Origin of the sequence: Burkholderia sp. BCC0419, from assembly GCF_902830285.1 — a bacterium.
GTDB lineage: Bacteria > Pseudomonadota > Gammaproteobacteria > Burkholderiales > Burkholderiaceae > Burkholderia.
On the sequence record NZ_CADESR010000008.1, the window covers coordinates 1 to 115343 of the forward strand.

Below are 115343 nucleotides of genomic sequence, written 5' to 3' on the forward strand. Positions count from 1 at the left end.
TGCGCTCGCACGTCGTGTGTCCGGGCTTCGTGCGCACGCCGCTGGTCGACAAGCAGATTCCGGAGCAGGCGAAGGAGCTCGGCATCAGCGAAGAAGAAGTGATCAAGAAGGTGATGCTCGGCAATACGGTGGACGGCGTGTTCACGACGGTGCAGGACGTCGCGCAGACGGTGCTGTTCCTGTCGGCGTTCCCGAGCGCCGCGCTCACCGGCCAGTCGGTGGTCGTCAGCCACGGCTGGTTCATGCAGTAATGCGGGTGCGGGCGGTGTCGCCGCCCGCCGCGCTGGACGGCACAAAAAAACGCGCTCCGTGGAGCGCGTTTTTCATGTCGGCAGGGCGGGGCCGGTGACGGCTGCCGCCCGGTGCGGCTTTACTTCAGGACCGCTGCGACCGCATTGGCGACCGCGTCCAGGTTGCGCGTGTTCAGCGCGGCGACGCAGATCCGGCCCGTGCCGACCGCATAGATGCCGAACTCGTCGCGCAGGCGATCGACTTGTGCCGAGGTCAGGCCCGAATACGAGAACATCCCGCGCTGGGCGTTGATGAAGCTGAAATCGCGATCGACGCCGCTTGCCTTCAGGCGCTCGACGAGACCGTTGCGCATCGCGCGGATGCGGTCGCGCATTTCGCCGAGTTCCTGCACCCACGAAGCGTGCAGTTCCGGCGACGCGAGCACCGCTGCGACCACCGCGCCGCCGTGGGTCGGCGGGTTCGAGTAGTTCGTGCGGATCACGCGCTTCAGTTGCGACAGCACGCGCGTGGCCTCTTCCTTGCTCGACGTGATGATCGACAGCGCGCCGACGCGCTCGCCGTACAGCGAGAACGACTTCGAGAACGACGACGACACGAACGCGTTCAGGTCGGCCGCGGCAAACAGGCGCACGGCAGCGGCATCGGCTTCGATGTTCTCGCCGAAGCCCTGGTAGGCCATGTCGAGGAACGGTACGAGGTTGCGCGCCTTCACGACGTCGACGACCTGTTGCCACTGCGCTTCGGTCAGGTCCACGCCGGTCGGGTTGTGGCAGCACGCGTGCAGCACGACGACCGTGCCAGCCGCGTAGCCGTTCAGCGCCGACAGCATGCCTTCGAAGTTCACGCCGTTGGTGGCGGCGTCGTAATACGGGTACGCGACGACCTCGAAGCCGGCCGCTTCGAACAGCGCGCGGTGGTTTTCCCAGCTTGGATCGCTGATCGCGACCTTCACGTTCGGATTCAGGGTGCGCAGGAAATCGGCGCCGATCTTCAACGCGCCCGTGCCGCCCAGTGCCTGGGCCGTGACCACGCGGCCCGCCGCGATCAGCGGCGAGTCGTTGCCGAGCAGCAGCTTCTGCACGGCCGCATCGTAGGCGGCGATCCCGTCGATCGGCAGGTAACCGCGCGGCAGGCCGGCCTCGACACGCGCCTTCTCCGCGTCGCGCACCGCGCGCAGCAGCGGAATCTTGCCGTCTTCGTTCGTGTACACGCCGACGCCGAGGTTGACCTTGGTCGGACGCGCATCGGCGTTGAAGGCTTCGTTCAGGCCCAGGATCGGGTCGCGGGGAGCAAGCTGGACAGCGGAGAAGAGTGGCGTGTTCACGATGAGATATCAAATATCAAGTTAGAGGAATGGCGTGGCGGCGTGCACAGAGAGCGATCGAGGCAAGGGCTGCTGGATAGACGAGACTTCATTCAATAGCAACGCACGTCAGGTCGGACGACTTCCAATTAAAAATCCGTGCAGCGATAAAGGTAGCACGAAATTAATTAGAAATAGAGCCGCCACGTTACCCAATATGAAAGATCCTGCCAAGCCAGGATGCGGATCGAAATAGGCGAATCGATCCGCCGTCGTGATTTCAGTCTTCATACAAATCTTCACGGATTCAGTCGCGATCCGCCCAGTGCTTCTCCAGCCGATCGGACACTGCACCACGCTGACCGGTTTCACTTGGGTGACGGGAATATATGTCGTCTGAACGTGCGCATCGGTCGCAGAAGATTCTGCACTTCGATGGACCGTTCAATGCAGAAATGGTGGGTTTTGATATTTATTTCGATGGGATTTTCTATCGACATGATGTGTATATTTATTAAAAAGAAGGTTCGATCAATATCCAATTATCGAGAAATTCTCATGAAGACTTTGCCGTCTCTCGCGCACCGATTAATGCGCAAGAAGCCTATCGACGCGCTCATCGTCGATACGAGTGCCGTGAGTCACCAGAACGGATTGGGACGATCGATCACCTTGTTCCAATTGACCATGTTCGGGGTCGGCGCCACGATCGGTACAGGCATTTTCTTCGTGCTGAGCGAGCAGGTGCCGGTCGCGGGCCCTGCGGTTCTGATCGCGTTTCTGGTGGCGGGATTCGCGGCCGGTCTGACCGCCCTCTGCTATGCGGAAATGAGTTCGATGATTCCGGTGTCGGGGTCGTCTTACTCCTACGCATATGCAACGCTGGGCGAAGGCGTGGCGTTTCTGGTCGGCGCGTGCTTGGTGCTGGAATACGGTATATCGGCCGGGGCTGTTGCGGTCGGCTGGAGCGAATACCTGCACAACCTTATCTTGAACGTCACTGGCTTTGAACTGCCTGGATGGATGCTGTCGGCGCCACTCGTCGCTCAAGGGTATTCACTTCACCTCGGTGGAAAGGGGCTCGTCAATCTTCCTGCTGCGTGTCTCGTCTTCCTGTGCTGTTTGTTGCTGATGCGCGGATCGAAGGAGTCAGCCCGTACCAATGCGATCATGGTCGTGATCAAACTCGGGGTACTCGCCTTGTTTGTCGCGCTGGCGGCGACGTCATTCGATGCGGGCAATCTGGTGCCCTTCGCACCGCATGGTATCGCGGGCATCAGTGCAGCGGCGGGTTCGATCTTCTTCACCTTCGTTGGACTGGATGCAGTATCTACCGCTGGCGAAGAGGTCGAGAATCCGAAACGGAATTTGCCGATCGCAATCATCAGCGCGTTGTGCATCGTCACCGCCGTGTACATCTTCGTTACCCTTGCCGCGCTCGGCGCGCAATCGCAAGCGGCATTCAACGGGCAGGAGGCCGGTCTCGCGATGATTCTGCAGAAGGTAACGGGATCGCGTTGGCCAGCAGTTGTCCTGTCGGCCGGAGCGGTAGTCTCGGTTTTCTCCGTCACGCTTATCGTGCTGTACGGACAAACACGCATCCTGTTCGCGATGTCGCGAGACGGCATGCTGCCGCCGATTCTTCATCGCGTCAACTCGCGCACAGCCACGCCAACGGCCAACACGGTCATCGTGTCTTGCATCGTGGCGGTCATCGCGGGCTTTCTGCCAGCGGACATTCTGTGGGATCTGACCAGCATGGGCACGCTGCTCGCCTTCACGGTCGTTTCCGCTGGCGTGATCGTGCTGCGCTATACGAAGCCGAATGCGCCGCGCGGGTTCAAGGTGCCGTTGTTTCCGGTCCTGCCCTTGCTGAGTATCGTCGCCTGCGTGTACCTCATCTTCAGCCTGTCAGCGATCGTGTTCAAGTTGACGGCTGTGTGGGTCGTACTGGCCGCGGTGTTTTACCTCACGTACTCGTCCCGGAATTCGGCGCTCGAGGATATGGACGAACTGATCTCAGCCAGGGACACCACGCGATGAAATATCTGGTCGGTTTTTCGCCGGATCAAGGCGGACACGAAGCGCTCAACCTTGCCGCGGTTCTCGCACGCTCGACAGGCGGTAGTCTCGTCGTATGCACGGTCGTGCCGGCGGCGTGGGATTACCCGTCTGTTGCGCGCGTGGACATCGAATACGCGAATTTTCTCGCTCAGCATGCGGAGAAGGCGCTCGCCACAGCGCGGGCTATCGCGCCGGGCGATATCGAAGCGGATTTCGTCGCGCGGTCGGCGGCGTCAGCCGCCGAGGGATTGATGAATACAGCCAATGACGTCTGCGCCGACTGCATCGTGCTCGGATCGGCCAGATCGGCAACGGCCGGCACGTTCATCGAGGGACGCGTGACAAGCAATGTCCTGCATAACGCTGGCGTGCCGATAGCGCTCGCGCCGCGCGGTTATTCCGCTGCGCCGGATCGTGTCGTCAAGCGTGTGACGTGTGCGCTGTCGGGAACCCGATATTCCGCGTCGCTGGCGGAGCGGGCCGGCGCGGTAGCCGATGTCGGCGGTGTCGGATTGCGGATCGCGACGTTCATTGTGCGCGACAACCAGATGTATCCGACTGGTGTGGGTTACGACGCAGAAAACATGGTGGCGAACGAATTTCGCAGTCAGGCACAGGCCCTCCACGACTCGATTCGCTCGACGTGGAAAGGCAATGTCGAATTGACGAGCGCACTCGGCGATGGTCCGACCTGGAGAACGGCGCTCGAATCGCTCGATTGGTGTGAAGAGGAACTGATCATCGTTGGCTCCAGCCATCTGGGACCGCTGATGCGAGTGTTCATCGGTTCGAACTCCGGAAAGATCATCCGCCATGCCCCGGTTCCGCGACTCGTTTTGCCGCGGATGGACGAATAGCGGACAGGCGAAGCTTGCCCGGTGCCGAATCCGGGGGGCGGGCGAACCGGGTCGACGTACCGATCGAGGTGCTTGCTCCCCGCTGTCCACGCGAGTGTCGGTGCAGCGATAACGACACGGTGATCGCGTTTTTCAAGAAGAGAGGTGTTTATGAATATCGTTTCCACGTCCGTCTATGTCGGACCGAACATTTATGCCAAAGAACCTCTCATCCGCTCGACGGTGGAGATGCATTCGGACGACGTGGCCAGACTGCATCGCCTCGGACCGGCTGTTGTCGATGCCCTGTCGGCCAGCCTGCCCGGGTTGGCCGACAGTTATGCGCCTGGTCGTGCCGAACCCGTGATACGCATGCAGGCCGTGCCGACACGCGGCGTCCCGGAGGTCGAGGTTGGCGTGCTCCTTGCGCGTGTCGCGTTGTATCTGCAACGGCTGGTCGGCGAAGGCGGGGAACTTGCGATGTCGTGGCCGTCGGCTCGTTCGAGCGAGGTCGAGGTGCTGTACAGCTACGGCTCCGAAGAGATCGGGCTCGAAGCGGCCGAAATCGCATGCGACATGCTGGTTGCCATCGCGCGCGCGGACAGCGGCGAGCATCCCGACCTCCAGCGCGACATCTTGCGTTTCATCCGCTTCGCGGGCAAGCGTTCGCTCGGTCCGTCTGCGCTCGAACTGGTTCGCTCCGCCGAGGCGCGAGGCATTCCGTGGTACCGGCTCAACGATGCAAGCCTGATCCAGGTGGGGCAGGGGAAATACCAGAAGCGTATCGAGGCCGCGTTGACCAGCATGACGTCGCATATTGCAGTGGAGATCGCGTCCGACAAGAACATGTGCAACCGACTGCTTGCCGATCTCGGGTTGCCGGTGCCCAAGCAGCGGCTGGTCTACAACGTCGACGAGGCTGTGTCTGCCGCCCAGCGCATCGGTTATCCGGTCGTGATCAAGCCGCTCGACGGCAATCATGGTCGCGGCGTGACGGTAAACGTCACGGACGACGCCGGCGCCGAGATGGCCTTCGAACATGCGGACAAGGAGGGGAGCGCCGTCGTCGTCGAAAGCATGATCACGGGCGACGACCATCGCCTGCTCGTCGTGAACGGCAAGCTTGCGGCGGCCGCGCGGCGCGTGCCGGGGCACGTCGTTGGCGACGGCGTGCATTCGGTCGAGGCGTTGGTCGACATCGTCAATCAGGATCCTCGTCGCGGCGTCGGGCACGAAAATGTGCTGACCAAGCTTGAACTCGACGAACAGGCAACGCGTTTGCTCGAGGCATGCGGCTACACGGCCCAAAGCGTTCCGTCTGCAGGTGAAACGGTCTATCTGCGCAAGACGGCAAATATCTCGACGGGCGGCACTGCGGTGGATGTCACGGACGTCATTCATCCGGATAACAGGCTGATGGCGGAGCGCGCGATTCGTGCAATCGGCCTCGACATCGGGGCCGTGGATTTTCTTACATCGGACATCACTCGGAGTTACCGCGAAACAGGCGGGGCGATTTGCGAAATCAACGCAGGTCCGGGCCTGCGCATGCACATTGCACCGTCGGAAGGAAAATCGCGGGATGTCGGCGGCGAGATCATCGACATGCTGTTTCCACAGGGCAGCCAGAGCCGCGTTCCGATTGCGGCGATCACGGGCACCAACGGCAAGACGACCTGCTCGCGCATGCTGACGCACATTCTGAAGATGGCCGGTCACGTCGTCGGGCAAACGTCGACCGACGCGGTGTACATCGACGGCAATGTCACGGTGAAGGGAGACATGACCGGACCGGTTTCGGCGAAGATGGTATTGCGCGATCCGTCGGTGGATATCGCGGTACTCGAGACGGCGCGCGGGGGCATCGTCCGCTCCGGGCTTGGCTACATGTTCTGCGACGTCGGCGCGGTGCTCAATGTTACGTCGGACCATCTCGGACTGGGCGGCGTCGATACGCTGGACGAACTGGCGGAGGTGAAGCGCGTGATCGCCGAGGTGAGCAGCGACACGGTCGTGCTGAATGCGGACAACGAGCATACGCTGAAGATGGCGGCGTATTCCCCGGCCAAGCGGATCATGTACGTCACGCGTAATCCGGATCATACGCTCGTGCGCGAACACATCCGGCTCGGCAAGCGGGCGGTCGTGCTCGAGCAGGGCATGAACGGCGACCAGATCGTCATCTACGACAACGGCATGCAGATTCCTCTGATGTGGACGCACCTGATTCCGGCAACACTCGAAGGAAAGGCGCTTCACAACGTCGAGAACGCGATGTTCGCGGCGGGTATCGCGTATTCGCTGGGCAAGTCGCTCGACCAGATCCGGAACGGCTTGCGCACGTTCGGCACGACGTTCTTCCAGTCGCCCGGCCGCATGAATTTCTATGACGAGCACGGATTCCGGGTGATCCTCGATTACGGCCATAACGAGGCCGCCGTCGCCGCGATGTCGGAACTTGTCGACCGAATCAATCCGCGCGGTCGCCGTATCGTTTGCGTAACGTGTCCGGGCGATCGACGTGACGAAGACGTCGTCGCGATTGCAGAGAAGGTGGCCGGCCATTTCGATACCTATATCTGTCACCGCGACGACACGCTGCGCGGACGCGCTCCCGACGAAATGCCGCGGTTGATGCGATCGGCGCTCATCGCTCAGGGGGTGTCGGAGGATGCGATCGAGATCATCGAGCGGGAGGAGGATGCGCTGGATCAGGCGCTTTCCCGGGCTCGCCGCGACGATCTGTTGCTGTTCTTCTGCGAAAACATCACCCGGTCGTGGAAGCAGATCGTCCAGTTCGAGCCGCAATTCGAATTGGCGGACGACACTGCGCCTTCGGTCACCGATCAGGAGGCCGGCTTCGATATTCCCGACGGGTACAGGCTGATCGCGGACGAGCGCGGCGTATTGATTTCTCCTGCGGCCTGAATGGATCGAAGGTTATGACAATTGTGAACAGCAGCCCGACCGGCGGCCGGGAACCTGGCGCACCGAGGCTCGCCGTCATCGGCGGCCGTCTGGAGGACGACAACGCGGCGATCTACGACGAGATGCATCGTCTGTCGGGCGGACGCATCGTCGTTTTCCCGACCGCCTCGTCGGAGCCGGAGACAGTCGGACCGGAGACGGTCGCGGTGTTCCGGGCGCACGGTTTCGATGCGACACTGGCCGGCGTGTATGGCGAGCAGGCTGCCGTGGCTGCGCACGACGAGGTCGTGCTCGAGATGGTCCGCGAATACGGTAGCGTCTACTTTACCGGCGGCAATCAGGCGTTTATCACGCAGGTATTGGCGCCGGACGGGGACGAGACACCGCTTTTGCGCACGATCCGCGAGGTTCACGCCAACGGTGGCCTCGTCGCCGGATCGAGTGCCGGCGCGGCGATGATGTCGGAGACGATGATCGAGGGCGGTACGTCGCTGGAGGCCGCGACCTTCGGTGTCGTCGCGGATCCCGAGCAGCGCGGGATGCTGCTCGGCCGCGGCCTCGGCTTCTTCCGCTGGGGGATCGTCGATCAGCATTTCATCAAGCGCGGGCGGTTCGGCCGCCTGGTCGTCGCGATGGCCGAAAGCGGAACACCGCTCGGCTTCGGCGTCGACGAAAACACCGCGCTGTTCGTGGACGGCACCCTTGCTTACGTCGTCGGCGAATATGGGGCGTTCGTGCTTGACTTTGCCGACGTCCGGATCGATCGCGAGCGCCGTGCCGTCGAAAACATCACCGTCACGTATCTGGACGATGGCGACGCATTCGACCTGAGTCGCGCGGAAGCCATTCCCCATGCCGACAAGCGGCCGGTAACGTCCCGCGACATAGGCTATCGGGTACCGGCTCGTTCGCTGCGCAACGTATTTGGAGCCTATACGTTGTATGACCTGATGGCGCGTCTGGTGCTGGGCGACCCCGAAAGCTATGTGGCCGATCGCGCACGCGCGGTCGACCCGAGAGCCGGAACGGCGACCACCGTCGAATTCCAGCGCGTCAAGCGAATTTCCCGTGCGTTGATTGCCGAGCGTGACAGGATGCAGCGGATGACTGCGATCAATTTTCGTGCGGCGTTGTCGAGTCGTACGCTCAACGCGGCCCAACTGGCGGCCAGTCGAAAGTCGGCGCTCGCGCGCGATTACGGCATCAAGCCGGGGCCCGGCGCGCGGCTGATGTTGTTGGGGTCATCGCCGCTTCGGGCCGATTCGCCGCTGTTCGACGACGTTGTGCTCGACTGCAAGAAGCCGGTCGGGATCATCGCTTCGGCATCGGCTGAGCCGCGTGACGAAGGGCGTGCGTATCGGCAGGCGTTTGCACGCCACGGGATCGAAGCGATCGAGTTCGACGTGACGATCGACAATATCGATCGAATCGGTGCCGATTCCGAGATCGTCGAGAAGATCGCATCGCTGAAGACGATCGTGATGTCCGGGGGCAATCAGATTCGCCTGGTGGAGGCGCTGTTGCACCGCGGCGAGGTGACACCGGTGCTGCTTGCGATCGTGCGGGCGTATGCGGCCGGGGCGACGATCGTTGCGGTCAGCGGCTCGGCATCCGCGCTATCCGGCTTCATGATCGCCGGCGGAACCACCTATGAAGCGCTTCGCTTCGGGGTCGCGTCCGATCTGGGCCGCCGTGGCCTCGTGATCCAGGAGGGGCTGGGAATTTTCGGCGGTGCGATCGTCGACCAGAATTTGTCCTCCGCGCGACGCCTCGGCCGTCTCATCGTCGCATGCGCGGAAGAGGGCGTCCGATACGGCATTGGACTCTGCGAGGACAGCGGAGTCATTGCCAATCACGACAATTCGATGCTGACCGTCGTCGGCGCGAATGGTGTCGTGCTGGTCGAGATCGACCAGGTGCACGTCGAATCTCAGGGCGACGATTTCATCGCGCCGGGCACGATGCTGTCGTTCGCATTGCCGGGGGATCTCATCGATCTCAACAGCGGGCAGATCTCGCGCAACGAACCTTCGGAAACCGCCGACGCAGCGCTGAAACGGCTGGTGAACGGGATACTGGACGAATGCACGTCGTTCGATCCGGAGGCGAGCCACGACCCGGGAACGGATAGCCCGATTTCGCTTCGCTACCTGGCCATGGAAGGCGGGGCCGGGATTCTCGATATCGAGAGCATTCGCGACGACGTCGGCCGGCCCCATTGATTCAATGCGTCGTGCCAACCTGTGAGGTTGGTCCAGTACAACCAGACGGAGAGATCATCATGCAAGAAGACCGCCCCGAGGGCGCACCCAATCCGGCATATCGCGTCGACGTCTCGCTGCCGGCGACGGATTCCGCCAAAGCATACGCGGTGTCGACATTCCGTTATGGCGCCGTCGGCGCACGGCCGAAGGTCTATATACAGGCGGGTCTTCACGCCGACGAGTTTCCGGGCATGTTGGTACTGCGGTGTTTGCGCGAATTGCTCGACGACGCAGCAGCACGTGGCCGGATCAGGGGCGAAATCGTCGTCGTGCCGCAGGCCAACCCGATCGGCCTCGAACAGTATGGAGACGGTTTCCTGCTGGGCCGCTACGACGCTCAAACCGGCAGCAATTTCAACCGGGAGTATCCGGATCTTGCCCGTGAGATCGGTGCCCGGCTCGAAGGCAGGCTGGGTGCCGATTCGTCGGCCAACGTGGCGACCATACGTGCAGCGATGGAGGAGGCGCTGTTTGAATGGTCACCGTCCGGCACGGTCGACGCGCTGCGCCGGACGTTGATGCTGCAAGCCTTCGACGCAGATCTGGTGCTTGATCTTCATGCGGACAACGAAGCGCTGAAGCACCTCTACGTGGGCAAGACGCTCTGGCCGGATGTGCTCGACCTGGCAGCCGAGATCGACGCGCGTGCCGTCCTGCTTGCCGATGTATCGGGCGGCAGTCCGTTCGACGAAGCGTGCAGCGGCCCGTGGTGGGCGTTGGCCCGGCGCTATCCCGACCTGCCTGTTCCCCCTGCATGCGTAGCCGCGACGTTGGAGCTGGGAAGTAACGACGACGTCGATCCGCACAATGCGCGGAACGATGCGGCAGCGCTTTACCGTGTTCTCGAACGGCGCGGTGTCGTCGACGGTCCGACGGACGGTGAGTTGCCACGCCTTCGATGCGACGCAACCAGCTTGACCGCGATGGAGCAGGTCAAATCGCCCGTTTCGGGTCTGGTTGTCTATCGTTTGCGGCTGGGTGATACGGTCAAGGCCGGCGACGTCGTCGCGACCATCGTGGATCCGCTCGGCGAGAGCGTGGATATCGAGGCGATGACCGACGGGCTGCTGTTCGCGCGTCACAATCAGACCTATGCGTGGCCCGGGAAGATCATCGGAAAGATTGCCGGAAAGACGCCGCTCGAGAATCGACGCGAGGGGCAGTTGCTGAGCGACTAATCCCAGTCGGAGGGTCGGCTCTCCGAGTCGCATAAACCGACGTGTCCGACGGCGGCAATATCTCGCCAGGATGACTCGCTGCCGGCGCCCAGTCGATCGACGACGGAAGCGCGGCGTCATGTTCGTTTATCAGTTCGTCCGGCGCACGCATGTTGCTTCCCTGCGAGTGGTTCAAATCAATTCATCGATGCCGCGCGCGGCATCAACGCACGCCGACCGACGACCGTAGCGCCGCGCCCAGCGTGCGCAGCGCCTGTCGGGCGTGCGCATCGGTCAGGCTCGAGTAGAGCACCACGTCGCGCGTCGGCAGCGGCGGCAGCCCGTACCGCATCCCCACGTCGACCGTGCCGGCCGGCGCCACGCGATGCCCGAGCGCCGCGACGGCCAGCCCCGCGGACACCGCCGCGCCGATCGTCGCCACGCCGCCGCCGACAAACACTTCCGTCCACGCGACGCCGGCTTCGTCCAGCGCGTCGACCGCCATGCGGCGCACGCTGCATGGTTCGGCCTGCGTGGCGAGCCGCAGCGGTTGCGGCGGATGGTGCTCGAAATCGGCCGCCGCCATCCAGCCGAACGACTCCGACAGGATGGTTTCGCCGTCGAGCCGCCGGCTGTCGTGCTGCAGTGCGACGGCCGCATCGAGCTGGCCGCGATCGAACGCATCGAGCACGTCGCGCGACGCGGCGACGCGGATCTCCAGCACGAGCGCCGGCTCCGCTTCGCTCATCCGCCGCAACAGCATCGGGAGATCGGCGCCGACGACATGGTGGCTGACGCCGATCACCAGCCGTCGCTGGCTCGTGCCGAACGCACTGATTGCGCCATGGTGGGCGGCCACCAGTTCGCGCGCCGGCTCCAGGAACGCGGTGCCGTCGGCCGACAGGCGAACTTGCCGCGGCGTGCGTTCCAGCAGGCGGCGGCCGAGCCCGTCTTCCAGCCGCTTGATCTTCAGGCTCACCGCGGACTGCGTCGTGTCCAGCGCTTCCGCGGCACGCGTGAAGCTCTTGAGATCGGCGGTCAGCACGAATGCCTGCACGGCTTCGATGTCGAGCGTTTTCATCGCACCCTCGTTCATTTCAGAATCGAATCATTGAAATATTCTGCCATCGTCTTTTCAAATGATTCAAGGTCTTCTACGCTGCCTTCATGCCGTCCGGAATGCCGCCCGTTTCTTTCGCCAGGAGTCGATCATGCTGACCGCGTACTACGTGCACCGCCTGCCGGCGGACTACGACCTCGACATCATCCGCAATCGCGTGCGTGAGCGCGGCCGGCTCTGGGACGACACGCCGGACCTGCTGTTCAAGGGATTCCTGCTGCGCGAGGCCGGTCGTCACGGCGCGACGGAAAACGGCTATGCGTCGTTTTACCTGTGGCGCAACGAACAGGCGTTCGCGCGGTTCGTGACGGACGGCCGCTATCGGGTCGTGACGGACAGCTTCGGCCGCGCGCCGATCGACACGCAGGTTGCGCTCGACGCGCGCAAGGGCAGTGCGTCGACGGGACGTTTCGCGCGTCTGGAAACGATCGAGATTCCGCCGGACGCCGATCTCGATGCGGCACTGGCGCGGGAGATCGCACGCAATCGCGACGCGGCGGCTCGGCAGGGCGTGGTCGCGGCGGCCGTCAGTCTCGATCCGCTGCGCTGGCGGCTGACGCGTGCGCTCGTGACGGAACATGAACCGGACGACGGCGGCGCGGGCACGGTGTACCAGGTCCTGCATCTGGCGAGGCCGTTGCTCGACACGCTGGAAGCGGGCGGCGCGTGATGGCCGGCGTCGCGTCGCGATTGCCGGCCGGCGTGGTGATTGCCGCGCATCTGGCGGGTGTGGTGGTGGGCATCGCCGCGATTGCGGCGCTTGCGACGGTGCTGGCGCTGCTGTTCAGGTAACACGCTTCCGTCGCCCAAGCGGAGGAGCCGCACACGCGATGCACGGCGCCCCCGGTCGCTTCATCGTCGCTCGCTCAGTGGCCCTGCAAGCGGATATCGCGCGACGACGCGCCGACATACACGGTCCCGCCCGAGACGACCCGCCAGCCGTTGCGCGACGTATCCCAGACGCTCTGCATCCGCGGCGACACGGTCACGCGCACTCGCCGCGCCTCGCCCGGATTCAGCCGGATCTTGTCCCAGCCGACCAGTCGCTTCGGCGGCTCGTCCTTGTACGGCACGCCGAGATAGACCTGCGGTGTTTCCGCGCCGGCAACCCGCCCGTCGTTGCGCACGGTGAACGCGACGCTCAGCGAGCCGTCCCATTGCTTCGACACCGACAGACCCGAATACGCGAAGTGCGTATACGACAGGCCGTGGCCGAACTCGAACATCGGCTTGATGTTGCGCGCGTCATACCAGCGGTAGCCCATGCTCAGCTTTTCCGCGTACACCGGGTCGGTGTCGAACGTGCCGTTTTGCCCCCACGTCGGCGAGTCCTGATCGCGCGCCGGGAAAGTTACGGGCAGCTTGCCGGACGGATTGACCGCACCGAACAGCACGTTCGCGATCGCCTTGCCGCCGGCTTCGCCCGGATACCACGCCTCGACGATGGCCGACACGTTGTCCTTCCACGGCATCAGCACCGGATTGCCGCTCTGGACGACGACGATCGTATGCGGATTCGCACGTGCGACGGCTTCGACGAGCGCATCCTGGTTCGACGGGTTCGCGAGGCTCAGGCTCTGCAGGTCGCCGAAATCCTCGCCGGCCGGCTGCGCGACCACGACGATCGCGACATCCGAGCGGCCCGCGAGCGTCGCGGCCTGGTCGATTTCCTGCTGCGTGTACGCGCGGAACGGCGACTGCTGGTCGCTGTTGCCTGCATACGTGACCTGCGCGGCCGGCGCCAGCGCGCGGATCGCCGCGACGATCGGCACGTCGACCTTGAGCCACGGATTGGGCCACCAGCTGCACCCGGTCGACGACCCGAACGTCAGGCCGCCGCAGCCTGCGAACGAACCCGATACGGGATCGCGCGTGTTGCCCGAGCCGCCGCCGGACAGCACGGCCGCATCCGCATGCCCGCCGATCACGGCGATACGCGACAGCGCCGACGCGACCAGCGGCAACTGGTTGCCGTCGTTCTTCAGCAGTACGATCGACTGCTCCGAGGCCGCCTGCGCGAACCGGTTCCCGGCCGCGAAATCGATCGTGCCGCCGCCCTTGGCCGGATCGTCCATCACGCCGACGCGGATCATCACGGCGAGCTTGCGGCGCACCATGTCGTCGAGGCGCGCGGTCGACACCGAGCCGTTCGCGATCGCCTGCTTGACGGCCGCCGGCGTCAGGTACACGCTCGGCCCGACGTCTTCTTCCTCGTCGAGCCCGGCGTTGATCGCGGCGGCGGTGCTGTGCGTGGCCCCCCAGTCGGACTGCACCTGGCCCTGGAAGCCCCATTCGTTCTTCAGCACGTCGTTCAGCAGGTGAGGGTTCTCGCACGCATAGGTGCCGTTCAGGCGGTTGTAGCTGCACATCACGCTGCCGGGCCGGCCGCGCTTCGCGGCGATCTCGAACGGCAGCAGGTACAGCTCGCGCAGCGTGCGTTCGTCGATCTGCGTATTGCCGCCCATCCGGCCGTGCTCCTGCTCATTGCCCGCGTAGTGCTTGATCGTGGCGATGACCTTCTGCCGCTGCGTGGCGAGCGTGCGTTCGGCCAGCAGGTCGCCGGCGAGCAGCGGATCCTCGCCGAGATACTCGAACAGGCGGCCGCCGCGCGGCTCGCGCGCGAGGTTGGTGCCGCCGGCGAGGCCCATGCCGAATCCTTGCGCGCGCAACTGGATCGCGACCTGCTTGCCGTAGTCGTACGACAGCCGCCGATCCCAGCTCGCGGCGACCGCGATCGTGGCCGGAAACGTCGTGCTGGCCTGCGACGTGCTGCCGGAGCCGGTCGCCGAATCGACCATGTTCAGATCGGGAATGCCGAGCCGCGGCACGCCCTGGATGTAGCCGGCACCGCCACCCGGCACCTTGGACATTTCGTATTGCGAATGAATGAATTGAAGTTTCTCGTCGAGCGTCATCTTGCGCACGAGCAGGTCGGCGCGCCGTTGCGCGGCGGTCGATGCGAATGCGTCGGTGGCGTCGCCCTGCGCATTGAAATCGGCGTCGCCGGCGTAGGCGGTGGTGCAGAGGGTCGCTGCCAGCACGACGGCCGGCCAGAGGGTGTCCCGCATGTTGCTCTCCATGATCGTATTGCTCGTTGTTCGGATGATGTCTGGAGCTGCGCACGCCCGGTGGATTCGCACCGGACGCATTCGGCTGGCATGCGGGGTGGTTGCGCGTCGGCATGCCGGGCCAGGCGGGGAATCGTTACTGCCGGTTGGGCTCGACCGGTCAACGCGGGCGGCGACGCACGGGCCGTCCGACGCTGGCGAATCGGATGTAGCGACTCTCAGCAGCGACTAATGGTATGAATGTAGTTCGACTACAGCATCGGTGTTTCTACCGATACGTGTGATCTTTATTTCGTAGGGGCGCGCGGCGGGGTGGAAAGGCGGTCATCGTTCCCGATCGTGGGTGTGTAGTTGGGTAAGAAGTACCTGAGTGCTACTGCTTTTGCGCGGGCAATGCGCCGAGACAGGCAGTCCGCTTCGTTGCGTGCACATCGATTCGGGCCGACTGCCGGGCTTTGACATGTCATCGAATACGGCGCGGGCCGGATGTTAGAAACGTCCTTTTCATACGGCGATGGCCGGTAGCGATCAATCGCTTTGGTCATTTCACGTACTGTTTGCCGGGGAGTCTGCTTCTAATCTTGCGCGGATGCGTACGCTCGATCGAGCTCGCTCATCTCTTTTCGATAATCAATAGACCGGGCATCGAATCTGACGGTGCGAAAAGGAGTTGATTTTCGCGAGGTCAGTCAATCACATCTCCAGGATCGACATGGCATTCCAGCTTCAGGATCGGGTTCAGGAAACGACCACTTCTACCGGTACGGGCGCACTGTCCCTTGCCGGTGCAATGACGGGGTTCCGCGCATTTTCATCCGTGTGCGCCAATGCCGATACTTTCTATTACGGGCTGCAAGCCGTCACGGGTACCGGTGCTCCAAGCGGGAGCTGGGAGATCGGAATCGGCACATACAACGCCAGCGGGAACACGCTGTCGCGCACCACCGTGCTGGCCTCGAGCAATGGCGGCGCGGTCGTCAATCTTGCTGCAGGTACCACACAGATATGGATGGATTTACCGGCAGCGCTTCCTGCCAATTTGCCGGTCAGCGCCAAGTATTTTGGTGCGAAGGGAAACACCAGGATCCTCAACGACGGCGTCACGACATCGGGCTCGACCTCCTTTTCGTCGGCGTCGGCGACATTCACCGCAGCGGACGTCGGCAAGCGTATCGACATTGCGACGACGAACGCCAGTGGCGTGGCGACGCTGGTCGTTTCCACCACGATTGCGGCGTTCGTCAGCGCAACGCAGATCACGCTCGCGAAAGCGGCCAATGCTTCGGCGACAGGGGCGAACGTGGTCTACGGCAGTGACGACGGCCCGGCCCTGACAGCCTGGTTGAACTACCTGATGACCATCTGGCCGGTCAAAGGCGACCTGCCTGCCGGCGTCTACTATTCAAGCCTCGCGCTTCCGCCGATCACGAAGCCGATCGCCGTGTTCGGGCATTCGGCGCGCACGTCCATCATTCAGTTCGGCGCCGGGGTCAGCGGGCAATGCCTGACGGTATTGAACGCGGGCTTCAACAACGAAGCGACGGATCTGCCGCAGACCGGCAACGTGTCATGGACGTCGAACATGGCCGTTCTCGCCGGGTGCGTCCTGCGCGACTTTACCCTTCAGGGCAATCGCGCATGTGCATCGCTGCAACATGGCCTGGTGTTGCAAGGCAACGTGGACTGGCTGGATGTCGCTCACGTGAACTGCCTGTATTTCCGCGGCGGCGGCGTACTGTGGATGGACACCGGAAGCGGATCGACGCAAGCACGCGCCAACGTGCGCGAAGTCAATCTGAACACGATGAAGATCAGGCACTGTGGCGACCTGTCGACGAACACGCCCAGTTTCGGGATCTACCTTGACGACAGCCCGGCTGCCCCTGCTTCCGACTCGTCGAACCTGTTCAACCTGAACAATATCGACATCATCTTCAGTTACGGCACGGCGCTCGCGGTGCAAGATCGGCGCACGTCGAATGCCGGCTTCCCGCTGTACGGAATCCAGGCGCGCAACATCGTGCTGCACGACCGGATGACGACGATGGGACTGAGCGGCGGGCGGATGTTCAGTGTCATCGGACAGGTCACCAACTGCCTTTTCGACATCAACTTCCCGTTGAGCGCACGTAATGACTACGCGGCGGAGATTCTGCCGAACCCGAATTTCAATGTTTATCCCACGGACAATGAATTTATCTTCGCATTGCCGAAGACGGTGAAGGGGGTGACGATCGGGAACATCGGCTACAACACGATCAGGTTCAGGAATTATTTCGGATGTGCCGAGGCGGTATTCATTTCCACCGAGAGCCCATACAACCTGAGAATCGATTGCGAGACCGACAGCGTGTTTCAGCAGGTCACCTCGTCCCTGGTGCTGGCGGGGACGGGCGCCGTCGCGATCCCGGGCTGGTCGTTCGGTACGACGCCGAACCTGTCGATCTTCATGCCGGTGAATGCAGTCAACGGGACCGGAGACACGACGTTGGCGACCATTTTCGGCATCACGGGCACGATCACGCGTTCGGGAAGCGTCACGGCGGGAACCGATACCTATACATTTATGCCGTCTTCATCCAGTACGGCGTACATTCCTGCCGGCGAATACTTTTCGAAGATCTGTGTCGATGCGTCGCAAGGCAATGGCGTTGCCGGGCGCTACAAATATATTCCTGAGGATCGCTACGGACGCGCCGTCAATGGCGCATGGGCCAGCGGGCGCCTGCTGCAAATGTGGCCGTGGCAATTTCACATCGAGAATGCGACGGGACTGGTTCGTTACAGCTACGGCGCACCGACCGCCGACAGCGCCGGCAATGCGATGGCGCTTTGGTCGAATGGCTTCGTCGGCACAAGTTCGACGCCGAGTGTAACTAGTATCAGCAAACTGACGGCGAACTATGCGTCACCCACGACGCTGACCAACCTGGTCGGCGGGATCGACGGCCAGACGGTCAAGATCGTTGCAACCAACGGCAACTGCACGATCGCGAACAACGCGAACATCCAGACGACGACCGGGGGAAATGTCGTCATGGCGAGCGGACAGGTCCTGACCTTTACGTTCGACGCGACGCTGAACAAGTGGTGTGGCGGTTAGCAATATCCGGTCGTGATCGCTTGCCGATCCCAACTGGCGGCCGCGATCGTGGCCGGGAACGTCGTGCTGGCCTGCGACGTGCTGCCGGAGCCGGTCGCCGAATCGACCATGTTCAGATCGAAGTACGTGTGCGTGCGTTTGGACGGGCGGGTGGTCAGATGCGTGTGGCCGTGCGGTACGGTTCGTTGCGCGCGCATCGAATGGAACATCGTCGGATGCCGGCCACCTCGTGGGGTATAGCCGGGCAGCACCAACGGTGCGCTAGCCTCGTCGAGCGACCGGGCTGCCGGGCATCGGAATCCCGGCGCGATAGACGACGGTTGCGAGTGCCGTGGCGACCGCAGCCTCGGCCGTTAGCACGGCGGCGGCAGCGCCCAGCTCGGCGAAGTACTTTGCGAGAACGGGTACCAGCACGATGTTCAGAATGCCCGACGACATCAGGATTCGGGTGAATGCCGACTTCATCCCGAGCGGCAGCATCGTCTGCACGCCGAACAGGTCGGTCATGCCGGCCATGAACGGAATGAAGGCCATCCAGCGCAGCACCTGGACCGTCGGTTCGTACGAAGGGCCATACAGGATGCGCACGGCGAGCGGCGCGCCGAAGAAGATCGCGAGCGAGATGCCGAGCACCATCGCGACCTGCACGACGAACAGCTTGCGCAGGAACGAGAACGCATCATTGCGCGCGTGCCGCATCAGGTAGCTGATGCGTGGATAGGTGGCGGCCTTCAGCGGCTGCAGCATGCTGAGTGCCGCGCGGATCAGCTTGTCGCCGGCGGCGAAGTAGCCGGCCGCGACGTTGCCCGATACGAAGCCGAGCAGCACGGTATTGGTCGACGCGTAGAACGCGATCGACGTCGACGCGAGGAACACCTGCCAGCCGCCTTTCAGCGATTCGGCGATGTCGGCCGCGCCGACGCGCACGAAGTCGATTTCTCGGTTGAAGTACAGATAGGCAGCCAGCGCGATCGCGGACAGAGTCGGCACCGCCGCGTTGACGATCATCGCACGCTCGATGTCCGCCGGGCTGTGCACGAGCGCGAACATGGCCGGCAGGCTCACGATGCGCCCGATGAACAGGATCACGCTGAGTGCACGCAGCTTTTCCATTCCCTGGAAATACCAGCCAGGCGTGAACGCCACGCCGGCGACCATCCCGAACCCGATCAGCAGCAGGTCGCGGTCTTCGCCGAAGCGCTTGACCGCAAAGGTCAGCGCAACGAGCACGATGAAGCAGATCACCGCGATGCCGATCTGCGCGTATAGCGTCGCCCAGAAGATGCGTGAGCGTTCGGCGCGGTTGTCGCGAGCGAGCGCGATGCGTGGCGTGGCGGTCAGGTCGAAGCTGTAGCTCGTGCAGTTGGTGAGATACGCAATGACGGCGAGCGAGAACGCGAGCTGCCCGTAGCCTTCGGGTCCGAGTGCATGCGTCAGCAGCGGTGCAATCAGGAGCGGCACCGCGTACATCGAAATCTGCAACGTCAGCAGCAGCAGGAAATTCTTCTTGAGGTTTGACATTCGCTCGGTCGGCGCCGTGGGTGTCGCAGTGCGGCGGCATGGGGCCGCGGTGCGCGCGTGCATCCGGTCGGCGCTGACCCGGTTGCATGGGTTGATGGCGCGTCCGGCGTCGCCGGGCACGGCCACATCGTCGTATGGCGGCCATGATACTGGCCGCACGGGACGACTGTGTTCGCGAGCCTACCGTTCGCGGATTCCGTGCGCGCGTGCCGTCGCGCGTCGTCGTATCGCGACAGTGACGAATCTATTTGTAAGCTGGCGCACCGAAGGACGCTTGAACCGGGTGCTTTAATCGAGCGCACTGTTTTGGTTCACGGCACAAACCGTCTGACGACGCTTCGGGCACGCAACATCACCTCCTGCGGGCATGGGGGGAGGGCACCGCATGAAACAGGGCGGGCCGCGCAGGGGCGCGGCGGGGGCCGCCGCCGCGTGTTCGTCGAGCAGTCGCACGATCGTGGAATTGCTCATTCCGGTGGAGCCGCCGGAACGCGCGTCCGCGTCCGATAAAAATACCGATCCGAGGAGTACCGATTGAAGCCGATTATGTTCGGGAGCTGCGTGGGGTGGCTGCACGAAGGACAGACGACACAAGGTGTGATCCTGTGCGAATCGTTGGGCCACGAGGCATCGTGGACGCACAAGTTCATGCGGGCGATCGCCGAGCGCCTTGCCCGCGACGGCGTCACGGTGTTGCGATTCAACTATCCGTGCACCGGTGATTCTGCGGGCGACGATCGCGACGTCGATCGGTATGCCGCGTGCATCGGCAGCATTCACGACGCGATCGATATGCTGCGCGACCAGGTCGGTGTCGCGTCGCTGACGCTCGTCGGAATCCGCGCGGGCGCGCTGTTCGCGATGCTGGCCACCGCGGGCGACGGCCAGCGCCCGTCGCCGCGCGTCGACGCACTGGCGGCGTTCGCGCCCGTCGTGCGTGGGCGCACGTACCTTCGCGAGCTGTCGCTTGTGCATCGCCAGTGGCTCGACATCACGTCGCCGGCGATTCGCGCCGCACATCACGACGAACCGTGCATGAACGTGCTCGGGCACCGCTTTCCCGACGATTTCGTCGATGCGTTGAAGGCGGTCGATTTGTGCGACGTCGTGCGCGATGCACCGACGTTGCCCGGCGCGATGCTGCTGATCCAGCCCGATCAGGGGGACGGGCATGCGTTGCGCGATGCGCTGGTCGCGCGCGGCGTCGACGTGGCGACCGATTCGTTCCGCGAATGGTCGACGACGATGCTGGACGGTACGCGCTCGCGCCTGCCGCTCGAGGCGATCGACACGCTCGCGAACTGGATCGCCGAACGGGCACCGCTCGCGCGGGCCGGCACCGACCCGGCGCGGCCGCTTGATCCGCCATGGAATGGCGAATCGGCCGTCGCGCTCGACATGACGGACATGACCGAGCAGGTCGTCGCGGTAGGACCGGACCGGCTGGTCGGCGTGCTGTGCCGTCCCGCCGATACGGGGCCGGCGAATCCCATCGCTCCGGCGCTCGTGATCGCGAACACGTCGACGAATCCGCGCAGCGGAGAAGGGCGCTTCAGCGTGCGGCTCGCGCGGACGCTCGCACGCGCCGGCGTCACGACGCTGCGGATCGACGTGAACGGCGTGGGCGACAGCGGGGTCGCCGCGCCTGACGACCAGTCGCGCGTCGTGTATTCGGCGCAGTCGATCGACGACGTGGCCGCCGCCGCGGACTGGCTGCGCGCGCTTGGCTACCCGGAAGTGTTCGCGGCCGGCATCTGTTCGGGCGCCTATGCGGCATTGCATGCGGCCGTGAAGACGCCGTCGCTCGGCGGCGTGATCGCGATCAACCTGGCGCGCTTCGTGTGGCCGGCCGGGCTCTCGCTGGAGGCAGTCCAGAAGCAGCGGAACAACTCGGTGCGCGGCTACTGGCTGTCGGTGCGCGACTGGAAAAAGTGGAAACGCCTCGTGCGCGAACGGCGCGACTTGCGGCCGATTGTGCGGGCGGTCGCCGCCAATGCGATTGCGCGGGTCAGCGTGCCGGTGAAGGAGGCCGCCGCGCGCGTCGGCTGGAAGCCGCGCGTCGGCACACCACGCGGCGTGATGCATGTGCTTTCGCAACGCAATGTCCGGACGACGCTGGTGTACGGCGCGCTCGATCCCGGCATCGACGATGTGCGGCGCCACTTCGGTGCGATCGAGCACGCGTTCAGGCGCTCGCGTCACGCGCGGCTGCATCTCGAGCCGCAGGTCGATCACGCGGTGTACGGCATGGTCGGCACGGACATCGTGATCGGGCTTTGCATGCAGGCGCTCGGTCGTGATTCGGCGAGGCCGGTCGTGCGCGTCTCCGATCCTGCCGCGCTTGAAGCGGCAGGATCGTACGCGAACGTGTCGGTCGGCAGGCCGTGATGCACGCTGTCCGCATGTATTGCCTGCACCGGCGCGTCGGGGGCGATCCCGGCTTCGTATGAAGATCGGCGTTCGGTGGTGTCGCTCACAGACGCGCCGGTCGCCGTGGTGTCCAATCCCTTATCGATGCATGCGCGGTCATGCCACGGCATGACCACGCCGGGATGTGTCAGTCCGGATCACCCGGCTTCTCATAGGGTGATTTCGCGTAGGGCGATGCGTACAACGTGTCGCTACGCCATACGTCGTCGGCCGGTGTATTGGCCGCCTGCGCGCGATGCGGACGCGGTGGGACGAGCGGCCGGCGCAACGCGCCGCGGACGCGCGTGTCGGGCTGAACGGCGGCGCTCGCGGCGGGACGCGTGAACGCGGGCGCTGCATCCGCGGACGCGGACGCGGCAGGTTCGGCTGCCGCCCTTGCGACAGCGGCTTGTGCCGAACGTTGTGGCGGCGCCTGGCCGGGTAGCGTCGACGACGCGAAAGACGGTGCGCTGGACAGCGTCTGCGCACTGGCGGCACAGACAAAGCCGGCCGACACGATGCAGACGAATGACGAAAGCGACGAAGAGAAGTTCATGACGAATCGTACGGAGTGACGTGCGGTGAAGAGGGTGGTGCGGCAATGCAATGCGAGCCGCGCCGGGCAAGCGTAATACCGGAATTCGCCGCGTTCGGCGGGTTACCGCACAGTTTGGGAAGGACACCATGTCAATCACCACGCAATCGGAATCGACGCTCGGCACGCCGAGGCCGCGCGGGGCCGTCGCCCGTCGCGTACCGTGGCAGTCGCGCATGGCGATCGCGGCGGCCGCGTGCGCACTGAGCGCATGCGCGCTGTCGCCCGGCATGACCTACCATCCACCGGCCGAGCGCGACGCGAATGCGCGCGTGAGCGCCGACGCATCGGGTTCGGGTGGCCTCGACGGCGTGCAGAACGTGTCGAGCGAGGATCTGATCGAAATCACGCCGGCATTCGTCGCGCAGCACCATGCGGGGCGGCCGACCGACGTCGACGCGGAAATCCGGCGGCTGTTCGGCAAGCCGATGCCGTACACGATCGGCCCCGGCGATGTGCTGGGCATCGTCGTATGGGACCACCCGGAGTTGAACCTGCCGACGACGCAGACGATCGGCGGCGGCGATGGGGTCGGCGCCAGCTCGGTTGCGACAGGCTACACGGTTGACGCGAACGGCAACGTGCAGTTCGCGTATGCGGGCCTCGTTCACGTGGCCGGGTTGACCGAGGCGCAGGCGCGCGCGCTGCTGACGAAGCGGCTCGGCGAATATGTGCGCAAGCCGCAGCTTGCGCTGCGCGTGCAGAGCTACCGCAGCAAGCGCGTCTATCTCGACGGCGAGGTGCGCACGCCGGGTCTGCAGATCGTCAACGACATGCCGATGACGCTACCCGAGGCGATCGACCGCGCGGGCGGTTTCACCCCGACGGCAGACCGCTCGCAGGTTTCGGTGACGCGCGGCGACAAGACCGTGAACGTGAGCCTGCCCGCGCTGATCGCGGCGGGCGTGAATCCGTCGAACATCCTGTTGCGCGACGGCGATCTCGTGCGCGTACGTGCGGCGAGCGACGCGAAGGTGTTCGTGCTCGGCGAGGTGTCGCGGCCCGCGACGCTGACGTTGACCGACGGCCGGATGAGCCTCGGCGAAGCGCTCGGCGACACGGGCGGCGTGAGTCAGTACACGTCGGACGCACGCCAGGTGTTCGTCGTGCGCCGCGGCCCCGACAACCGCCCGCGGGTGTACCACCTCGACGGCAGCTCCCCCGCGTCGTTTGCGCTTGCCGACCAGTTTCCGCTCGAGCGGCGCGATGTCGTGTTCGTCGATGCGTCGTCGCTGGTGCGCTGGAGCCGCGTCGTGAACCTGCTGATTCCATCGTCCGCGCAAGGTGCGCTGACGGCGAAGGCCATTTCGCCGTGATGCTCGCGGCGGATTTCGTGACCGCGACCATGCGTCGCGCCATACGGGACTGATGCTGTATGAACACTTCGACCCTGCCTGACCCGCACAGCGGACGCATTCTGCGGCCGTCCTATCCGGTGCGCCGCTACTGGGGCATGCTGTATGGCGGCCGGCGCCTGATTCTTTGCACGGCGCTCGCGGGTGCGTTCGCCGGCGGCCTCTATGCGCTGTGCGCGGCCCCGGTCTACCGCACCGACATCCTGTTCCAGGTCGAGCAAAGCCAGACCGATTCGAAGCAGACTTCGCCGCCCGGCGATCCATCGTCGGTGTTCGATCTGAAGACGGATGCATCGACCGAGATCGAGGTACTGAAATCCCGCGCGGTGCTCGACCGCGCGATCGACAGCACCAACCTCGCGCTCGACGCGCGGCCGCATTACCTGCCGCTGATCGGGTGGCGGTTCGTGAACGCGGCTGACGGGCTGTCGTCGCCGTTGCCGGGTGGATATGTATACGGCACTGAGCGCATCGACGTGCCGACCTTCGACGTGCCGAAACGCCTGCTCGGCAAGCGCTTCGCGTTGACCGTCGGCGATGACGGCGCCTATACGCTGCAGCGTACCGGCATCTTCGGCCGGAAAGGGCCGATATGGCAGGGCCGTATCGGCCAGCCGCTACACGTTGAGACGCCTGAGGGGCCGATCGACGTGTTCGTGCGCGACGTGGCCGGCAAGCCCGGCGCACGTTTCGACCTGACGCGTTACAGCGACGAGGAGGCGACCACGTGGCTGCAGAAGAACGCGCTGATCTCGGAGCGCGGCAAGCAGTCGAACATGGTTGGCGTGACGCTCGACGGCACCGATCCCGTGCACGACAGTCGCGTGCTGAACGCGATCGGCGATGCGTATCTGGCGCAGAACACGCAACGCAAGTCCGAGGCGGCCGACAAGCTGATCCGCTACATGGATGGCCAGTTGCCGCAGCTGAAGGCTCAACTGGAGGCAGCTGAAAACCGCTTCAACGCGTTTCGTGCATCGCATGGGACGGTCAATACGAGCGACGAAGCGCTGGCATTGCGCCAACAGGCGGTCGACATCGAGACGCGTGTGCAGACGCTGCAGCAGCGGCGCGAGGAACTGATGACGCGCTTCATGCCGAAGCATCCGGCCGTCGCGGCCGTCGATGCGCAGCTCGCCGATGCGCAGCGTTCGCTCGACACGACGCGCAAGCAGATCCAGCAGCTGCCGACCGTGGAGCAAGGCGTGCTGCAACTGCAGCGCGACGTGGCCGTCGACACCGCGCTGTACACGAACCTGCTCAATACGCGGCAGCAGATGGTCCTCGCGCGTGCCAGCAAGACCGGTACCGTGCGGATCGTCGATACGGCGAAGGTCGCCGAGCAGCCGGTCGGTCCGCATCGCGCGGTTGCGGTGGTCGGCCTCCTGATGGTGGGCCTGCTGGCTGGCGCGGCGATCGTGATCGCCCGGCAGCGTGTCATCGGCACGATCGGCGACGCGGAAGAAATCGAATGGGCGACGGGACTGCCCGTGTTCGCGACCGTCCCGCACAGCACGATCGCGGCGGCTACGGAACCAAGGTCGAAGGCCGGCCGGCGCGGCCCGCGCATGTCGATCGCGCCGGTCGACGCGCAGGACGCCGCGCTAGAAAGCCTGCGTAGTTTACGCGCGTCGCTGCAATTGTCGATGCCGGCCGCATCGAATCCAGTCGTGCTGATCTCCGGGCCGACAACGGGCGTCGGCAAGTCGTTCGTCGCCGCGAATATCGCATCGCTCGTCGGTGCCGCGAAACGGCGGGTCTTGCTGATCGATGCCGATCTGCGCAAGGGTTCGCTGCACGACCGGCTCCGCTATAGCCGCGCGCCGGGGCTGTCGGACGTGGTGGCGGGCACCCACGCGCTCGACGAGGCAATCAAGCGCGGCGTCGCACCGGGCCTCGATTTCATTGCGATGGGCAACGTCGTTCCCGATCCGGGCGAACTGCTGCTGCAACCCGCGCTCGCCGAATTGATCGAGCAGGTCGCGTCGCGCTACGACATGGTCGTGCTCGATGGTCCGCCGTTGCTGCCGGTCGCCGATGCGTTGGTGCTCGGCCGCCTCGCGGGCACGGTATTCCTCGTCGCGCGTAGCGGCGTGACGACGCTGACGGAGCTCGACGAAAGCGCGCGGCGGCTCGAACACGCGCATATCGATGTGCGCGGCGTGATCCTGAACGACTACAAGGGCGCGCCGGGACGGTACGACTACGGCTATACGGATGCGAACACGCATCAGGCTGCGGCGGGGTTGACGGGGATGATGGCGCCGCGGCAACGGGTGGAACGCGCGTCATGAACCGGAGAGCGGGCGGTGCCGGGCTGCAATCGAGTGCGGCGACGGTGCGCAGGATGGCACGTGTGCGCGGTGTCGCGGGCGGTTATGAGGGTTACTGGTGGGAGGATCCGGCACGGCTCGTGCTGATGTTCATCCTGCCGTTGTATGGATTGCTGTCGCTCAGTCTGCTGGGCGACCAGAAGTCGATTGCGCGGATCTATTTCGACGGTTACTACGCATTTGTCGGCGCGTTGTTCCTGATGGTGGTGACGGCGACGGCGTGGCTCGCGACGACCGAAGCGCGGACACGGCGCGGGCCGCCGGAAACGCCCGTCGAGGTGCCGCCGCGCGTGCTCGATTTCCTGTTCACACTCGCGCTGTTCGGCAATCTCCTGATGATGAGCGGAATCATCGCGCGTCCGGCGCTGCTGCTCGAGTTCCTGCATGGCCAGGCTACCGCGTACGACATGCTCCAGCAGATCGGTCGCGTCACCGGGTTGAGTTCGTTCACGCAGGCGACGTCGCCGTTCGTCGCACTTTATTTCTACGTGTTCCGAACCCCGGTGAAAGGCCTGAACCGCTACAAGATCTACATGGCCGTGCTCGCGGTGCTGACGCTGCTGCGCAGCTTTCTCTTCGCGGAGCGCCTCGCGTTGATCGAAATGGTGCTGCCGCTCGCGCTGATGGTCGTGCGGTTCCGGCTGCGCGGCCGGTATTCGCGGCTGCTGACGCTTGGGCCGTACGCGGCGATCCCGCTGTTGTTCGCGCTGTTTATCGCGAACGAATACAACCGGTCTTGGGAAGCCTATTACGTTAATGTCTACGACAACATCTTCGACTTCGCGCTCGAACGGCTCGGCCTGTACTATTCGACGTCGCTGAATAATGGTGCCGGGATTCTTGCCGTGCTCGGCTGGGGGCAGGGTCATCCGATGTTCACGTTCGACTGGCTGATGCGCTTTCCGGTGATCGGCGCGACGTTCCAGCCGTGGTTCGATTCAAGCGACAGCTTCAACCTGTTTCTGAACAGCTACGCAGACCCGGAATTCAACAATCCGTCCGGGATCTTCGTCCACTTCTACGAGTGGGGCTGGTTCGGGTTGCTCGACGCGACCGTGCTCGGCTGGATGGTTGGCCGCAGCTATGCGGGCTGGCGCAGCGGCAACGGGTTCTGGTGCTGTGCGCACGCCGTGCTCTACGTGTCATTGATGGAAATCATGCGTACACCGAATCTGTTCAGTGGACGAAATTTCCTGCCGATCGTGCTGCCGATCATCGTGTTCCACTGGTTCGGGAAGCGGCCGGCGAGCGTTGCGCCTTCCGCCAGGCATGCCGCGTCCGGACGCGGGACGCGCGCCGAGGAAACGAACGAGCGGGGCGGCAGCGCAGCGGCATAGCCACTCGCAGGACGTCCGGACCTTAGGATGATGATCCTGAAGCTCAAGCGGTACGCGTTCGTACCGCCGTGTCGCGCCCTGGCCACGACGGGAAGCCGGCAATCGGCGCGAACCCTGTCCGCAATGCGACCAGATAGACGGCGATCGGGATCGCGACACCGGCCAGCGTGCCGAGCACGAGGTGTACTGCGAGACTGGTGATGCCGGCGCGCATCAGCACGATCCGTACGGCTGCCATCGCAAAGATGTGGGTCAGGTAGATCGGCATCGACGCGCAACCGATCGCCGCCAGCCATGCCGCGCGTGCCGGCTGTGACGCATACCGATGCGCGAGCTGCAGCGCCAGCCCGATGCCTGAGAACGCGGCGGGAAGTGCCCAGATGCTCGCCGCGCTACCAAAGCCGTGAGCGAATACGACTGCGGCGACGAACGCCGTTGCCGTTGCGGCGCATGCGGTCGGTCCGCTGTTGCGCGCGAGCCAGCCGGGTAATGCCTGTGACGCAAGGACGCCCGCCACGAAGAACGGTGCGTTCATCAGCGTGATCGACAGGATGCCCCAGTGCGTCGCCGCACCGAGCACCAGCCCGAGCACCGCGCATCCGGCGAGCCAGTCGCGCGCCCGCGATGGCATGGGTGCACGCGTCACATCCGGCACGGCCGCGGCGAAAGCCCGGATGCCGAGCATGCAGAGCATCAGCGCGTACAGGAACCAGAACTGCGCGAACGGTCGCCAGCCGATCGCCAGCAGGTCGTTCAGCGTGAACGGATGATTGGTGCCGTGCGACGCCATTGCAATCTGCACGGCACCCTGCGCGATCGACCACAGCAGGTACGGATACACGATCGTCCTGATCTTCGACCACAAGAAACCGTGCGGCGTGCGGCGCAGCGAGCTGCAGACGTGCAGGCCGGACAGGAAGAAGAACAACGGCATGTGGAACGTGTAGATCACGTAGTCGTTCCACGCGAATGCCGTGTCGGCCGCGCCTGCCGGCACGAGGTCGGCGGAAACGGCACCGCGCAGCACATGCCCGTATACGACAAGAATGATTCCCGCGCCGCGGGCGACATCGAGGTTGGTTTCGCGTGCAGTCATGATGAAGGGGCGGCCGGCCCGTCAGGTTCCGCACCGCCGAGATGTCGGATAGTCCGTTCACTGTATGGAGGGCCGACGCCCAGGACAGTGCGATGGGGGACAGTTGGTCGTCGTGCGACTCGACGGATGCCCTACAGCCCCTCGAATATCTCCTTCATCATCTCGGCGCTTCTGCTCCAGCGATACTTTTCCGCGTGCAGGCTTCCCTTGCGTTTGAGCTCGGCCCTGAGTTCGTCGGAATCGAGCAGGCTTCGCAATTTCCGCGCGATGTCGTCCTGCGAATACGGATCGCAATACAGCGCCGCATCGGCACAGACTTCCGGCAGGGCTGCCGATTTGCCGACCACCGCCGGGCAGCCGTAGCGCATCGCCTCGAGCGGCGGTATGCCGAAACCTTCGTAGATCGACGGGTAAAGGAAGCACGCTGCGTTCTGATACAGCGCCTTCAATTGTTCGTCGCTGATATAGCCGACGTACTTGATGTTGGGTTCCGCCGCCGCCATGGGGCCCTGCTTGCCGAACACCGTGGTGTTCTGCATCCCGACGATGACGAGATCGACCGACGAATCGTTGATCTGCCTGAACGCCGCGATCAGCCGGCCGAAGTTCTTGGTGGGATTCATGCTGCTGACCGCGAGCACGAACCGGTTCGGAGTCAGCGCGTGCTTGTCGAGCACGCTTGTGTCCGGCTCCAGGGTGTCGAGATGATCCGCACCGAGCGGCACGACGTTGATCTTCTCCGCGGCAATCCCGCAGTGATGCGCGAGGCGATCCCGCGAGAAATAGGAGTTGGTCAGCACGCAGACGGAGGTTCGCGCCAGGATCCAGAACATGATCCGGTACCACACGCGAAACGGGCGCGAAAAATGCGCGGGCGTGTCGAACACCGCTGCATCGTGCATGTAGATGATCTGGTTGCCGATGAAAATGGATGCCGAATTGCTGAGATTGACGATCCGGCCGCGGCGCGCGAACAACGGGAGGACCAGCTGCTCCCAGACCACGCCCTTGTAAAAGCCGACCTTGACCGTCTTCGCTCCGCTCACTTCGATGCCGGGCTGCGGAGGCACCAGCACGGTTACTTGATCCTGCGGCTGAAACTTGATCAGTGCGGCGATCAGCTCGCGTGCGACGCGTTGCACGCCGGTTGTCTTCTGCGTGGTGAATCGGCCGTTGTATACGAGTTGCCTCGGTTTCTTGAAAGCGATCATGTCAATATGGGGATATCGAAATCGAAATCAGGCTTTGACGTGATCCGCGGCAACCGGCTCGAAGTCGCGCGTGGCGACGCGCGGCTCGTCGGTGCCCAGTCCGTAAAGCGCATGCCATTGCCGGAAGATCGCGCTCATCGAAAACCGTTGAATCGCCCGTTTCCGCGCGGCTTCGCCGATCTGCTCGCGAAGCTGACGGTCGTCGCGGAGCGTGGTCAGGTAACCGACCATCTCGTCGGGGGTCGACGCGACGTAGCCGGTCACGCCGTGAATCACCACGTCGCGATTCCCGACGACGTTCGTCACCACGGCCGGGATCCCGGCAACCTGCGCTTCGATCAGCGCGACCGGCATACCCTCCCAGCGGGAGGTCTGAACATAGATGTCCAGTTCCGACGTGAGCGTCAGCGCACGCTCGCGGGTCACCCAGCCGCTGCAGGCGACGGCCTGGCGCTGGGCGGAATCGGGGATCTCAGCCACGTTGCCGCCGATCCAGAGAAATTCGACGTCGGAGCCGTGCAGCTCGTCGGCGAGTTGTACGAATGCTTCATGATTCTTCTGGAACGATGCGCGGCCGCTCATCCCGATGACAACCTTGCGATCATCGCGCGTTCGGCGAAGCGGGATCTCTGCGACGTTCACGCCGTTTTCCACCAGGACCGCCGATTTCGCGCGAACTTTTCGGTTGATCTCGCCGAGCTCGCTGCCGGAGCACGCGACAATGGTGCCGCCGATGCGCGCCGCGATGCGCTCGAAGCTCAGATACGCGAACTGCTTCACGCGAGACACGTCGCAGCGCAGGAATGACAGACCGTGCGGCGAGTAAAGAACCGTCGCGTTCGGCGCGGCGATCCGGGCGGCGATGCGTCCCAGCACGCCGGCCTTCGACGAGTGCAGATGAATTGCGGTCGGCCTGCAGTCACGCAGGTTCCGGACCAGCGCGCGCAAGCTCCGCAGATCCTGCCGGACGTTAACCTCGCGCACCATGTCTACGTAAACGAGCTTCACGTCGGGCCGGAACAGCGTAGAAAAATCGCTCGGGGTTTCCGGCCGGATCGAGTGAAGTACCGTCACGTCGACGCCGGCTGCGGCGGCGTGGTTGGCGAGATAGGTCAGCATCGAGAGCACGCCGCCGCCAAACGCCTCGGCAATATGAACGATCTTTTCTTGGGTCATCTCTGGGTCTTTCGATTCGATCGCACTGTTCGTTGCCCAGCGCGACGATGGGGCGGCGTATCGTCAAGTCGCGAGCGGTCCATACACACCGGAACTCCGATGTATTACGCATTCCTGATTGATGAATGCATGGTCGTCACTGCCATTGCTTCCCGTCCGGCGTAGCCGGCATCACTGTCGCGCCACGCGGCCACCAATATCCGTCGTTACGCGTTCATCAACGGGTCCGGACCATTGTGCAGCGTATGCTGGACGCACTGGGTGCGATGGCTAACCGAACAGGCGATTCGGCCGGCGCAGCCGCGATCGCGCGGTGTTCATTGCACGTCGGTGTGTGCGGCGGGCAGCTTGCGCACGCGGGCGAGCGGATTGGACAGGTAGCGGATCGCGCGATTGCTCAGCGCGGACGACGGCAGCAGACATGCGAGCGACAGCGCGGCGACGGCCGCCTTCTTGGCAGGGCGCCAGAACGGATTGCGCAGGACGGTGTGCCAGTAGCGTCCGGATTCGCACAGGAACCAGCGCCAGCGGCGCGCCAGCGGCGCGCGATACAGCATGCTCGCGAAGCGAGCCTTCTCGATGGCGAAGTCGAGCGGGGCGATCGGTAGCGCTTCCTGCAACCGCGTGCCCGCGAGCGTGCGCAGGGTAGACCAGCGGCGTTCGGCCTTCAGCGCGCCGGTGGCCGCGTCTTCCGAATTGGTGAGTGCGAGTGCCGTGCCGTCGCCCGAGCTTGCGTTCGACTGCTGGTGCACGCGATAACCGCCGAGCGTCGCGTCGATCATATGAACGGCACCGAGCAGCGCGATGCCGTAGATCGCGTAGAAATCGGCGCCATGCAGATTGTCGGCGGTGACGGGTACCGGAAAGATGCGCTTCAGCGCGGCGACCCGATACGCATTGCCCGATGCAGGCGGCGACGGATACAGCCAGCCCGCGCGCAACAGGCGGCCGCAATCCGTATCGACCGCCGACTGCGGCACGCTCGCACCGGTCCGCACACCATCGTGCGCGATCACGTCGAGCCGGAAATGTACCTTCACGAAATCGCCGGATGCGAACGCGGCAAGCACGCGTGCCGCGGCGTCGGCATAGAGCAGGTCGTCCGCATCGAGCAGGATGACGTAGCGCGACGTGACATGCTCCAGCGCACGGTTGTACGCGGCAACCTGACCGCGATTCTCCTGGAACACCGCTACCACGTGCTCGCCATACGAACGAATGATGTCGCGTGAATCGTCGGTCGACCCGTCGTCGACGATCAGCACGCGAACGTCGCGCACGGTCTGCGCGAGCGCCGAGTCGATCGCTTCGCGCAGGTACGTACCATGGTTGTAGTTGCAGATTGCGATGGTCAGGTCGGTCATGTGCGGAAATCGGACGAGCGGCAGCGGCGAGCGGACAATCGTAGCCATGATACGGATCGCCCGGCAGCGCACAGTTCGCGAGCCTACCGTTCGGGAATTCGCATCGCGCGGGGAATATTGGGCGGTCGACGCGGTGCTGGATCGATTGGTCTGATGACGCACCGAAGCCGGTCGCGGCCAGTGATCTAATCAGCGTGGGAGCGCCGTCGCTTTCGTCGGCGTTGCGAGCGGGCCACGCGGTCTGCGCGTCAGCGCGTACTGTTCGACGCGCACGTAGAATTACCAGGGAAACGATTCGATATGCATGAGTTGCAACGCCTGTCGCTCATATACAGCGTGATCGCCGGCACGTGCATGGCGGGCGGGCTGTCGTGGTCGGAACTCGCCGTGCCTGCAACGACCGGGACCGAACCGGCCGCGCTTCATGCGAACGTACCGGATATGTACGTGCGTCCGGACCCCGCCGCGGCCGATCAGGGCGACGCGTTGCAACGCGCGCTCGACGCGCTGCGGCCGGGGCAGCGGCTCGTATTCGCACCGGGGCGCTATGTCGTCGGCCGCTCGCTCGTCGTACGGCAGGCGCGTACGGTGCTATCGGGATTCGGCGCGACGCTGATCGCCACAGCGCCGAACGATCAGACGATCGAGCTGCGCGGCGACGGTACGACGCTCGTCGGGTTTCGGCTCACGGGAACCGGCACGACGCGTCTCACGACACCGGAGTCGACGAAGATCGAGGTAACGGGGCGCGACGTGCAGGTGCTCGACAACATCGTCGACGGCGGCGCCGGCGCGGGCATCTTCGTGTTCGGCGGTGCGGATGTCGCGATCGTCGGCAACGAGGTGCTATCGACGCTGGCGGACGGCATTCACATGACGCACGGCTCGCACAACGTGCTGGTGCAGGGCAACGTCGTACGTGGAACCGGCGACGACATGATCGCCGTGGTGAGCTATCAGGCGGAAGGCGTGCTGACGCGCAACGTGATGATTACCGGCAACTCGCTGGAAGGCAACCCGTGGGGTCGTGGCATCACCGTCGTCGGCGGTGCGAACGTTACGATTTCGAACAACGTTGTGCGCAACGTGCAGGTCAGCGCCGGGATTCTCGTCGCACAGGAAGACAGCAACCGCACTGCCGGCTCATACGACGTCCGGATCGAGCGCAACGTGATTGCCGATATCCAGACCGCGACAGGCCGGAGCGATTCGCGTCCGCTCACGCAGCAGGCGGCGATCGAGGTCAGCACGTGGTCTGGTTCGGTGTCGCGGGTGACCGTGACCGGCAATCGCGTTTCGAACGCGAGATTCGACGGCATTCGGTTGTGGGGCAACGTGTCGGACATACGGCTGGCGGACAATCAGCTGTCCGGGATCGGCGGCATGCCGTTACGGGTCGGACCTGAACCGGATTGCGCAGCCAGCGTGCCCGCGAGCCCTTCTACGAACAATCGGTCAAGGGGCGCTCCGTGTGCGCGCGCACGCCAGTCTCCGCCGGGCGCGCCCGACGCGCTCGGCGCCGATACGTCACTGCTGCCGCGCGTGCGCGAATCCGTCAGACGGCCGCGCTGGTCGCACCGCGGCATGGATTGATCGAGCATCGAGCGGTGCGCGGCATTCGCGCCGTCTGCACCGCGCGGTGAGTGTGCCGGAGCGACTCGCACGCACCTATCGAACGGCGGCGTTGCGTTCCTGCGCTTCTTCCTCAGGCTCGTCCGGTTAGCCTGGTTCGCCGGCCGAGAGCGATACGACTGGAGTCGGCTCCGCGGAAGTCGTCTTCGGCCGTGGCTGAGCAGTCCCGACGACCGCCCGCCCATACTGATCATCGAACCGCACGATATCGTCCTCGCCGAGATAGTTGCCCGATTGCACCTCGATGATTTCGAGCGGAATCCGGCCGGGATTCTCGAGTCGATGCACTTCGCCGACGGCGATATACGTCGATTCGTTCTCGCACAGCAGGAACGTCTCGGCGCCGCGCGTCACCTTCGCAGTGCCGCGCACGACGATCCAGTGCTCGGCGCGGTGATAGTGCATCTGCAGCGACAGCCGCCTGCCGGGTTCGACGACGATCCGCTTCACCTGGAAGCGCTCGCCGAAATCGATCGAATCGTAATGGCCCCACGGCCGCTGCACCTTGCGGTGCTCGCTCGCCTGCGGGCGTCGGTCGGTCTTCAGGCGCGCGACGATGTTCTTCACGCGCTGCACGTCGTGCTTGTTCGCGACCAGCACAGCATCGGCCGTCTCGATCACGACGACGTCCTTCATCCCGACGCACGCGATGAGGCGGCCTTCCGAGCGCACGAGGCTGTCCTGCGTATCCTCGAACACGATCGGGCCGCGCGCGACGTTGCCGTGATCGTCCTTCGGCATGATTTCCCAGATCGCGTCCCACGTGCCGACGTCCGACCAGCCGGCCGCGAGCGGCACCACGATGCCTTCGATACCGAGTTCGCGGTGTTCGGCGAGGCGCTCCATTACCGCATAGTCGATCGAATCCGCCGGGCAGGGGGCGAAGGCCGCCGCATCGATCCGGAAGAACGGATCGTCGGCGACGCCCGCGCGCCACGCGCTCTCGCAGGCTGCGTGGATGTCCGGCGCGAGCGCGCCGATCGCCTTCAGCCAGACCGATGCGCGCGTGACGAAGATCCCGCTGTTCCACCAGTAATCGCCCGATTGCAGATAGCGTTCGGCGAGCGTCGCATCGGGTTTTTCGACGAAACGCCCGATCGCGTAGCCGCCCTGGCTGCCGTGGCGGCCCGAGCGCGGTTCGCCGACCTGGATGTAGCCGTAGCCCGTCTCCGCGCGGCGCGGCAGCACGCCGAGCGTGACGATCGCGCCTTCCTGCGCATAGCGCGCCGCACGTGAGATCGCGTCCTGGAACGCGCCGACGTCGACGATCACGTGATCGGCCGGCATCACGGCGAGCACGGGATCGTCCGCGAGCGCGCTCGCGTCGAGCGCGGCAAGCGTCAGCGCGGGCGCGGTGTTGCGCGCGGCCGGCTCCAGCAGGATGCGGGCGGGCGCCGAGCGGCCATGCACCTGTTCGGCGCTCATGAAGCGATGCTGTTCGCCGCATACGAGCAGCAGCGTGTCGCCGAGCGACGCGTTCGCGATGCCGTTCAGGCGGCGCGCCGTCGCCGACAGCGGCGACTCATTCGATACCAGCTCGATCAGCTGCTTCGGATACTGCTCGCGCGACAGCGGCCACAGCCGCGTGCCGGAGCCGCCGGCGAGAATCACCGGCAGGATGCTCGGCAGATCGGGTTCGGGAACCGGACGAAGGGTGCGGGTCATCGATTCGCTCCGGTATCGGCGGGTAGCCGGGTGCGAGCGCGGCCGTCGGCGAGCGCTTCGTCGTTGCGCGAGATCGAAACGGCTCGCGACAGCAGGTGGCGCAGCGCGCCGGCTGCACGGTCGGCCGACCGTATCAGGCCGACGAACGGCGCGCCCTGTTCGAGGTACGGTCCGTAAGCCTTGCGGAATCCGAACTGTTTGTAGAACGCCTGACGCGGCGCAGGGACGTGCGTGCGCACCGCGGTGTCCGGCCATGCGGCCTGCGCGGCAGTGAGCGCGCGCCCGATCAAGCGTTCGAGCGTGTCGTCGTCGCGGCAGCTTTCGCTCGTCAGCACCTTGTCGATCACGACGTCCGGATCGACGTCGTCGCCGGGCAGGATGCGCGCGTAGGCCGCGACTTCCGTGGTGTCGCCGTTGCGCACGCTCGCATAGACGTGCAGCGCGCCCGCGTCCTTGCCGTCGATGTCGAGATGCGTGTGCGCGTCCTCGACCACCAGCACGGCGTTGCGCGCGCGCAGGATTGCATAGAGATCGACGGCGCTCAGATGTTCGAATTCACAACAATGCCATTCCATGATGCTGTCCTCGCGTGATGCCTTCGGCATGCCGCGTCGCATGGACGCGATCGTTCCATGCGGCGCGGCGATCTTCATCATCCGGATGCGTGGTGTAGCGGTCTGTTCGAAAGCGTACTCATGCTCCGGATTCGCAGGCACGGCGCGGGATACGAGGCGATGCGCGCACCACGGGAGCGTCGCAATGTGCGGTAGCACACACCGTCGAGGCCGGTGCTTTTTCATAATTGATTCATCGTGGCGGCCTGCAATGAAGCGCGGCCGGCCGACCTCGCACGCAAACGAGGCACCGGGAGACGGGACCGAGGATGGCGATCGTTCACGACGGGCCGGCCGCGCGCGGGAGTGCCGGGCACAGGCTCGCCGTCGATCGCGTGGTGCAGGCCGGGTGAGGTGATCTCCCCGCATCCCATCGCAATCCTGCGCGGCGTGCATGCCCGCATCGGCACGCTGCCGGTCGCGCGCTTGCACCGCCGTGGTGATCTGCCGATGCGTCTGCTTCCGGTCGAGACGGTCGGGTTGGCAGATCGCGCAAGGATGGCCATCATGCTGCTCCGCACGACGCGCGGACCGGCGCCCGGAATCCCGGCCGCCGGTCGGCGGGAATTCGCCGAAAAGAGCCTGCGCGGCGCGGCGCCGGTGATTACGACGTGTAACGGCCGGGCGGCCCGAGCGACGGCGCAATGTAATGCGGCTACCCGGCGAGGCGCACGATTATGCGGTCCGCGGAGCACGGTACTTCGCTTTTTGGGAGATTTCGATGGAAATCGCGCGCAATCGGCAGTATCAATCTTTCGGAAAAGTAGTATTTGCCACTGATTGACGGGAATGGTCAGAGATAATCAAATCTCAGTGGTCAAAAGCGTGCAGCGCGGGAGCCACGGGCAGCGTAACCGACTGATTCACGTTTATCTTTTAGTAACAAGGCCAACTCGAAACGGGGTGTAGATTCAGGTACGGATGAAATGGGGCGGTCAATCCGGGCGCGGTTTGGCAGTCCTCCGGTTCAGCATCGGGCGCGACCGTCGTGTACGACGCGACGCACATGCGGCCGGCGTTTCCGTTTGCCGACGTGCCCCGCCTGACGGCGGGTCGCTTCAAAGCCGGAATGTCATGGCTCCTGCAGTCGCGCATTCCGTTCGAGTTCGATGACAACGAGGCCGGATGACATCCGGCTCGACCTCCGGGGGTTCTCGCCGTGTGCAGTTTCGATCTTCGCCAAGGCTGCGGAAACGCAGCGCGCAAAGGTGGCCATGCGCCGCCGGCCGCAGCGCACGCGAACGGTTCGCGGAGTGCAGAAAATGATGGTTCGTTATGAATATGCCAATAACGCGCGATAAGAGCGCCGGCGCGGGGAACGGTAACGGGCAGCGTCCGCTGATTTACTGGACGCAGTCGCCGTCCGTGATGCTGCGAAAGGAATTGTCGCGCCGCGACTGGAAAGTGTCGGTCGTCGCGCATGCGAACGAGCTGCGCGACACGTCCGGCGAAATTACCTGCGGCATTCTCGACTTGAGCGGCGGCCACGCCGATGCGATCGGCAGCATCGCGTCGACCTGCGCGTCGATGCGCGACGTCGTCTGGGTGGCGCTCGTGGACGTCGGCCAGACCGCCTCGCCGAACGTGCGCGCGCTGTTGCGCGACTACTGCTTCGACTACGTCACGCTGCCGGCGTCGCACCAGCGGATCGCCGATACGGTCGGCCATGCCTACGGCATGGAATGCCTGTTCGCGCGCGATCGCGAACAGCTCGAATCGGAGGAAAAGGGCATCGTCGGCACCTGCAGCGCGATGCTGCGGCTGTTCGATACGGTGCGGCGTTTCGCGCGCACCGACGCACCGGTGTTCGTGTTCGGCGAAACGGGAACCGGCAAGGAACTCACGGCCGTCGCGATCCACCGTCATTCGGAGCGGCGCAACGGCCCGTTCGTCGCGGTCAACTGCGGCGCGATTCCGCCGCATCTGCTGCAATCGGAACTGTTCGGCTACGAGCGCGGCGCGTTTACCGGCGCAAACGCGCGCAAGATCGGCTACGTCGAGGCCGCGAACGGCGGCACGCTGCTGCTCGACGAAATCGGCGACCTGCCGCACGAAAGCCAGGCGAGCCTGCTGCGGTTTCTGCAGGAACGTTCGATTCATCGTCTTGGCGGCAGCGATCCGGTGCCGGTCGATGTCCGGATCGTGTCGGCGACGCACGTCGATCTGCGCGATGCGATGGAGGAAGGGCGTTTTCGCGCCGACCTGTTCCACCGGCTGTGCGTGATGCGCATCGACCAGCCGCCGCTGCGCGCGCGCGGCAAGGACATCGAACTGCTCGCGCACCACATGCTCGAACGCTTCCGTGGCGATGCGCGCCATCGCGTGCGCGGGTTCTCGACGGATGCGATCACGGCGCTCTACAAGCACGACTGGCCGGGCAATGTCCGCGAATTGATCAACCGCGTGCGCCGTGCGGTCGTGATGACGGAAGGGCGCCTGATCACCGCACAGGATCTCGAGCTCGAATACTGTCTCGACGCGGCGTCGCCGTCGGTGGCCGACATCCGCAAGTCGATCGAGCGCGAGGCGATCGAAACCGCGTTGCTGCGCACGCGCGGGCGCGTCGCCGCTTCCGCGCGCGAACTCGGTGTGTCGCGCGCGACGCTGTATCGCTGGATGGAGGCGTACGGCATCGAGCGACCGCGCGGTACGGGCTCGTCCGACTGATACGCGGCAGCCTGACGCTCGCGGCGGCCCGCGAGCGTCGTGTCAGCCGGCCGGGGTGGCCCGCACCGCGCGCGCGGCGTTCACGGCCCGGATTTCCACCGCGGGCGGCGCATGGTCGTCAGCCGCCGCGGGCTTCCCGTCGATTCGCCATGGAATGAGCGCGATGCGCGCCGGCGTGCCGGGCGCGAGATGGAACCAGTCGTCGCTCGGCATGAAACCCGGCGCGTCGATCTGCACGTGGCGGGCGACGTGCCGCGTGTCGATGTCGACGTGCCACGTGTCGCCGGTGCGCGATACACATGCCTCGATCCCGGGTTCGCGACGTGCCAGCACGGCCGGATGCGTGCGGGACGGAAAATGGAATGCCTGCGACAGCAGCGTGCCGTCGTCGGCGCGCAGCGTCGCGACGACCGTATCGTGTTCGCACGGGCCGAAACGGTACGCGTAGGTCCAGTCGAAGAAGCGGCCGAGCAACTCGGCCGAGCCGAGCCGCACCGTGTCGTGCGCGGCGATCCGCACCGGGCAGCCGGCCCGTGCGACCGGCGTGCGGCCGTCGCGCAGCGCGACCAGCTCGATCGCGGCCGACAGCGGCGCGGGGCGCTCGTTGACGACATGCACGTCGAGCCCGTTCAGGCCTTCGTCGACGAGCAGCACCTGGATCGGCTGCAGCACCTGGCGCAGCGCATACCACGCCGATTTCGGCCGCTGCACGGCGTCGATCACGCCCCAACCGGCGCCCGGCATCACGTCCTGGAACTGCCACACGAGCGCGCCGGCGCAACGCGAACCGGTGCGCCGCCATTCGGAAAACGTCTCGCGCATCACGTCCGCGATCACCGCACGCGACAGCTCGAAGTAGCGCGCCGGATCCTCGCGCCGCAGCCGGTCGGGCGCGACGTCGTACAGCGTCTGCAGATAGTGGTCGCGGATATCGTCGAAATCCCACGACGTGCCGGGGTCGCGCGGCACGGCCGCCTTCCAGCGCGGCTCGTGCACGCCGGGCCAGCCGAGTTCCGCGAGCGTCGCATCGCACGGCACGTTCGCGAACGCGAGGCATTCGCTCGCGAAGCGCACGTCCGCGCGGCGCGCGTCGTCGAGCGGACGCAGGTACGCGCCGACGCCGTAGTAGTGCGACACGCGTTCGCGCGGCGTGAACGGCAGCACGCCGCCGTCGGGCGAATCGGGCACGTACGGGACATCGGGGCGGTGCGCGGCCGCATGGCCGGCCAGCCGGTCGGCCGTCAGCTCGAGGAAGCGCTGCTTCGGCCCGAGCCCCGACATCGCGGCCTGCTGCGCGATCTCGCTGCCGCCGCACAGCACCGCAAGCGAAGGCGAAGCGCCGTGACGCGAGAGGAACTGGCTCGCTTCGCGATCGACGTTGGCCGCGAACGCGGGATCGTCGAGCGCGTAATCGAAGTTCGCGAAACCGAAGTCCTGCCAGACCAGCAGCCCGAGCCGGTCGCACCAGGCGTGGAACGTGTCGGCCTCGTAGGTCATCGTGCCGCCGACGCGGATCATGTTGAAGCCGGCGTCGCGTGCGAGCCCGAGCAGGCGGCCGTAGGTCGCATCGTCCGCGTGCAGCGCGAGCGGCGCGGCGCTGCTCCAGCATGCGCCGCGCGCGAACACCGGCACGCCGTTGATGCGCAGCCCGAACCCCTTGCCGTCGGCGCCGGCATCGATGTCGATCGTGCGGAAACCCGTCGAGCCGAGCGGCCGGCGCGTAGCGCCGATATGCAGCGCGATCTCGTAGAGTGCCGGTTCGCCGTGCGTATGCGGCCACCAGCGGCGCACGTTCGGTATCGCCATGCTTGCGCGCAGTTGGTCGGCGCCGGCCCGTTCGAGCGTCGCCTGATGGTCGCCGCACGACAGCCGCGCCGCGAGCGCGTCGGGCAGCGGCGCGGCGAACGTCAGTTCCGCGTCGAGCCAGCCCGTGTCGCCTTCGACGCGCGCATGCAGCTTGCAATCGGCCAGAACGGGCCCGTCGGCCGGATCGAGCACGTCGACGGGCCGCCACGGGCCGGTGGGCACATACGGCGGAAACCAGCCCGGCATGTGCCCGAACAGCGACGTGCGGATCGTGCGCAGCGCGGCCGGTTCGGCGAGCCGCGTGCGCCAGCGCGCACGGCGCGGTGCGCGCGCGTCGCGCAGGTGCGGCGCGAGCGCGCGGAAACAGACGGTCAGCCGGTGCGTGCCGTCGAGCGACACGGGCACGTCGTGCGCGACGAACATGCTGTCCGAGCGGTGGATCGGCGTGTCGTCGAGCCATGCGTGGGCGAGCGTCGCGAGGCCGTGAAAGCGCAGGATGCGCGGCCCGCGCCCGCGCAGCTCGAGGCGGTACCAGTGGTCGCGCTCGTCGAGCGACGCGGCTTCGTCGAGCCGGCCGGCCAGCGCGAGCGCCTGCGCGACCGTGCCGGGCACCGGCGCCGCGATCCAGCCGCCGTGGTCGGCCGGGAGGTCGCGCGGTTCGCGCACGGCGCCCGCGGCCGTCGCCAGCATCGACCACGCGGGCAGGGCGCGCGCGCGCGTCACCGCATGGCCGACACGGGCGCCGTGTCGACGCGCACGGGCGTCACGTGCCGCAGCGGCGCGCCGATCTGCCGCGCGCACGCGACGAGGTCGGTGTACGCGGCCCCGATCGCTTCGAGCGTCGAATCGCCGCGTTCTTCCTTGCCGCGTGCGCACGCGCGCGCGAGCCGGAATTCGAGCACCATCGCTTCGGACGCGATGCGATCGCACGCGGCGCGGATCTCGGCGAACGGCCCGATGCAGCCGCTCGCCTGCAGCCAGCGTGCATAGTGGCCGAACAGTTCGAAATTCGCGCCGAGCTGCCGCACCGAATTGAACGAGTACGCATGGAAGTGTTCGAGCGGCGCCTCCGCGAGGATCTGCGCGTCGGTCTGCAACTGCCGGCGGAACGCCGCGATCGGATCGACGACCGGCAGGCGCCGCAGGTGGCGCTGCAACGCGGCGAGCGAGGCTTCGCACAGCGCGCGTTCGTCGAGCGGCGCAAAGCGCCGCTTCGCGCATTCGACGTACGGCGGCAGCGTCATCGGCGAACTGGCGCCGACGAGCCCGTTGTAGTCGAAATCCTCGGCGACGTAATAGCCGCTGTTGTGGAAGTAGCCGATCTGGTGCTTCGCGCGGTCGATCGCGTCGATGCCGATCGTCGTCTTCGTGTGCTGCGTGCGGTAGCTGCTGCCGCGCGTATCGGGCAGGAACCACGCGTCGACCTCGACGATCATCAGGTGGCCGCGCGCGACCTGCGTCTCGATGTGCTGGTCGAGCGGTTCGTAGATCGAATGTTCCTGCACGACGATCCCGTAGAGCCGCTCCAGCTCGTCATGCGGAAACTTGAAGAACGTGAACTGGTCGCCCTCGAAATCGAGCGCGATCGTAAACGGCAGCGCCGCATACGGATTGAGGCCCCACCACCGGAGCACCTCGAGCCACATGTCGACATAGCAGTTGGTCTGCTTCCAGACCATCTCCTGACTGTGCAGCGGGTGCGGCCGGTAATGGCGCGCGCGGTGGCGCACGCTCTCGAACGACGCGTCTTCCCCGTCGCGGGAAACGAACCTCATCGCGTGCCCCACAGCACGTCGCGGACCGCCTGTGGCCACGCGTCGATGTCGAAGCCGTGGTGGCGGAACAGCGCGAGCGTGAGCCGCTCGAGGCCGAAGCCGACGCAGCCCGTGTGCGCGACGTCGCCCGTCGCGGTGCGGATGTCCCACAGCAGCCCGAAGTGGTCCATGTGGTAGTTGAAGCTCAGGCACGCGGTCTGTCGGTCGTCGTGCTCGATCGGAATCAGCAGCTCGAACTTCAGGTTCTGCTCGCGCTGGCTGTTCGCGACGATCTTGCCGCCGCGCCCGAAGAACGGGTCGTTCGCGAGATCGATCGCATTCGGCAGGCGCAGCGCTTCGATCATTTGCGTGCCGCGTTCGATCCATGTCTCCCGGAACGAGACGATCTGCTCGGGCGTGCCGATCCGCACGTACTCGCGCATCCGGAACAACTGCATGCGGGTCGGGTCGAGCGACGGTTCGTGACGGAAGCAGTACGAGAACACGTCGACGGTCCGGCCGTCTGTAGGGAGCGCGCTCGCGCGCGCGACGACGGGATACACGGGGTAGCACGCGGCCGGCGTCATCACGACGTAGGTCGGTTTCTGGTTTTCGGTCCAGTCGTCGCCGCGGTCGAGGCATTGCAGCACGCGCTGGTGCTGGCGTTCGTCGCCGCAGAATGCGTGCACGCTGCCCGCCAGTTGCGGGAAGCTCTTCATGTATTCGCTGCGCTCGAACTCGGTGCGGCTCATCGCCGGCGGGAAGCGCAGCACTTCGGCCTGCTGGTCGGCGCCGATGCGCGTGACGAACGCGTCGAGCGCTTCGACCACGCGCTCGAATCGTTCGCTGCGGCCGAACAGGCCCTGGATACCGGTCGAAACCAGCAAGCCCGCATCGATCAGCGCGTCGCGCAGCGGATTGACGCCCGCGCGGTCGAGCGGTGCGTCGGCGGGAACAGGGGCGGCGGAGGGCACGACGAGGCGATCGTTCACGTATGTTTCTCCAGCGTCGCGGGACGCAGCGCGAGCAACAGGCTCGCAGTGTTGGCGGCAATGCGGTCATTGCTGATCATCAGCGGCGCCGCGTGCAGGTCGCGAATGTGGCGGCCGATGCTGAACGGCGTGCCTTGCTTGTAGCCGGCCATCCCGCAGATCATCATCGCCTGCTGCGCGACTTCGAGCGCGGTCGCCGATACATAGGTCTTCAGCGTATTGATCTCGGCGGCCCAGGCCATGCCGGCCGACCACGAGCGGGCCGATGCGCTCGCGTGGAGGCGCAGCACGTTGTCGACGCGGGCCTGCATCGCCTGCATCAGCGCGAGCGATTCGGCGATGCGTCGCGCGGCGGGCGACGGTGCGCCGTCGGTCTGGCGCGCCTGCGCGCGGAAGAACTGGTGCGCGCGATGGAACGCGTCGCCGGCCACGCCGATCCACACCGCGGCCCACAGGATGTGCGAGACCGGCACCATCGTTTCCTCGGCGATCTTCGCGAACGGCACCGGCAGGCATTGCACGGCGGCGCCCTGCGCGTCGAGCACGAAGCCGTTGCTGCACGTGCCGCGCATGCCGAGCGTGTCCCATTCGCCGCGGCGCGTGAGCGTATAGCCGTCGCGCAGCAGCGTGACGAGCACCTGCTCGGAAGCCGGCGCGTCCGCATCGCGTCGCGCGGTGGCGAGAATGCCGTCCGCGTAGTCGCCGTACGAGATCGTCGGCGCGGATTTGTGCAGCCGGAACCCGCCGCCGTCGATTTCGAGCGCGCACTGGCTCGCGCGCAGGTTGCCGCCGACACCGTCTTCCGACGTGGCCGATGCGAGCAGCCACTGGTGACGCACGAGCTGCTGCAGGAACAGCTTGTGCCAGCCCTGGTCGGCGGCGTGATCGACGATGCAGGCCACCTGGATCTGGTGCATCGCGAACACCATCGCCGACGATGCGCACGCCTGGCCGAGGATCGAACAGGCCGACGCGATGTCTTCCAGCGACGCGCCAGCGCCGCCGAGATGGGTCGGCACCAGGGCGCCGAGCAGCCGGCGCGAGCGCATCGCCTCGATCGCCTCGACGGGGCAGCGCGCGTCGCGATCGACCGCATCGGCATGCTGGGCGGCGATCTGCGCGACGGCATGCGCGGCTTCGTCGAGGCGATGCGAATCGCCGTCGGACGCGAGTTCGGGAAGCAGCGCGCTCATGCGGAGTGCTCGGAGCGTTGCAGCGTGGCGATCGTGTCCGCGAGTGCGTCGATGCTGCGGAACAGGTTGCGGTTCAGCATCTCGTCGGGAATCTCGATGTTGAACTGCTTTTCGATCGCGAGCATCAGCTGGATCGTATCGAGCGAGGAGAGGCCCGCTTCGTAGAGGTCGTCCCCGTCACCGATCGAATCGATCGCGGCTTCGAGGTGGGCGACGTGCTTCAGGATAGTTCTGATTTCGTTTTTCACGTGCTGCTCCGGCGTGCGTGGTGTCGTCCGCTCGGGCAGACGCGCGATAAGCGCTGACATCCCCCCGGCAGTCCGGCATCAGTAGACCATCGGCAGGCACGGCGTTCTGTTCGCCACCCTACAAACAGCTGACCCGGCACGCGGGCGGCGCCGAAGCGCCGGTCACGCGCGCGACGCGGCCGGCACGCCCGAGTCGGCCGACAGGATGCGCTTCATCTCGTCGCGCACGATCGCGCGGCAGCCGCACGACATTTTTTCGAGGCCGTCGAGATCCGCGAGCTCGATCGAGCTGCGGTATTGCCGGATCAGGCCGAGCTTCTGGATTTCGCCGGCGGCGTCCGTGACCGTTTCGCGCCGCACGCCGAGCATTTGCGCGAGCATGCTGTGCGTCACCTGGATCTCGATGCTGCGCGTGCGGTCGAACGCGAGCAGGAACCATCTGCATAACTGATGTTTGAGCACGTGATGACGGCTGCAGAACGTGATCTGCGCGACCTGCGCCATCAGCAGCCGCACGCAGACGAACACGAGATGGCGGATCACCGGCGACGCATCGAACGCGGCCGCGAAGACGCGCCGGTCGAGCCGGTAGACGAAACCGTCGCGACACGCGACCGCGCGGCAGGGCATCCGGCCGCTGCCGCCGATCACGTCGTCGCAGACCACGCTTTCGCTGCCGATCTCCGCGACTTCCAGCGTCATGCCGCCGGACGACACGTACTGCAGCGAAATCGCGGTCGTGACCGGCAGGTAGACCGCAGCGAGCATTTCGCCGGGTTCGCAGAGCACCTGCCCGGATTTCAGGTGAACGAGTTGCAGGTGGGGTGTCAGCGTGGCGAGTTCGTCGCGGTCGATGGCCGCGAGAAACCGGTTGGCGTCGAAGCTGTGGGAAAGCTCGATCATGCCGTTCGCATACGCGACGGTATCGGCGGTCTGGTGAGTCACGGCACATCCTCGCAGGTTGGCGGTCGCGCGTCGTCTCGGCAAATCCCGGAACGGGATTTAGCACGATCGTGCGGACTTTTTGTTGATCAAAAACGGAATGACGATACTCGCAAAAAAGGCTAGCACGCAATTGAATTCGTCCAATTCCACATTCTGCCATTTCACAAAGTTTGACGATTGCGATTGGGCGCAAACGTTATTTCGATTTAAGGATTCCTTTTTCCGGAATTAATCATCCGGAAATGGAATCGTGAGCTTGCTTGTCATTCTATGTCGACCGGGAATCAATCGGACAACTTGGTGAATCGTACGGCGCAAGTGGCTGGAAGGTATTGAACATTATTTGAAAAATAAATGGGGCTCGCATGATTTGTCATTTGAATCAAAGGTTTGCAGGTGATATGTGCGATAGGGAACAGAGTCTCGAATTAGTGTGCAGATTCAAATTTGAGACAGTTTGAAACGAGCGTGTGAGGTGCGGTGACGCCGGGAAATGCTGCGCTGCACATCAAGGAAACAATTGAAAATCGGCTGTAAGTATTTGAACGATAAGCGTCGCAGCCGCCAGCCAGCTACCCGGGTCCGGTGCGCGGCATTTGATCAGTCGAATGGCGCGCTGTGTCCGTCGCGTGGAAGAGTGTCCGGAAATGAGACGTTTTTTGGGATTTGGGGCCGGTTATCCGAGTGATTTAAATCGGCCGTGATTCATATATTAAGGACAGGCGGGTATTGGCACGTAAATCGCTTATTCGGGTTGGCGTGTCGAAACGGGGCAGTCGACTCAATTCGGCGTTGACAAGCCGATGGTTAGTCGGATTCAGGGTTGTGGGCCGCAACCGCTGTCAATGTCCGGACGCGCATCGCGATAACGAGTTCCGTGCTTTGCTGCTGCAGGCGGCGCGGACGATAAAAGGGATACAGATATGCTTCATCTTCACTCGAGCTATTCGGCGAACGCCATCCTTGCTGCCCTCCCGGAGGACAGCATCCGCGCCATCGCACCGCATCTCGAACTGGTCAGGATCAAGGCCGGGATGCTCGACCGGGTCGGCGAGCCGATGCGCCATCTGCATTTTCCGACGACGGCGATGATGTCGGTCCAGCACCTGATGGAGGACGGTGCGATGGTCGAGGTGGCGGTGGTCGGCCGCGAAGGGGTGGTCGGGCTGGGGACGCTGGTCGGCGGCCTCGCCGCGTCGAGCCGGGTCGAGGTGCGCATCGGCGGAATGGCCTATCGCGTGCCGAGTTGCGTGATGCGCGCCGAATTCGAGCGGTCGGCGCAGACCTACCGGCTGCTGCTCAACACCTGCCAGGCGACGATGGCGCAGATCGCGCGCAGCGCGCTGTGCAACCGCCATCACTCGGTCAGCGAGCAGCTCAGCCGCTGGCTGCTGCTCGCGCACGACCGGATCGACGGCGACGAGCTGGCCGTCACGCAGCAGACGATCGCGAACATGCTCGGCGTGCGGCGCGAGGGCGTGACGGAAGCGGCCGGGAACCTGCAGGAAGCCGGGCTGATCCGGCAACGCCGCGGCCGCATCACGGTGCTCGACCGGCACGGCCTCGAACATCAGGCGTGCGAATGCTACGAGCTGATTTGCGCCGACTATCGCCGGTTGCTCGGCACGCGCGGCAATGCGATGCCGGCGACGGTTCGCCCGCGCATGCCGGACGGGCACCGCGGATTCCCCGCACACGGTGCGTGACGATGCAGTCGATGTCGAGTGGAACGAATGCGATGCGGCGCGCAGCGATCGCGGCGGCCGACGTCGTGCTCGTGCTGGCCGGGGCGCTCGTCGCGCAGGCGGCGTCGGGTCTCGGATGGCATGACCTGTCCGATGCGCAGCGCGGCGCGATCGCGCTGCTGTGCGTGCTGACGGTGGCGCTGCTGCCGCGCTACCTGCGCACCGTGCGCGGCGGCGTGGCGGTGCAGGGCGGCGCGCAGGTGCTGATGCACACGCTGGTGGCGGTGGTGTGCGCGAGCGTGCTGACGGTGGCCGGCACGATGTGGATCATGAATCGCGGCGGCACGGTGACGACCCGCTGGATCGTGCGCACGGTGCTGGCCGGCGACGCGGCGCTGCTGCTCGGCCGCGCGGCGCTGCTGGCGCTCGCGCTGACGCGCGGCGACCCGCGTGCGCGGCAGCGCCGCGTCGCCGTCGTCGGCGCAACGGCATACGGACGCGTGGCGATCGAGCGGATGCAGCTCGCGCCGAACGGCCCGTTCGTGGCCGCGTGCGTATTCGACGACGATGCGCAGGCCGCCGCGGGCGGCATCGGCGGCGTGCCGGTAATCGACGACTGGAACGCGTTGCGCGACCTGATTCGCGGCGGCGACATCGACGAAGTCTGGCTGACGCTGCCGATGTCGCACGAATGGCGGATCCAGCGCATCGTGCGCGAGTTGCGCGACGAGTTCGTCGAGTTGCGGCTGTTACCCGACGTGCGGCAGATGGCGGTCGTCGATCGCTCCGCGACCGACGTGCTCGGCATGCCGGCGATCAATCTCGCGACCACGCCGCGCTCCGCGCCGGAGCTGTGGGCCAAGTTCGCGTTCGACCGGCTGTTCGCGTTCGGCGTGCTGATTCCGTTGCTGCCGCTGCTGACGATGCTGGCGATCGCGGTCAAGCTGTCGTCGCCGGGGCCCGTGCTGTTCAGGCAGCGCCGCAAGGGCGTCGACGGCCGCGAGTTCCATATCCTGAAGTTCCGGACCATGCGCGTGCATCGCGCTCAGCCGGGTGTCCTGCGGCAGGCGTCGCGCAACGATTCGCGCATCACGCGCGTCGGCGCGTTCCTGCGGCGCACGTCGCTCGACGAGTTGCCGCAGTTCTTCAACGTGCTGTTCGGGCAGATGTCGGTGGTCGGCCCGCGTCCGCACGCGATCGAACACGACGACTTGTATCGGCAACTGATCGACTGCTACATGTACCGCTACCGCGTGCGGCCCGGCATCACCGGATGGGCCCAGGTGAACGGCTATCGCGGCGAGACGCGCAAGGTCGAGGCGATGGAGGCGCGCGTGAAGTTCGATCTGTTCTACATGCAGAACTGGAGCTTCTGGTTCGACATCAAGATCATCCTGATGACGGTGGTGCGCGGCTTCATCGGGCGCAATGCGTTCTGAGGATGACGAATGATCGAAGCGGTACCACGCGAGCGAGCGTATCGACGGCGTGATGCCGGTTCGCGGGCACGGAAAGAGGCGCTGTGGCCGCACCGGAAATTGCTGCGCTGCGGTTGCGCAGGCGGGCTTCGCGGCGCGCGACGCCGGTCGGGATTGCGCGTCCGTCCCCAGTTTCCGCACTGCTGCCGCTGCCTGACCGGCATGCTGATTCCGGTCAACACACGCGTGTTCAATGGGTTTATCCTGCGTCGAATGCGTCCGGCGTTTCGCACGTCCGGCCGCCCATCCGGATGCGACGGCGCAGGTCATGCCTGCATGCCGCGCACTGGCGCGATACCGCGCGCCGCTCTTTTTTCGCGCGGAACCCGGAACAGGAGAGACGGCCATGTCGCTCGACCCGCAACAACGACAGACGCTGAAGCAGCGGCTGAACGAGAGCGAGCAGGCGCTGCATGCGGAGATCCGCACGAGCGAAGACCACCGCGCGTCGGAATCCTATGCGGACCTTGCCGGCGCGGCGCCGGACGAGGGCGACGAGGCGAACGCGGACCTGTTCGTCGACGTCGATCATGCATTGATCGGCATGAAGCTGACCGAGTTGCGCGCGATCGGCCGCGCCCATCAGCGGATGCGCGACGGCAGTTACGGCGAATGCATCGACTGCGATGGGTCGGTCGGCTATGAGCGCCTGCTGGCGCGCCCGACCGCCGAACGCTGCACGCATTGCCAGTCGCTCTACGAGCGACGCTACGCGACGACGCCACGCGCGTCGCTCTGACGTCGCGGCTTCAACCGCGCTGCACGCGCGGTGCGGCCGGCGTAGGATGACCAACGTGCGCCCGGCGGCGTCGACATGCGGCGCCGGGCGGGCAGACGCCGTCGCGCAGGCGCGCGGCGCCATCCACGTGGAAGGGAGCCACGCCGATCATGCCGATCCACAATGCCGAGTGCGCGGCCGTGTTCGCCGAGATCGCCGACATGCTCGAGATCCAGGGCGCCAACCCGTTTCGCGTGCGTGCATACCGCAACGCCGCGCGTACGGTCGCCGACTACGGTCGCGATATCCCGATGATGATCGCGAACGGCGACGATCTCGGGAAGATTCCGTCGATCGGGGCCGATCTCGCGGCGAAGCTGCGCGAGATCGCCGCGACCGGCACCTGCGAACTGCAGCAAACCTTGCGTCATGCGCTGCCGGGCGCGATCGTCGAGCTGCTCGATGTGCCCGGGCTCGGCGCGAAACGCGTGAAGGCGCTGCATGACGCGCTGCACGTCGATTCGCTCGAACAGTTGCGCGCCGAAGCGAAGAGCGGGCATGTGCGCGAGCTGCCGGGCTTCGGCGCGAGAACCGAAGCGCATCTGCTCGAAGCGATCGACGATCGCCTGCAGCGCGAGCCGCAACGCTTTCTGCTGCCCGACGCCGCGCATGCGCTGATGCCGTTGCTCGAACGCCTGCGTGCGGTGGCCGGCGTCGGCAAGGCCGTGCCGGCCGGCAGTTTCCGCCGCCGCCGCGAGACGGTCGGCGATCTCGACATCCTCGTCACCGCACGCGACCCGGTCGCGGTCGCCGAAGCGTTCGTCGGCTACGGCGACGTGGCGCGCGTGCTCGCACACGGCAAGACCCGGTCGAGCGTGACGCTCGCCAGTGGGTTGCAGGTCGACCTGCGCGTCGTCGATGCCGATGCGTTCGGCGCGGCGCTCGTCTACTTCACGGGATCGAAGGCGCACAACATCGCGCTGCGCAGGATCGCGCAGGCCGGCGGCCTGAAGATCAACGAATACGGCGTGTTTCGCGGCGACGAGCGGATTGCCGGCGCGACGGAGGCCTCGGTCTACGCGGCCATCGGACTGCACGAGGTGCCGCCCGAGTTGCGCGAGGATCGCGGCGAGATCGATGCGTCGCGCGCCGGCACGCTGCCGGCGCTGATCGAGCGCAAGCATCTCCACGGCGACCTGCACGCGCATACCGATGCGGCGGCCGGCCGCGACGGCCTGCGCGCGATGGCCGACGCCGCGCGTGCACGCGGGCTCGCCTACCTGGCCGTCACCGACCGCGCCCCGCCTGATGGCGATCGCGACGGCTTCGACTGGCTCGCGCGCCAGCTCGACGAAATCGATCGCGTCAACGCGACCTTCGACGATTTCGTGTTGCTCAAGGGCGTGGAAGCCGGCATTCGCGAGGACGGCAGCCTCGATGTACCCGACGCGATGCTCGGCCGGCTCGATCTCGTGGTCGGCGCGGTACGCGACGGCTTCGACCTGTCGCGCGGCGCGCAGACCGATCGCATGCTGCGCGCGATGGACCATCCGCATTTCACGATTCTCGCGCATCCGACCGGCCGGGTGCTCGGCGAGCGCGACGCCTGCGAACTCGATGTGCCGCGCGTGCTCGCGGGAGCCGCCGCGCGCGGCTGCTTCGTCGAACTCGATGCGCAGCCGCGTCGATTCGACCTGCCGGACGTCTGGTGCCGCGAGGCCGCGAAGGCCGGCGTGCCGGTCGCGATCGGTTCGGATGCATGCCGCGCGGACGAACTCGACAACCTCGCGTTCGGCGTCGATCAGGCGCGGCGCGGCTGGCTGACGCGGCAGGACGTGCTGAACACGCGCACGCTCGCGCAACTGCGGCCGCTGCTGGCGCGCACGATGGGCGGTGCGGGCAGCGCGGGCGGCGGCGCGGGTGGTGGCGCGAAGCGGAGCCGGTCGAAGGGCGCGTGAACGCAACGCGGCCGGCCGCGATGCGTTCGACTCATGCCCGCACCGTCATGCAAGTACGCCGGTGGCCGGGACGTAGGGCAGGCCGAGCGCCAGCGCGACCGCTTCGTACGTGATGCGGCCGTCGCACACGTTCAGGCCCGCGCGCAGATGCGGATCGTCGAGCATCGCCTGTTTCCAGCCCTTGTCGGCGAGCGCGAGCGCATGGCCGAGCGTTGCATTGTTCAGCGCAAAGGTCGACGTGCGCGCGACCGCGCCGGGCATGTTCGCGACGCAGTAGTGGACCACCCCGTCGACGACGAAGGTCGGCGCCGCGTGCGTGGTCGCATGCGAGGTCTCGAAGCATCCGCCCTGATCGATCGCGACGTCGACGACGACCGCCCCCTTGCGCATCGTCGCGATCATGTCGCGCGTGACGAGCCGCGGCGCCGATGCGCCCGGCACGAGCACGGCGCCGATCACGACGTCGGCATCGCGCACGGCTTCGTCGACCGTATGCGCATTCGAGCAGACGGTTGCGATCCGGTTGGCGAACACGAGATCGAGCTGGCGCAACCGGTTCACGTTGGTGTCGAGCACGGTGACGCGCGCGCCGAGGCCCACCGCCATCTGCAGCGCGCCGGTGCCCACGACGCCCGCGCCGAGCACGACCACGTGCGCGGCCGGCACGCCGGGCACGCCGGCCATCAGCAGGCCGCGGCCGCCGCGCGGGCTTTCGAGGTGGGTCGCCGCGACCTGGATCGACATGCGGCCGGCGACTTCGCTCATCGGTGCGAGCAGCGGCAGGCCGCCGCCGGGCCCCGTCACGGTTTCGTACGCGATGCAGACCGCGCCGGACTTCACGAGCGCGGCGGCCTGATCGGGATCGGGCGCGAGATGCAGGTACGTGTAGAGGATCTGGCCGCGCCGCAGCATCGCGCATTCGGCCGGCTGCGGCTCCTTGACCTTGATGATCATGTCGGCGCGCGCGAAGATTTCGTCGGCGCCGTCGCTGAGCGACGCGCCCGCGGCCGTGTAGTCGTCGTCGAGCAGGCCGATCGCCGTGCCCGCGCCGCGCTGCACGAGCACGCGATGGCCGTGGCGCGTGAGTTCGCGCGTGCCGGCCGGCGTGAGGCCGACGCGGTATTCGTGGTTCTTGATCTCTTTCGGCACACCGATCAGCATGAGTCGCCTCCATGGCCTTCGTTATCGTCGTCGTGCGGGCAGCCGCTTGCGCAGCGGCGTGCCGACCGCAGTACTGGAATAACAGGGTAGTAGTGCACGGAGGGAAGTCAAGCGGCCGGCTTGCGCGACGACGCATGCGCACTGCAACGCAGCATGCACGGCCGCCGGTTGCGACCGGACGTCGCAATGCGCGCGTGGCCGGGTTTCGGTATCGTCATGCGTGGCGCGGACGCGGGGCCGCGTGCCGGAATCCTTTCGGCAAAACAACGAGACAACGAGACGAGGACATTGATCGACATGACCGGTGCGTATTTCAGCGTGCCGACGCTTTGCGCCATCGCGCTCGTGCACGTCTACTGGGCGTTCGGCGGGCGGCTGGGCAAGCGCGCGGCCATTCCGGAGCACGACGGCGTACCGCTGTTGCGGCCGACTGCCATCGGCACGCTTGCCATCGCGGCGGCACTGCTGGGCGGCGCAGGCGTGGTCGCCGCGCGTGCCGGCTGGTTGGGGCGCAACGCGTATCCCGGCACGATCGCATTCGCGGTCGTTGCGCTCGCATTGATCTTCGCGGTGCGGGCCGTCGGCGATTTCCGCTACGTCGGCTTCTTCAAGCGGATTCGCGGGTCGCGTTTCGCGCGGATGGACACGCTGTATTACTCGCCGCTGTGCGCGGCGCTGGCGTTGTCGATCGCGTCGATGTTCTGGCCGTGGTGAGGGGGGAGCCGCGCGCGATTCAGCTCGCGTGCGTATCGATCAGCGTCAGGCAGTCGGCCGGCACGGCATCGGTCAGCCAGACACCGTTCTCGGCGACGAAGAACGTGTGGCCCTGCCGCTGCATGCGCTGCGCATCGACTTCGAGAATCGCGGGCACGCCGTAGCGCGCGCCGACGGCCAGCGCCGTCCGGAGGTCCGCCGACAGGTGCACGTGATGACGGGCGCCGGGTTTCAGCCCTTGCGCACGAATCGAATCGAGGAAGCGCGTCGCCGTGCCGTGATAGAGGCGCTCGGGCGGTTGCGCGGCCGGATACCGGCGCTGCACGACGGGCGTCGAATGGCCCTGTACCGCGCGGATGCGTTGACCGTCATCCGACAGCGCGAAGCGCTGCTTGTCGTTGGTTGCACAGACGCTTTCGATCGTCGCGCGATCGAGCCGGTGTCCGTGACGGGCGGCGCCGGCGATCAGTTCATCGATATCGGCCCAGCCTTCGGCGTCCAGGTGCAGGCCGATGGCCTGCGGCTCGTGGCGCAGCAGATAGCTGAGATATTTGCTGATGCCGGTCGCATCGGGCGCCGGCAGTTTGTTTTTCTGGGTATTCATGAGATGCGGAGGCTACCAGAGCGCGACGCAACTCGATATCGCCATCTGATCGGGTGTCGCCGGAAAGCGACATGCGCCCACCGCAGCCCGATCGTCTGCCCGACCGGCGAAGGCGTCCGCCATCTCGCCATCCTTGCACATTCCAGCTTCCGCATTTCCCATTGTTGCTAATTTCGATGCACTGAATTGCATTGAACCCTCTAGCACTGGAACCGGTTCCATATATAATTCGCCGCACTCGTCGCCGGACCCGAAAAGAGGGTCGTGCACGTTGCGCTTGCCGTCGGTAGACGCGACGTCTAAGTTGAACAAGGGTCACGGTCGATGACGGGCAGATGCAGGCCGATGCCGGTATTTGTCCGACGAAAGGCCCACGAAGAGGTCAATCTGCGCAGCGCCGCCGGCACCGGGGCGACGTGCGGCTGCAATGACGGCGCCACCGCGAATCGCGCGGCCGGACGCCTGCATCGAGGTTGTGTGCAACACACGAAAGAACAGGGCGACCGGCCGCCTGCGGCACGGCTGCCTGCCGGGCACGCGACATGCGGAATGCGCGCGTCCGAACCCCCGATCCCCAACGATCAACATCCGACCATGTCCACGCCACCTGACAAACCCAATTCGCGTCGCCGTTTCCTGCGCACATCGGTCGCGCTCGTGCCGATCGCGTCGGTCGCCGGCTGCGACCTGCGCTCGTCGTCGCCGTCCGCGACGACCGCCGGCAACGCGTCCACTGCGTCGGCCGGCGCCGAACGCGCGCCGTACAAGCCGACCTTTTTCGATGCGAAGGAATGGGCGTTCGTCCAGGCCGCCGTCGACCGGCTGATTCCGGCCGACGCCGAAGGCCCCGGCGCGCTCGAGGCCGGCGTGCCCGAATTCATCGATCGCCAGATGGAGACGCCGTATGCGCACGGCGCGACGTGGTACATGCAGGGGCCGTTCCAGCAGGGCGTGCCCGAGCTCGGCTACCAGTTGAAGCTGGTGCCGCGCGACATCTACCGGCTCGGCATCGCGGCCGTCAACCGCTATTGCGAAAAGACCCACGGCAAGGCGTTCGCGGATCTCGACGCGCCGACGCGCGACACCGTGCTCGGCGCGCTGGAGAAGGGCGGCGCGCAGATCGACGACGTCCCGCCCGGCGTGTTCCTCGGCCAGTTGCTGCAGAACACGCGCGAAGGCTATTTCTGCGATCCGGTGCATGGCGGCAATCGCGACATGGCCGCGTGGAAGATGATCGGTTTCCCGGGCGCGCGCGCGGACTTCATGGATTTCGTCAACCAGAGCGGCAAGCCTTATCCGTACGGCCCCGTCTCGATCAACGGGGAGCGCAGCTGATGGCCGCAGATAAGAAGCCGCATGTCGATGCGGTGATCGTCGGCTTCGGCTGGACCGGTGCGATTCTCGCGAAGGAACTGACCGAAGCGGGCCTGAACGTCGTCGCGCTCGAGCGCGGCGAATATCGCGACACCTATCCGGACGGCGCGTACCCGAACACGATCGACGAGCTGACCTACAACATCCGCAAGAAGCTGTTCCTCGACCTGTCGAAGACGACCGTGTCGATCCGCCACGGCCTGCAGGACACCGCGCTGCCGTACCGGCAGCTTGCCGCGTTCCTGCCGGGCGAAGGCGTCGGCGGCGCGGGGCTGCACTGGTCGGGCGTGCATTTCCGGATCACGCCGGAAGAGCTGCGCCTGCGCAGCCACTATGAAGAGCGCTACGGCAAGAAGTTCATCCCCGAAGGGATGACGATCCAGGATACGGGCGTCACGTACGACGAGCTCGAGCCGCATTTCGATTTCGCCGAGAAGGTGTTCGGCACGTCGGGGCAGGCGTACAAGGTCGGCGGCAAGGTGGTCGGCGACGGCAACGTGTTCGAGGCGAACCGCAGCGACAACTTCCCGCTGCCCGCGCAGCTCAATACGTATTCGGCGCAGCGCTTCTTCGATGCGGCGCACTCGCTCGGCCTGCATCCGTACCGGCTGCCGTCGGCGAACACGTCGGGCCCGTACACGAACCCGTACGGCGTGCAGATGGGCCCGTGCAACTTCTGCGGCTACTGCAGCGGCTACGCGTGCTACATGTATTCGAAGGCGTCGCCGAACCTGAACATCCTGCCGGCGCTGAAGCAGGCGCCGAATTTCGAGCTGCGCTCGAAGTGCCACGTGCTGCGCGTCGACCTCGACGACACGAAGAAGCGCGCGACCGGCGTGACCTACGTCGATCCGGCCGGGCGTGAAGTGCACCAGCCGGCCGATCTCGTGATCGTGGCCGCGTTCCAGTATCACAACGTGCACCTGCTGCTGCTGTCGGGCATCGGCAAGCCGTACGACCCGGTGTCGGGCGAAGGTGTGGTCGGCCGCAATTTCGCATACCAGAACCTGTCGACGATCAAGGCGTTCTTCGACAAGGACACCTATACGAATCCGTTCATCGGCGCGGGCGGCAACGGCGTCGCGGTGGACGACTTCAACGCGGACAACTTCGACCACGGCCCGCTCGGGTTCGTCGGCGGCTCGCCGCTGTGGGTGAACCAGGCCGGCGTGAAGCCGATCAGCGGCATCGCGACGCCGCCCGGCACGCCGCAATGGGGCTCGGCGTGGAAGAAGGCGGTCAAGGACAACTACGCGCACACGATCTCGATGGATGCGCACGGCACCAACATGTCGTACCGCGACGTGTATCTCGACCTCGATCCGACCTATCGCGATTCGTACGGCCAGCCGCTGTTGCGGATGACGTTCGACTGGAAGGACAACGACATCAAGATGGCGCAGTACGTGACCGGCCAGATGAAGAAGATCGCGGAAGCGATGGGGCCGAAGGCGATCGGCGTGTCGACGCGCGAGTTCGGCAAGCACTTCGATTCGCGCCAGTACCAGACGACCCACCTGGTCGGCGGCGCGATCATGGGCACCGACCCGAAGACGAGCGTGCTGAACCGCTACCTGCAGTGCTGGGACGTGCACAACGTGTTCGTGATGGGCGCGTCCGCGCTGCCGCAGGGCATCGGCTACAACCCGACCGGGATCATCGCGGCGCTGGCCTACTGGTCGGCACGCGCGATCCGCGAGCAATACCTGAAAAATCCCGCCCCGCTGGTGACCGTATGAAGAGGACGATGAACCACCACAACGCCGCGCGCCGCATTTCTCCGCTGCGGCGCGCGCTGGCGATCGGCACGGCATGGGCGGCATTCGGTCTCGCGGGCGGCGCTGCGTTCGCGCAGCCGGCGTCCGCACCGGCCGCGGCTTCGGGCCCGGCGGCCGCGCCGGCACCCCAGTCCGCCGACGCGGCGCTCATCAAGCGCGGCGAATATCTTGCGCGCGCAGGCGACTGCATCGCCTGCCACACCGCGAGCGGCGGCAAGCCGTTCGCGGGCGGGCTGAAGTTCGACACGCCGATCGGCGGCATCTACTCGACGAACATCACGCCGGACCCGAAGACGGGCCTCGGCGGCTGGACCTACGAGGACTTCACGCGGGCGGTGCGCGAAGGCGTGCGCAAGAACGGCGACACGATGTATCCGGCGATGCCGTTCCCGTCGTACGCGCGCCTGACCGACGACGACATGAAGGCGCTGTACGCGTACTTCATGCACGGCGTCGCGCCGGTCGAGCACGAGAACCGCGCGGTCGACATCGTGTGGCCGCTGTCGATGCGCTGGCCGCTCGGTATCTGGCGCAAGATGTTCGCGCCGTCGGCGAAGCCGTTCGACGCGGCGTCGTACACCGATCCGGTGGTCGCGCGCGGCGCGTATCTGGTGCAGGGGCTCGGCCACTGCGGCGCGTGTCACACGCCGCGCGCGCCGACGATGCAGGAGCGCGGGCTGACCGACGCGGACGGCCTCGACTTCCTGGCCGGCGGCGCGGCGATCGACGGCTGGGTGCCGACGAGCCTGCGCGGCGAGCCGCGCACGGGCCTCGGCACGTGGAACGAAACCGAGATCGTGCAGTTCCTGAAGACCGGCCGCACGTTGCGCACGGCCGCGTTCGGCGGGATGACGGACGTGGTCGGCCACAGCATGCAGCACATGACCGACGGCGACCTGAACGCGATTGCGCGCTACCTGAAGACGTTGCCGCCGCGCGTGCAGGGCGAGCAGCCGCACGTGTACGACGCGGCCGCGGCGAAGGCGCTGCAGACCGGCGACGCGAGCAAGCCGGGCGCGGCCGTCTATCGCGACAACTGCATGGCCTGCCATCGCAGCGACGGCCACGGCTACACGCGCGTGTTCCCGGCGCTCGCCGGCAACCCGGTCGTGCAGGGCGACGATCCGACCTCGCTGATCCACGTCGTGCTGGAAGGCAGTGCGCTGCAAGGGACGCGAACCGCGCCGTCGACCTTCACGATGCCGCCGTTCGGCTGGCGCCTGTCGGACCAGGAAGTCGCGGACGTGTCGAACTTCGTGCGTACGAGCTGGGGCAACACGGGCGCGCCGGTGACGGCCGCGCAGGTCGCGAAGGTGCGCAAGAGCGTGCCGTCGACGCGGCCCGAGCCGCCGCCGGGCGCGCGGTTCCCGCAAGCGTCGCGCTGACGTGAGCGGCGGGGCGCCAGCCCCGCCTGCCGCCCGGTCCGCGCCGACGTGCGGCCGGGCGTGCGACGCTTTTCCCTTCGCCGGGGTTGCACCCCGCCAATGCGCCGCCACCGCGTGAAATTTTCGCGGCGGCGCGCCATTTTTTCGCCTCATCCCGTATCCTTCCACTCTTGAACCTTACTAAATAGTTACAAGAGCTTGGGAGGGGGGATGCCTCATGACGTCAGCCTGATTGCGTTGCTCGCGGCCGGTTTCGGTCTCGCGATGATCTTCGGTTACCTCGCGTCGCTGCTGAAGATGCCGCCGCTCGTCGGCTATCTGCTCGCCGGGATCGTGATCGGCCCCGGCACGCCCGGTTTCGTCGGCGACCTGTCGCTCGCGCAGCAGCTCGCCGAAGTCGGCGTGATGCTGCTGATGTTCGGCGTCGGCCTGCATTTTTCGCTCGGCGATCTCCTCGCCGTGCGCAAGATCGCGCTGCCGGGCGCGGTCGTGCAGATTACCGTCGCGACGCTGCTCGGCGGCGGGCTCGCGCTCACGTGGGGCTGGAGTCTCGGCGCGGCGCTCGTGTTCGGGCTCGCGCTGTCGGTCGCGAGTACCGTCGTGCTGCTGCGCGCGCTCGAGGGGCGCGGGCTCGTCGAGACGGTCAACGGGCGCATCGCGGTGGGCTGGCTGGTCGTCGAGGATCTCGTGATGGTGCTGGTGCTGGTGCTGCTGCCGCCGGTGGCGGGGCTGCTCGGCGGCACGCCGCCCGGCGACGTGCATGCGGCCGGCGGCAGCGTGTGGGGCACGCTCGGCGTCACGATGCTGAAGGTCGCCGCGTTCATCGCGCTGATGCTGGTGGTCGGCAAGCGCGTGTTTCCGCGCATTCTGTGGCTCGTCGCGCGCACCGGTTCGCGCGAATTGTTCACGCTTTGCATGATTGCCGCGGCGGTCGGCATCGCGTTCGGCGCGGCGAAGCTGTTCGACGTGTCGTTCGCGCTCGGCGCGTTCTTCGCCGGGATGATGATGCGCGAGTCGGAATTCAGCCGGCGCGCGGCCGACGAGACGCTGCCGCTGCGCGACGCGTTCTCGGTGCTGTTCTTCATCTCGGTCGGCATGCTGTTCGACCCGAAGGTACTGATCGACGAGCCGCTGCACGTGATCGAGGTCGCGGCCATCGTGCTGGTCGGCAAGACGCTCGCGGCCGTCGCGCTCGTGATCGCGTTCCGCTATCCGCTGAACACCGCGCTGACGGTCGGCGCCGGCCTCGCGCAGATCGGCGAATTCTCGTTCATCCTCGCGGGGCTCGGCCGTGCGCTCGGGCTGCTGTCGGCCGAGGGGCAGAGCCTGATTCTCGCGGTCGCGCTGATCTCGATCGCGATGAACACGCTGCTGTTCGCGATGATCGATCCGGCGCTCGCATGGATCCGCAAGCATTCGGCGTTCGCGCGCAAGCTCGAGGCGCGCGACGATCCGCTCGCCGCGCTGCCGATGTCGACGCCGCAGACGCATCTGACCGGGCAGGTCGTGATCGTCGGCTACGGCAAGGTCGGCACGCGGATCGCGCATGCGCTGGACGAGCGCGGGATCGCGTATGTCGTGGTCGAGCAGAATCGCGAGCTCGTCGAGAAGCTGCGCGCGGACGGCATCGCGGCCGTATCGGGCGACGCGATCGAGCCGATCGTGCTCGTGCAGGCGCATATCGCCCGCGCCGGGATGCTGGTCGTGACGCTGCCCGACGTGTTCGACGTGCGGCAGATCGTCGAGATCTCGCGCACGCTCAACCCGACGCTCGAGGTCGTGCTGTGCACGAACAGCGGCGACGAGGCCGCGCTGCTGTCGAGCGAGGGCATCGGCACCGTGTTCATGGGTGAGACCGAACTCGCACGCGGGATGACCGAGCACGTGCTCGGGCGGATGGTGAAGCCGGTCGCGGCCGCGCATTGACGGCGCGGGGCGTCGCGCCGCGTACCGGGCATGGGCGCGGCGGCCGGCCCTGTGCTTTTTCACGATCCGATCAGTAGAACGTCTCGGGCGTCAGTTCCTGCGCCGTCGCGCGCTTGCCGGCAAGTGGTTGTAGTCGGCCGAGCAAGCAAGGCCGCCCGCGGCGCGAAAAAATCGTAGGGGGGCGCGGCGGGAACGCTCAAATAACGCGGTGCGTTCCTGGCGAGTGGGATGCGGCGGGTCGATGCGGATACGGCATCGACCCGGCATCGTCAGCCTGCGGTAGCCACCTTCGCGGGCGCGGGCGTGCCGGATTGCGCGGCCGTCCTGAGCGAGGCCGACGGTTTCTGCGTGACGGTCGTCGTTGCCGCCGCCGCTTTCGGCGCCGCGACCGTCTTCTGCGGCGCGGCGGCCTTCGCCGGCGCATTCTTCTCCGGTTCGACCGGTGCATCGGGCGGCACGCCGAGCAACTGCAGCGAGCCGCTCGTGACCGACGCGAACACCGGGCCGGCCACCGTGCCGCCGTAGTAGCCCTTGCCGCGCGGCTCGTCGATCATCACCGCGACGATCAGGCGCGGGTCGCTCATCGGCGCCATCCCGGCGAACAGCGCGCGGTACTTGCCCTTCGCATAGCTCGCGCCGACCTGCTTGCGCGCGGTACCGGTCTTGCCGCCGATCCGGTAGCCGTCGACGCGCGCGCGGCGCCCCGTGCCGCCTTCGCCCACCGCCATCTCGAGCATCGAGCGGATCGCGGCGGCCGTTTGCGGCGACGTCACGCGGTGGCTGCGGTGCGCGTCGATCGTCTGCTGGTCGGTGCCGTTCTTCAGCAGCGACACCGGATGCAGCGTGCCGTCGCCCGCATAGGCGGTATAGGTCTGCGCGATCTGCAGCAGCGACATCGACAGCCCGTAGCCGTACGCCATCGTCGCCTGCTCGATCGGCCGCCAGCGCTTGTAGCCGCGCAGCCGGCCCGACGCGACGCCCGGGAACGTCAGTTCCGGCGCGCGGCCGATCCCGTACTCCTGGTATTTGTTCCAGATCGTTTCGGCGGGCAGGTTCAGCGCCAGTTTCGCGAGCGCGACGTTGCTCGACTTCTGCAGCGCCTGCGATACCGTCAGCGACCCGTGGTTCGACGTGTCGTGGATCACCGCCGGGCCGATCTTGTAGGTGCCCGGCGACGTGTTGATGATCGTGTTCGGCGTGACCTTGCGTTCGTCGATCGACAGCGCGACGACGAGCGGCTTGATCGTCGAGCCCGGTTCGAACGTGTCGATCACCGCGCGGTTGCGCAATTGCTGGCCGGTGAGGCGGGCGCGGTCGTTCGGGTCGAAGGTCGGATAGTTCGCGAGCGCGAGGATCTCGCCGTTCTGCGCGTCGAGCACGACGACGCTGCCGGCCAGCGCGTTGTTCTCGATCACGGCCGCCTTGAGCTGGCTGAATGCGAGCTGCTGGATGCGGCGGTCGATCGTCAGCTCGATCGTCGCGCCGTGCTGCGCGGGGACGAGCGGGCGCGTGTCCGACACGATGCGGCCGAGCCGGTCGCGGATCACCTCGCGCTGGCCGGACGTGCCCTGCAGGCGCGCATTCGCCGCGAGCTCGACACCTTCCTGGCCCCTGTCCTCGACGTTCGTGAAGCCGACCACGTGCGCGGCCGATTCGCCTTCCGGGTAGAAGCGCTTCGAATCGGCGATCTGCGTGATGCCGTCGATCGCGAGCTTGTCGAGCCGGCTGGCGGTGTCCGCGTCGACCTGCCGCTTGAGCAGCACGAACGTCTTGTCGTTGCCGAGCCGCCGCTTCACCTCGACGAGCGGCAAGTCGAGCAGCTTCGCGATCTGCGGGTAATCGGTGTCGGCGACCTGTTTCGGGTTTGCCCAGATTTCATAGGTCGACAGGCTGACCGCGAGCATCGCGCCGTTGCGGTCGACGATGCGCCCGCGCATCGCGTCGAGCTCGATCGTGCGCTGATAGCGCTTCTGGCCCTGGCCGACGTAGAAGTCCTGGTTCGCGACCTGCACCCAGAAAGCGCGCGCGATCAGCGCCGCGAACGCGAGGAACACGACGACCACGATCAGCCGCGAGCGCCACATCGGCAGGCGCGATGCGAGCATCGGATTCTTGGTCGCCGCTGCGTACGGATCGGCAGGGTGGGTCTTCTTTTTCACGCTCATGCAATGGCCGGGTCGGGCCGCCGGACGGCGGCGGGTCAGTCTGAATAATGCGATTGTAATAAATGAGTAAACACCGTGTGGGGAAAGTATGTTCCGGCCCCGCAAAAAGGCGCATGGTAGGCCATCAGGGAAAGGGTGAGAAAGGGCAGGAAAGGAGGGCGACGCAGGATTCCGCGGCGGGTGCGGATGATGAACACGGACGATCCATCGCATGCCGATCCGGCACACGGTTTCCGGCATGGCGCGATCGCGATCGTCCCGGCGCGCGATCAATTGCCCGTGCCTCGGTTATTTCTTTAATCCCGAAAATGAAAAGCGCCTCGAGCCGAGGCGCCATTCATGCTGAATATCGAAATTAATATTAGCGATACCGGAATAAACCCGAAAACCGCAGACGATTCACGCCAATAATATCTATCGGTCAACGGAAATAAATTCCCGGTATTCCGGCTGGGTCGTGCAGGTATCGACCGCCTGCAGCCGCCACGCGCCGTCGGGATGCTCGCCGGCGAGCACGGCGGGGCCCTGTTCGCGCCGCGTCGCATCGGACGACAGCCCCTTCAACTGACAGACGGCTTTGCCGCTGTCGGCCGCGCAGAGCGCCATCGCGCCCTCCACGTCGCGGACCTTGCCCCAGGTCGGAAGGTCGATGCCCTGATGTGCCTCGCGCGACCACAGTCCCTCGTCGGTATCGACCCACAATACCGCGAAGGAATGCCGGGTTGCCGATTCGTTGCCATTAATCCGAATGGTGAGGCGCATTGCATCGTCTCCTGAAAAAGAAACATTCGACCGTTTTGACTTGAACAGTCTAGATAGACTGGTGTGAAACGCAAGTGATAATCCGCAATAAATCGTATTGGGTCCATTTCGGTTTCAGATGAAACGACGTCCGACGATTCATGGTCGTTCCCGAGGCGTCAGCACACGCGGGCGATACCGGCGACAGCGGTGGATGCGGGACACGCGCGGCGATCCAGAGATGGGATGACAGGGCCGCCGGCCGCGTCGATCTGTCGCGCGCCGGCTACCGTCGAAACCGGGGCGGGCGACGTGATTCGGCACCGGTCGAATGCAGCCGGGCCGAACCTTTCAGCGTTTTGACGCGCCGGCCGGCGCGACACACTCCGACAATCGCGTACAAATCGGCACACTTTCACGAAACTTTCGGGACAGACTTGCATGCGGTCGGGCCCCACACTGGGAACTTCCCGATCCTGTGCCGCGGACGCCCGTCCGCGCCGGCTGCCGCCCCCTCGTGCCAGAGCGCGATCGACGCGATCGCAGGCCGCACGCCCGATCGGGAGCCGCCGGGGCGCGCGTCAGCCCCGGCCTGGCCGGTGAGCCGTGCGCCGCCCGCAACCGCGGGCACCGCGCCGCCCGGCCGACTCTTCGAAGGAGACTATCGTGCTGATCTGGAAAACCGCGTTGTCGCTGAACTGGCGGACGAGCCTCGTGTCGCCGGCCAGCGCACCGGTCGCGGCGGCGAACGTCGGACGGCTGGTGCTGACCGGCGCGACCGGCTTCATCGGCAGTACTGTGCTGACGGCGCTCGTCAATGCCGGGCTGCTCGAACGCATCGTCTGCGTCGTGCGCGCGCAGGATCGCGGCCACGCGGTCGCCCGGCTGCGTGAAGCCGCGCTGCGCGCGGGGCTCGCGCCGTACTGGGCGTCGCGCCTGACCGATGCGAACGTGATCGTCGGTGCGCTCGGCGACGTATGGCACGGCGCCGATGCGCCGCGCCTGGCCGGCGCGACGCACGTGATTCACTGCGCGGGCCATGCGTCGCCAGCCGACGGCGCGCACTTGCAGGCCGATATCGCCGATGCGGTGCGTTTCGCCGAACGCTTTGCGCGCGCGCCGCGCCTGCAGCGCTTCGTCTACGTCGGCACGGCCTACGCGCATGCCGGCCGTGGCGGGATCGTGCAGGAAGCGGCGGCATACGACGCGGGGAACGATGCCGCGCCGGGCGACGAAGGCCTGCCGGGCGCGGTGCTCGCGGCCGACTACCTGCACGCGAAGGCGGAAACGGAACAGCGCCTGCGCGCGCTCGGGCTGCCGCTCGTCGTCGTGCGGCCGTCGCATGTGGTCGGCCACACGGTGCTCGGGACGCGGCCCGGGCCGAATTCGTTCTGGATGTTCCGGCTCGCGCATGCGGCACGCCGCTTCACCGCGCGGCCGATGACGCGCATCGACATCGTGTCGGTGGACGACGTGGCGCGCGCGACGATGCTGCTGGCCGTCAAGCCGACGCTCGCGCACGACGTCTATCACGTGTCGGCCGGCGACGAGGCGCCGCAGGTCGCGCAGATCGTGCGCGCGATGGACGAGGCGGCGGGGATGACCGGGGCGCCGCGCTACGCGGCATGCGCGCCGGCCGAACTGCCGCTCGTCGTGCGCGACGTGCTCGGGCGCCCCGATCCGGCACTCGAGCGCGTGATCGGCCGGGCGTTGCAGCGCTGCGGGGAATTCGCGACGGTCGATCGCGTGTTCGACAATCGCCGCGTGCGCGACGAAATCGATTTCGAGCCGTTGCCGTTCATCGATTACGTCGAGGAGTGCATGCGCACGTCGCGCGGCGTGGCCGTGACCGAGCTGATGCGAGGCGCGATCCACTGACCGTCCACATCGCACCGGCGCCCGTTCACGCGCGTGGCGGGTGCGGGCGCCGTCTTTACGCGTGGCTGCCGAGCTCGATGAGCCGGTCGAGCGCGCGGTAGATGTCCTCGAGGCCGTCCTGGCCGAATCGCGATTCGAGCTGACGATATTGCTCGTCGATGCGCGGACCGATTTCCGTCACCAGTTTCCTGCTTTGCGGCGTCAGGCTGACCAGCAGCCGGCGCTGATCCTCCTGCGCGCGCGTGCGCGTGATCAGGCCGTCGCGCTCCATCCGCTCCAGCACGCCGGTCAGGCTCGGGCTCAGGATGCAGCAGCGTTTCGCGATCTGCCCGGCTTCGAGTGCCTGCGCCGGTTCGCCGTCGAGCACGCGGATGATCCGCCATTGCTGTTCGGTCAGCGAGAATTCCTTGAGAATGGGGCGAAACAGGCCCATCAGCGTTTCGCGGGCCTCGAGCAGCAGCATGGCCAGATTGCGATGGTCGAGCGTACGGTTCATCGGGGTGGGCAGAGGACGGGGACGCATCAATCTTAACAGCCGAAGCTGATGAATTTCGCGTATCAGGGTAATCGAGGTTGCCAGCGCCCGATTGTTTACTTAAGATGTTAAGTATTGACGATGCGCCGCGACGCGCGGCAGGGGAATGACGCATGGAGCTGTCTTGCACGACCGCCGCCGCGGCGCCGCCGTTGCCGGTGGCCATCGGTACCGTCTACGGCGCGCTGCTCAACGAGCGCGCGGCGCTCGCCGCGCTCGGCGATGCCGTGAACGCACCGCCTTACGGCCGCCCGCCGCAGGCGCCGATCCTGTACATCAAATCCGCCAACACGCATGCGGCCGACGGTGCCGCCGTTGTCGTGCCGGCCGGCGTCGACGCGCTGGAGATCGGCGCGTCGGTGGCCGTCGTGTTCGCCCGGCGCGCGACGCGCGTGACGGCCGCGCAGGCGCTCGACTACGTGCACGGCTTCACGCTCGCGAGCGACGTGTCGGTGCCGCATCCCGATTACTACCGTCCGGCCGTGCGCTTCAAGTGCCGTGACGGCTTCTGCCCGCTCGGCCCGGCGATCGTGCCGGCCGCCGCGCTCGCCGATGCCGACGCGATTGGCCTGACGGTGCGGATCGACGGCGAGGTGGCCGCGTCCGCATCGACCGCGACGCTGATTCGCCCGGTGCGCGAGCTGATCGCCGACGTGACGGCCTTCATGTCGTTCGACGCGGGCGATGTGCTGCTGCTCGGCGTCGCGGGCGGCGCACCGCGGGCCCGCGCAGGCAGCACGATCGAGATCGCCGCGGCCGGTATCGGCACGTTGCGGCATACGCTGATGGCAGAGGAGGCACGATGAAGACGGCGCGCGTGATCTACAACGGTGCACTGCATGCGGCCGAACCGGCCGGCGACGGCGTGATCCGCCTCGATACGGGGCGCGTGGTGGCCGAGGACGCGGTGGCGTGGCTGCCGCCCGTCGCGCCGCGCACGACGTTCGCGCTCGGCCTGAACTACGCCGACCATGCGAAGGAACTCGCGTTCAACGCGCCGAGCGAGCCGCTGATTTTCCTGAAGGGGCCGAACACGTTCGTCGGCCACCGGTCGCACACGGTGCGCCCGGCGGACGCCACGCACATGCACTACGAGTGCGAGCTGGCCGTCGTGATCGGCCGGCCCGCGCGCCGCGTGAGCCGCGCGCAGGCGATCGACTACGTGGCCGGCTATACGGTCGCGAACGACTACGCGATCCGCGACTATCTCGAGAACTACTACCGCCCGAACCTGCGCGTGAAGAACCGCGACACCTGCACGCCGCTCGGGCCGTGGTTCGTCAGCCGCGACGAGATCGGCGACGCGGGCGACCTGACGCTGCGCACGACGGTGAACGGCCGGGAGACGCAGCGCGGCAGCACGCGCGACATGGTTTTCGACGTGCCCGCGCTGATCGAGCACATCAGCAGCTTCATGACGCTCTCGCCGGGCGACCTGATCCTGACCGGCACGCCCGAGGGGCTGGCGGACACGCAGCCGGGCGACGAGGTCGTGACCGAAATCGAAGGGATCGGCCGGCTCGTGAACACGATCGTCGGCGAAGCAGACTACTATCGCGCCGGCTGAGGCCGTCGCCCGAGGAAGGAGAACACATGACCATCAAGCACTGGATCGACGGCCGCGAAGTGGAGAGCCGCGACACCTTCACGACGCAGAACCCGGCGACGGGGGAAGTCATCACCGACGTCGCGTCGGGCGGCGAGGCCGAGGTCGACGCGGCCGTGCGCGCGGCGAAGGAAGCGTTCCCGAAATGGGCGAACACGCCGGCGAAGGAGCGCGCGAAGCTGATGCGCAAGCTCGGCGAGCTGATCGAGAAGAACGTGCCGATGCTCGCGGCGCTGGAGACGCAGGATACCGGCCTGCCGATCGCACAGACGAGCAAGCAGCTGATTCCGCGCGCATCCGAGAACTTCAACTTCTTCGCGGAAGTGTGCGTGCAGATGAACGGTCGCACCTATCCGGTCGACGATCAGATGCTGAACTACACGCTGTACCAGCCGGTCGGCGTGTGCGCGCTGGTATCGCCGTGGAACGTGCCGTTCATGACGGCCACGTGGAAGACGGCGCCGTGCCTCGCGCTCGGCAACACGGCCGTGCTGAAGATGTCGGAGCTGTCGCCGCTGACGGCCGACCAGCTCGGCCGGCTCGCGCTCGAAGCCGGCATCCCGCCGGGCGTGCTGAACGTCGTGCAGGGTTACGGTGCGACGGCCGGCGACGCGCTCGTGCGGCATCCGGACGTGCGCGCGGTGTCGTTTACCGGCGGCACGGTCACCGGCAAGCGGATCATGGAGCGCGCGGGCCTCAAGAAGTATTCGATGGAGCTCGGCGGCAAGTCGCCGGTGCTGATCTTCGACGACGCCGATTTCGACCGCGCGCTCGACGCGTCGTTGTTCACGATCTTCTCGATCAACGGCGAACGCTGCACCGCGGGCTCGCGGATCTTCGTGCAGCGCACGATCTACGACCGCTTCGTGCAGGAATTCGCGCGCCGCGCGAACAACCTGGTGGTCGGCGATCCGGCCGATCCGGGCACGAATCTCGGCGCGATGATCACGCGCCAGCACTGGGAGAAGGTGACGGGCTATATCCGCATCGGCGAGCAGGAAGGCGCGCGCGTGGTCGCGGGCGGCGCGGACAAGCCGGCAGGCTTGCCCGACCATCTGCGCAACGGCAACTTCGTGCGGCCGACCGTGTTCGCCGACGTCGACAACCGGATGCGCATCGCGCAGGAAGAGATCTTCGGGCCGGTGGCGTGCATCATCCCGTTCGACGACGAAGACGAAGGGCTGCGGCTCGCGAACGACACGGCGTACGGCCTCGCGTCGTACCTCTGGACGCAGGACGTCGGCAAGGTGCATCGGCTCGCGCGCGGCATCGAGGCCGGGATGGTGTTCGTGAACAGCCAGAACGTGCGCGACCTGCGCCAGCCGTTCGGCGGCGTGAAGGAATCGGGTACCGGGCGCGAGGGTGGCGAGTACAGTTTCGAGGTGTTCGCGGAGATCAAGAACGTGTGCATCTCGATGGGTTCGCATCACGTTCCGCGCTGGGGTGTGTGACGGGCGCGGGTCGTGTCGCCGCAAGAACGAACGATTCCTTGGCCGGCACGCCGGCCAAGCATGGGGCCGGAGTAAGCGCTAAAGCGCTAACTCCGGCCGACCGCGAAGCATGGGACCGGAGTAACCGCTAAAGCGCTAACTCCGGCCGACAGGGAGACTTAACGATGGGCAAACTGTCCCTCGCCGCGAAGATCACGCACGTGCCGTCGATGTACCTGTCGGAAATACCCGGCAAGCATCACGGCTGCCGCGAAGCGGCGATCCGCGGCCACCAGCTGATCGGCGAACGCTGCCGCGCGCTCGGCGTCGACACGATCGTCGTGTCGGACGTGCACTGGCTCGTCAACGCGGGCTATCACGTGAACTGCAATGCGCGGTTCGCCGGCACCTATACGAGCAACGAGCTGCCGCATTTCATCCGCGACATGCAGTACGCGTATCCGGGCAACCCGGCGCTCGGCCGGCTGATCGCGGAAACGGCCACCGAGCGCGGCGTCGCGACGCGTGCGCACGAGATCGACAGCCTCGAGCTCGAATACGGCACGCTCGTGCCGATGCGCTACATGAACGGCGACCAGCACTTCAAGGTCGTGTCGATCGCCGGCTGGTGCATGTGGCATCAGCTCGACGAGAGCCGGCGCTTCGGCGAGGCGCTGCTCGAGGCGATCGAAAAGAGCGATTCGAACGTCGCGTTCCTCGCGAGCGGCTCGCTGTCGCACCGCTTCAACGACAACGGCAGCCCCGAGGAATCGATCCACCAGATCAGCCGCGAATTCTTCCGGCAGGTCGACCTGCGCGTGGTCGAACTGTGGAAGCAGGGCGATTTCAAGACCTTCTGCGCGATGCTGCCCGAGTACAACGTGCATTGCCACGGCGAAGGCGGCATGCACGACACGGCGATGCTGCTCGGGCTGCTCGGCTGGGATCGCTACGACCAGCCCGTCGAGATCGTCACCGACTATTTCGCGAGCTCGGGCACCGGGCAGATCAACGCGATCTTCCCGTTGCCCTGAGCGGTACTGCCCACCACGCCTTCGAATCCGACCGGAGACTTGCCATGCCACACATCGTCGTCGAATACACCGCGAACCTTCGCGACGACGCACGCATTCCCGCGCTGCTGCGCACGATCAACGCGACGCTGATCGCACAGGGCGGCGTGTTCCCGACCGGCGGCATCCGTTCGCGCGCGATCGAGCTGCACGACTATTGCGTCGCCGACGGCACCGAGGACGACGCGTTCGTCCACGTGACGCTGAAGATCGGCGCGGGGCGCAGCGATGCGCAGAAAAAAGCCGCGTGCGACGCGCTGTTCGACGCGATCAAGGCGCATTTCGCCGAGCTGTACGCGAAACGCTACCTCGCGCTGTCGATGGAACTGACCGAGTTCAGCGAAAGCGGCTCGTACAAGCACAACAACATTCACGCCCGCTACAAGCGGGCCGGCTGAACTCCATTCCCGATCCGACCATGCTCGAACCCGCCATCATCGACCAGCTCGCGCACCGTCTGCACGACGCCGAGCGCGCGCGCACGCAGATCCGCCAGATCTCGCTCGACCATCCCGACATCACGATCGACGACGCGTATGCGATCCAGCGCGCGTGGGTGACCCTCAAGCTCGCGGAAGGCCGCACGCTGAAGGGACACAAGATCGGCCTCACGTCGAAGGCGATGCAGAACACGTCGCAGATCGACGAGCCCGACTACGGCGCGCTGCTCGACGACATGTTCTTCGAAGACGGCGGCACGATCCCGACCGGCCGCTTCATCGTGCCGCGCGTCGAGGTCGAGCTCGCGTTCGTGCTCGGCAAGCGGCTCACCGGCCCGAACTGCACGATCTTCGACGTGTACGACGCGGTCGATTACGTCGTGCCGGCGCTCGAGATCATCGACGCGCGCAGCCAGTCGATCGACCCCGATACGAAGCGGCCGCGCAAGGTGTTCGACACGATCGCCGACAACGCGGCGAACGCGGGCGTCGTGATCGGCGGCCGGCCGGTGCGCCCGCAGGACGTCGATTTGCGCTGGGTCGCGGCGATCATGTCGCGCAACGGCGTGGTCGAGGAAACCGGCGTCGCGGCCGGCGTGCTGAACCATCCGGCGAACGGCGTCGCGTGGCTCGCCAATCGGCTGGCGCGCTTCGACGTCGCGCTGGAGCCGGGACAGATCGTGCTCGGCGGGTCGTTTACGCGGCCCTGCGCGGCGCGTTCGGGCGATACGTTCAGCGTCGACTACGGCCCGCTCGGGACGATCCAGTGCTATTTCGAGTGAGGTGAGCGAACGATGCAGATGCCGTCGAATGTCTTCAAGGCCGCGCTCGCACGCGGCGACGCGCAGGTCGGCCTGTGGCTCGGCCTCGCGAATCCGTACAGCGCCGAAGTGGTCGCGGGCGCCGGTTTCGACTGGCTGCTGATCGACGGCGAGCATGCGCCGAACACGGTGCCGACGATCCTCGCGCAGTTGCAGGCGATCGCGCCGTATCCGTCGCATCCGGTCGTGCGCGTGCCGTGGAACGATCCGGTGATCGTCAAGCAGGTGCTCGATCTCGGCGCGCAGACGCTGCTCGTGCCGATGGTGCAGAGCGCGGACGAAGCGCGTGCGGCGGTGGCCGCGACGCGTTACCCGCCGCACGGGATTCGCGGCGTCGGCAGTGCGCTCGCGCGCGCGTCGCGGTGGAATCGCGTCGGCGAGTACCTGCATCGCGCGAACGACGAGATGGCCGTGCTCGTGCAGGTCGAGACGCGCGCGGGGCTCGACGCGATCGATGCGATCGCGCGGGTCGACGGCGTGGACGGGGTATTCATCGGGCCGGCCGATCTCGCGGCCGATCTTGGGCATCTCGGCCATCCCGGGCACCCGGACGTGCAGGCCGCGATCGACGGGGCGATCCGCGCGATCAAGGCGGCCGGCAAGGCGCCAGGCATTCTGAGCGCGGATGAAGCGGCCGCGCGGCGCTATCTGGAAGCGGGGGCGTTGTTCGTCGCGGTCGGCGTCGATACGACGCTGCTGGCACGGAGCGCGGAGCGGCTCGCCGCGCAGTTCAAGGGGAACGGCGGCGACGCCGCGAAGAAGGGCGACGGCACGTATTGACGCAGCGGCGGGCGGTTTTCGTGTGCCGACCCGACCGCCGACCGCCGACGTTCGCCGTGCGGCTTCATGCACGCGCATGGCCGCACCTATCCCGGTGCTTGGTTTCCCGCTTCCATATACCGTCCCGGCGTCGTCCCCAGCGCGCGCCGGAACATGTCGATGAACGCGCTCACGTTGTCGTACCCGAGATCGAGCGCGATCGTCGTCACCGGCACGCCGTCGGCAATGCGCTCCAGCGCCCGCAGCAGCCGGGCCTGCTGACGCCACTGCGCGAACGTCAGCCCCGTCTCGGCGACGAAGCGGCGGCTCATCGTCCGTGCGCCGATGCCGGCCCAGTCGGCCCATTCCTCCAGCCGCCGGTCGTTCGCGAGATCCGCGGCCAGCGCATCGGTGATCTTCACGAGCCGCGGGTCCCGCGGCCGGACCAGCCCCAGCGCCTCGGCTTCCGACGCCGCGATTTCATCGAGGATCACGTCGGCGATCCGCGTCTGCGCGGCATCCAGCTCGGCATCGCCCCAGCTTGCCGCGCGCTGCACGGCTTCGCGGAGCAGCGGCGTCGTGCGGATCGCGCGCGGCGTCGCCGGCAGCGCCGCGCAACGGGCTTCGGCGACGAACGCCGACCAGCCGGCAATCGGCCCGAACGAGCGCAGCGAATGCCGGCAATGCGGCGGAATCCAGATCGCATGGATCGCGGGCACGACCCACTCCTGGTCGTCGAGGCCGATCGTCACGAGCCCGCTCAGCGCGCCGACGAGCTGGCCGCGCGCATGCGAATGCGGCGCGGTGATGCGCGGGTCGCGTTGCGACAGGACGGCGGCGACCACGAACGGGCCGTCGTCGGACGTGACGAAGCGGGCGGGCAGGAGCGGATCGGACATGGCCGGATATCGGTATCGAATGGCCGTTATACCGGAGATCGGCCGGCTTCGCACGCCTACACTGCGTTCCATCGATGACAACCGGAGTAAGACACGATGCGAGCCGAACAGATGCTTCCCGACCATGCCGACCGGGTCGATGCCGGCGGAACGACGATTCGCAAGGGGACCGTTGGCGCGTTTCTGGTCAATGCACGTGTGTTGACCGATCCGAACGCCGCGCCGGCGGAGAGGGCGCGCGCGGAGGCCGATGCGATCGATGCGTTGCCTGCACTGCGTGCGCTCGGCCTGTTCGACGTGCTGGAAGTACGCGATCCCGCACTGCGCGCGTGGCTCGATGCCCGGTAAAGACCAACCTTCCAGGATTGAAGGAACCACCATGAAAGCAGCAGTCGTGACGGGCGCCGGCGAGCGTCCGGTTCATATGGAATTCGACGCGCCGCACGTGATGCCGGGCCACCGCCTGATCGACGTGACGGCGTCCGCGCTGAGCCGCCTCGCGCAGGGGCGCGCGGCCGGCACGCATTACTCGTCGGACCGACGCTATCCGTTCGTCGTCGGTGTCGACGGCGTGGGGCGTCTCGACGACGGTCGGCGCGTCTACTTCTTCGGTGCCCCGGTGCCGTTCGGCGCGATGGCCGAACGCACGATCGTGCCCGATACGCAGTGCGTGCCGCTGCCGGACGCGCTCGACGATGTCACGGCCGCGGCGATCGCGATTCCGGGGATGTCGTCGTGGGCGGCGCTGACCGAACGCGCGCGGCTCGTCGCGGGCGAGACGGTGCTCGTCAACGGCGCAACGGGTACGTCGGGGCGGCTGGCCGTGCGGATCGCGAAGCATCTCGGCGCGGCGAAGGTGATCGCGACCGGCCGCAACGCGGCCGCGTTGCAGGCGTTGCTGAGTGCCGGCGCGGACGCCGTCGTGTCGCTGCAGCAGGACGACGCGCATCTGGCGCGGGCGCTCGAACCGCATTTCCGCTCGGGCGTGGATGTCGTGCTCGATTATGTGTGGGGGGCCAGCGCGCAGACGCTGCTGGTTGCCGGCGCGAAGGCGACACCCGACGGCCGGCGGCTGCGTTTCGTGCAGATCGGCTCGATCGGCGGCGCGGACGTCCTGCTGCCGGGCGCCGTGCTGCGGGCGACCGCGATCGAACTGATGGGCAGCGGATTGGGCAGCGTGTCGCTGCCGCGCTTGCTGGCGTCGGTGCGCGGCGTATTCGAAGCGGCCGGGCCGGCGGGCCTCACGATCGACACGCGCACGGTGCCGCTGTCGGACGTCGGTGAGCACTGGGGCGATACGAGCAGCCTCGTGCGTCCGGTGTTCACGATGCGTGCTGACTGAACGGGGCATCGCCACGCGGCGAACCGGATGCGGTGTGAGGAGCGAGTAGCGCAGCGGCGGTCGGTCGTTTGCCGTCATGCCGCCGCGCGTGGCGTGAGAGCCGGCGGGCAGCCGATCGCCCGCCGTCGCCCGCCATGTCAGGTTCAGAACCGCTGCTGAATCCCCGCCGTGACCCCGACCTGCGTGGTGCCGTACCCGTTGAAATCGCGCGACACGCCGACTTTCTGGTCGTGCTTCGCGATCGCGAACGCACCGGCCGCGTACAGCACCGTGCGCTTCGACAGCGCGTACTGCGCACGCACCGACACCAGCGTCGGATCGGCATCCGTGCCGCCCTTGATGTTCTGGTGATAGACGGCCGCGATCAGCGAGAACGTCGGCGTGAACTGGTACGACCCGCCGAGCCAAACCATGTCGCTCAACTGGTTCGCGGCCGTGGTGTGATACGTGCGCCGATAGTTGCGATAGCCGGCCATCGTTTTCAGGTTGCCGAAGTCGTAGCTCAGGCCCGCGTGGATGCCTTGAATGTAGTTGACGGTATCGGCCGGCGTGACGCTGTCGGCCGCGCCGTTCTGCCGGTCGAACGTGACGACCGCCGCGAACGGGCCGGTCTCGTAACCGACCGCGAAATCGTACTTGGAGCTGGTCTTCATGCTGCCCGGCACGTTGCCGAAACCGTACAGCGCGCCGAACTTGAAGCCGCTGAATTCGCCGTCGTAGCGCACCGCGTTCGACGAACGCGTGAACAGGCCGTCCTTGCGGCCGCCAGTCGCCATCGACGAGGTCGCCCACGAGTAGTTCTGCGCGTAACCCATCGGGTCGAACGGCAGCATGTAGTCGTAAGTGACGGTGAAGTTGCGGCCGAGCGACAGTTCGCCCCATTTGCCTTTCAGGCCGACCGTTGCGCGGCGCGCGAAGATCGAGTCCGGGCCGTCGTCGGACGCGCCGTTCGCGAGATCGATCCCGCTTTCGAGCCGGAACACGGCCTTCAACCCGCCGCCGAGATCCTCGACGCCGCGCAAGCCCCAGCGCGACGTGTTCTTGTTGCCCGACTTCAGCTTGAACGAATTGCCGCCATCCGGTGCCGCATGGTTCGCGTATTCGATGCCGGCGTCCATGATCCCGTATATCGTGACCGACGACTGCGCGTGCACGACCGGCGCGGCGATACAGGCTGCCGCGGCCGAGCCGGTGAGGACTACTGTTCGAATCGAACGTTCTGTGCGTGACTTCATCATTTGCTCCGAGAAACCCCGTCCTTCAGACGGGGAGGAAAGGAGCGCCGCTGTTTGACAACGGCATTCCACCGTTAAAATGGCCGGCATGATCCTTGTCTATCGCTACCGGGTGAAATCGCTCAACGGACTGCTTAACAAGCAGCGCCGCGCGGTGAACTACGTCTGGAACTTCTGCAACGACACGCAGAAGCACGCGCTCAAGTGGGACAAGAAGTGGCCGACCGGTTTCGACTTGAATGTGCTCACGACCGGCAGCAGCAAGGAACTCGGTATTCACTCCGGCACGATCAACGCGACGTGCGAGCAATACGCGAAGTCGCGCAGTCGGCACCGTCGCCCCTACCTGCGCTATCGCGGCAAGAAATCGCTGGGCTGGGTGCCGCTGAAGGGCCGAGACTTGAAGCGCGAAGGCGATGCGTTTCGCTTTGCCGGCCACACGTTTCGCGTGTTCAGCAGCCGACCGCTTCCCGAAGGCAAGATCAAGGACGGGACCAACTTTGCGCAAGATGCACGCGGCAACTGGTTTCTCAACATCGTGATCGAGATACCCGATGTTCAGGCCCGACCGATCCGTTCCTGTGTCGGCATCGATCTCGGCCTGAAAGACTTCGCCACACTTTCGACGGGCGAGAAACTGCCGAACGACCGATTCGGCCGACACGCGGCAGACAAGCTGGCGAAAGCGCAACGGGCGCGAAAGCACAAGCGGCATATCGCGAAGCTGCACGCCAAGGTGGCGAATGCCCGCGCCGACTTCCAGCACAAGCTCGCGCTCGATCTGGTGCGGCGCTTCGATTACATCGCGGTTGGCAACGTGTCGGCCGCAAAACTCGCCAGAACCAGGATGGCGAAGAGCGTCTACGACGCATCCTGGTCGTCCTTCCGAAACAAGCTCCGCTACAAAGCGATCGCGCACGGAGTCACGTTCGAGGAAGTCGACGAAAGCGGTTCTACCCAGTCCTGTTCGGCGTGCGGATCGAAAGACAGCACGACGCGGCCGAAAGGTATCGCGGGACTGCGAATAAGAGAGTGGGCCTGCAGTAGATGTGGTGTCGAGCATGATCGAGATACCAACGCTGCGTTGAACATTCTCCGATGCGGACGTGCATCGCCAGGTGTGGGAATCCTCTCCCTTTAGGGAGCGGAGGACGTCAATTTGACGGTGTCTCCTTGGTTGTTTTAGGCGGGTTGAAACAGAAAACGCGTACGCGGCGCGCCATCGGCGGACGCCATCAAGCGTCCGCCGATGCGAGCTGCAAAGGTCGAAAAGGGATGCGCGCTCGACTGCATGCGTGGCGGCACGCGAGCCGCCGCGATCGGGTCAGCCCGCTTTCGCGAACGCCCAGCAATCGTTGGTCGGGAATTCGATCCAGTGCTTGCCGGCCGCGCGCGGTACATGGCCGAACGCGCGCAGGCGCATCTCGCCGCAATGGAACAGGTATTCCCAGCGGTCACCGAGATACATCGACGTGACGAGGTCGGCCTGCAGCCGGTTCGCGCCCGGGCCGTCGGTAACCTGCACGCGTTCGAGACGGATCACGGCCTGTGCGTCCTGGCCTGGCGCGAGCGTGTCGCGGGCGACGGCGCGCAGCTCCCAGCCGTCGCCGGCGAGCGTCACGCATTCGCCGTCGATCGCGGCGACGCGCGCGTCGATCCGGTTGTTGCTGCCCATGAATTCGGCCGTGTACAGCGAGCGTGGCGCGCCGTACAGCTCGGCCGGCGTGCCTTCCTGCTCGATGCGGCCGTTGCGCAGCAGCAGGATGCGGTCGGACATCGCCATCGCTTCGGTCTGGTCGTGCGTCACGCACAGGGCCGACAGCCCGAGCGACACGATCAGCTCGCGCAGCCACGCGCGCGCTTCCTCGCGCAGCTTCGCGTCGAGGTTCGACAGCGGCTCGTCGAGCAGGATCACCGGCGGGTTGTAGACGAGCGCGCGCGCGATCGCGACACGCTGCTGCTGGCCGCCCGACAACTGATGCGGAAAGCGTTCGGCGAGATGGCCCAGGCCGAGCTGGTCGAGTGCGCTTTGCACGCGGCGCTTCTGTTCGGCAGGCGCTACCCGACGCAGCTTGAGCCCGTAGCCGACGTTGTCGGCGACGGTGCGGTGCGGCCACAGCGCGTACGACTGGAACACGAGGCCGAGCGAGCGCTGTTCGACCGGCAGGTCGACGCGTTGCGCGCCGTCGAAGAACACGCGGTCGTCGAGCTGGATGCGGCCGTCGGACGGCTGTTCGAGGCCCGCCACCGCGCGCAGCAGCGTGGTCTTGCCGCTGCCCGACGCGCCGAGCAGGCACACGACTTCGCCGGCCTTCAGTTCGAACGACACGCCCTTGAGGATCGGGTTGGCGCCGTAGCTGAGATGCAGATCGTCGACGATGAGCTTATCCATGAAGTTTCACTCCGAAGCGCAGGGCCACGCCGAGACCGGCGCCGACCATCGCGATGTTGATGACAGAGAGCGCGGCGACCTGGTCGACGGCGCCGGTCGCCCACAGCGACACGAGCAGCGCGCCGATCACTTCGGTGCCGGGCGACAGCAGATAGACGGCGGTCGAGTATTCGCGCTCGAAGATCATGAAGATCAGCAGCCACGCGGCGAGCAGGCCGAAGCGCACGAGCGGCAGCGTCACGTCGAGCGACACGCGGCTACGCGTCGCGCCGACGCTGCGGCCGGCTTCCTCGAGTTCGGGGCCGACCTGCAGCAGCGCGCTCTGGATCAGCCGCATCCCGTACGCGAGCCACACGACCGTGTACGCGATCCAGATGCTCCACATCGAGTTCTTCAGCTCGCGCAGGCCGGGCACGAACAGGAAGATCCACAGGAACGCGAGACCGGCGAGCAGGCCGGGCACCGCGCGCGGCAGCAGCACGAGATAGTCGAGCAGCCGGGTTGCCCAGTCGTTGCGGCGGTGGCCGGCGAACGCGACGAGCGAGTAGAAGCCGATCGCGAGCGCGCCGCCGATCACGCCGATGCCGAGCGTGTTGACGATCGCGCGCACCAGGTTGTCCTGCTCGAACAGCTCGACGAAGTTCGACAGCGTCAGCACTTCGGCGAGCGCGACGCCTTCGCCCCAGTTGGTCACGAACGCACGCAGCACGATGCCCGAGATCGGCACGATCACGGTCAGCATCAGCCACAGCGCGACGATCGCGAGCGCGATCCAGCGCCACACGCCGAGCGGCAGCACCGTCGAGCGGCCGGCCTTGCCCTTCACGGTGACGAAGCGGCTCGCGGTCTTCAGCAGGCGGCGCTGCAGCAGCACGAGCGGGAACGTGATCGCGACGATGCACACGGCGACCGCGGCCATCAGGTGATACGACGGCACGCCGAGCTTGTTGGTCAGCTTGTACAGGTAGGTCGCGAGCACGAGGTGGCCTTCCGGGTCGCCGAGCACGAGCGGCAGCCCGAACACCTCGAAGCCGAGGAAGAACACCAGCACGCCGGCGAACAGCAGCGCGGGCATCGTCATCGGCAGGCTCACGTCGAGCGCGACGCGGAACGGGCGGGCGCCCGTCACGCGGGCGGCTTCCTCGACGTCCGAGCCGAGGTTGCGCAGCGCGGCCGACGAATACAGGTACACGTGCGGCACGTGCGTGAGGCCGACGATCACCGTGATCGCGAAAATCGAATACACGTTCCAGGGCACATTCTGCACCCCGAACAGTTCCTTGAACCACACCGAGTAGAAGCCGACCGGGCCGGCCGCGACCACGTAGCCGAACGCGAGCACCATCGGCGACACGAACACGGGCGTGAGCAGCAGCGGTTCGAGCCAGCGGCGGCCGGGCAGGTCGGTGCGCACCATCAGGAACGCGAGGATGCCGCCGAGCGGGATCGAGATGAACAGCATCCCGCCGGCGATGATGAACGAGTTCTTCACGGCCGACCAGAAGTCGGGATCGGCGAAGATGAAGCGGAAACCTTCGATGCCGAGCGTCTTGTTCGCGTCGAAGAACGGCGCGGACAGCAGGCTCTGGAACAGGATGAAGCCGAGCGGCAGCGCGACCGCGACGGTCAGTACCGCGACGACGATCCAGCGCAGCATGCCGGCGAGCGGCTGCAGGCTGCTGACCGGCAGCGCGGGAATCGCATCGCGCGGGCCGGTGGCGGGCGGAACGGCCGGTGCCGTGCCGCGTGTGCTGGTTGAAAGCATGAGTTCGCCCCTGCGGCCATCCGGATGGCCGCCTCAAGGAAGTCGGTAAGGGGAAGGAGCCGCCCGCGCGACGTGCGGCGGGCGGCCCGGGGTCAGCGGCTCAGCGCATCAGCGCTTGATCGACTGCTGCCATTGCTTCAGGAAGGCAAGGCGCTTCGACTGGTCGAGATAGACCAGCAGGCCGGTGCCGATCTGGATCGGCTTCAGCGAATCGCCGAGTTCCTTCGTGAGGCTCGCGGCCGACGTTTCGCCGGTCACGTCCGCGCGGATCGCGTACAGGTTCGCCTGATTCGCGATCAGCGTCTGGCCGCGCTTCGACAGCAAGTAGTCGACCCACAGCTTCGCGGCGTTCGGGTTCTTCGCCTTCTTCGAGATCGTCGCCAGGCGGCTCACGACCTGCGTGTAGTCCTTCGGAAACACATAGCCGATCGACTTGTCCTTCTTCGCCTTTGCATAGGCATACGAACCGATGATGTTGTAGCCGATCAGGTTCTCGCCCGACGAGATGCGCTCCATCATCGCGCCCGTGCTCGACTGCAGCTTCGGGCCGGTCGCGCCGATCGCCTTCACGAGTTCCCACGTGACCTTCTCGTTCACGTGGGCGTCCTGGGTCAGGTAGTTGAAGCCGACGCCCGATTTCTCGATGTCGTAGGTCGTGACCTTGCCCTTGAACTTGTCGGCTTGCGTGGTGAGGAGCTTGATCAGGTCGGCGCGCGTCGTCGGCACTTCGTTCTCGGGGATCAGGCGCTTGTTGTAGACGATCGCGAGCGGCTCGAACGTCGTGCCGTACGCCTGCTTCTGGTATTGCGCCCATTGCGGCACGTTCGGGCTTTCGGGCGAATCGTAGGACGCCATCAGGCCGTCGTTGACGAGCTTGACCTGCAGGTCCATCGCCGAGCTCCACAGCACGTCGGCGCTGGTGCTGCTCGCCGCGTTCTCGCTGATGTAGCGGTTGTACAGCTCGGTGCTGTTCATGTCGTTGTACTCGACCTTCACGCCGTACAGGCTTTCGAAGTCCTTGATCAGCGGACGCACGAGGCCCGTGTCGGTCGTCGAGTAGACGATCAGCTTGCCTTCCTTCTTCGCGGCGTCGATCACGCCCTGGTAGTTCCCCGGGTAGCCGGCCGGAACCTGCGCGGCGGCGCCGCCGGCGGCAGTGCCCAGAACGACCGCCAGCGCGGCGGCGAGGTGCTTCGGTGCAAACGGCATGTCTTCCTCCAGTTACGCATAGTGTTGTTCGAGTGACGCGGATGTTAATTGCGAGGCACTTTCAGCCTGCTTTCATTCCGGTTCGCAATCGCGCCGTTCGTGTCATGGATTTCCCGAGGTCGAAGCGGCGGCCGCGGGTTTCGCGGCGCGCGGCAGGGCGTGAAAGGGAGCGCGTGCGGGCTACGCGGAGGTAGCCAGCAGTTGTCCGAGGAGGCGGCCGCCATGCCGCGCGTGCGCGGCCGTCAGCGCGGCATACCCGACGACGACGCCCGCTTCGCAGCGGGCGCTTCGACAGAAGCCGCGGATCGGCTGCAACTCGACGCCGGCCGCGCGGGCTTGCGCGACGCAGGCTGCATCGTCCATGCCGGGCGGCAGCCACAGCACGAAATGAAAGCCCGCGTGCTCGCCGGACACCGTGTACCGGCCGCCCGCATGCTTCGCCAACTGGTCGAGCACGATGTCGCGCCGCTGGCGGTACGCGTGGCGAGCGGCGCGCAGGTGCTTCGCGAAATCGCCGTGGCCGATGAAACGGGCCAGCGCGAGTTGCGGCGCGACGCCGACCGAGCGCGCGGTCGCGTGCCACACGGCGGACAGCGCCGGCCGCAGTTCCGCCGGCACGACCATGAAGCCGATACGCAACCCGGAAAACAGCGTCTTGTTGAACGACCCGCAGTAGATCACGCGGTCGCACGCATCGAGCGATTTCAGCGCGGGGAGCGGGGCGGTCTGGTAGCTGAATTCGCCGTCGTAGTCGTCCTCGATGATCCACGTGCGGTTGCGCTGCGCCCAGTCGAGCAGTTCGAGCCGGCGCGACACCGACATCGTGACGCCGAGCGGCGCCTGATGGGCCGGTGTCACATAGGCGGCGCGCGCATCGGGGTAGCGATCCAGCGATGCGGTGTCGATGCCTTCCCGATCGACCGGCACGTCGATCACGGTCGCGCCCGCGATCGTGAAGATCTGCCACGCCGACGCATAGCCGGGATCCTCCATCAGCACCGTCGCGCCGGGCGCGAGCAGCGTGCGTGCGACGAGGTCGATCGCGTTGCGGATGCCGGTCGTGATGACGATGTCGCCGGCTTCGCACGGGATGCCGCGATATTCCCGCAGGTACGCGGCGATTTCGACGCGCAGGCTTTCGACACCTTGTGCCGGCGTCGCGCCGAGATCGTCCGCGGTCGCGGCAAGCAGGCTGGCGCCGAGCGCCTTCTTCCATTGCTGCATCGGCAGCAGGCCGGGATCGGCGAGCCGTGCGACGAACGGGACGCCGGGACGCACGCCATGCTCGGGCTCGGCCGGGGCGGCCGGCGCCGGGGACGCGGTGGTGGCGTGGAGCGGGTTGTCGTCACGCGACCGCGCGGCCGCGCGCAGATAGCTGTCCGGCACCACCGCGCACACGCGCGTCCCGGATCCTTGCGTGCGGGCGATGTAGCCCTCGGCGCACAGGATGTCGTACGCCGCTTCGACGGTGCCGCGCGCGACGTCCCAGCGCGCGGCCAGCGTCCGGCTCGATGGCAGCGGGCTGTCGCCGGGCAGCAGGCGCTTCAGGATCGCGTCGCGAATCGTGTCGGCGATGCATTCCTGCTTCGACTGCGGGCTGCCGCCCGACAGCCCGGCCGGGCACGGCAGATCCAGCGGAATCGCGGCTTTGCCTCGCGGCATAGTGGTCCAGTCAATGATCGATTTAATGGTCCTTCAGCTTATATCACTTTCGCCTTAGATTGCTGTCGACCCCACCCATCCGACCCAAACGGACTGACTGCATGAAGACGCGTTCATTACCCCGATGGGGCTGGCTGTTCCTGTTGATGCTCGTGGTGTGCCTGCCGCGCGTCACGATCGATGCGTACCTGCCGTCGCTGCCCGCGATGGCGGACGCGCTGCACGGCACCGACGCGCAGTTGCAGCTCACGCTGACCCTGTACATGGTCGGCTATGCGCTGTCGATGCTGGTGTCGGGGCCGCTGTCCGACCGCTACGGCCGACGTCCGGTGCTGCTCGGCGGCCTGTGCCTGTACGTCGTCGCGAGTGTCGCCTGCGCAGGGTCGACCAGCATCCCGGCGCTGATCGCCGCGCGCGTGTTCCAGGCGCTGGGCGGCTGCAGCGGTACCGTGATCGGCCGCGTGATCGTGCGCGAGCGCTTTCCGGCCGCGACGCAGGCCACGATGCTCGGCCATATTTCGGCCGGCATGGCGCTGTCGCCGGTGGTCGCGCCGCTGGCCGGCAGCGCGATTGCCGAGTGGCTCGGCTGGCGCGGCGTGTTCGGCTGGCTGGCGGCGGGCGGGCTGGTCGCGACCGCGATGGTGCTGCGCTACCTGCCCGAGACCCGCGAGCGCGATGCGCGGCCGCCAGCCGGGGCCGGGCTGCTGCGGACCTACGCCGGCCTGCTGCGCGAGCGGCGGTTCCTGCGCTATTCGCTCGCCATCAGCTTTGCTTACTGCACGTACTATCCGTTCATCGCGGAATCGTCGACGCTGTTCCAGCGGCAAATCGGCGTGTCCGGGCCGGTCTATGCGGCGATCTTCGGCGTGACCGTGCTCGGCTACCTGATCGGGTCGAGTGCGTTCGCGCGGACCAGCGCGCGCTGGACAGCCGATTCGGTCATCGCGGCGGCCGCGGCCGTCAATCTGGCCGGCGCCGCCGTGCTGTGGATCGGCGGCGCGATCGCCCCGACTTCGGTGACGGCCCTCGTCGCGCCGATGTTCGTCGTGATGATCGCGGTCGGGATCGCGATTCCGGCCTGCCAGTTCGCGGTGATGCAGCCGTACACGAAGATCGCCGGCACGGCGTCGGGGCTGTTCTTCTTTATCCAGATGGCGATCACGGCCGCGTGCGGCGGCGTGCTGGCGTGGCTGTCGGACGGCACCGCGCACCCGATGATCGTCGTCACGGTCGGCGCGAGCGTCGCGTTCGTCGCGGTGGTGGCCGGTTTTCGCGAGCGGCGCGTGACCGGCGATGCGCGCATCGTGGCGCGCAACCGTCCGGCGAGCGCTGAGCGGGGCCGCCGGCGCCGCGCGCGGCGGGTTCGCGACATCCGCGCAACCCGTGTTTGCGCGAGGCGTGGAGACGGAAAGGATCATGTAATGTAGCGGGCTGTCGCTGACCTTTCCGGAATCCCCATGCGCGTGCTGCTCGTCGAAGACAACCCGAACCTGGCCCAGTCGCTGAACGACGCGCTGAGCGCCGCGCGCTTCGCGGTCGATCACATGGCCGACGGCGAGGCGGCGGACCACGTGCTGCGCACGCAGGATTACGCGCTGGTGATTCTCGATCTCGGGCTGCCGAAGCTCGACGGGCTGGAGGTGCTGCGGCGGCTGCGCGCGCGCCGCAATCCGGTGCCGGTGCTGATCCTTACCGCGCACGGGTCGGTCGAGGATCGCGTGAAGGGGCTCGATCTCGGCGCCGACGACTATCTCGCGAAGCCGTTCGAGTTGACCGAACTGGAGGCGCGCGCCCGCGCGCTGATCCGGCGCAGCCTCGGTCACGAGCATTCGCGCGTCGAATGCGGGCCGCTTTCGTACGACAGTATCGACCGCAGCTTTCATCTCGCGGGCGAGCCGCTGTCGCTCACGCCGCGCGAGCGCTCGGTGCTCGAGGTGCTGATCCTGCGCAACGGCCGCGCGATCAACAAGGACACGCTGTCGGAGAAGATCTTCGGGCTCGACGAATCGGTCAACGCGGACGCGATCGAAATCTACGTGTACCGGCTGCGCAAGAAGCTGGAGAACACGGGCGTCGCGATCGTCACGCTGCGCGGCTTGGGCTATCTGCTCGAGGCGAAGGCGGAGACGGCTGAGTGAACTGCCCCCTCGCTCACTGTTGTTCGCTGCCCCCCGAGGGGGCGCATGCCTTCCTTGGGGCGGCCCGTCGGCAGGCATGATGACCCGCCCGAACCTGCGCGCGCAGGTCGCGCTGTGGCTGCTGCTGCCGCTGCTCGGCCTGCTCGCGCTCGACTCGTGGCTCACGTACCAGCGCGCGATGAGCGCCGCGCACGTCGCGTTCGACCGGACGCTGTCGTCGTCGCTGAAGTCGATCCGCGAAGGCGTGCGGCTCAACGACGGCGAGATCGAGGTCGACCTGCCGTATCTCGCGCTCGAGATGCTCGAATCGAGCGACGGCGGCAAGATCTACTACCTGATCCGCGAGGACAACGGCCGCACGATCACCGGCTATCCGGACCTGCCGCTGCCGCAGGGGCGCGACGCAGGCGACGGCGCGCTATTCGTCACGCGCTACTACGACGTCGTGTATCGCGGCGAACAGTTGCGGATGGCCGCGCTGCGCATCCCGGTGCACGACGTGCCGACCGCGCAGTCGCGCATCGTGTGGGTGATGGTCGGCGAGACGATCGAGGCGCGCCAGGCGCTCGCGCGCGAGATCCTGATCGGGTCGCTGCTGCAGGAAGGGCTGCTCGTCGTGCTGGCGCTCGGGATCGTGTGGCTCGGCGTCGGGCGCGGGCTGCGGCCGCTGAACCGGCTGTCGGCCACGGTTGCCGCGCGCAGCGAGGACGACACGACGCCGCTCGACACGGGCGCGATGCCGAGCGAACTCGCGCCGCTCGTCGATTCGATCAACCAGTACATCGGCCGCACGCAGCGGATGCAGGTGGCGCGGCGCCGTTTCTTCGCCGATGCGGCCCATCAGTTGAAGACGCCGCTCGCGGCCGTGCAGGCGGGCGTCGAACTCGCGCTGCGGCCCGACGAGCAGCCACGCGCGAACGGGCACCTGCGGCGCGCGAACGGCGCGGTGCGGCAGGCCGCGAAAATCGTCCAGCAGTTGCTGTCGCTGTCGCGGCTCGATTCGGACAGCGGTCATGCGGTCGCGCACAAGCCGGTCGCGCTGCACCGGCTCGCGCGCAGCGTGACGCTCGACTGGTCGCCCGTCGCACGCGCGCGCGGCATCGATCTCGGCTTCGAGCACGAGGCCGATGTCGACGTGCTCGGGCAGTCCGACTTGCTCGGCGAGATGATCGGCAACCTGATCGACAACGCGATCCGTTATGCGGGCGACCATGCAGTGATCACGGTGCGCGTCTCGCGCGACGGCGGCGACGCGCGGCTCGACGTGATCGACAACGGGCCGGGCATTCCGGCCGACGAACGCGACGCGGTGTTCGAGCGCTTCCATCGCGGCAGCAAGACGCAGACGGTCGAAGGCACGGGCCTCGGGCTGTCGATCGTGCGGGAAATCGCGCGCGTGCATCAGGGCAGCGTGACGCTTGCCGATGCGGCCGGTGGCGGGCTGGTCGTGACGATCCGGCTGCCGGCGGCGCAGGCCGGGGAGCGTGCGCGGTGGGAAGGCGCATGAGGGGCGGGCAAGCGTGCGGTGACGTGCGCGACGGCGCGGACGGGCTGAACCGCACACGTTCGGCTACGCCCCACATGCCCAGGCCGCGCATCGTGCCGAAAAGCGCGCTCCGGAGCCTCATAACTGTCAGGATATTCCGATGAATTTCACAACTTGTTCGCGCTCCCGTTTCCGTTTCTCGTTCGCATCCGCGCGACGCGTCCGTGGTGCCGCATTCGGCATGGCCGCGGTACTGTCCGTGTTCGCGGTCGGTGTGCCTTCACATGTACATGCGGCCGACCAGGCCGATCAGGCGATCGAGGTCGATCGCGCGGGCAATCGCCTGGAGTCGTTGAACCCGATGACCGCCGCGCAATCGTCGAACGACGAGGAAGGCTGTACCGCCGACCGGCAGGTCTGCGTCGAGATCGTCCGGGGAGATGTCGATCACGAATCTGCGTTGCGAATCACGCGGTTCGCCGGACAACCGGCCGACGTGCGCGTCGATCTCGACGACCCGTCCGACGGCCACGGGTGCTTTGCATTGTGGCCGCGCGTACTGCGGGGCGCGGGCGGGGACGTGATCGTCGGCGTCAGGTTCGATCTGTCCACCGGCTACTCGGGGGGAGGGGCATCGGCTTCGGCGTTGCGCCTGATCCGCGTCGTGGCTGGCGATCGCGTACCGCGGACGCAACAGGTGCTCGCGGTGCCACTGTCGGGATCGGCGACGATCCGGGCATGCTTTTCCGAACGCGACCAGCGAAGGCGGCTCGGCGCTTGTCACGACGACTACGCGTTCGACGCGACGCTGAGTCTGGACCGGAGCGTCCGCGCCGGTTTGCCGCGACTGCTGTATGCGACGCGCGCTACGAGCTTTCCCGGGCACGTGTCGCGCGACAAGGACTCGCTTGCCGCGCCGCCGCTGCGCAAGCGCGACCTGGTGACGGCCGTGGATCGCACCTGCACGTATCGGCGCACGTTCCGGTTCGATCCGTCAGCCGGCAGCTATACGCCCGACCGGCCGCTTCCCGATTGCGCCGGCTATACGGTTCCTTGAGCGCCGCTTTGAGTGCCGCTCAGTCGCCGAACCCGATCTCCGCTTCGACCGGCTGCCCGACTTCGAGCCACGCACCCGCGCCTTCGACGACGATCGCATTGATGCCGAACGTCAGCGCGCCGTCGTAGTTCGGGTTCGTGCGATAGGTCTGCATCGTGTCGGTCGGCTCGTGCGGCCATGCGGGATCGGGCGCGCCGGTCGCCTGGTCGATCGTCGGCATCGGGCAGCGCGTGCACAGCTTCACGAGCCGCAGCCGCACCGGCGTGTCGCCGTCGCCGTCGGTGTCGAGGTGCTCGACGAAATCCTCTTCGTACGCATCGAGATCCGACACGACGATGTTCGGCCGGAAGCGGTTCATCGGGATCGCCGGCGCGCCTTTCGCGGCGAGCCGCGCATTCAGGTCGTCGAGCGACGACTGGCCGATCACCAGCAGTGGATAGGCGTCCGAGAATTGCGTATGCGTATCGATGTCGCCGGTCCATTGGCGGTTGCAGTCGCGTCGGGCGTCGGGGCCGAAGCGCGCGAGCTTCGTCGGCACGCCGAGGAATTCGGTGAGCCACGCGGCCGTGTCGGCGCCCGTGTCGATCGCGTCGACGGTGTCGCGCCACACGGTCGCGGCCATCTTCGGCGTGGCGGGTGTCGCGTCGCCATCGAGCGGCGTGCGAATCTCCGGCATGCCCGGCGCGTTCAGCACGAGTGCATCGCTGTCGAGCGTCGGGCGGATCAGCGCGAGGCGCGGGTGCGTGCGCTGCGTGAGCATTTGCCCGTGCGGATCGGTGATCAGCCAGTGGCGGTCGTACGCGAGGCCCGTTTCGAGCAGTTGCGCGCGCGTCAGCGCGATGCCGGCGCAGGATTTGATCGGGTAGACGAAGAGTTCGGTGATGGCTGGCATGACGCTGGCTACAGGCGGGATGGTCGAATCGCGATTGTGCCAGATCGTGCCGAAGCCGTTTGGGCGGCTGCGCGCCGCCACGCGCCCGTCACGCGAGCGGGAAGCCTGCGTCGAAGGTCGTGCGCACGTCGAGCGGCTGGCGCAGCAGCCCGGCCTTCAGGTAGAAGTCGGCCGTGCGCTGCTGTTCGGCGATCACCGCTGCGTCGATCGGCAACCAGCGCGTGCCGCGGCGCTCGAATTGCAGCTTCGCGGCGGCCGGCGGAATGCCGATGATGCGCGCGAGCGCGGCCGAATACGCGTCGACGTGCCGGTACGACCAGGCCTGCGCGCGCACGACGCGCCGCAGGAAATCATGTAGCACGTCGCGCTTCGAGGCGATCGCCGCGTCGGTCGCCGCGAGATAGCTGAGGCCCGACCACAGCCCGCGGCCGTTGACCAGCACGCGCGCGCGGCCGCTCGTTTCGGCGAGCGCGGTATAGGGCTCCCAGGTCGCCCACGCATCGATCGAACCGGTGGCGAGCGCAAGCATCGTGTCGGCCGGCGGCAGGAAGCGGAACGACACGGCATCGGGCGGCAGGCCGGCCGCATCGAGCGCCTTCAGCGTGACGAAATGGCCGATCGAGCCGCGCGTGGTGCCGATGCGCTTGCCCTTCAGATCGGCCGCGCCTTTCAGCGCGGCGTCGGGCTGCACGAGCACGGCCGTGCCGTACGGATCGGAACGGTTCGCGCCGATCACCTTGATGCGGGCGCCCGATGCCAGCGCGAAGATCACCGGCGCGTCGCCGATCGGCCCGCAGTCGACGGCGGCCGCGTTCAGCGCTTCCGCGAGCGGCGCGGCGGCCGGGAATTCGGTCCACGCGATGTCGTACGCGAGGCCGTTCAGTTCGCCGGCTGCTTCGAGCAGCGCGCGCAGCCCGCCTTTCTGGTCGCCGGCGCGCAGCAGCGGGCGTGTGCCCGATTGCGCGCGCACGGCGGCCGGCGCGGCGGCGATCGTGGCAAGGGCGCTCGCCTGGGCGAGGAAGTGGCGTCGGGTCGGATTCATCGTGAAGTTCGGTTGAAGGAAGGGTTCAGGGGTTCAATGCGGGAGCCCGGCCTGTACGTCGCGCACGGGTTCCGTGTCGACGCGCAGCAGCAGTGCGGTCAGTGCGTCACCGTTCGTGGCGCGCGCGGCCGGCCGGGCCACTGCATCCGAGCGGCACAGCAGGTCGGCATCCGACCAGCCGGCGCTGCCGGGCAACGCACGCGCCCGCAGCCAGCCGCGTCGATCGGCAAGCAGTTGCGTGCCGCCGAGCGTATCGGGCGCGACGCCGGCAATCGTCGCGAACGCGCGCCATGTATCGGCGGTCGTCGCGACGCAGTTCGCGCGCGAGCCGACCGACGGCGGCATGGGCACGCCGCGTTCGGTGACGAGCAAGGTCTGCCAGCGCGCGTCTTCCGGCGGTGGCGTCGCACCGGGCGCGAGCGCGACGACGCGCACGCGCTGGCCTTCGCGCCAGCGCTCGAGCGCCTGAGGCGCGGCGTCGCCGCACCGCACGTCGAGTGCCGGCAGCGGGACGGGCACCGGCCACGCGCCTTCCGCCTGCGCGCCGCTACCGGCGGCCAGCGCTTTCAGGTAGTCGAGCACGGCCCATGTGTCCTGCGGGCCGAGCGTTGCCGCGAAGCCGGGCATCGTCGACGTACCGTGCTCGTCGTGCGTGCCATGACGCACGCGCCAGAACAGTTCGCCGTCGAGCCGACGCGCGAGCAGCGCGCCGGCGAAGGTCGGCGGCCAGTGCGCGAGCGTGGCCGCGAGCGGCCCTTCGCCGCGTCCGTCCGCGCCGTGGCAGGCCGCGCAATGTTGCGTATACAGATGTGCGCCGCGCATCACGGTCGACACGGAAAACGGCGCGGGATCGCGCTGGAAGCTCGTCGGCACGGCAGGCGCGAGCCACAGCGACGATGGCGGCCACGGCGCGAACCACGCGACGGCCAGCGCGGCGATGGCCGCCGCGACACGCCACTTGCGCGAAGCCAGCGCGATGCAGGCGAGCACGACGGCCAGCGCCGTCACGCCGCAGGCGAACGCGAGCTGCCGCGTGAGCCCCGCGTCGATGCGCAGCGTCTCGAGCGCGATGCGGTGTGCCCACGGCCACGCCGCCTGGCCGTCGGCATCGCCGGTCAGGCCGATCGCATGCAGCACATGCGCCAACGCGATTTGCGCGCGATACAGCAGTTGCAGGAACGCGATGGCCCAGTCGGCGAACGGCGGCGCGTTCATCGCGCGCGTCTCCGGCGCACCGCAGTCAAACGTCGAACGGCATCCGGCATCTACCAGCTCGCATCGAGCCCAAGATGCCGCAGCGCGTCGTGGCGCAATTCGGCGAGGCGCGGGTCGCCGCGATGGCGCGGGTAGGGCAGGTCGACGCGCAGTTCGGCGACGATCCGTGCCGGGCGCGGCCCGAACACGATCACGCGCTGCGCGAGGAACAGCGCTTCTTCCACGTCGTGCGTGACGAGCAGCGCGGAGAAACCGTCGCGTTGCCACAGCGCGGTCAGTTCGGCCTGCATCGTGAGCCGTGTCAGCGAATCGAGCTTGCCGAGCGGCTCGTCGAGGATCAGCAGGCGCGGATCGTTGACGAGCGCGCGGGCGAGCGCGACGCGCTGCGCCATCCCGCCGGACAACTGATGCGGAAACACGTTCGCGAAGTCCTGCAGCCCGACGCGCGCGAGCGCATCGTCGACGCGATGCTGCGCGGTACGCGCCACGCCGCGCGCTTCGAGGCCGAGCGCGACGTTCGCGCGCACGCGCCGCCACGGGTACAGCGTCGGGTCCTGGAACACGACGATGCGCGACGGGTCGGGGCGCTCGATCGGCACGCCGTCCTGCGCGATTCCGCCTTGGCCGGCGGCGTCGAGCCCGGCGACGAGGCGCAGCAGCGTCGATTTCCCGCAGCCGCTCGGGCCGAGCAGCGCGACGAATTCGCCGGCCGCGACCGACAGCGAGACGTCGTCGAGCACCGGCAGCGCGCCGCCGGGGCCGTCGAACGCATGGCTCACGCGGCGGATGTCGATGCGCGCGCCGCGCGGCGGCGTGACGGCGGGCGCAGCGGCCGCGGACGATTCGAGTACGGCGGCGCTTACCATTTGACGGTTCCTTTCTGCCATGCGAGCACACGGTCGCGCACCGCGAACAGCAGCGCGATCAACCCGGAAAACAGCAGCGCCATCACGATCAGCGCCGCATACATGTTCACGTACGACGCCCAGCCCTGCGCCCAGCTCAGATACCAGCCGAGGCCCGACTTGACGCCCATCATCTCGGCGACGACCAGCACCGTGAACGATGCGCTGAGCCCCATGAAAATGCCGACGAACACGTGCGGCAGCGCGGCCGGAATCGCGACGCGCAGCACGAGGAAGCGCGCGTTCGCGCCGAGCGTGCGCGCGACGTCGTAGTACTGCCGGTTGACGCTCGCGACGCCCGACCACGTCAGCACGGCGACCGGGAAGCCGGTCGACAGCGCGATCAGGAACGCGGCGGCCGAATAGCTCGACGGGAAGAAGTAGAACGTGAGCGGCAGCAGCGCGGTGGCCGGCACGGGGCCGAGCACGCGCAGCACCGGATGCACCCAGTAGCCGATCCGGCGCGACCAGCCGATCGACACGCCCACCGCGAAGCCCACCGTGACGCCGTACGCGAACCCGAGCGCGAGCAGCTTCAGCGTGTTGCCGGCGCTGCCGGCGAGGCGCGGCCAGTCGTCGACGTAGACCTCGATCAGCGCCTGCGGCGGCGCGAAGAACGGCGTCGGCAGCCAGCCGGTTTTCGCGGTGACGATTTCCCACGCGGCGAGCACGAGCGGCAGCGCGACGAGCCACGGGCCGGCCGGTCGCACCCGCTCGAGCCGCGTGCGGGTCGCCGCAACGAGATGGCCGAGCGTCGCGGCGACGAGCAGCAGCGCGGCGATCGTCCACGCGGCCGTGCCGAACGTGTCGGTGTACGCCCAGTCGCTGAAGCCGACGATCCGGTTCGGCCACAGTTGTGTGAGCGCGCCGAGCGCGGCCCACGCGAGCGCGGCGGCGATCCCGGTCGGCCAGGTGCGCTCGCGCCGGGCGTCGGCGGCCAGCGTGGCGTCGCAGGCCGTGCAGGCTGCGCGCGCGGAAGCGTTGGCGGCGGCGCCGGCCGGGGCCGATGCGGTGCGTGCGGCGGAAGCGTGTTCGATCGTCGACATCGCGTTACCCCAGTACGTTGGCATAGACCTGCTGCGCGAAGCGCTGCGGGTCCGTGCTCTTCTTCAGCACGCTGATGCGGCGGAAATCGTCCGCATAGAACGCGATTTCCTGCTGCAGGTCGACATTGGTCGGGTGGTGCGTGTAGGTGAGCGTCGCGTACAGCTTGCGCAGATCCTCGGGGCTGATCTTCGGCGAATACTTCGCGAACACCTTCGCGGCTTCGTTCGGGTTGTCGTGCGTGTACTCGGTGGCCTGCACGATCGAGCGCGCGAGCGCGGCGGCCGACGGCCGGTCGTTGCGCACGAGGTCGCCGCGCGCGCCGATCACGCAGCACACCTTGCGCGCGTATTCGCCGGACAGGTTGGTCGCGAGTTCGGTATACGCGCCGTTGCTGCGCTTTTCGAGCAGATAGAGGTTCGGGTCGCCGTCGGCGATTGCTTGGATCTCGCCCTTGTCGACCGCGACGCCGAGCAGGTCGGCCGGATACTGCCGCCACGTGATGTCGCGCTCGGGATCGACGCCGTTCTTCGCGAGCAGGATCGAGAAGAAGTGCTTGCCGGGCGCGGCCAGATCGCTGACGCCGACCGTCTTGCCCTTCAGCGCCTGCAGCGTCGTGACGCCAGCCGCCTTCGAGCCGAGCAGCCGCACGCAGCCGCCGTGCGAGCTGCCGATGATCTTCACGTCGAAGCCGGCTTCGAGCGGCTTCAGCCAGCGGTGGATCATCCCGACCGCCGCATCGGCCTTGCCGGTCGCGATCGATTCGAGCAACTGGTCGGTCGAGCCGCTGTAGTTGATCAGCTCGACCTTCAGCCCGTTCTTCTCGAAGAAGCCGCGCTCCTGCGCGACGACGATCGGCGTCAGGCAGAACGCGTTCTGGTTCCACGCGAACGTGAGTTTCTTCAGCGGCGGCGCGGACCAGGCCTTGCGGCCGAGCGTGATCGCCGGCACGGCGAGCGCGGCGGCGCCGGCCGCGCGCAGCAGCCGGCGGCGTTGGTCGTCGGGCGCGTCGGCGGGCGTGGGTGCGGTGGTTGGGGTCATGGTCTGGTCTCCGGTGTGGTGGCGCAAGGGCGGCTCAGTCGAGCAGGTCGGGTTCGTCGGCGACGACGCGCGCGAACAGGCTGTCGAACGCATGCAGCGCGCCGTCGGGGCCGCCGATCTGGCCGTGCGTATGGCGCGCGGTCGCGTGATCGATCGGCTGCGGCGTGCCGGCCGCTTCGGCCAGCAACTGCGTGTGTGCGACGTTGTCGAGCGCGATGTACCACCATGCGGCGGCCTCGACCGTCGGGCCGGCCGTCAGGATGCCGTGGTTCTTCAGGATCACGCCCTTGTGCGTGGTGCCGTCCGGCTTCGCGAGCGCATCGGCGATCCGCGCGCCTTCGCTGGTGTCGACGACCATCCCCGTGAAGTCGTCGAACAGCGCGTGATCCTCGTAGAACACGCACGCGTCCTGCGTGAGCGGATCGAGCGGGCGGCCGAGCGTCGACCATGCCTTGCCGTACGTCGAATGCGTGTGCGCGGCGGCGACGACGTGCGGATGGGCTTCGTGGATCGCCGCATGGATCGCGAACGCGGCCTTGTTCAGCGGCCGCGTGCCGATCGCCGTTTCGCCGCGCGCGTTGACGAGCAGCAGGTCGGACACCTTGATCTGCGAGAAATGCACGCCGAGCGGGTTCACCCAGAAATGATCGGGCAGCTCCGGATCGCGTGCGGTGATGTGGCCGGCGAGGCCCGACGCGAAGCCGAAGCGCGCGAACAGGCGGAACGCGGCCGCGAGCCGCTCCTGCCGGTGGCGGCGCTCGGCGGCGACGTCGATGCGCGGCGCGGGCGGATCGAACCAGAAATGCTGGCGCGGGGTATCGGCGAGCACGAGGCCCGATGCGGTACGGTTGGGCGAGGACAGGACGGCGGACATGATCGCGTAGGGCTCCGGTGGGCTCCGTTGTTGGGCTCAGGCGGCGCGGCGCGCCGCGTCGCGTGCGGCGACGGCGCTGCGCACGCGCGGAATCAGTTCGCGGCCGTAGTCGAGCGCGTCTTCCAGCGGGTCGAAACCGCGGATCAGGAACGTCGTCACGCCGAGGTCGTAGTAGTCGAGCAGCGCGTCGGCGACCTGTTCGGGCGTGCCGACGAGCGCCGTCGAATTCGAGCGCGCGCCGGTGAGCTTCGCGATCTCGGTCCACAGCCGCTTGTCGACGCGCGAGCCGCGGTCGGCCGCGGCGAGCAGGCGGCGCGCGCCTTCGCTCTGCTGCGGGCCGCCGGCGCAGAGTCCGGCCGCTTCGCGCAGCCGGCGCGTTTCGTCGAGGATGCGGTGCGCACGCGCCCACGCTTCGTCCTCGGTCGCCGCGAGGATCGGGCGGAACGACACGGAGAAGCGCACCTGGCGGCCGTGCTTGGCGGCTTCGGCGCGCACGCGCGTCGTCAGGTCGCGCACCTGGTCGAGCGATTCGCCCCACAGCGCGTAGACGTCCGCGTGCTTGCCGGCCACCGCGAGCGCCGCTTCCGACGCGCCGCCGAAGTAGATCGGCACATGCGGCTGCTGGAACGGCTTCACCTCCGAAAAACCCTGCTTGAAGCGGTAATGCGCGCCGTCGTGATCGAACGGCTGGGCTTCGGTCCAGATCCGCCGCAGGATGCCGAGGTATTCGTCGGTGCGCGCATAGCGCGCGTCGTGATCGAGGAAATCGCCGTCGCGCTGCTGTTCGCTGTCCGAGCCGCCGGAGATGAAGTGCACGGCGAGCCGGCCGCGGCTGAACTGGTCGAGCGTCGCGATCTGCCGTGCGGCGAGCGTCGGCGCGGTGAAGCCCGGGCGATGCGCGAGCATGAAATGGATGCGCTCGGTGGCGGCCGCCGCGAACGCGATCGTCAGCGTCGCCGACGGGCCGGTCGAGTGGTGCGGCACGAGGATCCGGTCGAAGCCGGCCGTTTCGTGGGCGCGGGCAAAGTCGCGCACATAGTCGGGATCGACCACGGGGCCGGACGCCGAGTGGATTTCCGACTGCTTCTGGCTCTGGATCATGCCGATGAATTCGACGCTCATCTGGGTCTCCGGTGCAGGGATGTCCCGGCGCACGGCCGGGCAGGAATGGAGCGCAGGTTAACGCCGGGATCATGCGGAATGGAAATAATCAATCCCGATTTGAATATCAGATTTGCATGGTTTGGGGGCGTATGCGTTGCGCATACGCTGTGGGCTCGTGAATGATCGGGCGCGCGTCGGCGCCGTGTTTGCCGCCGTGTCTGAACTACCCAGGGAATCCGTTTCGATGTCCGCCAGCCTTGCCGCTTCCTCGCCGTCACAGCAGCCTGCGCTGCGCCTCCTGCCTGCCGGCGTCGCTGAATCCGCTGAATCCGCCAACGAGACGAACGACGCACGCCTCGCCGCGCTGCTCGAGCGCCTCGCCCCCGAACTCGCCGCCGATGCAGCCCGCAACGACGTCGACGGCCGCTTTCCGCACGAGAACTTCGCACGGCTGCATCGTGCCGGGCTGATCGCGCAAGTCGTGCCGCGCGAGCATGGCGGCGCCGGCGCGACGCTTGCGCAGGCGAGCCGGATTGTCGCCGCCGTCGCGCGGGCCGATCCGGCGACCGCGCTGGTGCTGACGATGACGTATCTGCAGCATCGTGCGCTCGGCCGCGCCGACAACCGCTGGCCGGCCCAGGTGCGGCGCGCGGTGTTCGACAGCGCGGTCGTGCACGGCGCGCTGATCAATGCGCTGCGCGTCGAGCCCGCGCTTGGTTCGCCGTCGCGCGGCGGGCTGCCGGCGACCATCGCGCGCCGCGATGGCGATGGCGACGGCTGGCGGCTGTCGGGACATAAGCTCTACAGCACAGGCATTCCGGCGCTGCGCTGGCTGGCCGTGTGGGCGCGCACCGACGAACCGACGCCGCGCGTCGGCGTGTTTCTCGTGCCGCGCGACCGCGATACCGACGGCGAGCGCATCCGCGTGATCGAAAGCTGGAATCACCTCGGCCTGCGCGCATCCGGAAGCCATGAAGTCGTGTTCGACGCGGTGCCGCTGCCGGCCGATCACGCGGTCGACGTGCGCGTGCCGGACGCATGGGCCGTGTCGGCTGCCACGCACGCGGATGCCGACGCGCAGGCCGATCAGCAGGCATGGATGGTCGCATTGCTCGGCAGCCTGTACGGCGCGGTGGCGCGCGCGTCGCGCGACTGGCTGGTCGAATTCGCGACGACGCGAGCCCCGAGCGGGCTCGGCGCGCCGCTCGCGACGTTGCCGCGCGTGCAGGAGGCGGTCGGCGAAATCGAAGGCTGGCTGCACACGAATCGCGTGCTGCTCGACGATCTCATCGCGCGCACCGATGCGGGCAATGCGCCGTCGGTGACGACCAGCGGCCTCGTCAAGCGCACCGTGACCGAGCAGGCGATCCGGACGGTCGAGCAGGCGCTGAAGCTGTCGGGCAATCACGGGCTGAGCCGCGACAATCCGCTCGAACGCCACTATCGCGACGTGCTGTGCAGCCGCGTGCATACGCCGCAGGACGATGCGATCGCGGTGGCGGCGGGGCGGGTGGTGCTCGATGCGGCGACGCGCGGGAAGACGAACGCGGAGGCGGACGGAACGTCACGCAACGGGGGCGAACGCGGTCGACATGATGCGTAAGCCGGGCCGGGTTGCCGCGCATGGCAACGGCGCGACGCGACGCAGGCGCCACGCGGCCACCGCGGCCACCGCGGCCACGTTATGCGGCCTTGTCGTGCGATTGCTCGGGCAGGGCGAACGCCGTGCGCGCATGCGCGGCGACGGCCGCGAGCGGCGCGTCGAAGCGGGCCGCATCGTGCCGGCGCAGCAGCCACAGGTCGATCTGCGGCTTGAAATCGGCGAGCGGCACGATGTCGAGCGCATCGCGCAGCGGGCTGCCTTCGACGAGCGGCAGTGGCATCAATCCGAGGCCGAAGCCGTTTGCCACGCTCTGCAGTTGCAGGTCGCGGCCATACGCATCGAGCGTGACCGGCATCGGCAGGCCCTGCGCATCGAGCGCACGCCGCAGGCCCGCACGAAAGCCGCAACCGTCCGGATTGAGCACCCAGCCGCGCGCGTGGCAATCGGCGAGCCGGTAGCTGCGGCGCGGCCAGTCGCCCTTGCGGCCGACCGCGACGAGCCGCGTGGCCAGCAACCGTTCGCCCTCCACCTGCGCCGGCAGCACCATTTCGCGGGCGAGGAAGACCAGCGCCGCATCGAGTTCGCGGCGGGCGATGCGTTCGACGAGCAGGCCGCCCCAGGCGGTCGTGACGTGCGTCGCGAGCGCGGGCCACTGCGCGGCGAGATCCGCGATGAGCGCCGGCAGCATCAGCTCGCCGAGCCCTTGCGTGAGCCCGATCCGGAATTCGCCGGCCAGCGGCTGCTGGCCGGCCGTCAGTTCGCGCAGCGCGTCGACCTCGCGCAGGATCGCACGACATTGCTCGAACACCTGCCGGCCGATGTCGGTCGGGCGCGGCGGCTTCGTGTTGCGGTCGAGCAGCGTCACGCCGAGCGCTTCCTCGAGATTCTGGACGCGCCGCGTGATCGCGGGCTGCGTCATCCCGAGCTCGGCCGCGGCCTGGCTCAGGGTCTGGCAGCGGACGACCGCTGCAAAAGCGTCGATATCGCTAATTTTCATGTTTGTTCTGCATGGTCTTTCGGGTGCATCATGACGATCCATCATATTCGGCATCATATTCGAGGAGACGGCCGATGAGTACGCTTTCGTTGCAACAGACGCCGCTGCGTCCGTTCGTCGAGGGGCTGGATGCGCTGCTCGCGTCCGGCGCGAACGAGGCGCGCATTCTCGACGAGGGCGGCGCGCTGCTCGCCGCGCTCGTCGAACACGACGACTGGTTGCCCGACGCATTCGCGCAGCCCGACCCCGAGCGCTACCGGCAATACCTGCTGCATCTCGACCCGGACGAGCGCTTCTCGGTCGTCAGCTTCGTGTGGGGGCCCGGCCAGACGACGCCGATCCACGACCACACGGTGTGGGGGCTGATCGGAATGCTGCGCGGCGGCGAGTTCTCGCAGCCGTACCGGTTCGACGCGGCCGGCAAGCCGGTGCCCGCGGGCGACGCCGTGCGGCTGCAGCCGGGCGAGGTCGAGGCCGTGTCGCCGCGCATCGGCGACGTGCATCGCGTGACCAACGCGTTCGCCGACCGCGTATCGATCAGCATCCACGTGTACGGCGCGAACATCGGCAAGGTCGAGCGCGCGGTGTATCTGGACGACGGTACCGTGAAGCCGTTCGTGTCAGGCTATTCGAATGCCTGACGCAAAACCCGCTCGCGCGGCCCGTTGCGGGTGCGTGCCGGCAGGGCCACGCTTGCGCCGTTCCGCTTTCTTCACCGACTTCAACGTATTCAACATCGAGACATCGTGACGCAATCCGCCGATTCCACTTCCCGCTTTCCCGTCGCGTCGTACCAGGACGTACGCGCGCGCCTGCTGGCCCGCGACGAGATCGCGCTGATCGACGTACGCGAGGAAGATCCGTACGCACAGGGCCATCCGCTGTGGGCCGCCAACTTTCCGTTGTCGAAGCTCGAACTCGACGCGTGGACGCGGATTCCGCGCCGCGACACGCCGGTCGTCGTGTTCGGCGAAGCGGGCGGCGAGGATCTCGCGCCGCGCGCGGCCGCGACGCTCGCGCGGCTCGGCTACACCGACGTGCGGCTGCTCGACGGCGGCCTCGCGGGCTGGGTCGCCGCGGGCGGCGAACTGTTCATCGACGTGAACGTGCCGAGCAAGTCGTTCGGCGAATGGGTCGAGGCCGAGCGCCATACGCCGTCGCTGTCCGCGCAGGAGGTGCAGGCGCTGATCGACGCAAAAGCCGATGTCGTGATCGTCGACGCGCGCCGCTTCGACGAGTACCAGACGATGAACATCCCGACGTCGACCAGCGTGCCGGGCGCGGAACTCGTGCTGCGCGTGCGCGCGCTCGCGCCGGATCCGCGGACGCAGGTGATCGTCAACTGCGCGGGCCGCACGCGCAGCATCGTCGGCACGCAGTCGCTCGTCAACGCGGGGCTGCCGAATCCGGTCGCCGCGCTGCGCAACGGCACGATCGGCTGGACGCTGGCCGGCCAGACGCTCGAGCGCGGCGCCGCGCGCCGCTTTCCGGACGAGATCGACGCGGCGCAGCGCGCCGAAGCGCGTCGGGCCGCCCGCGCGGTGGCCGAGCGCGCCGGCGTGCCGCGCATCGCACTGGCCGATGTCGCCGCGCTCGACGAGCCGGGCCGCACGCTGTACCGCTTCGACGTGCGTACGCCGGAGGAATACGAAGCCGGGCATCTGCCGGGCTTCCTGAGCACGCCGGGCGGCCAGCTCGTGCAGGAGACCGACCATCACGCGGCCGTGCGCGGCGCGCGGATCGTGCTGGCCGACGACGACGGCGTGCGCGCGGACATGACCGCATCGTGGCTCGCTCAGATGGGCTGGGACGTGCGCGTCGTCGAACCGGCCGGTGCCGCGGCATTCGCCGAGCGCGGCCAGCCGCCGCGCGACGTGCCGGCGACGCCGCCCGCGACCGACGTGTCGCCCGCGACGCTCGCCGGCTGGCTGAAGGAGGCCGCGCCCGGCGAGCTCGCGATCGTCGACGTGACGGCCAGCGCGAACTACGTGAAGCGTCATATCCCGGGCGCGTGGTTTGCCGTGCGCGCGCAGTTGCGCGACGCGCTGGCGGCGATTCCGCCCGCGAAGCGCTACGTGTTCACGTGCGGATCGAGCCTGCTGGCGCGGTTCGCGGCGCACGACGCCCGCGCGCTGCTGCCGGCGTCGGCCGACATCCGGGTGCTGACCGGCGGCACGGCCGCGTGGATCGACGCCGGACTGCCGCTTGAAAGCGGCGACACGCATCTGGCGTCGCCGCGCGTCGACCGCTACCGGCGCCCGTACGAAGGCACCGACAACGCGGCGGCGGCGATGCAGGCGTATCTCGACTGGGAATACGGGCTGGTCGACCAGTTGAAGCGGGACGGCACGCACCACTTCAACGTGATCTGACCGACGCGGCACAACCGGGCGCGGCGTGCGCGGCGCCCGGTCGCGATGCGGGTCGGCGCTTCGTATCAGCGCTTGAACGTATCGACGGCCGTGCGGCCGACGGCCGGATCGTCGGTGAAGAAGCCGTCGATGCCCGCGCGCAGGTATGCCTGGATCTCGCGCACCGAGCCGGCCGTGTTGCGCGTGGCCGGCGTGCCGCCGTCCTTCAGCGACGCGGGCAGGAAGTTGTTCTCCGGGCGGAACGTGTACGGATGCACGACGAGGCCGGCCTCGTGCGCATAGCGCACGTACGGCGTCGGCTGCTGCAGTGTGCCGTCCGCGGCGACCGCGATGATCGACGTCTTGTACGGCCCGACGCCGTTCGCATAGGTCGTGATCTCGCGCATGCCGTCGCGCGTCGACAGGTCGCCGTAGGTGCGCGTGTCGTTCGCCTTCACGAAGTCGTACGGGCGCTGGCCGGCTTCGTCCATCAACTGCACGAGCTTCCAGTTCGGCTGGCTCGACTTGATCCGGTTGCGGATCGTCTTCAGGTTCGCGACTTCGAACGACTGGATGTAGACGGTCGCCGTGCGCGACGTGTACGAATCCTTCAGCAGCGCGTCGACGAGACGGTCCTCGAGCGGCAGGTTGATCGACTGGAAGTAGGTCGGATGCTTGGTCTCCGGATACAGGTGGATCGTGCGGCCGGTCTGCGCGGACATCTGCTTCGCGAGCGCGACGATCTCGTCGAACGTCGGAATCTCGAACTGGTCGTTGTACGCGGTGTTGGCCGGGCGCACCTGCGGAATGCGCTCGCGCGCCCGCAGCGTCTTCAGCTCGGCGAGCGTGAAATCCTCGGTGAACCAGCCGGTCAACTGCGCGCCGTCGATCGTCTTGGTCGCCTTGCGGCTCGCGAACTGCGGCAGCGCCGACACGTTCGTCGTGCCCGATATCTCGTTCTCGTGGCGGGCGACGAGCACGCCGTCGCGGGTCGACACGAGGTCGGGCTCGATCACGTCCGCGCCGTCCTCGATCGCCTTGCGGTACGACGCGAGCGTGTGTTCGGGGCGCAGCGCGCTCGCGCCGCGATGGCCGACCACCTGGACCTTCGCGGAAATCGGCTGGGTGGGATCGCGCGTCAGATCGTCGTCGCCGCCGCACGCGGCGAGCAGGAACGCGGCGGCACAGGCGAACGGGACGTAGCGCAGGGAGGTCGGGCGCTTGAGGAGCATGTCGATGAACCTTCGAAACGGAGTCGGAAAAGGGCGCTCGCTCCGGTGGGCCGGCAGGGCGCCGGGCTACGCGGAATCGAACGGTGCGCGATCGTCGCATCGAATAATTACATATGTATTACTTCGACCTTTCTGTTGATTTTTTGGGGGCGAGGCATGCGCCAGGGCGGTTGATGACAGGCTTGTTCGCGCAAGCATTCCGGCCGTCGCAGCGAACCCGCGCGCCGGATGCACTAAACTTGCGGGAATTTTGCATCGCCGCACCGGGGCCGACGCCTGCCGGGCGCGACGATGCGGCGACTCGCGGGCCGGCGCGGGCGTCCGGCGCCCGTGTGCGTCCGGGGCCCGCGCCGGCCGATTTTTCCCGACCCATGACGACCCATACCGATCCCGCCTATCTGCTCGGCGAACTGCTGAAGAACGTTTCCCGCTCCTTCTACCTGACGCTGCGCGTGCTGCCCGACGGCATGCGCGACCCGGTCGGCCTCGCGTATTTGCTTGCGCGCGCGGCCGACACGATCGCCGACACGGCGCTCGTCGCGCCCGACCGGCGGGCGGCGCTGCTGACCGACCTGCGCGACGACGTCGAGCGGCTCGGCGACGGCGCGGCGCTGTCGCGTTCGCTCGAGGACGTGACGCGGATGCAGACCGATTCGCACGAACACCTGCTGCTCGGCTCGATGGAGCCGATGCTCGCGCTGCTGCGCGCGCAGCCGGAGGCCGATCGCGCGTCGATCCGCAAGGTCGTCGCGACGCTCACCGCGGGGATGGAATTCGACCTGCGCACGTTTCCGGACGAGCAGTCGGGGCAGGTCGCATCGCTGCCGACGCGCGACATGCTCGACCGCTACACGTACCTCGTCGCGGGCTGCGTCGGCGAGTTCTGGACCGACATGACGGGCGCGCACACGCGCGCCGCGCGCGGCTGGGATCTGCCGGACATGCGGGAGAAGGGCATCCGTTTCGGCAAGGCGCTGCAGATGACCAACATCCTGCGCGACTGCGCGAAGGACCTGCGCATCGGCCGCTGCTACCTGCCCGACGACGTGCTGGGCGCGCACGGGCTCGTCGTGGCCGACCTGATGCAGCCCGAGGCTTCGGCGCGCGCGCGCGGCGTGCTGGTCGACCTGCTGCGCGTCGCGCTCGACCAGTATCGCGACGCCTGCCTGTATACGCTCGCGATCCCGCGCCGTTTCGTGCGGCTGCGGCTCGCCTGCCTGTGGCCGATCATGATCGGCCTCGAAACGCTCGAGCTGCTGGCCGGCCACGCTGCGTGGCTCGACCCGGCGCAGCCGGCCAAGGTGCCGAGAAAGCGCATCTACCGGATCATGGCGGCGTCGCTCGCGCTGGTCGGTTCGAACACGGCGATCCGCGCGCGCCTGACCGCGCTCGCCGATGCCGTGAGCGCGCGGCTCGCGCGCCCCGCAACGCAGCACTGAAGATCGCCGGCGCGACAGGCGCCGGTATCGCCTCCCGGCCCGCGTTCGTCGGGCCGTACCCGTCCGGTCTCCGACACGCCGACTAAAACGTTTTCATGATTTCGTGTCTCGAAATGTGGGTGTCACGAACGTCGGCGATCCTGCGCGGCGGCGTGAATCGCGGCGTCAGCTTCGATCGCGCATTTGTAAGATGTTTTGTCGCCGAAGGCGTCTGACGACATCGGTCGGTCGCGTTGCACCCGTAAAAATGTAAAGCTAGGGTTTTCACCGGCAAATGCCGGAAACGCCCGCCGCACAAGCGTTTCGGGCTGTCATGTAACCGTTTGGTGAACCGCCGCGTTGCGTCGATCATACGATGACCGACTGCACATGTTGGGAAACAATTGGTAATCCGTCAGAATCGCGTCGGCATGTACTCGCACATGTGTCGGTCATAAAACCACACCAGAAAAGAAACATTCTTTGAGGACGGAGAATCAATGAAAAAGCGCGTCGCTTTCGCCATGACGGCAGTGGGTCTCGCAGCCGCTACCGCCGCCCACGCCCAGAGCAGCGTGACCCTGTACGGTATCGTCGACAACGGTATCGCTTGGCAGAACAACTCGTCGGGCACCAGCGCGATCTCGGGTGGTCACTCGAAGGTGCAGATGTCCACCGGCGTGTGGGCAGGCAGCCGCTTCGGCCTGAAGGGCAGCGAAGATCTCGGCGGCGGCACGAAGGCGATTTTCCAGTTGGAAGCCGGCGTCAACACGGCTAACGGCTCGTCGCAGTGGACCAACGGCATCTTCACGCGTCAGGCATGGGTTGGCCTGACCAACACCGCGTACGGTACGCTGACGGCCGGCCGCCAGTACACCGCGTACTACACGCTGCTGTCGCCGTACAGCCCGACGACCTGGCTGACCGGTTACTACGGCGCGCACCCGGGCGATATCGATTCGCTGGATACCAGCTACCGCGCGAACAACTCGCTCGTCTACATGTCGCCGAAGTTCTACGGCTTCACGGTCGGCGGTTCGTACTCGTTCGGCGGCGTCGCAGGCGCGACGAACCGCGGCTCGACGTGGAGCGCGGCGATCCAGTACCTGAACGGCCCGGCAGGCATCGCGGTCGGCTACCAGAAGGTCAACAATGCGACGCTCGGCGGCGGCGTGTGGGGCGCGAACTCGACGGTCGAGAACGGTCTGACGGCAACGGGCGACGGCAACCAGCCGGCAGTCTCGTCGATCAACGGCGGTTACAAGACGGCACAGTCGCAACAGCGTCTCGCCGTGACGGCCGGTTACCAGTTCACGCCGGCGTGGGACATCTCGGTGTCGTACTCGAACGTCCAGTACATCCCGGGCGTGGGCTCGGCATTCCGCAACACGGCGATCTTCAACACGGCAGGCGCCGTGCTGCACTGGAAGGCATCGCCGCAGTGGGACTTCGCGGCAGGCTACTCGTACACGGCGGCAACGCAGTCGAACGGTGTTTCGAGCTCGGCCAAGTACCACCAGGTCACGCTGTCGCAGTACTACAGCCTGTCGAAGCGCACGGGTCTGTACGCGGTTGAAGCGTACCAGCACGCTAGCGGCAACACGATCAGCGGCCTTACCGGCGGCATCGTTAATGCGACGACGTCGATCGGCGACGGCGTGGGCGCAGGTTCGAAGCAGAACCAGATCGGCGCCGGCGTCGGCATGATCCACCGCTTCTGATGTCGCGCGGCGCGCGAGCGCCGCTCACGGCATGCGGTATGAAAAACCGGCCTTCGGGCCGGTTTTTTTATGCGCAGCGCATGGGCGCACTCCCGCACGCATCTTGCGATTCGGGTTGCGCCCGTGACGTTTGAATCAGGCATCGTTATCGCCGGGTTGCGGGCGTAGCGCGGCCCATTTCAGCAGCGCATCGAGCGCCGGGCAGAGCGCCTGCCCCCAATCGGTCAGGCCGTATTCGACCTTCGGCGGTACCTGAGGGTGAACGATCCGGCGAACCACCCCGTCTGCTTCCATCTGGCGAAGCTGCTGAGCCAGCATCTTCTGCGTGATGGCGGGGATCGCTCGTTCGAGTTCCGAGAATCGCAGCAGGTTGCCGCCGAACAGATGGAACAGGATCACCAGCTTCCATTTTCCATCGAGCATCTTGAGCGCCTGGTCGACACCCTCGGCCGCCGAGGTCGGGGTCCATTTCTTTTCCAATTTTCATCCTTACCGTTAAGTACGTACCTTACTTTTTCGTGCGTTCTTCCTGTTTCGGGCGCCTGGCTTCATCATTCTGGCTTATCGAGTCCGATTGCACCGGGCGATCCGGTGCCTCGTCAAGCACCGTCAAGTCGGGTGCATCAAGTTCCTCTCTCCGGAAATCACGCAATGACCTTCAATCTTGAACTTGCCGGGCGCAGAGCCCTTGTCACCGGCGGCACCAAAGGGGTTGGCGCGGCTGTCGTCGAATCCTTGCGAAATGCCGGCGTAACGGTCGTCGCCGCGGCACGCTCGGTTCCCGATACAGCGGCTGAAGGCGTCACCTGGATCGCCGCCGATCTGACGACGGCGGCTGGATGCCAGGTTCTGTCGAAGGCAGTGCTCGATCGCCTCGGCGGCATCGACGTGATCGTCAATGTTCTGGGGGGATCAAGCGCGCCGGGCGGAGGATTCGCAGTCCTGAGCGACGATGAATGGGATGCCGCGCTCAATCTGAACCTGATGGCGGCCGTGCGCATCGACCGGGCTTTGCTCCCGTCGATGATCGCACAGGGGGCCGGCGTCATCATCCACGTCACGTCGATACAGGACGAACTGCCGCTGCCCGAGGCAACCACCGCCTACGCGGCGGCGAAGGCGGCGCTGTCGACTTACAGCAAGAGCCTGTCAAAGGAAGTCACGCCGAAAGGCGTCCGCGTCGTGCGCGTTTCGCCGGGCTGGGTCGAGACCGAGGCAGCCGTTCGGCTAGCCGAGCGGCTGGCGGATCAAGCGGGGACCGATTACGAGGGCGGCAAGAAAATCATCATGGATGCGCTTGGCGGGATTCCACTCGGTCGCCCGGCCAAGCCTCAGGAAGTGGCCGACCTGATCACCTTTCTCGTATCGCCGCGCGCGGCATCGATCAGCGGCACCGAATATGTGATCGATGGCGGGACCGTTCCGACGGTCTAGGGCCTGTTCACGCTAATAACGGGCTTGCGAACGTGCATTGCCGGCTGCAGTGCAAGGAGCAAGGAGCGCCGTTTGGCCGAGCCAAACAAGCGACGCGCGACGCCGCAATGCGGCCGGCAACGCACGTTCCCCTGTTTGGAAAAAATCGTTCGTGGGGCTGGCCCCCAGAAGGGCCGATCGCCGCGTCATGCTCCTCGCGAATACGTCGAGTATTCGCTTCGTCGCGATCCTTGCGCTCGGCCCTTCTGGGGGCCAGCGCAAGCCCGTTATTAGCGTGAACAGGCCCTAGCATCGACGGATGCATGACCCGCATCAGTTGAAGCGCGCTGAAGCAACCAGGATTCAAGTTTGTCGGGCTGGCCATCGTCTACGACCACTCGACATGCTGCTTCCGACGGCAGCAGGTGACGCACGCCGGTCGATACGGGAACGCGTCGAGGGGTGCGTCAATGGAACGGCCGTCGCAGAGGAACGTCGCGTCGCGCTCGTCATGCAGCGGCGGCGACGCGCTCGAGCAGGTCATTGCGCTGCATCGTCCGTCCAGTTCCCCGCCAGCGCCTGAAACAGCGCCGCCGTGTCGGCAAGCCGGTCGGCCTGCGCGCGCGTCCGGTCGAGCGCCGTCTGCAGCGCCTGCCGCTGCGCGTCGAGCAGGTCGAACGCGCTGATCCCGCCTGCCGCGTAACGGTCGCCGGCAATCGCGTTGCTGGCCGCCGCTTCCCGCGCGGCGGTGTCTCGAGCCTGCAATTCGGCCGCGTCGTGTTCGACCGCGCGCATCGCGTCGGCCACTTGCTGAAGCGCCTGCAGCACGGTTTCCCGATAGCTCGCGAAGGCGGCGTCGTACGCCGCTTCGGCCGCCCGTTTCTTCGCACGAAGCTCGCCGCCGTGAAAGAGCGGCTGCGTGAGGCCAAGGCCGACATTCCATACATTGAGCCCGCTGACGATATCCGCGATGCGCGTGCGCTCCGAGCCGATTCCCGCCGAAATCGAAAAGCGCGGATACAGGTTCGCGGTGGCCACGCCGACGTTCGCGCTCGCCTGGTGCAACACCGCTTCCGCCGCGCGGATGTCGGGCCGCTCGCGTGCCAGCGTCGACGGCAGCGCGACCGGCAGGGTGCGCGGCAACGCGAGCGCATCGAGCGTGAGGTCGGGCAGCACGGCGTCGGACGGCGGCGCGCCGAGCAGGATCGCGAGCCGGTGGCCGGCCTGCGCGAGGCGGGCCGCGAGCGGCGGCAGCGATGCCTGCGTCTGCGCGAGCAGCGCGCGTTGCGCGTGCACGTCGGCCTGCGACACGCCGCCCGCCGCCAGGCGTGCTTCGACGATGCGCAACTGCCGCGTCTGTGCGTCGACGAGTTGTCGCGTGAGGGCGACCTGCTGCGCGAGCGACGCGCGCAGGATCGCGGTGGCGACGACGTTGCCCGCCAGCGTCAGCCGCGCGGCGTCGAGCGTGTATGCCTGGAAGTCGACCTGCGCGCGCAGTGCTTCGAGCGCGCGCCGGTTGCCGCCGAACACGTCGAGCACGTACGACACGCTCACCGACGCGTCATACAGCGTGAACGGCCCCGGATTCGGCACGTTGGCCGGCAGCCCGAATGCGGCGACGTCGACCTTTTCGCGCGTGGCGGACAGGTTCGCGTCGACACGCGGCAGCAGCGTCGCGCCGGCTTCGGCCGCATGGTTCTGCCGCGCTTCGTCGAGCCGCGCGCGGGCTTCGGCGAGCGTCGGGCTGTTTTGCCATGCGGTGTCGACGAGCCGGTTCAGCGGTTCGGAATCGAACTGCGTCCACCAGTGTGGCAGCGTGTGCGCGGCGCTTGCGAAGGTTTGTGCGTCGCCGGTCGGGCCGTTGGCGGCGGCGGTCGTCGCGGGCGGCTCGTCGCGCGTGTAGCGTGGCGTGGCCGGCGGGTCCGGCGCGCGGAAATCCGGCCCGACCGCGCATCCGGCGACGAGCAGCGCAGCGGCGGCCCATGCACAACCGCGCAGGGCGAGGGGCGCGCGACGCGAAACCGGCTTCATCGTGAGGTTCCCTAATCGAGCGTGCGCCGGTAGAAGCGCAACGCGATGCCCATCACGACCACGGTGAACAGCGCGACCGGCCATACGGATGGCCACAGGTCGGCCCAGCCGTTGCCTTTCAGCAGAATGCCGCGCACGAGGCGGTTGAAGTAGGTGAGCGGCAGCAGGTTGCCGACGAACTGCGCCCACTTCGGCATCCCGGCGAACGGGAACATGAAGCCCGACAGCAGGATGTTCGGCAGGAAGTAGAACACCGCGAGCTGCATCGCCTGCAACTGGTTCTGCGCGAGCGACGACAGCGTGATGCCGACCGTCAGGTTCGCGGCGATGAACAGCAGCGCGGACAGATAGATCGCGAACACGCCGCCGACGAACGGCACGTCGAACACGAATCGCGCCGCGGCGACGATGATCGACACCTGGATCAGCCCGATCAGCACGTACGGGACGATCTTGCCCGTCATCACCTCGAGCGGCCGCACGGGCGTCGCGAGCAGGTTCTCCATCGTGCCGCGCTCGCGTTCGCGCGTGATCGCGAGGCCCGTCATCATCACCATCGTCATCGTCAGGATCACGCCCATCAGGCCCGGCACGACGTTGTACTGCGTGATCCCTTCCGGGTTGTACAGCCGGTGCAGCACGACGTCGAACGCGGCCGGGCGGCCGTTCAGGTGCGCGAGCGGGCCGGTCAGGTCCTTGTTCGCGACGGGCTGCACGAGGCCCGGCAGCGCGCCGATCGCCGAGGCGGTCGCGACGGGATCGGTCGCATCGGCCTCGACGAGCAGCGACGGCCGCTCGCCGCGCAGCAGCCGCCGCGAGAAATCGGCCGGCACGCTCAGCACGAACTGCACGTCGCCGCGGGCGAGCGCATGACGGCCGGCTGCTTCGTCGGGCAGCGCCGCGACGACGTCGAAGTACGCGGAATTGCGCATCGCGGCGATGAAGCTGCGCGCGAACGGACTCGTATCGGCAACGATCACCGCGGTCGGCAGGTGTTTCGGATCGGTGTTGATCGCGAAGCCGAACAGCGCGAGCTGGATGATCGGCACGCCGACGATCATCGCGAACGTCACGCGGTCGCGGCGCAACTGCAGGAATTCCTTCAGTAAGATGCTCCACCAGCGCGCGACCGAGAACGCATCGCGCAGGCCCGCTCGCGCGTTCACGGCGACACCCCGCCGGGCGGCCCGGACGAGGCGCCCATCATGAAGATGAAGACATCCTCGAGCCCGGTGTCGATCGGTGCGACCCGCAGCGACGTGTCGCGGGCAACCTGTTCAAGTGTCGCGTCGAGCAGCGTGCGGTCGCGGCCGCTCACGTGCAGCGCCGAGCCGAACACGACCGTCTGGTCGACGCCCGGCATCGTGCGCAACCGTTCGGACAGTTCGGTCAGGTGCTCGCCGGTGATCGTACGCGTCGACAGGTGCTGCGACGCGACGATCTCCGCCGACGTGCCCTGCGCAAGCAGTTCGCCGTACGCGATGTAAGCGAGCTTGTGGCAGCGTTCGGCTTCGTCCATGTAGTGCGTGCTGACGAGCACCGAGATCCCTTGCGCGGCCAGCCTGTGCAACTCTTCCCAGAAATCGCGGCGCGCGGCCGGATCGACGCCGGCGGTCGGCTCGTCGAGCAGCAGCAGTTCGGGCTCGTGCAGCATGCACGCGGCCAGCGCGAGGCGCTGCTTCCAGCCGCCCGACAGCGCGCCCGTGAGCTGGTCCGCGCGGCTCGCGAGGCCGAGCCCGTCGAGCGCCCGCGCGACGGCCGCCTTGCGGTCGCGCATCCCGTACACGCGCGCGACGAAATCGAGGTTTTCGCGGATCGACAGGTCTTCCCAGTACGAGAAGCGCTGCGTCATGTAGCCGACGCGCCGCTTGATCTGCGCGCTGTCGCGCACGATGTCGTAGCCGAGACAGGTGCCGCTGCCCGAGTCGGGCGTGAGCAGTCCGCACATCATCCGGATCGACGTCGTCTTGCCGCTGCCGTTCGGGCCGAGAAAGCCGAAGATCTCGCCGCGCGCGACGCGCAGCGACACGTCCTTCACGACGTGCTTGTCGCCGAACCGTTTGTTCAGGCGATCGACGTCGATCGCGTAAGGCGCGGCCGGCGTGTTCATGGCGCCCTCACGGCGACGGGCTGGCCCGGATGCAGCTTCGGCGCGTCGGCGGCAGCGGGGCGCGCCTCGATCATGAACACGAGCTTGGTCCGGCTCTCGTTGCTGTAGATCACGGGCGGCGTGTATTCGGCTTCGCTCGAGACATAGGTGATGTGCGCGGGCACGTCGGCCGCGCAGCCGTCGCAATGGATCGCGACCGCGCGGCCCGGTGCGAGCGATGCGATGGCGGCTTCCGGCACGAAGAAGCGGACCTTCAGGTTTTGCGGCGGCAGCATCTGCACGACCGGGTTGCCGGCCTGCACCCATTCGCCGACGCGGTACAGCGTGTCGTACACGCGTCCGGCGGCCGGCGCGGCGATGCGTTTCTGGTCGAGTTTCCATTGCGCTTCGGCCACGGCCGCCTGCGCGGCGTCGACCTGTGCGGCCTGCGCGGCGACCTGTTGGGCGCGGCCCGGCAGCCGGGCGACGTCGACCTGATGGTGCAGTTCGCGCATCTGCGCGGCGGTGGTCCGAGCCGACGTGCGCGCATCGTCGAGCTGCTGCTGCGACAGGCCGCCGGCCGCGTACTGGCGCTCGTCGCGCGCGAGCTGCGCGGCGGCCCGCGCGGCCTGCGCGGTGGCCTGGACGAGCTGCGCCTGCGTGACGGCGACTTCCGGCGGGCGCTTGCCGGTCTGCAGGTCGGCAAGCTGCGCACGCGCCGCGGCGAGTTGATGTTGCGCCTGCGACAGCGCGGCCGTTTCGTTCGCGGCTTCGAGCGAGAACGCCGGCGCGCCGGCCGCGACGGCCTGGCCGCGTGCGACCGACAACTGCGTCAGCGTGCCCGATTGCGACGACGACAGGTACACGAATTCGCCCTCGACATAGCCCTGGTAGGTCGGGCCGTTGTCCGTGGACCGTCCGCAACCGGCGAGCAGCGCGATCGCGGCCAGCGCGAGCGGCAGCGCGCGGGCCGCGTTCACGACGGGCTCCGCGGCGAACGCGTCCGCGCACGCGGCGCGGCGGCCGGCGGCTGCATGCCGGAACCGAGCAGCGCACGGACGTGCCGGTGCAGCACGTCCCGATCGATCGGCGGCAGGCCGCGCGCGCTTTGCCACAGTTTCGCGGTCGCGAGCGGCAGCATCACGAGCGCGATGATCGAATGAAACAGGAACGCGGGTTCGAGCGCGGGGTTCAGCGTGCCGGCCTGCTGCGCGCCGCGGATGCGTTCGGCGAAACGCCCGATAGGCTCGAGCGGAATGCGGCGGAGCATCCGCTCGCGCAGCAGCCCGCCTTCGTGGATGATCTCGCGCAGCCAGATCGACGGCAGCCACGGCATGCGGTGCGTGACGTCGAAGAAGCGGTCGACGAGTTCGGCGACGAGCGCGAACGGATCGTTTTCGATCTGCGGCTCGCTCGGACGCCACACGAACGCGATGACCTGCGCGAGCCGTTCCTCGACGATCGCGTCGAGCAGTTGCTCGCGGTTCGTGAAGTAGTAGTGGACCATCGCGGACGTGACGCCGGCGGCGGCGGCGATCTGCGCGACCGTTGTCGCGGCGATGCCGCGCTCGGCGAACAACTGCATCGCGACGTCGAGCATGTGGTCGCGCAGGTCGAAATCGTCCACCGACGGGCGGCGCCCGCGCGGCCTGGCGACGGTGGATTTCGCGTTCATGCAGACGACGCTAATTGATGCGTTAGTTAATTTCAAGGAAGGGTTTTCGCCGGCGTCGATCGCGCCCGGACGCGCGTCGAATGGCGGCGCGGACGGGCACGGACGTGACGTGGCGGCGGGCAATGCGCCGGCGGCGGCGTGTAGGGAGCAGCTAAATGGGAAACGGCGGACGGGCTACGGCAAAGCGCGGCTGGGAAACCGCCCGGAACCGGCGGGAAAACCGGTCGGGAAACGCGGGCGTGGGCCGCACGCGGCACGCGCCCCGGCACAACGTCACTGATCGATCGGCGACTTCAGCGGCTGATGCTCGCCCGTCAACCCGAACACGACGAGTTGCGCGGGCTCGGTCGCGCTCGCGTTGCGCGACACCTGATGGCGCGAGCCCGGCGGCTCGTACCAGCCTTCGCCGGCGCGATAGCGGCGCAGCGGGCCGCCGTTCACCTGCGACAGCACTTCGCCTTTCGACACGACGGCGAACACCGAGCCGAGATGCCGGTGCGCTTCGGATGCCTGGCCGGGCGCATAGTCGACCGTCGCGACGACGACGCGCTTGGCCGGCGCTTCGGGCACGGCCTGCTGCATGAGCGCGTGCACGCTGTCGCCGGCGTCGTGCGCGTGGGCGGCGGCCGGCAGTGCCGCGGCGAGCACGAGCCCGGCGGACAGCGCGGCGCGATGGAGCGGGGAACGGATCATCGTCGCCGCCTTACTCGGGCATCTTGCGGAACGCGATCGCGAAGCGGTTCCACGAGTTGATCGTCGCGATCAGCATCGACAGATCGAACAGCTCCTCGTCGGTGAAGTGCGGCTTCACGGCTTCCCAGACGGCGTCGGGCACATGGTTGCCGGCCACCAGCGTCAGCGCCTCGGTCCATTCCAGGGCCGCGCGTTCGCGCTCGGTGAAGAACGGCGTTTCGCGCCACGTGACGACGGTCGCGAGACGGCGATCGGTTTCGCCGCCCTTGCGCGCGTCGGTCGTGTGCATGTCGACGCAGAACGCACAGCCGTTGATCTGCGACGCGCGCAGGCGGACGAGTTCGGCGAGCGGCTTCTCGATCGAGCTCTTCGCGAGGAATTCCTCGGCGTTGCGCATCACCTTGATGGCATTCGGGCTGGCGGCATAGAAGTTCAGGCGCGGTTGCATGGCAGGTCCTTTTCGGTTGGGTAGCGCCGGGGTGGCGCGACAGGACCCACTTTAAGACGCGTACTGGCCTGCTTGAATAACCAATTCCGTGGAAATTCAGGTAACCAGTTGCGACCCGCCCGCGATACCGGCCTCCAGCAGGCCGGCCAGCTTCGCGAGCGCCGTGTCGATGCGCAGCGCGTCGATCCCGCCATAGCCGAACAGCAGCCCCGGGCGCACCGGCACGCCCACGTGGAACGCCGAGATTCCGTACAGGCCAATGTCCTGCGCCCGCGCCGCGCGGACCAGCGCCGCTTCGTTGAGCCCCGGCTTCAGGTGCGCGGCGAGATGGATGCCGGCGGTCGGCACGATCGCGTCGAACCACGGCGCGAGTTCGCCGCGCAGGTGCGCGATCAGCATCTTGCGACGCGCGTCGTAGTGCTTCTGCACGCGTTTCAGGTGCCGCGCGAAATCGCCTTCGTGCATGAAGCGCGCGAGCGCCGCCTGCGTCAGCGTGCAGGTGTGCCAGTCGACGATCTGCTTCGCCTTGACCAGCGCGCCGCGCAGCGCGCGCGGCGGAATCGCGTAGCCGATCCGCAGCTCGGGAAAGATCGTCTTCGAGAACGTGCCGACGTACGCGACGAGGCCCGTCCGGTCGAGACTCTTCAGCGATTCGACCGGTCGGCCCTCGAAGCGGAATTCGCCGTCGTAGTCGTCCTCGATGATCACCGCGCGGCGGCGCTGCGCCCATTCGAGCAGCGCGACACGGCGCTCGAGCGTCATCGGCATGCCGAGCGGGAACTGGTGCGACGGCGTCACGTAGACGAGCCGTGCGTCGTCCGGCAGCCGCTCCGTGACGAGGCCGTGCGCATCGACCGGCACGCCGATCACCGTCGCGCCGAGCGATGCGAACGCGGCGCGCGCGGGCGGATAGCCGGGATCCTCGACCGCGACGACGTCGCCCGGCCGCACGACGACGCGCGCGAGCAGGTCGAGCGCCTGTTGCGCGCCTTGCGTGACGAGCACGTCGTCCCAGCTGCATGCGACCGCACGGCTGAATCCGACGTAGCGCGCGATCGCGCCGCGCAACTGCGGATCGCCGGTCGGGTCGTGGTACTGGCCGGGGCCGCGCGCCTGCTGGCGCAGCGCGTGATGCAGGCAGCGCCGCCACGCGTCGAACGGGAACAGCGTCTTGTCGGTCACGCCGCCGCGAAAGTCGAAGGCGGGCGAGTCCTGCGGCGCGGGCATCGCGAGTGCGTCGGGCAGGTCGTTCCACAGCGCACGCGCATCGACCGCGTCGATGCGCGGCATCTCGTCGACGATCGACGGCGCCGACATCGTCGCCGCGTGCGGCACGCGCGCCAGGCCGTCGGCGACGAACGTGCCGTCGCCGGCGCGTGTATTCAGGTAGCCCTCGGCGACGAGGCGCTCGAAAGCGTCGAGCGTCGTCTTGCGCGACACGCCGAGCTGTTTCGCGAGGTCGCGCGTCGACGGCAGCCGCGCGCCGCCTTCGAGACGCCCGTCGACGATCGCGGTGCGCAGTTGCCGGAAGATTTGCCCCGTCAGGTCGTGACGGCCTTCGATGCGGATCGCGATGTCCATTGCAGTGGTTACCTCGATTCGAGTTATTTCGCGTGAATCAGCATACCGGAAGTGGCACGTGTCAGCCGCAGTTCGAGGGGGCGGGCGCTTCGCGCGAGGGCGGCCGGGCGGCGCATTCCCGTGATGGGAACCGGCGGTCCCGGCCGCCGGCCTGTCGTCCGATTGGACCGCCGCCTGCCGCTGCCGTACGATCCACGACAACCTCATTCCGGAGCGACCTCATGCTGTCCGAAGACGAACTGGCGCTGCTCGACGCGATCCGCGCCACCGGCAGCCTGTCGCGTGCCGCCGCGCGGCTCGGCAAGGCGCCGTCGACGGTGTCGCACGCGGCGCGCCAGCTCGAAACGCGGTTCGACGCGCTGCTGTTCGACCGGCGCGGCTACCGGCTGCAGCTCACGCCGGCCGGGCAATTGCTGGCCGACGAGGCGGCGCGGCTGGCGCTCGACGTCGCCCGGCTGACGCAGCGCGTGCGGCAGGTCGCGAGCGGCTGGGAGGACCGGCTGTGGATCGTCACCGACGAAGTGCTGGAGTTCGATACGCTCCTGCCGGTCG

95 protein-coding genes and 2 pseudogenes (1 of these 97 running past the window's edge) are annotated in these 115343 nt (G+C 67.1%); 48 read left to right on the forward strand and 49 right to left on the reverse strand.

Annotation, left to right across the window (positions count from 1 at the left end; genetic code table 11):
• Nucleotides 1-251 (forward strand): annotated as a pseudogene (locus HWW87_RS28300) (3-hydroxybutyrate dehydrogenase); the annotation flags it as partial.
• A 119-nt stretch (nt 252-370) separates the two neighbouring features.
• On the opposite strand, the gene HWW87_RS28305 reads toward HWW87_RS28300, so the two are convergent.
• Both HWW87_RS28305 and HWW87_RS28310 read right to left on the reverse strand, forming a co-directional pair.
• Entirely contained in the window at nt 371-1576 is a 1206-nt protein-coding gene (locus HWW87_RS28305) for an amino acid aminotransferase (protein ID WP_175823066.1), read from the reverse strand.
• Between the two features lie 108 nt (nt 1577-1684).
• Nucleotides 1685-1846 carry a hypothetical protein gene (locus HWW87_RS28310; protein WP_175823067.1) on the reverse strand — a complete coding sequence of 54 codons (162 nt, stop codon included), beginning with the start codon at nt 1844-1846 and terminating at the stop codon, nt 1685-1687.
• A 156-nt stretch (nt 1847-2002) separates the two neighbouring features.
• Here HWW87_RS28310 and HWW87_RS28315 point away from each other — a divergent pair, with 156 nt between their 5' ends.
• The 5 genes from HWW87_RS28315 to HWW87_RS28335 all read left to right on the forward strand — a co-directional run bounded on the left by HWW87_RS28315 (nt 2003) and on the right by HWW87_RS28335 (nt 10825).
• A complete protein-coding gene (locus HWW87_RS28315; RefSeq protein WP_208449969.1) occupies nt 2003-3598 on the forward strand; it encodes an amino acid permease in 1596 nt (531 codons plus the stop codon).
• The gene (locus tag HWW87_RS28320; RefSeq protein ID WP_175823068.1) at nt 3595-4476 is read left to right on the forward strand and encodes a universal stress protein; all 882 of its coding nucleotides are present in this window, start codon (nt 3595-3597) and stop codon (nt 4474-4476) included. The genes HWW87_RS28315 and HWW87_RS28320 overlap by 4 nt, the downstream gene beginning before the upstream one ends.
• A 150-nt stretch (nt 4477-4626) precedes the next feature.
• Nucleotides 4627-7383 (forward strand): cyanophycin synthetase, encoded by a 2757-nt coding sequence (cphA, locus tag HWW87_RS28325; protein ID WP_175823069.1) that lies wholly within the window; start codon nt 4627-4629, stop codon nt 7381-7383.
• Nucleotides 7384-7397: 14 nt separating this feature from the next.
• On the forward strand, nt 7398-9605 hold the full coding sequence (locus HWW87_RS28330; RefSeq protein WP_175823070.1) for a cyanophycinase: 2208 nt from the start codon (nt 7398-7400) through the stop codon (nt 9603-9605).
• Between the two features lie 59 nt (nt 9606-9664).
• Entirely contained in the window at nt 9665-10825 is a 1161-nt protein-coding gene (locus HWW87_RS28335) for a succinylglutamate desuccinylase/aspartoacylase family protein (protein ID WP_175823071.1), read from the forward strand.
• A 202-nt stretch (nt 10826-11027) separates the two neighbouring features.
• Here the strand turns inward: HWW87_RS28335 and HWW87_RS28340 are convergent, their stop codons facing one another.
• A complete protein-coding gene (locus HWW87_RS28340) occupies nt 11028-11885 on the reverse strand; it encodes a LysR family transcriptional regulator (protein ID WP_175823072.1) in 858 nt (285 codons plus the stop codon).
• Nucleotides 11886-12015: 130 nt separating this feature from the next.
• Between HWW87_RS28340 and HWW87_RS28345 the strand changes: the two genes are divergently transcribed.
• Both HWW87_RS28345 and HWW87_RS37465 read left to right on the forward strand, forming a co-directional pair.
• Nucleotides 12016-12594, forward strand: a complete 579-nt coding sequence (locus tag HWW87_RS28345; protein WP_175823073.1) for a DUF4865 family protein — start codon at nt 12016-12018, stop codon at nt 12592-12594.
• A complete protein-coding gene (locus HWW87_RS37465; RefSeq protein WP_279608053.1) occupies nt 12594-12716 on the forward strand; it encodes a hypothetical protein in 123 nt (40 codons plus the stop codon). The genes HWW87_RS28345 and HWW87_RS37465 overlap by 1 nt, the downstream gene beginning before the upstream one ends.
• A gap of 74 nt (nt 12717-12790) precedes the next feature.
• Here the strand turns inward: HWW87_RS37465 and HWW87_RS28350 are convergent, their stop codons facing one another.
• Nucleotides 12791-14992, reverse strand: coding sequence for a glycoside hydrolase family 3 C-terminal domain-containing protein (locus tag HWW87_RS28350; RefSeq protein WP_175823074.1), 2202 nt, complete (start codon nt 14990-14992; stop codon nt 12791-12793).
• Nucleotides 14993-15704: 712 nt separating this feature from the next.
• Between HWW87_RS28350 and HWW87_RS28355 the strand changes: the two genes are divergently transcribed.
• Complete coding sequence (locus HWW87_RS28355) at nt 15705-18095, forward strand: hypothetical protein (RefSeq protein ID WP_175823075.1); 2391 nt, start codon at nt 15705-15707, stop codon at nt 18093-18095.
• Here the strand turns inward: HWW87_RS28355 and HWW87_RS28360 are convergent.
• Together HWW87_RS28360 and HWW87_RS28365 are read right to left on the reverse strand one after the other, a co-directional pair.
• Nucleotides 18092-18292, reverse strand: coding sequence for a hypothetical protein (locus HWW87_RS28360; protein WP_175823076.1), 201 nt, complete (start codon nt 18290-18292; stop codon nt 18092-18094). The two genes, HWW87_RS28355 and HWW87_RS28360, sit on opposite strands and share 4 nt — an antisense overlap.
• A 64-nt stretch (nt 18293-18356) precedes the next feature.
• Nucleotides 18357-19616, reverse strand: coding sequence for an oligosaccharide flippase family protein (locus HWW87_RS28365; RefSeq protein WP_175823077.1), 1260 nt, complete (start codon nt 19614-19616; stop codon nt 18357-18359).
• 534 nt (nt 19617-20150) lie between these two features.
• Between HWW87_RS28365 and HWW87_RS28370 the strand changes: the two genes are divergently transcribed.
• The 5 genes from HWW87_RS28370 to HWW87_RS28390 all read left to right on the forward strand — a co-directional run bounded on the left by HWW87_RS28370 (nt 20151) and on the right by HWW87_RS28390 (nt 27645).
• Nucleotides 20151-22004, forward strand: coding sequence for an alpha/beta hydrolase (locus HWW87_RS28370; RefSeq protein WP_175823078.1), 1854 nt, complete (start codon nt 20151-20153; stop codon nt 22002-22004).
• A 362-nt stretch (nt 22005-22366) separates the two neighbouring features.
• Nucleotides 22367-22600 (forward strand): hypothetical protein, encoded by a 234-nt coding sequence (locus tag HWW87_RS28375; RefSeq protein WP_175823079.1) that lies wholly within the window; start codon nt 22367-22369, stop codon nt 22598-22600.
• 109 nt (nt 22601-22709) lie between these two features.
• Nucleotides 22710-23936, forward strand: a complete 1227-nt coding sequence (locus tag HWW87_RS28380) for a polysaccharide biosynthesis/export family protein (protein WP_175823080.1) — start codon at nt 22710-22712, stop codon at nt 23934-23936.
• A gap of 59 nt (nt 23937-23995) precedes the next feature.
• Nucleotides 23996-26269, forward strand: a complete 2274-nt coding sequence (locus HWW87_RS28385; protein ID WP_175823081.1) for a polysaccharide biosynthesis tyrosine autokinase — start codon at nt 23996-23998, stop codon at nt 26267-26269.
• Nucleotides 26266-27645: an oligosaccharide repeat unit polymerase gene (locus HWW87_RS28390; RefSeq protein ID WP_175823082.1), complete on the forward strand. Its 1380-nt coding sequence runs from the start codon at nt 26266-26268 to the stop codon at nt 27643-27645. Before HWW87_RS28385 ends, HWW87_RS28390 begins: the two co-directional genes overlap by 4 nt.
• A gap of 43 nt (nt 27646-27688) precedes the next feature.
• On the opposite strand, the gene HWW87_RS28395 is transcribed toward HWW87_RS28390, so the two are convergent.
• The 4 genes from HWW87_RS28395 to HWW87_RS28410 form a co-directional block, all read right to left on the reverse strand.
• Entirely contained in the window at nt 27689-28741 is a 1053-nt protein-coding gene (locus tag HWW87_RS28395) for an acyltransferase (RefSeq protein ID WP_175823083.1), read from the reverse strand.
• 131 nt (nt 28742-28872) lie between these two features.
• Nucleotides 28873-29952, reverse strand: a complete 1080-nt coding sequence (locus HWW87_RS28400) for a glycosyltransferase family 1 protein (RefSeq protein ID WP_175823084.1) — start codon at nt 29950-29952, stop codon at nt 28873-28875.
• A 27-nt stretch (nt 29953-29979) separates the two neighbouring features.
• On the reverse strand, nt 29980-31128 hold the full coding sequence (locus tag HWW87_RS28405; RefSeq protein ID WP_175823085.1) for a glycosyltransferase: 1149 nt from the start codon (nt 31126-31128) through the stop codon (nt 29980-29982).
• Nucleotides 31129-31445: 317 nt separating this feature from the next.
• Nucleotides 31446-32492, reverse strand: a complete 1047-nt coding sequence (locus HWW87_RS28410; RefSeq protein ID WP_175823264.1) for a glycosyltransferase family A protein — start codon at nt 32490-32492, stop codon at nt 31446-31448.
• A 300-nt stretch (nt 32493-32792) separates the two neighbouring features.
• Between HWW87_RS28410 and HWW87_RS28415 the strand changes: the two genes are divergently transcribed.
• Entirely contained in the window at nt 32793-34085 is a 1293-nt protein-coding gene (locus HWW87_RS28415; RefSeq protein ID WP_175823086.1) for a right-handed parallel beta-helix repeat-containing protein, read from the forward strand.
• A 126-nt stretch (nt 34086-34211) separates the two neighbouring features.
• Here the strand turns inward: HWW87_RS28415 and HWW87_RS28420 are convergent, their stop codons facing one another.
• Together HWW87_RS28420 and HWW87_RS28425 are read right to left on the reverse strand one after the other, a co-directional pair.
• On the reverse strand, nt 34212-35789 hold the full coding sequence (locus HWW87_RS28420; RefSeq protein ID WP_175823087.1) for a mannose-1-phosphate guanylyltransferase/mannose-6-phosphate isomerase: 1578 nt from the start codon (nt 35787-35789) through the stop codon (nt 34212-34214).
• Entirely contained in the window at nt 35786-36406 is a 621-nt protein-coding gene (locus HWW87_RS28425; RefSeq protein WP_175823265.1) for a drug:proton antiporter, read from the reverse strand. The genes HWW87_RS28420 and HWW87_RS28425 overlap by 4 nt, the downstream gene beginning before the upstream one ends.
• A 985-nt stretch (nt 36407-37391) precedes the next feature.
• On the opposite strand from HWW87_RS28425, the gene HWW87_RS37015 reads away from it, so the two are divergent.
• A complete protein-coding gene (locus tag HWW87_RS37015; protein ID WP_208449970.1) occupies nt 37392-37532 on the forward strand; it encodes a hypothetical protein in 141 nt (46 codons plus the stop codon).
• A 146-nt stretch (nt 37533-37678) separates the two neighbouring features.
• A complete protein-coding gene (locus HWW87_RS28430; protein ID WP_174388432.1) occupies nt 37679-39070 on the forward strand; it encodes a sigma-54 dependent transcriptional regulator in 1392 nt (463 codons plus the stop codon).
• Between the two features lie 42 nt (nt 39071-39112).
• Here HWW87_RS28430 and HWW87_RS28435 read toward each other — a convergent pair whose 3' ends face one another.
• The 6 genes from HWW87_RS28435 to HWW87_RS28460 all read right to left on the reverse strand — a co-directional run bounded on the left by HWW87_RS28435 (nt 39113) and on the right by HWW87_RS28460 (nt 46008).
• Nucleotides 39113-41566, reverse strand: coding sequence for a glycoside hydrolase family 2 protein (locus HWW87_RS28435; RefSeq protein WP_244107355.1), 2454 nt, complete (start codon nt 41564-41566; stop codon nt 39113-39115).
• Nucleotides 41567-41595: 29 nt separating this feature from the next.
• Nucleotides 41596-42651, reverse strand: a complete 1056-nt coding sequence (locus tag HWW87_RS28440; protein ID WP_174429011.1) for a DUF1839 family protein — start codon at nt 42649-42651, stop codon at nt 41596-41598.
• Nucleotides 42648-43622: an amino acid--[acyl-carrier-protein] ligase gene (locus HWW87_RS28445; RefSeq protein ID WP_175823089.1), complete on the reverse strand. Its 975-nt coding sequence runs from the start codon at nt 43620-43622 to the stop codon at nt 42648-42650. Before HWW87_RS28445 ends, HWW87_RS28440 begins: the two co-directional genes overlap by 4 nt.
• Complete coding sequence (locus tag HWW87_RS28450) at nt 43619-44815, reverse strand: acyl-CoA dehydrogenase family protein (protein ID WP_175823090.1); 1197 nt, start codon at nt 44813-44815, stop codon at nt 43619-43621. Before HWW87_RS28450 ends, HWW87_RS28445 begins: the two co-directional genes overlap by 4 nt.
• Nucleotides 44812-45063 carry an acyl carrier protein gene (locus tag HWW87_RS28455; protein ID WP_047903457.1) on the reverse strand — a complete coding sequence of 84 codons (252 nt, stop codon included), beginning with the start codon at nt 45061-45063 and terminating at the stop codon, nt 44812-44814. The genes HWW87_RS28450 and HWW87_RS28455 overlap by 4 nt, the downstream gene beginning before the upstream one ends.
• Nucleotides 45064-45225: 162 nt before the next feature.
• The gene (locus tag HWW87_RS28460) at nt 45226-46008 is read right to left on the reverse strand and encodes a Crp/Fnr family transcriptional regulator (RefSeq protein WP_175823091.1); all 783 of its coding nucleotides are present in this window, start codon (nt 46006-46008) and stop codon (nt 45226-45228) included.
• A gap of 923 nt (nt 46009-46931) precedes the next feature.
• Here HWW87_RS28460 and HWW87_RS28465 point away from each other — a divergent pair.
• The 4 genes from HWW87_RS28465 (at nt 46932) to polX (ending at nt 51847) form a co-directional block, all read left to right on the forward strand.
• On the forward strand, nt 46932-47714 hold the full coding sequence (locus HWW87_RS28465) for a Crp/Fnr family transcriptional regulator (RefSeq protein ID WP_175823092.1): 783 nt from the start codon (nt 46932-46934) through the stop codon (nt 47712-47714).
• A gap of 11 nt (nt 47715-47725) precedes the next feature.
• Nucleotides 47726-49132, forward strand: coding sequence for an undecaprenyl-phosphate glucose phosphotransferase (locus HWW87_RS28470; protein ID WP_175823093.1), 1407 nt, complete (start codon nt 47726-47728; stop codon nt 49130-49132).
• A 385-nt stretch (nt 49133-49517) separates the two neighbouring features.
• On the forward strand, nt 49518-49910 hold the full coding sequence (locus HWW87_RS28475) for a TraR/DksA family transcriptional regulator (RefSeq protein WP_175823094.1): 393 nt from the start codon (nt 49518-49520) through the stop codon (nt 49908-49910).
• Nucleotides 49911-50059: 149 nt separating this feature from the next.
• Complete coding sequence (polX, locus tag HWW87_RS28480; protein WP_175823095.1) at nt 50060-51847, forward strand: DNA polymerase/3'-5' exonuclease PolX; 1788 nt, start codon at nt 50060-50062, stop codon at nt 51845-51847.
• A 45-nt stretch (nt 51848-51892) separates the two neighbouring features.
• Here the strand turns inward: polX and ald are convergent, their stop codons facing one another.
• Nucleotides 51893-53008: an alanine dehydrogenase gene (ald, locus tag HWW87_RS28485; protein ID WP_175823096.1), complete on the reverse strand. Its 1116-nt coding sequence runs from the start codon at nt 53006-53008 to the stop codon at nt 51893-51895.
• A gap of 297 nt (nt 53009-53305) precedes the next feature.
• On the opposite strand from ald, the gene HWW87_RS28490 reads away from it, so the two are divergent.
• The gene (locus HWW87_RS28490; RefSeq protein WP_175823266.1) at nt 53306-53722 is read left to right on the forward strand and encodes a DUF3995 domain-containing protein; all 417 of its coding nucleotides are present in this window, start codon (nt 53306-53308) and stop codon (nt 53720-53722) included.
• A 19-nt stretch (nt 53723-53741) separates the two neighbouring features.
• Here the strand turns inward: HWW87_RS28490 and HWW87_RS28495 are convergent, their stop codons facing one another.
• Nucleotides 53742-54326, reverse strand: a complete 585-nt coding sequence (locus HWW87_RS28495; RefSeq protein WP_175823097.1) for an RNA 2'-phosphotransferase — start codon at nt 54324-54326, stop codon at nt 53742-53744.
• 594 nt (nt 54327-54920) lie between these two features.
• On the opposite strand from HWW87_RS28495, the gene HWW87_RS28500 reads away from it, so the two are divergent.
• From HWW87_RS28500 to HWW87_RS28515, 4 genes are all read left to right on the forward strand, one after another.
• Nucleotides 54921-55661: a gluconate 2-dehydrogenase subunit 3 family protein gene (locus HWW87_RS28500; RefSeq protein ID WP_175823098.1), complete on the forward strand. Its 741-nt coding sequence runs from the start codon at nt 54921-54923 to the stop codon at nt 55659-55661.
• Nucleotides 55661-57439: a GMC family oxidoreductase gene (locus HWW87_RS28505; RefSeq protein WP_174388447.1), complete on the forward strand. Its 1779-nt coding sequence runs from the start codon at nt 55661-55663 to the stop codon at nt 57437-57439. The genes HWW87_RS28500 and HWW87_RS28505 overlap by 1 nt, the downstream gene beginning before the upstream one ends.
• Nucleotides 57436-58863, forward strand: coding sequence for a cytochrome c (locus HWW87_RS28510; RefSeq protein WP_175823099.1), 1428 nt, complete (start codon nt 57436-57438; stop codon nt 58861-58863). Before HWW87_RS28505 ends, HWW87_RS28510 begins: the two co-directional genes overlap by 4 nt.
• Nucleotides 58864-59073: 210 nt before the next feature.
• On the forward strand, nt 59074-60789 hold the full coding sequence (locus HWW87_RS28515) for a cation:proton antiporter (protein WP_175823100.1): 1716 nt from the start codon (nt 59074-59076) through the stop codon (nt 60787-60789).
• A 269-nt stretch (nt 60790-61058) separates the two neighbouring features.
• Here the strand turns inward: HWW87_RS28515 and HWW87_RS28520 are convergent, their stop codons facing one another.
• Together HWW87_RS28520 and HWW87_RS28525 are read right to left on the reverse strand one after the other, a co-directional pair.
• Nucleotides 61059-62954 carry a penicillin-binding protein 2 gene (locus tag HWW87_RS28520; protein WP_175823101.1) on the reverse strand — a complete coding sequence of 632 codons (1896 nt, stop codon included), beginning with the start codon at nt 62952-62954 and terminating at the stop codon, nt 61059-61061.
• Nucleotides 62955-63368: 414 nt separating this feature from the next.
• Nucleotides 63369-63716: a DUF3564 family protein gene (locus tag HWW87_RS28525; RefSeq protein WP_175823102.1), complete on the reverse strand. Its 348-nt coding sequence runs from the start codon at nt 63714-63716 to the stop codon at nt 63369-63371.
• A gap of 645 nt (nt 63717-64361) precedes the next feature.
• On the opposite strand from HWW87_RS28525, the gene HWW87_RS28530 reads away from it, so the two are divergent.
• The gene (locus HWW87_RS28530) at nt 64362-65573 is read left to right on the forward strand and encodes an SDR family oxidoreductase (RefSeq protein WP_175823103.1); all 1212 of its coding nucleotides are present in this window, start codon (nt 64362-64364) and stop codon (nt 65571-65573) included.
• A gap of 55 nt (nt 65574-65628) precedes the next feature.
• On the opposite strand, the gene hpaR is transcribed toward HWW87_RS28530, so the two are convergent.
• Nucleotides 65629-66069: a homoprotocatechuate degradation operon regulator HpaR gene (gene hpaR / locus HWW87_RS28535; protein WP_006490704.1), complete on the reverse strand. Its 441-nt coding sequence runs from the start codon at nt 66067-66069 to the stop codon at nt 65629-65631.
• A 152-nt stretch (nt 66070-66221) separates the two neighbouring features.
• On the opposite strand from hpaR, the gene HWW87_RS28540 reads away from it, so the two are divergent.
• The 7 genes from HWW87_RS28540 (at nt 66222) to hpaI (ending at nt 72258) form a co-directional block, all read left to right on the forward strand.
• Complete coding sequence (locus HWW87_RS28540) at nt 66222-66914, forward strand: fumarylacetoacetate hydrolase family protein (RefSeq protein WP_175823104.1); 693 nt, start codon at nt 66222-66224, stop codon at nt 66912-66914.
• A complete protein-coding gene (locus tag HWW87_RS28545) occupies nt 66911-67675 on the forward strand; it encodes a fumarylacetoacetate hydrolase family protein (RefSeq protein WP_175823105.1) in 765 nt (254 codons plus the stop codon). The genes HWW87_RS28540 and HWW87_RS28545 overlap by 4 nt, the downstream gene beginning before the upstream one ends.
• A 26-nt stretch (nt 67676-67701) precedes the next feature.
• Nucleotides 67702-69165: a 5-carboxymethyl-2-hydroxymuconate semialdehyde dehydrogenase gene (hpaE, locus tag HWW87_RS28550; RefSeq protein WP_175823106.1), complete on the forward strand. Its 1464-nt coding sequence runs from the start codon at nt 67702-67704 to the stop codon at nt 69163-69165.
• Between the two features lie 164 nt (nt 69166-69329).
• Nucleotides 69330-70178, forward strand: coding sequence for a 3,4-dihydroxyphenylacetate 2,3-dioxygenase (hpaD, locus tag HWW87_RS28555; protein WP_175823107.1), 849 nt, complete (start codon nt 69330-69332; stop codon nt 70176-70178).
• Nucleotides 70179-70222: 44 nt separating this feature from the next.
• Nucleotides 70223-70615 carry a 5-carboxymethyl-2-hydroxymuconate Delta-isomerase gene (locus HWW87_RS28560; RefSeq protein ID WP_175823108.1) on the forward strand — a complete coding sequence of 131 codons (393 nt, stop codon included), beginning with the start codon at nt 70223-70225 and terminating at the stop codon, nt 70613-70615.
• 20 nt (nt 70616-70635) lie between these two features.
• Entirely contained in the window at nt 70636-71439 is an 804-nt protein-coding gene (hpaH, locus tag HWW87_RS28565; protein ID WP_174428989.1) for a 2-oxo-hept-4-ene-1,7-dioate hydratase, read from the forward strand.
• A gap of 12 nt (nt 71440-71451) precedes the next feature.
• Nucleotides 71452-72258 carry a 4-hydroxy-2-oxoheptanedioate aldolase gene (gene hpaI, locus HWW87_RS28570; protein ID WP_175823109.1) on the forward strand — a complete coding sequence of 269 codons (807 nt, stop codon included), beginning with the start codon at nt 71452-71454 and terminating at the stop codon, nt 72256-72258.
• An 86-nt stretch (nt 72259-72344) separates the two neighbouring features.
• On the opposite strand, the gene HWW87_RS28575 is transcribed toward hpaI, so the two are convergent.
• On the reverse strand, nt 72345-73136 hold the full coding sequence (locus tag HWW87_RS28575) for a helix-turn-helix transcriptional regulator (RefSeq protein WP_175823110.1): 792 nt from the start codon (nt 73134-73136) through the stop codon (nt 72345-72347).
• Nucleotides 73137-73232: 96 nt separating this feature from the next.
• Here HWW87_RS28575 and HWW87_RS28580 point away from each other — a divergent pair, with 96 nt between their 5' ends.
• Nucleotides 73233-73484 carry a hypothetical protein gene (locus HWW87_RS28580; protein WP_034204951.1) on the forward strand — a complete coding sequence of 84 codons (252 nt, stop codon included), beginning with the start codon at nt 73233-73235 and terminating at the stop codon, nt 73482-73484.
• Between the two features lie 31 nt (nt 73485-73515).
• Complete coding sequence (locus HWW87_RS28585; protein WP_175823111.1) at nt 73516-74478, forward strand: zinc-binding alcohol dehydrogenase family protein; 963 nt, start codon at nt 73516-73518, stop codon at nt 74476-74478.
• Between the two features lie 143 nt (nt 74479-74621).
• Here HWW87_RS28585 and HWW87_RS28590 read toward each other — a convergent pair whose 3' ends face one another.
• The gene (locus HWW87_RS28590; RefSeq protein WP_347879305.1) at nt 74622-75716 is read right to left on the reverse strand and encodes a porin; all 1095 of its coding nucleotides are present in this window, start codon (nt 75714-75716) and stop codon (nt 74622-74624) included.
• Between the two features lie 85 nt (nt 75717-75801).
• On the opposite strand from HWW87_RS28590, the gene HWW87_RS28595 reads away from it, so the two are divergent.
• Entirely contained in the window at nt 75802-76854 is a 1053-nt protein-coding gene (locus HWW87_RS28595; RefSeq protein WP_175823113.1) for an RNA-guided endonuclease TnpB family protein, read from the forward strand.
• Between the two features lie 183 nt (nt 76855-77037).
• Here the strand turns inward: HWW87_RS28595 and HWW87_RS28600 are convergent, their stop codons facing one another.
• From HWW87_RS28600 to HWW87_RS28615, 4 genes are all read right to left on the reverse strand, one after another.
• Nucleotides 77038-78105, reverse strand: a complete 1068-nt coding sequence (locus HWW87_RS28600) for an ABC transporter ATP-binding protein (protein WP_175823114.1) — start codon at nt 78103-78105, stop codon at nt 77038-77040.
• Entirely contained in the window at nt 78098-79870 is a 1773-nt protein-coding gene (locus HWW87_RS28605; RefSeq protein ID WP_175823115.1) for an iron ABC transporter permease, read from the reverse strand. The genes HWW87_RS28600 and HWW87_RS28605 overlap by 8 nt, the downstream gene beginning before the upstream one ends.
• A gap of 108 nt (nt 79871-79978) precedes the next feature.
• Nucleotides 79979-81079 (reverse strand): ABC transporter substrate-binding protein, encoded by a 1101-nt coding sequence (locus HWW87_RS28610; RefSeq protein WP_175823116.1) that lies wholly within the window; start codon nt 81077-81079, stop codon nt 79979-79981.
• A 180-nt stretch (nt 81080-81259) separates the two neighbouring features.
• The gene (locus tag HWW87_RS28615) at nt 81260-82741 is read right to left on the reverse strand and encodes a PLP-dependent aminotransferase family protein (protein WP_175823117.1); all 1482 of its coding nucleotides are present in this window, start codon (nt 82739-82741) and stop codon (nt 81260-81262) included.
• 101 nt (nt 82742-82842) lie between these two features.
• On the opposite strand from HWW87_RS28615, the pseudogene HWW87_RS28620 reads away from it, so the two are divergent.
• From HWW87_RS28620 to HWW87_RS28630, 3 genes and pseudogenes are all read left to right on the forward strand, one after another.
• Nucleotides 82843-84003 (forward strand): annotated as a pseudogene (locus tag HWW87_RS28620) (multidrug effflux MFS transporter); the annotation flags it as partial.
• Nucleotides 84004-84198: 195 nt separating this feature from the next.
• Entirely contained in the window at nt 84199-84879 is a 681-nt protein-coding gene (locus tag HWW87_RS28625; RefSeq protein ID WP_006484260.1) for a response regulator, read from the forward strand.
• A 79-nt stretch (nt 84880-84958) separates the two neighbouring features.
• Entirely contained in the window at nt 84959-86386 is a 1428-nt protein-coding gene (locus HWW87_RS28630; RefSeq protein WP_175823118.1) for a sensor histidine kinase, read from the forward strand.
• Between the two features lie 259 nt (nt 86387-86645).
• Here HWW87_RS28630 and HWW87_RS28635 read toward each other — a convergent pair whose 3' ends face one another.
• Nucleotides 86646-86816 carry a hypothetical protein gene (locus HWW87_RS28635; RefSeq protein WP_175823119.1) on the reverse strand — a complete coding sequence of 57 codons (171 nt, stop codon included), beginning with the start codon at nt 86814-86816 and terminating at the stop codon, nt 86646-86648.
• A 45-nt stretch (nt 86817-86861) separates the two neighbouring features.
• Here HWW87_RS28635 and HWW87_RS28640 point away from each other — a divergent pair, with 45 nt between their 5' ends.
• Entirely contained in the window at nt 86862-87422 is a 561-nt protein-coding gene (locus HWW87_RS28640; RefSeq protein ID WP_175823120.1) for a hypothetical protein, read from the forward strand.
• 19 nt (nt 87423-87441) lie between these two features.
• Here the strand turns inward: HWW87_RS28640 and HWW87_RS28645 are convergent, their stop codons facing one another.
• The 8 genes from HWW87_RS28645 to HWW87_RS28680 form a co-directional block, all read right to left on the reverse strand.
• Complete coding sequence (locus HWW87_RS28645; protein WP_175823121.1) at nt 87442-88314, reverse strand: MOSC N-terminal beta barrel domain-containing protein; 873 nt, start codon at nt 88312-88314, stop codon at nt 87442-87444.
• A gap of 88 nt (nt 88315-88402) precedes the next feature.
• Nucleotides 88403-89356, reverse strand: coding sequence for an ABC transporter substrate-binding protein (locus tag HWW87_RS28650; protein ID WP_175823122.1), 954 nt, complete (start codon nt 89354-89356; stop codon nt 88403-88405).
• A 33-nt stretch (nt 89357-89389) separates the two neighbouring features.
• The gene (locus tag HWW87_RS28655) at nt 89390-90571 is read right to left on the reverse strand and encodes a cytochrome c (RefSeq protein WP_175823123.1); all 1182 of its coding nucleotides are present in this window, start codon (nt 90569-90571) and stop codon (nt 89390-89392) included.
• A gap of 50 nt (nt 90572-90621) precedes the next feature.
• The gene (locus HWW87_RS28660; RefSeq protein WP_175823124.1) at nt 90622-91437 is read right to left on the reverse strand and encodes an ABC transporter ATP-binding protein; all 816 of its coding nucleotides are present in this window, start codon (nt 91435-91437) and stop codon (nt 90622-90624) included.
• On the reverse strand, nt 91431-92522 hold the full coding sequence (locus HWW87_RS28665) for an ABC transporter permease (protein WP_175823267.1): 1092 nt from the start codon (nt 92520-92522) through the stop codon (nt 91431-91433). Before HWW87_RS28665 ends, HWW87_RS28660 begins: the two co-directional genes overlap by 7 nt.
• A 4-nt stretch (nt 92523-92526) precedes the next feature.
• Complete coding sequence (locus tag HWW87_RS28670; RefSeq protein ID WP_175823125.1) at nt 92527-93561, reverse strand: ABC transporter substrate-binding protein; 1035 nt, start codon at nt 93559-93561, stop codon at nt 92527-92529.
• Between the two features lie 34 nt (nt 93562-93595).
• The gene (locus HWW87_RS28675; protein ID WP_175823126.1) at nt 93596-94435 is read right to left on the reverse strand and encodes a class II aldolase/adducin family protein; all 840 of its coding nucleotides are present in this window, start codon (nt 94433-94435) and stop codon (nt 93596-93598) included.
• Between the two features lie 36 nt (nt 94436-94471).
• Nucleotides 94472-95557, reverse strand: coding sequence for an LLM class flavin-dependent oxidoreductase (locus HWW87_RS28680; RefSeq protein ID WP_175823127.1), 1086 nt, complete (start codon nt 95555-95557; stop codon nt 94472-94474).
• A 226-nt stretch (nt 95558-95783) separates the two neighbouring features.
• On the opposite strand from HWW87_RS28680, the gene HWW87_RS28685 reads away from it, so the two are divergent.
• A complete protein-coding gene (locus tag HWW87_RS28685) occupies nt 95784-97142 on the forward strand; it encodes an acyl-CoA dehydrogenase family protein (protein ID WP_175823128.1) in 1359 nt (452 codons plus the stop codon).
• A gap of 79 nt (nt 97143-97221) precedes the next feature.
• On the opposite strand, the gene HWW87_RS28690 is transcribed toward HWW87_RS28685, so the two are convergent.
• Nucleotides 97222-98196 (reverse strand): LysR family transcriptional regulator, encoded by a 975-nt coding sequence (locus HWW87_RS28690; protein WP_175823129.1) that lies wholly within the window; start codon nt 98194-98196, stop codon nt 97222-97224.
• A gap of 17 nt (nt 98197-98213) precedes the next feature.
• On the opposite strand from HWW87_RS28690, the gene HWW87_RS28695 reads away from it, so the two are divergent.
• Both HWW87_RS28695 and HWW87_RS28700 read left to right on the forward strand, forming a co-directional pair.
• Nucleotides 98214-98780 (forward strand): cysteine dioxygenase, encoded by a 567-nt coding sequence (locus tag HWW87_RS28695; protein WP_175823130.1) that lies wholly within the window; start codon nt 98214-98216, stop codon nt 98778-98780.
• 105 nt (nt 98781-98885) lie between these two features.
• On the forward strand, nt 98886-100511 hold the full coding sequence (locus tag HWW87_RS28700; RefSeq protein WP_175823131.1) for a rhodanese-related sulfurtransferase: 1626 nt from the start codon (nt 98886-98888) through the stop codon (nt 100509-100511).
• A 65-nt stretch (nt 100512-100576) separates the two neighbouring features.
• On the opposite strand, the gene HWW87_RS28705 is transcribed toward HWW87_RS28700, so the two are convergent.
• Nucleotides 100577-101722, reverse strand: coding sequence for a glycerophosphodiester phosphodiesterase (locus HWW87_RS28705; RefSeq protein ID WP_175823132.1), 1146 nt, complete (start codon nt 101720-101722; stop codon nt 100577-100579).
• A 371-nt stretch (nt 101723-102093) separates the two neighbouring features.
• Here HWW87_RS28705 and HWW87_RS28710 point away from each other — a divergent pair, with 371 nt between their 5' ends.
• Nucleotides 102094-103161, forward strand: coding sequence for a squalene/phytoene synthase family protein (locus HWW87_RS28710; RefSeq protein ID WP_175823133.1), 1068 nt, complete (start codon nt 102094-102096; stop codon nt 103159-103161).
• 479 nt (nt 103162-103640) lie between these two features.
• A complete protein-coding gene (locus tag HWW87_RS28715; RefSeq protein WP_175823134.1) occupies nt 103641-104861 on the forward strand; it encodes a porin in 1221 nt (406 codons plus the stop codon).
• Between the two features lie 135 nt (nt 104862-104996).
• Here the strand turns inward: HWW87_RS28715 and HWW87_RS28720 are convergent, their stop codons facing one another.
• A complete protein-coding gene (locus tag HWW87_RS28720; protein WP_279608054.1) occupies nt 104997-105341 on the reverse strand; it encodes a helix-turn-helix domain-containing protein in 345 nt (114 codons plus the stop codon).
• A gap of 171 nt (nt 105342-105512) precedes the next feature.
• Here HWW87_RS28720 and HWW87_RS28725 point away from each other — a divergent pair, with 171 nt between their 5' ends.
• Complete coding sequence (locus tag HWW87_RS28725; RefSeq protein WP_175823135.1) at nt 105513-106295, forward strand: SDR family oxidoreductase; 783 nt, start codon at nt 105513-105515, stop codon at nt 106293-106295.
• A 519-nt stretch (nt 106296-106814) separates the two neighbouring features.
• Here HWW87_RS28725 and HWW87_RS28730 read toward each other — a convergent pair.
• The 8 genes from HWW87_RS28730 to HWW87_RS28765 all read right to left on the reverse strand — a co-directional run bounded on the left by HWW87_RS28730 (nt 106815) and on the right by HWW87_RS28765 (nt 114791).
• The gene (locus HWW87_RS28730) at nt 106815-108305 is read right to left on the reverse strand and encodes an efflux transporter outer membrane subunit (RefSeq protein WP_175823136.1); all 1491 of its coding nucleotides are present in this window, start codon (nt 108303-108305) and stop codon (nt 106815-106817) included.
• 11 nt (nt 108306-108316) lie between these two features.
• Nucleotides 108317-109471, reverse strand: a complete 1155-nt coding sequence (locus HWW87_RS28735) for an ABC transporter permease (RefSeq protein WP_175823137.1) — start codon at nt 109469-109471, stop codon at nt 108317-108319.
• Nucleotides 109468-110415, reverse strand: a complete 948-nt coding sequence (locus HWW87_RS28740) for an ABC transporter ATP-binding protein (RefSeq protein WP_175823138.1) — start codon at nt 110413-110415, stop codon at nt 109468-109470. The genes HWW87_RS28735 and HWW87_RS28740 overlap by 4 nt, the downstream gene beginning before the upstream one ends.
• Nucleotides 110412-111374, reverse strand: a complete 963-nt coding sequence (locus tag HWW87_RS28745; RefSeq protein ID WP_175823139.1) for an HlyD family efflux transporter periplasmic adaptor subunit — start codon at nt 111372-111374, stop codon at nt 110412-110414. Before HWW87_RS28745 ends, HWW87_RS28740 begins: the two co-directional genes overlap by 4 nt.
• On the reverse strand, nt 111371-112069 hold the full coding sequence (locus tag HWW87_RS28750; RefSeq protein ID WP_175823140.1) for a TetR/AcrR family transcriptional regulator: 699 nt from the start codon (nt 112067-112069) through the stop codon (nt 111371-111373). Before HWW87_RS28750 ends, HWW87_RS28745 begins: the two co-directional genes overlap by 4 nt.
• A 273-nt stretch (nt 112070-112342) precedes the next feature.
• The gene (locus tag HWW87_RS28755) at nt 112343-112762 is read right to left on the reverse strand and encodes a cupin domain-containing protein (protein ID WP_175823141.1); all 420 of its coding nucleotides are present in this window, start codon (nt 112760-112762) and stop codon (nt 112343-112345) included.
• 10 nt (nt 112763-112772) lie between these two features.
• On the reverse strand, nt 112773-113210 hold the full coding sequence (locus HWW87_RS28760) for a carboxymuconolactone decarboxylase family protein (RefSeq protein ID WP_027805767.1): 438 nt from the start codon (nt 113208-113210) through the stop codon (nt 112773-112775).
• Between the two features lie 96 nt (nt 113211-113306).
• A complete protein-coding gene (locus HWW87_RS28765) occupies nt 113307-114791 on the reverse strand; it encodes a PLP-dependent aminotransferase family protein (RefSeq protein WP_175823142.1) in 1485 nt (494 codons plus the stop codon).
• A 221-nt stretch (nt 114792-115012) separates the two neighbouring features.
• On the opposite strand from HWW87_RS28765, the gene HWW87_RS28770 reads away from it, so the two are divergent.
• Nucleotides 115013-115343 carry the 5' end (the start) of a LysR family transcriptional regulator gene (locus tag HWW87_RS28770; RefSeq protein ID WP_175823143.1) on the forward strand. It continues 587 nt past the right edge of the window, so 331 of the gene's 918 nt are visible here — the first part of the coding sequence; the start codon lies at nt 115013-115015; the stop codon falls past the right edge of the window.

What these genes read in the sequence shown, in the direction of transcription:
- HWW87_RS28310 (WP_175823067.1), bottom strand. Translation starts at nt 1,846, where the DNA reads ATGAAGACTGAAATCACGACGGCGGATCGATTCGCCTATTTCGATCCG.
- HWW87_RS28315 (WP_208449969.1), top strand. Translation starts at nt 2,003, where the DNA reads ATGCAGAAATGGTGGGTTTTGATATTTATTTCGATGGGATTTTCTATC.
- HWW87_RS28320 (WP_175823068.1), top strand. Translation starts at nt 3,595, where the DNA reads ATGAAATATCTGGTCGGTTTTTCGCCGGATCAAGGCGGACACGAAGCG.
- cphA (WP_175823069.1), top strand. Translation starts at nt 4,627, where the DNA reads ATGAATATCGTTTCCACGTCCGTCTATGTCGGACCGAACATTTATGCC.
- HWW87_RS28330 (WP_175823070.1), top strand. Translation starts at nt 7,398, where the DNA reads ATGACAATTGTGAACAGCAGCCCGACCGGCGGCCGGGAACCTGGCGCA.
- HWW87_RS28335 (WP_175823071.1), top strand. Translation starts at nt 9,665, where the DNA reads ATGCAAGAAGACCGCCCCGAGGGCGCACCCAATCCGGCATATCGCGTC.
- HWW87_RS28340 (WP_175823072.1), bottom strand. Translation starts at nt 11,885, where the DNA reads ATGAAAACGCTCGACATCGAAGCCGTGCAGGCATTCGTGCTGACCGCC.
- HWW87_RS28345 (WP_175823073.1), top strand. Translation starts at nt 12,016, where the DNA reads ATGCTGACCGCGTACTACGTGCACCGCCTGCCGGCGGACTACGACCTC.
- HWW87_RS37465 (WP_279608053.1), top strand. Translation starts at nt 12,594, where the DNA reads ATGGCCGGCGTCGCGTCGCGATTGCCGGCCGGCGTGGTGATTGCCGCG.
- HWW87_RS28350 (WP_175823074.1), bottom strand. Translation starts at nt 14,992, where the DNA reads ATGCGGGACACCCTCTGGCCGGCCGTCGTGCTGGCAGCGACCCTCTGC.
- HWW87_RS28355 (WP_175823075.1), top strand. Translation starts at nt 15,705, where the DNA reads ATGGCATTCCAGCTTCAGGATCGGGTTCAGGAAACGACCACTTCTACC.
- HWW87_RS28360 (WP_175823076.1), bottom strand. Translation starts at nt 18,292, where the DNA reads ATGCGCGCGCAACGAACCGTACCGCACGGCCACACGCATCTGACCACC.
- HWW87_RS28365 (WP_175823077.1), bottom strand. Translation starts at nt 19,616, where the DNA reads ATGTCAAACCTCAAGAAGAATTTCCTGCTGCTGCTGACGTTGCAGATT.
- HWW87_RS28380 (WP_175823080.1), top strand. Translation starts at nt 22,710, where the DNA reads ATGTCAATCACCACGCAATCGGAATCGACGCTCGGCACGCCGAGGCCG.
- HWW87_RS28385 (WP_175823081.1), top strand. Translation starts at nt 23,996, where the DNA reads ATGAACACTTCGACCCTGCCTGACCCGCACAGCGGACGCATTCTGCGG.
- HWW87_RS28390 (WP_175823082.1), top strand. Translation starts at nt 26,266, where the DNA reads ATGAACCGGAGAGCGGGCGGTGCCGGGCTGCAATCGAGTGCGGCGACG.
- HWW87_RS28395 (WP_175823083.1), bottom strand. Translation starts at nt 28,741, where the DNA reads ATGACTGCACGCGAAACCAACCTCGATGTCGCCCGCGGCGCGGGAATC.
- HWW87_RS28400 (WP_175823084.1), bottom strand. Translation starts at nt 29,952, where the DNA reads ATGATCGCTTTCAAGAAACCGAGGCAACTCGTATACAACGGCCGATTC.
- HWW87_RS28405 (WP_175823085.1), bottom strand. Translation starts at nt 31,128, where the DNA reads ATGACCCAAGAAAAGATCGTTCATATTGCCGAGGCGTTTGGCGGCGGC.
- HWW87_RS28410 (WP_175823264.1), bottom strand. Translation starts at nt 32,492, where the DNA reads ATGACCGACCTGACCATCGCAATCTGCAACTACAACCATGGTACGTAC.
- HWW87_RS28415 (WP_175823086.1), top strand. Translation starts at nt 32,793, where the DNA reads ATGCATGAGTTGCAACGCCTGTCGCTCATATACAGCGTGATCGCCGGC.
- HWW87_RS28420 (WP_175823087.1), bottom strand. Translation starts at nt 35,789, where the DNA reads ATGACCCGCACCCTTCGTCCGGTTCCCGAACCCGATCTGCCGAGCATC.
- HWW87_RS28425 (WP_175823265.1), bottom strand. Translation starts at nt 36,406, where the DNA reads ATGCGACGCGGCATGCCGAAGGCATCACGCGAGGACAGCATCATGGAA.
- HWW87_RS28430 (WP_174388432.1), top strand. Translation starts at nt 37,679, where the DNA reads ATGAATATGCCAATAACGCGCGATAAGAGCGCCGGCGCGGGGAACGGT.
- HWW87_RS28435 (WP_244107355.1), bottom strand. Translation starts at nt 41,566, where the DNA reads ATGCTGGCGACGGCCGCGGGCGCCGTGCGCGAACCGCGCGACCTCCCG.
- HWW87_RS28440 (WP_174429011.1), bottom strand. Translation starts at nt 42,651, where the DNA reads ATGAGGTTCGTTTCCCGCGACGGGGAAGACGCGTCGTTCGAGAGCGTG.
- HWW87_RS28450 (WP_175823090.1), bottom strand. Translation starts at nt 44,815, where the DNA reads ATGAGCGCGCTGCTTCCCGAACTCGCGTCCGACGGCGATTCGCATCGC.
- HWW87_RS28465 (WP_175823092.1), top strand. Translation starts at nt 46,932, where the DNA reads ATGCTTCATCTTCACTCGAGCTATTCGGCGAACGCCATCCTTGCTGCC.
- HWW87_RS28470 (WP_175823093.1), top strand. Translation starts at nt 47,726, where the DNA reads ATGTCGAGTGGAACGAATGCGATGCGGCGCGCAGCGATCGCGGCGGCC.
- HWW87_RS28475 (WP_175823094.1), top strand. Translation starts at nt 49,518, where the DNA reads ATGTCGCTCGACCCGCAACAACGACAGACGCTGAAGCAGCGGCTGAAC.
- polX (WP_175823095.1), top strand. Translation starts at nt 50,060, where the DNA reads ATGCCGATCCACAATGCCGAGTGCGCGGCCGTGTTCGCCGAGATCGCC.
- ald (WP_175823096.1), bottom strand. Translation starts at nt 53,008, where the DNA reads ATGCTGATCGGTGTGCCGAAAGAGATCAAGAACCACGAATACCGCGTC.
- HWW87_RS28490 (WP_175823266.1), top strand. Translation starts at nt 53,306, where the DNA reads ATGACCGGTGCGTATTTCAGCGTGCCGACGCTTTGCGCCATCGCGCTC.
- HWW87_RS28495 (WP_175823097.1), bottom strand. Translation starts at nt 54,326, where the DNA reads ATGAATACCCAGAAAAACAAACTGCCGGCGCCCGATGCGACCGGCATC.
- HWW87_RS28500 (WP_175823098.1), top strand. Translation starts at nt 54,921, where the DNA reads ATGTCCACGCCACCTGACAAACCCAATTCGCGTCGCCGTTTCCTGCGC.
- HWW87_RS28505 (WP_174388447.1), top strand. Translation starts at nt 55,661, where the DNA reads ATGGCCGCAGATAAGAAGCCGCATGTCGATGCGGTGATCGTCGGCTTC.
- HWW87_RS28510 (WP_175823099.1), top strand. Translation starts at nt 57,436, where the DNA reads ATGAAGAGGACGATGAACCACCACAACGCCGCGCGCCGCATTTCTCCG.
- HWW87_RS28515 (WP_175823100.1), top strand. Translation starts at nt 59,074, where the DNA reads ATGCCTCATGACGTCAGCCTGATTGCGTTGCTCGCGGCCGGTTTCGGT.
- HWW87_RS28520 (WP_175823101.1), bottom strand. Translation starts at nt 62,954, where the DNA reads ATGAGCGTGAAAAAGAAGACCCACCCTGCCGATCCGTACGCAGCGGCG.
- HWW87_RS28525 (WP_175823102.1), bottom strand. Translation starts at nt 63,716, where the DNA reads ATGCGCCTCACCATTCGGATTAATGGCAACGAATCGGCAACCCGGCAT.
- hpaR (WP_006490704.1), bottom strand. Translation starts at nt 66,069, where the DNA reads ATGAACCGTACGCTCGACCATCGCAATCTGGCCATGCTGCTGCTCGAG.
- HWW87_RS28540 (WP_175823104.1), top strand. Translation starts at nt 66,222, where the DNA reads ATGGAGCTGTCTTGCACGACCGCCGCCGCGGCGCCGCCGTTGCCGGTG.
- HWW87_RS28545 (WP_175823105.1), top strand. Translation starts at nt 66,911, where the DNA reads ATGAAGACGGCGCGCGTGATCTACAACGGTGCACTGCATGCGGCCGAA.
- hpaE (WP_175823106.1), top strand. Translation starts at nt 67,702, where the DNA reads ATGACCATCAAGCACTGGATCGACGGCCGCGAAGTGGAGAGCCGCGAC.
- hpaD (WP_175823107.1), top strand. Translation starts at nt 69,330, where the DNA reads ATGGGCAAACTGTCCCTCGCCGCGAAGATCACGCACGTGCCGTCGATG.
- HWW87_RS28560 (WP_175823108.1), top strand. Translation starts at nt 70,223, where the DNA reads ATGCCACACATCGTCGTCGAATACACCGCGAACCTTCGCGACGACGCA.
- hpaH (WP_174428989.1), top strand. Translation starts at nt 70,636, where the DNA reads ATGCTCGAACCCGCCATCATCGACCAGCTCGCGCACCGTCTGCACGAC.
- hpaI (WP_175823109.1), top strand. Translation starts at nt 71,452, where the DNA reads ATGCAGATGCCGTCGAATGTCTTCAAGGCCGCGCTCGCACGCGGCGAC.
- HWW87_RS28575 (WP_175823110.1), bottom strand. Translation starts at nt 73,136, where the DNA reads ATGTCCGATCCGCTCCTGCCCGCCCGCTTCGTCACGTCCGACGACGGC.
- HWW87_RS28580 (WP_034204951.1), top strand. Translation starts at nt 73,233, where the DNA reads ATGCGAGCCGAACAGATGCTTCCCGACCATGCCGACCGGGTCGATGCC.
- HWW87_RS28585 (WP_175823111.1), top strand. Translation starts at nt 73,516, where the DNA reads ATGAAAGCAGCAGTCGTGACGGGCGCCGGCGAGCGTCCGGTTCATATG.
- HWW87_RS28590 (WP_347879305.1), bottom strand. Translation starts at nt 75,716, where the DNA reads ATGATGAAGTCACGCACAGAACGTTCGATTCGAACAGTAGTCCTCACC.
- HWW87_RS28595 (WP_175823113.1), top strand. Translation starts at nt 75,802, where the DNA reads ATGATCCTTGTCTATCGCTACCGGGTGAAATCGCTCAACGGACTGCTT.
- HWW87_RS28600 (WP_175823114.1), bottom strand. Translation starts at nt 78,105, where the DNA reads ATGGATAAGCTCATCGTCGACGATCTGCATCTCAGCTACGGCGCCAAC.
- HWW87_RS28605 (WP_175823115.1), bottom strand. Translation starts at nt 79,870, where the DNA reads ATGCTTTCAACCAGCACACGCGGCACGGCACCGGCCGTTCCGCCCGCC.
- HWW87_RS28610 (WP_175823116.1), bottom strand. Translation starts at nt 81,079, where the DNA reads ATGCCGTTTGCACCGAAGCACCTCGCCGCCGCGCTGGCGGTCGTTCTG.
- HWW87_RS28615 (WP_175823117.1), bottom strand. Translation starts at nt 82,741, where the DNA reads ATGCCGCGAGGCAAAGCCGCGATTCCGCTGGATCTGCCGTGCCCGGCC.
- HWW87_RS28625 (WP_006484260.1), top strand. Translation starts at nt 84,199, where the DNA reads ATGCGCGTGCTGCTCGTCGAAGACAACCCGAACCTGGCCCAGTCGCTG.
- HWW87_RS28630 (WP_175823118.1), top strand. Translation starts at nt 84,959, where the DNA reads ATGACCCGCCCGAACCTGCGCGCGCAGGTCGCGCTGTGGCTGCTGCTG.
- HWW87_RS28645 (WP_175823121.1), bottom strand. Translation starts at nt 88,314, where the DNA reads ATGCCAGCCATCACCGAACTCTTCGTCTACCCGATCAAATCCTGCGCC.
- HWW87_RS28650 (WP_175823122.1), bottom strand. Translation starts at nt 89,356, where the DNA reads ATGAATCCGACCCGACGCCACTTCCTCGCCCAGGCGAGCGCCCTTGCC.
- HWW87_RS28655 (WP_175823123.1), bottom strand. Translation starts at nt 90,571, where the DNA reads ATGAACGCGCCGCCGTTCGCCGACTGGGCCATCGCGTTCCTGCAACTG.
- HWW87_RS28660 (WP_175823124.1), bottom strand. Translation starts at nt 91,437, where the DNA reads ATGGTAAGCGCCGCCGTACTCGAATCGTCCGCGGCCGCTGCGCCCGCC.
- HWW87_RS28665 (WP_175823267.1), bottom strand. Translation starts at nt 92,522, where the DNA reads ATGTCGACGATCGAACACGCTTCCGCCGCACGCACCGCATCGGCCCCG.
- HWW87_RS28670 (WP_175823125.1), bottom strand. Translation starts at nt 93,561, where the DNA reads ATGACCCCAACCACCGCACCCACGCCCGCCGACGCGCCCGACGACCAA.
- HWW87_RS28675 (WP_175823126.1), bottom strand. Translation starts at nt 94,435, where the DNA reads ATGTCCGCCGTCCTGTCCTCGCCCAACCGTACCGCATCGGGCCTCGTG.
- HWW87_RS28680 (WP_175823127.1), bottom strand. Translation starts at nt 95,557, where the DNA reads ATGAGCGTCGAATTCATCGGCATGATCCAGAGCCAGAAGCAGTCGGAA.
- HWW87_RS28685 (WP_175823128.1), top strand. Translation starts at nt 95,784, where the DNA reads ATGTCCGCCAGCCTTGCCGCTTCCTCGCCGTCACAGCAGCCTGCGCTG.
- HWW87_RS28690 (WP_175823129.1), bottom strand. Translation starts at nt 98,196, where the DNA reads ATGATGCCGAATATGATGGATCGTCATGATGCACCCGAAAGACCATGC.
- HWW87_RS28695 (WP_175823130.1), top strand. Translation starts at nt 98,214, where the DNA reads ATGAGTACGCTTTCGTTGCAACAGACGCCGCTGCGTCCGTTCGTCGAG.
- HWW87_RS28705 (WP_175823132.1), bottom strand. Translation starts at nt 101,722, where the DNA reads ATGCTCCTCAAGCGCCCGACCTCCCTGCGCTACGTCCCGTTCGCCTGT.
- HWW87_RS28710 (WP_175823133.1), top strand. Translation starts at nt 102,094, where the DNA reads ATGACGACCCATACCGATCCCGCCTATCTGCTCGGCGAACTGCTGAAG.
- HWW87_RS28715 (WP_175823134.1), top strand. Translation starts at nt 103,641, where the DNA reads ATGAAAAAGCGCGTCGCTTTCGCCATGACGGCAGTGGGTCTCGCAGCC.
- HWW87_RS28725 (WP_175823135.1), top strand. Translation starts at nt 105,513, where the DNA reads ATGACCTTCAATCTTGAACTTGCCGGGCGCAGAGCCCTTGTCACCGGC.
- HWW87_RS28730 (WP_175823136.1), bottom strand. Translation starts at nt 108,305, where the DNA reads ATGAAGCCGGTTTCGCGTCGCGCGCCCCTCGCCCTGCGCGGTTGTGCA.
- HWW87_RS28740 (WP_175823138.1), bottom strand. Translation starts at nt 110,415, where the DNA reads ATGAACACGCCGGCCGCGCCTTACGCGATCGACGTCGATCGCCTGAAC.
- HWW87_RS28750 (WP_175823140.1), bottom strand. Translation starts at nt 112,069, where the DNA reads ATGAACGCGAAATCCACCGTCGCCAGGCCGCGCGGGCGCCGCCCGTCG.
- HWW87_RS28755 (WP_175823141.1), bottom strand. Translation starts at nt 112,762, where the DNA reads ATGATCCGTTCCCCGCTCCATCGCGCCGCGCTGTCCGCCGGGCTCGTG.
- HWW87_RS28760 (WP_027805767.1), bottom strand. Translation starts at nt 113,210, where the DNA reads ATGCAACCGCGCCTGAACTTCTATGCCGCCAGCCCGAATGCCATCAAG.
- HWW87_RS28765 (WP_175823142.1), bottom strand. Translation starts at nt 114,791, where the DNA reads ATGGACATCGCGATCCGCATCGAAGGCCGTCACGACCTGACGGGGCAA.